Below are 113,429 nucleotides of genomic sequence, written 5' to 3'. Positions count from 1 at the left end.
TCTGATTGGACGCTTTGCCATCGATCCGAACCTGCCGCGCCGCGCCACTTTCGGACCAGGTCTCGATCTCGTAATTCCGGCCCTGTGCTTGCAACAGGCCGGACAGCTTCCAGCCCAGCGCCTCAGGTCGCCGGGTCATCTCGGCCGCGCTGGCCCGGCGCATACCGCGACCGGGGGAAAACAGCGACACTGCCTCAAGAATGTTGGTTTTGCCCGCCCCGTTCGGTCCATGTATCGCCACCGGCCGCCCATCCAAGGACAACCGCACTAGCTTGTGGGACCGGAAATGCGAGACCGTAAGTTCGGTCAGGGCCAAACTCATGACCCATCCCTTTCGTTAAAAAACACCCCGCGGGGTCGATCAGACGCGCATCGGCATGACAACATAGACTGCGCTTAGATCATTGCCTTCCCGCATCAGGGTCGGATCACCGGCTGAGTTGAACAGGAAAACGGCGTTTTCACGATCCACCTGGCTGGCGATCTCAAGCAGGTATTTGGCGTTGAAGCCGATCTCGAGCCGTTCGTCGCCGTAGGCCACGGCCAATTCTTCTTCGGCGGCACCACTATCGGGGGCGTTGACCGACAGAACCAGCTTGTCCGCATCCAGTTGCAGTTTCACAGCGCGTGAGCGTTCCGACGAAACGGTAGCAACCCGATCCACGGCCTGCGCGAATTCAGCAGCGTCCACTTCCAGCTGACGCGTATTGCCCTGCGGAATCACGCGGGTGTAGTCGGGGAAGGTGCCGTCGATCACTTTTGAGGTCAGTGTGATATCGGGCGTTGCGAAACGCACCTTGGTTTCGCTGACCGAGACGGCGATATCCATCTCATCATCGTCCAGCAGCTTGCGCAGCTCACCCACGGTTTTGCGCGGCACGATCACGCCCGGCATGTCTGCGGCACCATCCGGCAAATCTGCATCAATGCGAGCCAGACGGTGGCCATCGGTGGCCACACAGCGCAGCACCTTGCCGCCTTCGGACCCGTCAGCCACATGCATGTAGACACCATTCAGGTAGTACCGGGTCTCTTCGGTCGAGATGGCGAATTTCGATTTGTCGAACAGCCGTCGCAACAGTGCTGCCGAAGCGGTAAAGTTCGACTGATATTCCGAGGACGCCATCACCGGGAAATCCTCTTTCGGCAGCGTCGCCAGTGAAAAGTTCGACCGGCCCGCTTCGACCGTCAGACGACCCGCCGCGCTGTCAGCAGTCAGTGTCACCAGCGCCCCGTCGGGCAACTTGCGCACAATCTCATGCAGGGTTGTCGCCGCAACGGTTGTGGCACCCGCCTTTTCAACCTGCGCCGGGGCTTTGTCGACCACTTCGATATCCAGATCGGTGGCGCGAAACAGGGCCTGATCGCCTTCGGCCTCGATCAGCACGTTGGCAAGGATGGGAATAGTGTTCCGGCGCTCTACAACAGATTGGGCCTGCGAAACGGCCTTAAGAAGGGTGCCGCGTTCGATGCTGATCTTCATACCCTCAATTCCTCTGACTTGCGTGCCGAAAACAGGCGGGACTGGCACGTTAGCGGTTCCACCCTGAGGCACAAGGATTTTTTATGGTTTTCTGGGTCGGAACGGCCAAAGGGTCAAGGGGCGCGTGGCCGGTCGGGCACAGTTCCTATTCAACCGTGGATTTAAGCGCACAAGAAAACGCCCCGGGCGTGAGGGTCCGGGGCGTTTCTTGAATGATAGGATGACCCTTAGGCTTCCAGCGACCGGCGCAGCATTTCCACATCTTCGGCGATCTGGCCGTCGGTGACTTTCAATTCTTCAATGCGTTTGACGCCGTGCATGACGGTGGTGTGATCGCGACCACCAAAGCGACGCCCGATCTCGGGCAGGGATCGGCTGGTCAACTGCTTGCACAGATACATCGCCACCTGTCGCGGACGGGCATAAGACCGCAGGCGCTTGGGGCCGATGATGTCGGACAGACGGATGTTGTAATAGTCCGACACTTTGCGCTGAATCTCTTCAACAGTAATCTTGCGCTCGGACGCGCGCAACACGTCAGCCAGACAGTCCTGCGTCAGCTCCATGTCGATCTCGCGTCCCACCAGCGAGGCGAAGGCGAACAGACGGGTCAGGGCACCCTCCAGCACGCGCACGTTGGTCGAGATACGGTGGGCCAGAAACTCCAGCACGCCATCGGCGATGGTCAGATCGGGATAGGTGCTGCTGTATTGCTGCACCTTGTTCTGCAAGATGCCCAGGCGCAGTTCGTAATCGGTGGGGTGCAGGTCGACGACCAGACCGCATTGCAGGCGCGACTTCACGCGATCTTCTAGATCCTTGATCTCGCCCGGCGCGCGGTCAGCCGAAATGATGATCTGCTTGTTCTGATCAACCAGCGCGTTGAACGTGTGAAAGAACTCTTCTTGAGTTGAATCCTTGCCGGCGATGAACTGCACATCATCCACCATCAGCACATCGACGGAACGGAACAGATGTTTGAAGTCCATCATCCGACGTTCGCGCAGCGCCTGCACAAAGCGGTACATGAACTGTTCCGCCGACAGGTACAGCACGTTCAGTTCGGGGCGTTTGGTTTTCAGCTCCCACGCGATGGCGTGCATCAGGTGAGTTTTACCCAAACCAACGCCGCCATACAGAACCAACGGGTTGAACGTGACGGGGCCGCCCTCAGAAACACGGCGCGCGGCGGCATGGGCCAGCTCGTTGGGTTTGCCCACCACAAAACTGTCAAAGGTGAAACGGGCGTCCAGTGGTGCTGCCTGAAGGGATTCGAGCGCATCATTCGCGGGTTCGGCCCGCTGTGACAGGGACTGCGGCTGAGTCGCGTCCTGAACAACAGACGGCGCAGATTCTACATCACCCGACGGACGCACCGGCGAATTGGCTGCAACGCGAAACGCCAGGCGCTGAACCGATTCCCCTGCGGTGTTCATCTCGTACAGAATCAAGTCCGCAAAGTTTTGACTAACATAATTGCCCATGAAGTTGGTCGGAACCGAGAACGTGGCCACGCCATCCTGCAGCTCTTGGAATTCAAGAGGCTCGATCCAGGTGGTATAGTTGTTCTTGCCGATCGCCTTGAGCAGTTTGTTACGCAGTTGTCCCCATTTCTCTTGTGTCATCAAGCGCCTCACGCATCCCATTCTTTATTGGCCTGTCGGCCTTATTGATCTGGCCCGGTTGCCCGGTTCTTAAGCATTCACCGCAATAGGATACCCATCGCCAAACCACATGGGTTTGGCGGGACTGTCCCGAAAGTTTGCACAGCCCAGCAATCAGGCACCCATAATCCGGGCGCCCCGTAACCGGGTTGCGCTTCGCAATCAAATTTTTAGACAGGGCTCAGATCTTCGGTTACCCCAAGACCTTTAGCAGATCAGCAAATCAGCCGTGACCGATTGCCAACATTCGTTTCGTGACCGTCCTGATGCCCGTCAGTCAGATCGCCGAAACAGCCTGTCCCCCCAAGCGAGTGAATCGCTGTAACAGTGGTAGCAAGAGGCCAAGGCGTACGGCAACGAAACTCTGATATTGACTCGGGTCTTTTGCAGAAAGAATCTCTCGGTTTTGTGAAGGCGCGACTTTCCGGCAACAGCAACAAAAAGGCGCCACGCATTGTGACGCCTTTGAGAACAATTCAACCTTGTTTTGTTGACGCAAGGTCAACCTGAGCGATTAGCCCAGTGCTTTCACGCGTGCCGACAGTCGCGACATTTTCCGCGAAGCGGTGTTCTTGTGAAAGACGCCTTTTGTGACGCCACGCATCAGTTCGGGCTGAGCGGCACGCAGAGCTGCGGTTGCTGCGTCCTTGTCACCAGAAGCAATCGCTTCTTCAACCTTGCGCAGATAAGTACGGATGCGCGAGCGACGCGCTTTGTTGATAGCAAAACGCTTTTCGTTCTGACGAGCGCGTTTTTTAGCCTGAGGCGAGTTTGCCATGTGTTTCTGACCTTCATTCGGTACGGTTATCAATGGTTGCGCGTCACGGACTATCCGCACCGGTTCAGAATCACGAGTGTGAGTCGGGCCAAGCGGGCCGCACGCGCATGTATAGCGGCGCTAGTTACCCAAGTTTGCAGGCTTTGCCAAGCCGATTCTTTCGCACTGCATAGCAGTCATGAAAAAAGGCGGGCCAAGCCCGCCTGTTTCGGTCGCTTACGCAATTTATTTGTCGCGGAACTGAGCCGCGCGTTTTTCCAAGAAGGCCGCCATGCCTTCTTTCTGGTCTTCTGTCGCAAACATCGAGTGGAACACGCGACGTTCAAACAGCATCCCTTCGCTGAGAGGCAACTCATAGCTGCGGTTCACAGCTTCTTTCGCCGCCATTGCACTCAGCTGCGATTTCTCAGCGATCTTCTGGGCGGCGCCCATCGTCTCTTCCATCAGTTTCTTGGCCGGTACGACCCGGCTGACAAGACCCGAACGCTCGGCCTCTTCGGCATCCATGAAGCGACCGGTCAGGTTCATGTCCATCGATTTGGACTTCCCAACGAAACGCGTCAGGCGCTGCGAACCACCCAGTCCTGCAATGACGCCCAGGTTGATTTCGGGTTGCCCGAACTTGGCGGTATCCGCAGCAATGACGAAATCGCACAGCATGGCCAATTCGCACCCACCGCCCAGCGCATAGCCAGCAACGGCTGCAATGATCGGCTTGCGGATCGCGCAAACACGGTCATTCAGAGCACCAAACAGATTTGAACTGTAGACATCAACAAAGCTCATCTCGGACATTTCCTTGATGTCCGCGCCGGCCGCGAACGCCTTGTCCGAACCGGTAATGACGATGCAGCGCACCTTGTCGTTGGTATCCGCGTCTTCCAATGCGATACACAGTTCCTGTGCCAGCTGCGAATTCAGCGCATTCAGCGCATCGGGTCTGTCGAGCTTGATAAGGGCGACGTGGTCTTCGATTTCGACGATGATCGTCTCAAAAGCCATGAGGTGTAAGCTTCCGGTTGTTCCGTTCAAGTACGATTCCTTATCACGCGATTTATCTGGATCAAGTTATCTTTGGCATTGCGCACAACAGAAGGATGAGCGACCGGACTGAGTGATTCTCTTTATTTCCCCACTGCATCCCTGGGTTCTGCAGGGTTCGCCTTCGCGTCCGTAAACGTCAAAGCTGTGTTGAAAATATCCAAGTTCTCCATCGGCTTGGCGGAAATCGCGCAGGGATGAACCACCCGCGTCGATCGCGTCCTGCAGTACCCGCCGAATGATCGGAACCAGCGCGCCGACACGGGCGGCAGAAATTTGTCCTGCTTTGCGACGTGGCGACACACCCGCGCGATAAAGGGCCTCGCAAACATAGATATTGCCCAATCCGGCAACGATTCCCTGATCCAACAGTGCAGATTTGACAGGAGTATTCTTGCCCTTGAGCGCTTCGATCAGGTGCTGTTCGTGAAAGTCATTGCCCAGCGGCTCTGGCCCCAGAACGGATAAAAGCTTGTGATCCTCGGCTGTAGCCGTGGGCAACAGGTCCATCGCGCCGAAGCGCCGCGGATCGTTGAATGTCACACGCGCGCCATTGGCCATGTGAAACACCACGTGGTCGTGTTTTTCGGGCATGGGATGCTCATGCACGAACTGCCCTAGCGGATCACCCGATACTGTCATCCGCCCAGACATACCCAGATGGATCAACAAAGTTTCACCGCTGCTGAGATCTGCCAGAATATACTTCGACCGCCGCCGCAGCTGATCCACCCGTTGCCCGGTCAGCCGCTCGGCCATGCGGTCCGGGAACGGCCAGCGCAAATCGGGGCGATTCACATCTGCCCGTTCGATCACGACCCCCTCCATTGCGGGGCTCAGGCCGCGTCTTACTGTCTCGACCTCGGGCAATTCGGGCATTAGATGGCTCCTAATTCAAAGGGCCGCATTGTGCCCCGGTTCCAGAGCCCTATAACAGAGACGAAATTCGACAAACGGCAAGGCTTATGTCCGACAACAGCGACAAGACCACTCATTTCGGGTTTGAAACCGTGCGCGAGGCCGACAAGGCCGGTCGTGTGCAGGGCGTGTTCAACTCGGTCGCCTCAAAATACGACGTGATGAACGATGTCATGTCGATGGGTATCCACCGGGTCTGGAAAGACGCGATGATGGACTGGCTGGCCCCGCGCCCTGGTCAACGTCTGCTGGATGTGGCCGGTGGAACGGGCGATATCTCGTTTCGCTTCCTCAAACGCGCGGGTTACGGTCACGCCACCGTTCTGGACCTGACCGAGCCGATGCTGGTCGAAGGTCGTCAGCGCGCCGAGGCCGATCAGATGTCCGACAGCCTGAACTGGGTGGTAGGCGATGCGATGGCCCTGCCGTTTGAGGACAACACGTTTGACGTCTACACCATTTCCTTCGGCATCCGGAACGTGACCCGCCCGCAAGAGGCTTTGAACGAAGCCTTCCGAGTTCTGAAGCCCGGTGGACGCCTGATGGTGCTGGAATTCAGCCAGTTGCCCAATGAAGGGCTGCAAAAGCTCTATGACTTGTACAGCTTCAACGTCATTCCCCGCATGGGCAAGCTGATCGCCAATGATTACGACAGCTATCAATATCTGGTCGAATCGATCCGCAATTTCCCCGATCAGGAAACCTTTCTGGGCATGGTTCGTGCCGCTGGATTCGAAAACGCCAAATACCGCAACCTCAGCATGGGCATCGCCGCGCTGCATTCCGGCTGGAAGATCTGATTCATGCGCGGCCCCCACAACATCATTCGCCTGATCCGTACAGGCGCCACGTTTGAACGCACAGGCGCCATGAACGTGGTGCTGGACGCCTTTGAGGCCCCCCGCGCGTTGCGATTTCTGGCGCATGCGTTGGGCAAACCGTTTCAATGGCTGGGTTACAAGGGCGATCCCAATATGCCGCCCGCCACCCGAGCGCTGACGGCGCTTGGCCCGGCTTATATCAAATTCGGTCAGATTCTCTCGACCCGCCCCGACGTGGTGGGCGAAGAACTGGCCGCCCAATTGCGTGTGTTGCAGGACAAGCTGCCACCCTTTTCCCGCGCCGAAGCCATGGCCGAGGTGGAAAAGGAACTTGGCCAGCCCGTCGATGAGGTTTTTGAGGAATTCAGCGAACCGATCGCCGCAGCGTCGATTGCGCAGGTTCACAAGGCCCGGCTGGTCAGCACTGGCGAATATGTCGCCGTCAAAGTGCTGCGCCCGGGGATCGAGCGTGCCTTTCACAAGGATGTCGATGCGTTCTATTTCGCCGCCCGTATTGTCGACCTGTTCGCCCCCGGCGCGCGCCGCCTGCGACCGATGGACGTGATCGAACATTTCGACGGCGTTGTACGGGGTGAGTTGGACTTGCGACTGGAAAGCGCCGCTGCCTCGGAATATGCCGCCAATACCAAGGACGATGCCGGTTTCTGGCTGCCCCCCGTTGTGTGGTCACTGTCCGCGCGCCGGGTGATGACGCTCAGCTGGGCGGATGGTGTACCGTTGGGCGACAATGCTGCACTGGATGCGGTTGGTCACAACCGCCGCGATCTGGCAGAGCGGGTCCTGCACCTATTCCTGCTGCACGCCCTGCGTGATGGCTATTTCCACGCCGATATGCATCAGGGCAACCTGAAGGTCGCCGCAAATGGCGATATCATTGCCTATGATTACGGCATCATGGGTCACATCGACGAATACACCCGTCGGGTCTATGCCGAGATTCTGTTCGGGTTCATCCGCCGCGACTATAAACGCGTGGCCGAGGTGCATTTCGAGGCCGGTTACGTCCCCGCCAACCAGGATGTCGACGAATTTGCCCGCGCGCTGCGAGCGGTGGGCGAGCCGATCTTTGGCATGGACGCCTCGCATATCTCAATGGGCCGCCTGTTGAACTACCTGTTCGAGGTCACCGAGCGCTTTGGCATGGAAACCCGGACCGAACTGATCCTGTTGCAGCGTACGATGGTTGTGGTCGAAGGCGTCGCACGCTCGCTCGACCCACATATGAACATTTGGGAAACCGCCCGCCCCGTGGTCGAGGATTACATAAAGCAATCCATCGGTCCCCGCGCCGCGCTGCAGGACTTCGGCAAAACCGCCATGGTTCTGGCCCGCTTTGGCCCACGATTGCCGGGTCTGGTTGAAAATGCCCTGATCGCCCAGACGCAAAAAGACGACCCGCAAAAGTCATCCCTATGGTCCGCGGCCCTACCTGCCGCAATCGGTGCCGCAGCCGGTGCTGCGCTTGTCCTGATTGTCAACGCGCTCAGCTGAGCCAGACCGCCTGCTTCTTCTGGCCAACAATACCTTCGAGGGGAATCGCGCCTGCGCGCGATAGGGGGCAGACAGCCCCCCTGCACGGTGCGAAATCAAAGCCGCTCGATAGCCAGTGCAATACCTTGCCCACCACCGATGCACATAGTCACCAGACCTTTGGCCCCACCTACGCGCTCCAGCTCATACAGCGCTTTCATGGTGATGATTGCGCCGGTTGCCCCAACCGGGTGACCCAAGGCAATCGCGCCACCATTCGGGTTAACCTTCGACGCGTCCAATCCCAGTTCCTGATTCACAGCCAGAGCCTGCGCCGCGAAGGCCTCATTGCTTTCGATCACATCGAAGTCATCCACCGAAAGGCCGGTTTTTTCCATCAGGTTCCGCACCGCCGGAACCGGTCCAATGCCCATAACCTCGGGGCGAACACCCGCATGGGCATACCCCAGCACGCGCGCCTTGGGCTTCAATCCGGCTTTCTCGGCCGCGTCCGCTGTTGCCAATACCATCGCCGCCGCCCCGTCATTGATGCCCGAGGCATTGCCCGCCGTCACGCGCCCGTCCTTCTGGAATACCGGTCGCAATCCGGCCAGGGTCTCGGCAGTGGTGGCCTTGGGATGTTCATCGACCTTGAAATCAACCATGTCCCGCTTGACCTTGACCTGCACGGGCGCGATCTGACTGTCGAAATACCCCGCCTCAATCGCCGCTGCCGCGCGGGTCTGACTGGTCACGGCGAATTGGTCCATCTGCTCGCGGGTGATCTGGTGTTCGTCTGCAACGTTTTCGGCCGTCACACCCATATGTCCGGTGCCAAACGGGCAATTCAGCGCCCCCAGCATCATATCCAACGAGGTGACATCGCCCATCTTCGCGCCCCAGCGCGCCTGCGGCACGATATAAGGGCTGCGCGACATACTCTCGGCCCCGCCGGCCACGGCAAACTCGGCATCCCCCAGCATCAGGGACTGCATCGCCGAGACAATCGCCTGCGCGCCCGACCCGCACAGCCGGTTCACGTTCATCGCAGGTGTACCATTTGGGATCCCCGCATGCATCGCGGCAACGCGCGACAGGTACATGTCCCGCGGCTCGGTATTGATCACGTGGCCGAACACCACATGCCCGATCTGACCACCTTCAACACCCGAGCGTTCCAGCGCGGCTTCGGTGACAACCGTAGCCAGATCGATCGGAGCGGTCGAAGCCAGCGCGCCGCCAAAGGTTCCAATAGCGGTGCGGGCACCGTCCAAAATTACGATATCAGTCATGGATCACTCCTCGTGCATTTGCGCGCAGTATGCATACACCACGTCGCCCTGTCCTATGGGACGTCCCGTCACGGTTGGAATTGACAACCACAGATACAAGGCGCATGAAATTCCGTCATGACGGAGAATACAGACGATATCCTGACACGCCTTCCCGCCCGCCTGAAAGAGGCACGTCGCGCCAAGGGCCTGTCGCTCGAAGCCGTGGCTAATCTCAGTGGTGTGTCGCGTTCAATGGTTAGTCAGATCGAACGGGGGGAAAGCAGCCCTACCATCTCAACCCTGTGGAACCTGACCCGGGCCTTGCAGGTGGATTTCGCCGGTTTGCTGGAAGAGACCGGCACCGCAAACCAAATCGAAGTGCTGCGAAACTCTGAAGTGCCAAGCATCGACAATATGGGACAAAACTGCCGGATTCGCATCCTGTCCCCCCCCGAAGAAGCGGGCGGGCATGAAGTCTATGACATTCAGTTCGACAAAGACGGCGCATTGAAAAGCCAGCCCCACACGCGCGGCGCGCAAGAGCAATTGACGGTTTTGGACGGGTCGGTTCGCGTCACATCGGGATCGGCCACAATGGAGTTGAACCAAGGCGATACAGCGCGGTATGCGGCGGACGTCTTGCACTCGATCGCATCGCCCAACGGTCCCGCGCGAGTGTTCCTGATTGTGAAAAACGCCTGACCCCGACCGGGGCGAAGTTTGGGGGATACCTGTGTGTTGTGCTATTTTATGGCATTTACACGAATTGGAGTTACCCAAAATGACTTTGGAAGTGATTGGCGCTGGATTCGGCCGCACTGGGACGAATTCGCTGAAGCTTGCTTTGGAACAGCTGAATTTCGGACCCTGTCACCACATGTTCGAAGTGCGGGACAATCCCGAACAACTGCCCGCTTGGAACCGTGCCGCACATGGTGAGCAAGCTGATTGGGATGCCATGTTTCACGGCTATCGCGCGCAAGTCGACTGGCCAGGCGCCGCATACTGGCGCCAGCTTTCTGATCATTATCCAGATGCTAAAATCATTTTGAGCGTGCGCGACCCTGATGCCTGGTTTGACAGCATATGGGCCACGATTGGACCGTTCATGACCACAATGCGCGGACGGCACGACTCGGATCATGCAAACGCAATTGCCGAGATGTGCAGCAAGTTTATCGTTCATGGCATCTTCGACGGCCGGATGAATGATCGGGATCACGCCATCAGCGTGTTTCGGAAGCATATCAAAAAAGTCCGCGACACTGTCCCGAAGGACCGATTGCTGGTCTATGAAACCGGAAGCGGATGGAAACCACTGTGCACATTCCTTGGCGTCGACATTCCCGAAGAACCCTATCCGCACACAAATTCAACCAAACAGTTTCAGGACAACGTGGCAAAACCGGAATAGACGCCTCCGAATCGAAAGCAATTTTCAGGGTCCTCCGCATGTTCCGTTATCGTGGATTTTTTTCTGCAATATTGAATTCCCCTATTTGGGAACCATATCCGTTATGTTAGATACGCGACTCATATAAACCGGAGACCGCCATGGCCGATGCATTCCTGTCCCACATCACGGACACCCTTGCGCAGATTGAATCTGAGGGTCTGTATAAACGCGAACGAATGATCACCTCGCCTCAGGGCGGTGAGATTACTGTGGGCGACAAGCAGGTGATAAACCTGTGCGCCAACAATTATCTGGGTCTGGCCGATCACCCTGCGCTGATCGACGCCGCCAAGGGCGCGATGCGGCCCAAAGGGTTCGGCATGGCCTCGGTCCGGTTTATCTGCGGCACCCAGGACATTCACCGCGAGTTGGAACAGAAGCTGGCGCAATTCCTGAACAAGGACGATGCGATCCTGTTTGCGGCTTGTTTCGATGCCAATGGCGGGCTCTTTGAGCCCTTGTTAGGGCCAGAAGACGCCATCATTTCGGACAGTCTGAACCATGCCTCGATCATTGACGGGGTGCGGCTGTGCAAAGCGAAACGCTATCGCTACCTGAACAACGACATGAACGACCTTGAGGCCTGGCTGAAACAGGCGCGCGAGGACGGAGCGCGGCACATCATGATCGCGACCGACGGCGTGTTCTCGATGGACGGTTACCTGGCCAACCTGCCGAAAATTCGCGAGCTGGCCGATAAATATGATGCCATCGTCATGGTCGATGACTGCCACGCGACCGGCTTTATGGGGCCGAACGGCGCAGGCACGCCAGATCATTTTGGTGTCGATGTCGACATTCTAACGGGAACCTTGGGCAAGGCACTTGGGGGGGCAATCGGCGGTTATATCGCCGGGCCGCAACCAGTGATCGATCTGCTGCGGCAGCGGGCGCGGCCCTATTTGTTCTCAAACTCGCTGCCACCCTCGATTGTCGCCGCAGGTCTTGAGGCGATCCGGTTGGTCGAAGAGGGCGAAATGTTGCGCGCTCAGTTATTCGGCAACGCGAAATACTGGCGTGCTGGGCTGGAAAAGCTGGGCTTTGACCTGCTGCCCGGCGAACACCCAATCATTCCGGTGATGCTGGGCGAGGCGACTTTGGCGCAGGACATGGCGTCGCGTCTGTTTGATGAGGGCGTCTATGTCTCGGGCTTCTTCTTCCCCGTTGTCCCGCGCGGACAAGCGCGGATCAGGACGCAGATGAATGCAGCCTTGACGAAAGACGAACTGGACCGTGCATTGGCCGCCTTTGGCAAGGTTGGCAAAGAACTGGGAGTGATCTGATGCGACCCAACACGATGAAAGCTTTGGAGAAATCCAAGCCCGAGGAAGGTCTGTGGATGGTCCAGGCCCCGGTGCCCGAAATCAGCCCCGAAGAGGTGCTGATCCGTGTCAACAAGACCGGCATCTGCGGCACCGACATCCATATCTGGAACTGGGATGACTGGGCCGCCGCCACAGTGCCGATTCCAATGATCACCGGCCACGAGTTTGCGGGCGAGATCGTCGAGATCGGGCGCAATGTGACAGGTCTTGAGATCGGTCAGCGCTGCTCGGGCGAGGGGCATCTGATAACTAACGACAGCCGTCAGAGCAGAGCGGGAAAGTTCCACCTCGATCCTGGTACGCGGGGGATTGGCGTAAACGAACAGGGGGCCTTTGCCCAATATCTTAAGTTGCCCGCCTTCAACGTGGTGCCCCTGCCCGAAGACGTGCCGGATGAGATCGGCGCCATCCTCGATCCATTGGGCAATGCGGTTCACACCGCGCTTAGCTTCGATCTGCTGGGTGAGGATGTTCTGATCACCGGTGCTGGCCCCATCGGCATCATGGCTGCCGCTGTCGCCCGCCATGCTGGCGCGCGCCATGTGGTGATCACCGATATCAACCCCGACCGTCTGAAACTGGCCGAACATGTGGTACCGACCGTGCGCACCGTGGATGTGTCCAAAGAAGACCTGCAGGACGTCATCGCAGAACTCGGCATGAAAGAAGGGTTCGATGTAGGGCTGGAAATGTCGGGCTCACAAATCGCGCTGGATCAAATGGTCGAGGCGCTGGTGATGGGCGGCAAGATCGCTCTGCTGGGTATTCCGCCCGGCAAATCCCCGGTCGATTGGTCCCGCATCGTGTTTAAGGCCATCACCATCAAAGGCGTCTACGGGCGCGAGATGTTCGAGACCTGGTACAAGATGATCGCCATGCTGCAGAACGGTCTGGATGTCAGCCGTGTCATCACGCACGAGATGAAAGTTGACGATTTTGCCGAAGGATTTGCCGCGATGAAATCAGGCCGGTCAGGCAAAGTGGTGCTGGACTGGACCTGACGCTCTGGTACTGCGCGGGTTCAGCCCCTAAACAGGGGTGAACCCAGTCGTTTGGAGGAGCATATGGGCGATAAGGATGACCGGTATCTGGAACGCGGAATCGAGGACACTCTGGTCACCGATTTCGCACAGACCCATCGCAAGAGTTACGGCGATTTCCTGCAGCTCAAAACCCTGCTGAACCTGCAAAAAACCTTTCAGGACCCTGCGCAACCAGATGAGATGCTGTTCATCATCATTCATCAGGTCAGCGAGCTGTGGCTGAAACTAATGCATCACCAACTGGTCGAGGTGCGCCGATTTCTGCAACAGGATGAATTCGGCCCTGCGATGAAAAATCTCGACCGGGTCAAGGCCATCCAGCGGCAACTGATATCCGCCTGGGAGACGTTGCTGACCATGACCCCTGCGGACTACATGACCTTTCGCGAGGCATTGGGCAGTTCGTCCGGTTTTCAAAGCTATGGCTATCGCCAGATCGAATTCATTTTGGGCAACAAGGACGCCTCGACCCTAAAAGTCCACGAACATGACGCGCAGGTCATGGAACTGCTGAACGCTGCGCTGACCAAGCCGTCATTATACGACGAGGTTCTGTTCATGTTGGCCCGGCAGGGATTTGACGTACCGCAGGACCTACTGGATCGCGACTTTGCCCAGCCCTACTCTGGTGATCCTCGCGTCGTGAAGATCTGGGTGCAGGTGTATCGCGACACGGACAAATACTGGGATCTTTATGCGCTAGCCGAGAAACTGATGGACGTGGAGTCCTTGTTTCAACGCTGGCGCTTCGATCACGTCACCGCGGTAGAACGAGTGATAGGCAACCAGCCGGGCACCGGCGGGTCCAGTGGTGTATCCTTCTTGCGGAAAGCCTTGGATTTGCGGTTCTTCCATGATCTTTACGATATGCGCACCGAACTGATGTATTCCCAGCAGGAGTAAGCGATGCTGTACCGCGGGTTTTCGCAGGAAGAGCTAGAGCAGGAATATTCGCCCCGGTCGATGATCGGCGGCGACCTGACGCCTTATCTGGACAGCTACGCCGCGCTCAGCGCGCAGCACCGGGCACAGATGGAAGTCATCGGGAATGTCTCTTACGGCGACGGTAGGGCGCAGGTTTTGGATTTCTTTCCCGCGAAGGGGGCAGGCGCGCCACTGCACGTCTTTATTCACGGCGGTTACTGGCAGGCGCTGAGTCAGAACGAGTCGGCAATGATGGCCCCGGCACTGGTTGAGGACGAACAGTCCTTTGCGACCTTGAACTACACATTGGCCCCCGAGGCGCGGATTGGCGACATGATCAACGAATGCCGCGACGCCCTGCTGTGGCTGGCCGCAAATGCGCCTGATCTGGGTTTCGATCCGTCACGGATCACCCTGTCGGGCCACAGCGCCGGGGCGCAATTGGCGGCTATGGTCATGGCAACCTCGGCCGATGCGCTGGCCCGCGCCGGGCTCCGCGTGCGCGAGGTGATCCTGATTAGCGGCGTCTATGATCTGGAGCCGATCAGCCTGACGTCCGTAAACGATCCGCTGCAACTGACCCCGGTCGAGATACATGATCTGTCCCCTATCCTGCACCTACCCGCCCCTGGCCCGCGTTACCATGTGACTGTGGCGGAACGGGATACCCCCGAATTCGTCCGCCAGAGCCGAGATTATGCCGAATTGCTGCGCAAAGCCGGGCATGCGGTCAATTTCGATCTGAAAAAGGGGATGCAGCATTTCGATATAATTATGCATCCGGAAACGTTTTTGGCGACGTCCCGATAGCCAAGAAAATTGGGTATCAGTCAGGTCTGGCCTTTAGCACACAAACCTGCCCATCCCTAACGAACCGAACGTTTTTGACGGAGCAGGGAATGTCCGGTTCAAGCCCGAAGCCGACGCAAGAAATCTTTACGTTTTTTGGGCGACGTTTGCCACTGCACTTCCGAGTAATTCGCACATAGACTGCAGGGGTTTCAATTAAACGCCGAGGTATCAATATGAAAACTGTACTGCCCTGTTTGACGGTAGCTTCCGCAATCCTACTGTCTGGTCAACAAGCCGTTTCGCAGTCTTTCAACGACACAGGCGATATTCTGGCGAGATCGGCCGAGATCGAGGACATTGAATACACGATCATGGTTCAACGCGCGACGCAGGCCGCAATCTGGGGAATGCCTGCGGCTGGTATGGTGGACTTCCTGAAAGGCATTCGGCGTGACCTCGGTGGCGACTACAACGATGTCGTTTACCTGAACAAACCCTTCGACTCTAAGCATGGGTTTTTGACAGCGAACGACGTGACCGCCTATGCATGGTCGTCGATGACATCTGAACCCGGTCCACTTGTGATCGAGGTGCCGGCGGCAACAGACAACGTCAGCTACTTTGGAACGATTGTGAACGCCTGGGACGTGCCAATTGTCGATGTTGGGCCGGACGGCCATGACAAGGGAGAAGGGGGCAAGTACCTGATGCTCCCGCCCGGCTACGAAGGAGAGATGTCGGTCCAGGAACTGACGGATGCGGGCTATATGCCCTTCGAAACTGATACCTACGAGTACGGCTTCTCTTTCCGCCCGAGGCTATACAACGGAGCGACGGATGCCGACGCAGCGGACTATGCGCAGACGATCAAGGTCTATTACTTATCGGAAGCGGATAACCCGCCGCCGAACACCTACCACGAAGCCTCTGAGGTTCCGTATGACTCGCTGCCCTACTACAATCATACCTACTTTCAGGACCTGAACGACTACATTCAAAACAACCCGATCCGTCCGCAAGACAAGATCATGGTCAATTTCCTGAAGGATCTTGGGATCGAAAAAGGCAAACCCTTCGAACCGACGGAACGCCAAATCGATGCTATGAACGAGGGGCTTCTATTGGCCTATGCCGCCATGCAGCGATACTTCGTTGAGCCCGGTTTAGCGACCGTTCCGCTTTGGGTCGACGAAAGCGGTGACTTGAAGTCGCAGTGGCTGATCTGGGACTTTGCCGAGGGGCAAGCCGAGCTTGGCTTCCCATACGAGACCGATACCGAAGTGTTGGTCGATGATCGGGCTGGTGGAAGTTACTTCTGGATTACCTATCTGCCCAAGAATCTGGGCGGTGGCACCTTCTATCTCACTGGTCTGCGCGACAGCGCGGGAGACATGTACGACCATACTCAGACATACAAACTGAACATCCCTGCAGATACGCCCGCCGAGGATTTCTGGTCCGTGATTGTCTACTCGATGGAGACCAAGAGCTTCATCCGCAATGTGAACCCAGTCGGCCTGTCGTCGCGGGATGTAGAAACAATGCAGGTCAACGAAGATGGGTCGTATGACATCTACTTTGCTCCCGAGGCACCCGAAGGACAGGAGAGCAATTGGATACCAACGACGGAACCGTACTTCTTACTGTTTCGACTGTACGGACCTGCTGACGGCTGGATTGAGAGCGGCTGGGTATTGGGTGATCTTGAGAAAATTTGAACACGCCCAAGTCAGAAAGCTGTCCGAGTAGCGGGTCAAAACGCGATTCCGCGTGATGTCTGCTTTGTCCGCACAGCCGACGTTATGTTGGATTCACCGTGTGGCAATGTCTGAGTTGCTTATGCGCGGTCGGGATTAGAGTCAGAAAATTTCGTTCAAGACAGTTAAGGTTCGTGGTATTTCACAAAAAACAGCGGCCCAATTGAGCCGCTGTTTTCATTTCCCATACAAAGCAGGATCAATCCAGCGTCCGGGTGACCTCTTCGCGTTCGAAGATTTCGATCACGTCACCTGCGCGGATATCGTCGTAGTTCTCGAACGCCATACCGCATTCTTGACCCGACTGAACCTCGGACACTTCGTCCTTGAAGCGTTTCAGCGTCTTCAGCGTGCCTTCGTGGATCACCACGTTGTCGCGCAGCAGACGGACGCCTGCGGAACGACGCGCCACACCTTCGGTGACTAGACAGCCAGCGACCTTGCCAACACCGGTAACCTTGAAGACTTCGCGGATCTCGGCGTAACCGATGAACTTTTCGCGGATCTCGGCGCTCAGCAGGCCCGAAGCGGCGGCTTTCACGTCGTCGACCAGATCGTAGATCACCGAGTAGTAGCGGATTTCCACGCCTTTCTGGTTCGCGGTGTTCCGTGCCGACGCATTGGCACGCACGTTGAACCCAAAGATCGGCGCACCCGACGCTTCGGCCAGGCCGACATCGGTTTCGGTAATCGCGCCAACGCCCGAGTGCAGAACGCGCACACGCACTTCTTCGTTGCCGATCTTTTCCATCGCCTGAACGATGGCCTCGGCCGAACCTTGTACGTCCGCTTTCATCAGAATCGGCAGCTCGGTGACGTTTTCGTCTTCCTTGGCCTTCTGCATCAGCTGCTCAAGGGTGGTCGCGGCACCAGCGGCGGCGCGTTTGTCCTTGGCGGCCTGTTCACGATAGGCGGCAATCTCACGGGCCTGTGCTTCGGTCTCGGTCACGTTCAGAACGTCACCGGCCTCGGGCGTGCCGTTCAAACCCAGAACCTCGACCGGGACCGAGGGGCCAGCTTCTTTGACGCGATCGCCCTTGTCGTTGATCAGCGCGCGGACCTTACCGTATTGCTCACCCACAACGAAAATATCGCCCTGGCGCAGCGTGCCGTTCTGAACCAGAACGGTGGCCACGGGGCCACGGCCCACATCCAGCTGCGCCTCGATCACAGCACCTTGGGCGGCGCGGTCGGGGTTGGCTTTCAGCTCCAGAATCTCGGCCTGCAGCGCGATGGCTTCCAGCAATTCATCAAGGCCCTGACCGGTGATGGCGGACACTTCGACGTCCTGAACCTCACCCGACATTTTCTCAACGATCACTTCGTGTTGCAACAGATCGGTGCGCACTTTGTCCGGGTTTGCATCCGGCTTGTCGACCTTGTTGATCGCCACGATCATCGGCACTTCGGCCGCTTTGGCGTGATTGATCGCTTCGATCGTCTGCGGCATCACCGCGTCGTCAGCAGCCACAACCAGCACCACGATATCCGTGACCTGAGCCCCGCGCGAACGCATCGAGGTAAAGGCCGCGTGGCCCGGCGTATCCAGGAAGGTCAGCGTAGTGCCGCCATCGGTTTTCACCTGATAGGCACCGATATGCTGGGTGATGCCTCCAGCCTCACCGGCAACAACGCGCGCATCTCGAATCGCATCCAGCAACGAGGTCTTACCGTGGTCGACGTGACCCATGATGGTGATGACCGGCGGACGCGGCTGCAGATCTTCTTCGCTGTCTTCGACCTCTTTGATGACGTCTTCGACATCCGAATCGGAAACACGCGTGACCTTGTGACCAAACTCTTCGATGATCAGCTCGGCGGTATCGGCGTCGATGGTTTGGTTCTGCGTGACCATCATGCCCATGTTCATCAGCGATTTGACCACATCAGCCACACGCTCGGCCATGCGGTTGGCCAGCTCGGACACTGTGATCGCCTCGGGCAGTTGCACGTCGCGGATTACCTTTTCCCGCTCGACCGGGCCGCCCATGGCTTTCTGACGCGCTCGCTCCTGCTTGCGCTTCATCGACGCCATCGAGCGCTGACGGCTACCTTCGCCACCGGTGGCCTGACCCAGTGTCAGCTTGCCGGAACGACGATTGTCATCACGGCCCTTGCCGCGACCGCGCTGTTCGCGTTCACGGTCCTGCTTGCGCGGGGTGGCGGCCGGGGCTGGTTTGCTGGCCGGTGCGCGCGCCGCTTTGGGTTCTTCGGCAGCTGGGGCAGCAGCGGCACGTTTGGCGGATTCTGCGGCCTCTTTGCGCTTGCGCTCTTCCTCTTCGGCCTTGGCGCGGGCGCGCTCTTCAGCTTCGCGCTGTTCGCGTTCTTTTGCTTCTTGCTCGGCACGACGACGGGCGCGTTCTTCCTCGCGCGCCTTTTCGGCGGCTTCACGCGCTGCGGCCTCTTCGACTTCGCGGGCCTTGGCGGCCTGCAGTGCCTTCATCCGGCGCGCCATTTCCGCGTCAGAGATACCTGCAGGGCGACGCGACGGATCACCCGACGGCGTTGCTCCGCCACCCGGTTTGCCGGCGCCCGGCTTGGGAACCACCACGCGCTTGCGTTTGGTTTCCACCACGACATTCTTGGTGCGTCCGTGGCTGAAACTCTGTTTCACATTTCCGGGGCGTGCCCCACCACGAAGACCCAATGTCTTTTTGCCGTCATTCTCGCTCATAAAGCTTTTTACCCTTCCGCGCGGCCCCTGCCGCCGTCATCCGTTTCGCGCAAGCCACGCAGGCGCTGCGCTTCCTCTACAACACGTTTGGCGAGTCCACCAGAGGCCATGGCCGCATGAATCACGGTTTGGCGCCCAAATGCCTGTCCTAACTCGTCTGCGGTCAGCCAACCGATGTATTTTCCAAAGTGCGGCGTGCTGAGTTTCGACTTGCCGCGCCCCGATCCATCGCTGGCCTGAATCAGCACTTGTGCCTCTTCCCGGTCCAGCCATGTCTTGACCTTTTCGTACCCAGCGACCGCGTCACCGGACTTGCGCGCCAGGCTCAACAGCTCGATCACCCGGCGCGAAACCTGTTTTTCGACCTCATCGGTCAAATCCTGTGGCACGCTGACTTGCGCTTTGAACCCGCGGGCGAACAGCTTCTTGCCAACGGCCTTGTCCAGTGCAGCGCGATCCGCCGCCACATAGACTCCGCGACCCGGCAATTTCGCCGCGACATCCGGATAGACCTGCCCGTCCGGCCCCGTCACAAAGCGTATCAACCCATATTTAGGTTGAATGTCGCCCGTGGCGATGCACTTGCGTTCAGGTCCTTCGGACCGATCCTTATGGACGCCACCGCGACCCATGCGCGCACCCCGAGGCCTGAGATCAGGCCTCGGCCTCCTCGTCTACTGCTTCGCCATCTTCTTCGGCTTGTTCCAGCTCGGCGGGATCGACCCAGCCCAGCATGATACGTGCGGTCATGACCAGATCCTGTGCTTCTTCCAGCGTAACGCCGAAAGGCTCAAGCACACCGTCATCCTTGATTCGCTCACCATCGACCGTGGTCCAGCCGCCGGCCAGTTCCCAATCGGCGCAGGTGGCAAAATCCTCAAGCGTTTTTACGTCGTCCTTTGCCAGCGCTTCCACCATCTGGGGTGTCAGGCCTTCGAATTCAATAAGGCTGTCCTCGGCACCCAAGGCACGGGCTGCGTCCAGCGCTGCCTTGGCCTGGGCTTCCAGGAATTCACGGGCGCGGGTTTGCAGCTCCTGCGCAGTGCCTTCGTCGACGCCGTCAATGACCAGCAGCTCTTCCAGCTCGACATAGGCAACCTCTTCGAGGTTGGTAAAGCCTTCCGAAACCAGAAGTTGCGCGAAGAATTCGTCCAGATCGAGGCTTTCCATGAACAGCTGCGTGCGGGCTTCGAACTCTTTCTGACGGCGCGCCGATTCTTCGGCCTCGGTCATGATGTCGATATCCAGATTTGTCAGCTGGCTGGCCAGACGCACGTTCTGACCGCGGCGACCGATTGCGAGGCTCAGCTGTTCCTCAGGCACAACAACTTCGATCTTGCCGGCTTCTTCGTCCAGAACCACCTTGGAAACCTCGGCGGGCTGCAGCGCGTTCACCAGGAAGGTCGGCTGGTCTTCGTTCCACGGGATGATGTCGATCTTTTCGCCCTGCAGCTCGTTCACAACGGCCTGCACGCGGCTACCGCGCATACCAACGCAGGCACCGACAGGATCGATGGACCCATCGTACGAAATCACGGCAATCTTGGCGCGGGAGCCGGGGTCACGGGCCACGGCCTTGACCTCGATGATGCCGTCATAGATCTCCGGCACTTCCATCTTGAACAGCTCGGCCATGAATTCCGGCGCAGTGCGCGACAGGAAGATCTGGTGGCCACGAACCTCGCGGCGCACTTCCTTGATATAGGCACGCACGCGGTCATTCGGGCGATAGCTTTCGCGGCCGATCTTGTCATTGCGGCGCAGAACGGCTTCGGCACCGCCCAGATCGACGATGACATTGCCAAACTCTTCGCGCTTAACCGCACCGTTGATGATGGTACCCGCACGATCCTTGAATTCTTCGTACTGACGGTCGCGCTCAGCTTCGCGAACCTTTTGCAGGATGACCTGCTTGGCGGACTGAGCAGCAATCCGGCCCATTTCAACCGGGGGAACCTCTTCGACGAAGACGTCGCCGACCTCGGGCGCTTCCATGTACTGCTTGGCCTGCTCGACGGTCATCTCGGCCTGATAATTCTCAAGCTCTTCATCCTCGACCACGGTGCGAACGCGGGTGAATGTCGCTTTGCCGGTCTTGCGATCGATGCTGACACGGATATCCATCTCGGCGCCGTAACGGCTCTTGGCGGCACGGGCGAGCGATTCTTCCATCGCTTCGACAACCAGACCGGGGTCGATCATCTTTTCGCGGGCCACGGCCTCGGCGGTCTGCAGCAGCTCCAGCTGGTTGGCTGAGGTGATTGCCATCAGTTCGTCTCCTCTTCGGACCCTTCGGTCTCAATCTCGTCGAAAGCGTTTTCGTTCAGGGCACCGGCGTCCTTGCGCTGGCGCAACATTTCCTTGATCAGGTCATCGGTCAAAACCAACTTGGCATCGCTTAGCCAGTCGAATTGCAGACCAATGGTGATTGTCTCGGACCCTTCGGGGATGTTGATCAGAACCTCGTCGCCCTCGATCCCAGCCAGCTCACCCTTGAACCGGCGGCGGCCATCGATCAGCTCGGCGGTCTCGATCTTGGCCTCATACCCCTCGAACATCTCAAAATCCTTGAGACGGGTCAGAGGACGATCAATGCCCGGGCTTGAAACCTCAAGCGTATAGGCGTCAAGAATCGGATCTTCGACATCCAGCGTGGCGCTAACCGCGTTCGAGATTTCGGCGCAATCATCCACTTCGATGCCGCCATCAGGCTTGTCGGCCATGATTTGCATCGTGGTGGTCTTGCCACTCATCAGGCGGATGCGGACCAGCTCATACCCCAGATCTTCGATCACGGGGGTGATGATCTCGGCCAGCCGCCGATCAATCGCCGCTTTGGCTATCAGGTCGTTTGTCATCAGGTGCTCTACCCTGTCATACGGGCACAAAAAAACGGGCGCGCGGCCCGTCGAAATTTCCGGTGGAGCCCCGGACCGAAGCCCGACACGCCGCTGTTGCAACTGCATATACGCAGGGTTTCCCGAATCTGCAACCCCCGGTGCACGACGTGATCGGATTTACGCCATCCACCACCGTTCGGCGATGCGGCCATCGTCCAGTGCGCGGCCCGCCCCGATCTGGCGCGGCATGCCCACATGTGGGGCCACGGCCAGTGCCATATCCGATTCGCTTGGGTGAAAACGCAGCCCGCGCTGGCCTTTCAACTCGCCGCCTGAGAGCAGCGCCGCCACGTCGACGAACCCGTCGCGCAACGCCTCGGCCCGGACACGGGCGTCGGGGATGACAATGATTTCGAACGTCTCGGCCCACCCGGCCTTGCCGTCCTTATAGTGCCCGACCACCTTGCGGCCCAGGAAATGACGATCATCCTCGGCGCGTTCCACGCGGTAGCATCCGGTACCATTGGCCGCGTGCAAAGGCGTCACGCCTTGTCCGTCGCGGGTGATGACAAAGCGGCTGTCGGCCAGCAGGAACGGCAGGCCCGGATTTGCCTCAGCCAGTTCAAGCTGCACCTGATTGGGCGATACGGCTTCGACCCGCCCAACATTGCCCAGAACTGCCATCACATCCGCAACGTCCAGCGGCACGCCATCGTGAAAGGTAACATCCTCGCGCAGATCGAACTGCCAGACCCGCGCATCCGCGTCCGTGTGCCAACCCGTCGCAAGCTCACCGCGCAAGGTGCCATCTGGGGCAATTTCGGTCAGAGTATCAAACACCGCCCCACGGGCCACCTGTTCCAAGCTGTCATCGCGTGGCACAGCCAGCCGCAGTGCACCACCGGCCTTAGGCGTATCCGCCAGCGACGCCCCCGCGGCCGCCAGCAAAGCTGCGGCAGCACCCGAGGCAAACAGAGCACGACGGTCAATCCGGGTCATACCACCCCCTCGGCCACGCGATCCATGATCCGGACCAGCTCGGCGCTGATACCGGGTTCAGACAGGGCGTGGCCTGCGTTGCGGACCATCTTCAGTTCGGCATTGGGCCAGCGTTCGGCCAGATTCCACGCGGCCTGTGGTGGGCAGATCATGTCATAGCGACCCTGCACGATATGGCCGGGGATATGAGCGATCTTGTCCATCTGGTCCAGAATCTGACCATCCTTCTCTAGGAAGGCGCTATTGATGAAATAGTGATTCTCAAGCCGCGCAAAGGCCCGCGCATATTCGCCAGGGCTTTCCCCCGTCCCGCCTTGGGCATGAATTGAAGCCAGCGCGTTCTCCCACGCGGACCAGGCCCGCCCATACAGGATTTCCGTGGCCCGATCCCCCGAAAACAGGCGTTTGTTATAAGCAGCGATCGTGTCGGTCAGCTCAGCCTCGGTCAACAGAGCGGTGAATTTCGCCCATTGCTCGGGCCAGAACTTGCCTGCGCCGCCGCCATAGAACCAATCAAGCTCGGCCTGTGTGGCCAGGAACACGCCGCGCAGCACCAGACGGTTCACGCGATCCGGGTGCGCCTGTGCATAGATCAGCGCCAGAGTCGCGCCCCAACTGCCGCCAAACACAGCCCAATCCTCGATATCCAGTAGGGTGCGCAACCGTTCGATATCGGCCACCAGATGCCATGTCGTATTGTCGGTCACCGACGCATGGGGCCGCGACCGGCCACAGCCGCGCTGATCGAATAGAATCACCCTATAGACGCTGGGATCGAAATAACGGCGCATCGCCGGGCTACAGCCGCCGCCCGGCCCGCCATGCAGCACCACAACCGGTATCCCCTTTGGATTGCCGCATTGTTCCATATAAATGCGATGCCCTTCGCCCATATCCACCATTCGCTGATCGAACGGGTCGATCGGCGGGTACAGATATTGCACTGCGCGCTTTTGGTCCGGGTACTTGTCCATTATGGCCCTATATAGTCCTTAAACGTAAAAGAGCATACGGAGACAGGAATGCAAGCGCATCCGAACACTGTGGATCCATCCGAGATCGCAAAATTCGAAGCGATGGCCGCAGAATGGTGGGATCCTCACGGGAAATTCAAACCGCTGCACATGATGAATCCGTGCCGTCTGGATTATATCACACAGCAGATCGCGGGCGAATTTGACCGGGATTTGACCGCGCCGAACCCGTTTCAGGGCCTGCGTTTGCTGGATATCGGCTGCGGCGGAGGGCTGCTGAGCGAACCGATGGCGCGCCTTGGGGCCGAGGTCGTGGGCGCCGACGCCGCCGAGGGCAACCTGCCCGTTGCGCGCATCCACGCGGAACAGTCCGGGCTGGACATCGACTATCACCACACCACCGCCGAGGCGTTGGCCGAGGCGGGCGAGCAATTTGATGTGGTGTTGAACATGGAAGTGGTCGAGCACGTGGCCGACCCACTGTCCTACCTGACCGCCACACAACAGTTGCTGAAACCCGGCGGGTTGGAGATTTGTTCCACCATCAACCGCAACCCGAAATCGTATGCTATGGCGATCGTCGGGGCCGAGGTCGTCATGCGCTGGCTGCCGCGGGGTACGCATGAGTGGAACAAGTTCATCACCCCCGATGAGCTGTTCGACCTGCTGCGCCAAGCCGGGCTGGAGCCGGTGGACCGCAAGGGGTTCGTATTCAACCCGATTCTTTGGAGTTGGTCGATCTCGGACCGGGATCTGAGCGTCAATTACGTCACAGCCAGCATTCGCCCAGAGTAAGGACTTTTTATGTCAGTAATCCCTGAAGGTTGCAGCCTGTTCGTCGTAGACATCGAATACATTGTACCAATGAATCAGGTGGAACCCGTAATCGACTCGCATATGGATTTTGTGCACGCGTCATATAAAGATGGCCGGTTCCTGATGTCCGGGCCCAAGGTTCCACGCAGTGGCGGTCTGATCGTGATGACCGCCGACAGCCGGGAGGAGGCTGAGAAGTATCTGGAACATGACCCGTTCGCACAAGAAAAGGTTGCCAAATTTCGCGTGACCGAGTTCCGGGCGTCCAACCTGCATCCCGCTTTGAAAGCCTGACTCACTCGTCTTCGAGTCGGATTCTCAAATCCCGCAGCACCGGCAGCGTGCTGCGGACACGCTCCAGCCCCAGCTCTCCGACCACGCGGTTGATCAGCGGCGCAATCGACGAAATTGCCTGATCGCGCGCACGACGACCGGCGGGGCTGATCGCGACCATCTTGCGGCGGGCGTCGTCCCAGTCGGGGCGGATGTGGATGTATCCGGCCCATTCCAGCTTGGCCAAGGTGTTGGTCATCGCCCCTCGGGTCACGTGGAACGTATTGGCCAGCTGCGCGGGGCTGCGCTCATCCCCGACAAACACCAGATGGTTCAGCACCGAGAAATGCGAAATTTCCATGCCCTTGGGCAACACCCGGCTCAGCCGGTTGCGCAATAGTTGATCGGCGGTCAGGATCTCGCTGAACAGCGTGACCGCAAGGGCATTATGTTCGTCAGTCATGGTCCGGTTCTGGATCAGGGCCCGTCGAAAGGCCGCACGTGAGTCAACGAGGGCACCCGACGGCGCGCCTCTGACACAGAACTATCATCCAAATCGAAAAAGTGAATGCCTGGATCGTCCCCTGCGTCGACAACGACCTCTCCCCACGGGGCCACAACCATGCTGTGACCGTAGGTTTGACGTGTTCTGCCGCGGGTTTTCGGATGCTCTCCGGTCTGTGCCGGGGCCAGCACCCAACAGCCGGTTTCAATCGCCCGCGCGCGCAGCAGTGATTCCCAATGGGCTGCGCCGGTGACCGGCGAAAACGCCGCTGGAATGGTCAGAATTTGCGCCCCCGCCTGCGCCAAAGCGGCATAGAGATGTGGGAAACGGATGTCATAACAGATGCTCAGACCAACCGTGCCGAAATCGGTTTTGGCCAGCACCGCCTTATCGCCAGGGCGATAGTTTTTGGATTCGCGGAAGGTCTCAGATTCCGAGACCTGCACGTCAAACATGTGAATCTTGTCATACCGCACCACGATCTGCCCTTGCGGGTCGATCAAAAAGGAACGGTTGGCAAAACGCCCATCGGCATCGTGGGTTTTGATGGCCAAAGACCCAATCAGCAGCCAGACGCCCAGCGCGGCGGCCTGTTCACGCAGACCCGCCAGCGTTTGGTCGTCTTCTTCATGCTGTAGAACGTTGCGCTGTCGGGTTGTGCTGGTGGACACGCAATTCGTCACCTCGGGCGTCAGAATGAACCGCGCGCCTTGACCTGCGGCCTCGGCCACCATGGCGCGCACCATTTCCAGATTTTCGGCCGGGTTATCCGACGAAGTGATTTGCAGCAGCGCGGATTTCATCAGGCCGCCAAAAGACGGTCCAGCTTGCCCTGACGGTCCAGTTCGTACAGGTCATCGCAGCCGCCCACATGCTGCGTCCCGACGAAAATCTGCGGCACGGTGCGTTTACCGCCTGCGCGTTTGATCATCTCTGGCTTGCGCTTGGGGTGCATCAGCACGTCGATCTCTTTGAATTCGACGCCTTTCTGTTTCAGCAGTCGTTTGGCCGCATGGCAAAAACCGCACAGCGGCGAGGTATAGATTTCAACCGGTTTCATATTCCGTCCCTTTGGGTTTCGCGTGATCTTCCGCGAATTAGGCATCCTTGGCAACGCGTGCCAGTACCAACACGAAAATATGATTTGCACCCGCTGCATGGCAGGCACGCGCACAGGCTGTCAGAGTCGCACCAGAGGTCAAGACATCATCGACCAGCAAGATATCCCGTCCTTTAGTGCGCGACCCCTGCCTGGGATGCGCCGAGATCGCACCGGCCAGGGTTTCCGCCCGCTGAGCAGCGGTTTTCCCGTCCAGAACTGGCGTTCGTGCCCGTCGGTGCAACAGGTCCGGGCACACCTCAATTCCCGTTTCCCACCCCAGATGCTGGGCTAGCAATGCCGACTGGTTGTACCGCCGCTTGATCAAACGGGACCAGTGCAGGGGTACAGGCGCGATCAGCATGTTGTCGCGAAATAGATCCCGCCCGGCTTGCGCCATCCACCTAGCTGCTGGCTTTGCCAGCTCAGGTCTGTCGCCGTGTTTCAAGGCCAGAATCAAGGCGCGCGCCTTGCCATCGTACATCAGCGCAGCCCGACCATCCTGCCAGGGGCGGGCCGTTTTCATGCAGTCATCGCATTCGATCCGGTGACCATCCACCTCGCCCGGCAAGGGCACCCCGCAGCTTTCGCATACCACTCCGCCAATGAAAGGCGTGTCGCGCCAGCAAGCACCGCACAGGCCGAAATCCGCTTCGGTCAATTCACCACATCCCAGACATCGCGGTGGATAGATCAACTCGACAGCGGTTTGAATCCGCTGCCATATGCGGTAGTTGCGCCCTATGAAACTGCCTGAGTCCAACGCACCCTCTCTGTTCGACCGCCCAGCCCTGATCCGACACCGTGCCCGCGCGCGGGACGAGGCGCTGTTTTTGCATCGCGCCGCGGTGGATGAGGTGCAGGATCGGCTCTCCATGGTTAATAAAACCTTTACGGCCCCGGCGATTGTGACGCCGTTTGCGCATATCTGGCAGGACGTTTTGCCGGAGGCACAGATCGTTTCGGATGACGATGTTCTGGACCTAGCACCCAGAGCGCATGATCTGGTGATTCACGCCATGGCGCTGCATTGGGCCAATGATCCGGTGGGGCAGCTGATCCAATGTCACCGCGCCCTGCAGCCCGACGGCTTGCTGCTGGTGGTGTGTCTCGGCGGTGAAACCCTGCACGAGTTACGCGCCGCCCTTGGGCAGGCCGAGATCGAGGTCACAGGTGGCCTCAGCCCCCGTATCGCCCCGATGGCCGAGCTGCGCGATCTGGGCGGGTTACTACAACGCGCGGGGCTAGCGCTGCCGGTCGCCGATACCGCTCGTCTGACGGCGGAATACCGCGACTTGACCCATCTGATGCATGATCTGCGCGCGATGGGAGAGACCAACAGCCTGTCCGGACGCATGAAACACGCCACACAGCGGCAGGTCTTTGCCCGGGCGCAGCAGATTTACGCCGATCACTTCCCGACACCGCAGGGGCGTTTGTCGTCCACTTATGAATTGATTTGCCTGACCGGCTGGTCACCCGATGACAGCCAGCAAAAACCATTGCGTCCGGGATCAGCGCAGGCGCGCTTGGCCGAGGCGCTGGGAACGAAAGAAGGCAAACTGTCCAATTGACGACCGGAGATTTCCGGTTATCTCAGCCAGATACAGAGAACTCTCAGGAAGCTCGAAATGTTTGACGCCACTCGCCCCGATCATGCCCCTGCGGACCACCCCAAGGTCAAAATGGGCCGCGTCGGCATCCTGCTGGCCAATCTTGGCACACCGGACGACTATAGCTATTGGCCGATGCGCCGGTATCTGAACGAGTTTCTGTCGGATCAGCGCGTTATCGACTATCCCAAATGGAAATGGCAACCGATCCTGCAGGGAATCATCCTGACCAAACGCCCGTTCAGCTCGGGCGAAGCGTACAAATCGATCTGGAACCACGACAAGGGCGAAAGCCCGCTGATGACGATCACCAAGGACCAGACCGCTAAGCTGCGCAACGCAATGCAGGCGCGTTATGGCGATCAGGTGCTGGTCGATTTCTGCATGCGCTACGGCAACCCGTCGACCAAATCGAAAGTGCGCGAAATGGTGGCGGCGGGCTGCGACCGCATCCTGTTCTTCCCGCTTTATCCGCAATATGCGGGCGCGACGACGGCCACCGCCAATGATCAGTTCTTCCGCGCGCTGATGGATGAAGCCTGGCAACCGGCCGCCCGCACCGTACCTGCCTATTTCGATGAACCCGCCTTTATCGACGCTCTGGCCGGGTCGGTGGAACAGGCCTATGCAGCGATGGAAGCCAAGCCGGATATATTGGTTTGCTCCTATCACGGGATGCCGGAACGGTATTTGCAGCAGGGCGATCCATACCACTGCCAATGCGCAAAAACCTCGCGCTTGCTCAAGGAACGGCTGGATTGGTCGGATGATCAGCTTGTTTCAACCTTCCAATCGCGATTCGGGCCTGAGGAATGGTTGAAGCCGTATACGGTCGACCACGTGGCCGAGTTGGCGCGGCAGGGCAAGAAAAACATTGCCGTGATCGCACCGGCGTTTTCCGCCGATTGCATCGAAACGCTGGAAGAGATCAACGAAGAAATCAAGGAAAGCTTCGAAGAGGCGGGCGGTGAAACCTTTACCTATATACCCTGCCTCAACGATGATGATTCGCACATCGCGGCATTGGGCAGGGTGATCGAAGACAATCTGAAGGGTTGGCTGGACTAAGCAGCACCCATCAATCAGGCATGAAAAAAGGCGGTGGATCGCTCCACCGCCTTTTCTCTAGATGACGCTCGTCAAATTAGCTTGCTGCAACAGCTGCGGCAACTACGACCAGCAGGATCAGCGGCAGGATGATTCCCTGCGACGAACCTTGAGTTTCCTCTACAACAACCGGTGCTTCAACAACCGGCTCTTCCAGGTTACCGGCATAAGCGGTCGAAGCAGCAGCAGTCAGTGCAGCGGCGAGAACGAGTTTCTTCATATTAACCTCCAGAATTTGCACGGTTCCGAATAGTGAAACCGCACACCCAAGACTTACCTCGTGTTTTTTTCTAACCAGCTATCCGACTGGAATGCAATTGCAACTTGCGCCGCAAGCGGGTTCGTGCGCGAAAATGTCGTCAAATTAGCAACACTTGCGTGCCGACCTTCGCCATTGAAAACAATTCCGCGATATCCTCATTGAACAAACCGATGCACCCATTCGACGAACGGCGGCCAATTTTGCGCGTATCATGTGTTCCGTGGATGCGATAATATTTCCAACTCAGATACAAAGCGTGCGTTCCCAATGGGTTATCAGGACCCGGCGGGATATAATCCGGCCATTCGGGGTTGCGCTTTTTCATCGAAGGCGTGGGTGACCAGCTCGGACCCTCGACTTTGCGGATCACACTTGTACGACCACGGCGCGTCAGCTCCTCGGTCAGAGGTACGGACGAGGGGTAAAGTTTATACACCCGCTGGTCGTCGGACCAGTAATGTAACGCGCGCGAGACGGTATCGACCAGAATGGCCCCGTTATTTGTGTTCGAGAAATAGGGTTGCCAATCCAACGCACGAAAGCCCGAGATATTTCGCCGCACATTGGGTTCCGCCTCGGGTGCGGGGCGCAGCGGGTCGCCGGGAATGTATTGCGCAATCGCAGGTGAGGCCAGCAGGGCTGAAGCCCCGGCCAGGAATCCGCGACGGGAAGCTACATGAATGTGTTTCTTGACCATGAGGGGCGGTCCTTTGCTAAGGCCAGTCTGAAAATCTGTCGTATTCTATTGCCAGAATGCTTCAGTCGCAAATCAAACCGGCAGAATCACGCAGAATGGGTCCATTGTGCGTTTGCTCAAGACGGTCTGTCACGCTATGCCGTAGATTAACACAATCATCAGGTCGATCATGACGCGTATTATTTCACTACTGTTTGCCTGCTTTATTGCGCTGGCCGCATGTACACCCAGCAGCACCCCGACATATGGATCGGATGGCCGGCCGCTGCCGACCGTCTACAAAATCCGGGGCAATCCCGAAAAACTGCAGTTCCGCATGCTTGATTCGGTCAACGCACTGCGTCAGGCGCAGGGCTTGCAGTCAGTGCAGCTGAATTCGCAGCTTAATGCCGCGGCCGCCACCCACGCCAAGGACATGGCACGGCAAAACCGCCCATGGCATTTTGGGTCGGACGGATCATCGCCAATCGACCGCGCCCAGCGCGTGGGCTATTTTGGCACGTTCCTGGGCGAAGCAATTTCCGAGACCTATGAAACCGAAACCGAAACGCTGGCCGCCTGGATGCAAGAACCTGGTCCGCGCTCGGTGATTTTGGACCCCAAGGCCACGCAGATGGGTTTTGCATGGCATCAGGAAGGTGGCGGGAAAATCTGGTGGACGCTGGAAATGGGCGCTGGCGGTTAACCGCAACCCCATCCGAAAACGAAAATGCCCCCGGAAAACCGGGGGCTTTTTTCATATCCTTAAAGGCTTAGGCCGCTTGCATAGACTGCGCTTCGGTCAAAATCGCATACAGCTTGACCGGGTCCGGGTTGGCCCGCAACTTGGCGCAGACCGAGGTGTCACGCAGGGTGCGGGACACCAACGCCAGTGCTTTCAGATGATCCACCCCGGCCTCTTCTGGGGCGAACAGGGCAAAGGCGATATCGACCGGCTGACGGTCAACCGATCCGAAATCGATCGGTTTTTCCAACATGACAAACACGCCTGAAACGTTTTCCAATTCAGCCATACGGGCATGTGGCAAAGCCACGCCATGACCCACACCAGTCGGCCCCAGGCTTTCCCGTTCCAGCAGCCCTTCGACAACAATCTGGGCATCAAGGCCCAACGCTGCCTCAGCCACATCCGCAATTTCCTGAAACAACCGCTTCTTGCTGGAAGCGGCGGACAGTACGCGAACTGCTTCGGGCTTCAGTATGCTCGAAAGCTCCATGATTACGCTCCATGGCGATGCCCCCGCATTTGCAGGGGCCTGCCTTTGCTATTCTTGCCTGTTACGGATCGATCCAGCCGATATTACCGTCCTCCCGACGATAAACGACGTTCAATCCGTCCTTGTTTTCATTCCGGAACACCAGCACCGGGGCGCCGGCCAGTTCCATCTGCATGACGGCTTCACCAACACTCAGCGATGGGATCTTGGTTTCCATCTCAGCCACGATCATCGGCTGCAGAGATTCGGGTTCGGCTGCCGAGTCAGATTCGTCAGAGGCGAGGATATAGGACGACGCCCCAAAGAGTTCAACAGGCTCAGACCGATCCTTGTGGTGATCCTTCAAACGCCGCTTATATCGGCGCAGCTGTGTTTCCATCTTGTCGCAGCAACCTTCGAACGCCGCATAGATTTCAGTTGCATGAGCTTTGGCCTGCGCCGTCAGCCCCGTAGAAAGATGTACGGTGGTTTCGCATACATATTCATGCGCTGAACGGGAAAAGACGACGTTGGCATCTGTCGGACGCTGGGCATATTTGCCCACAACCTCGCCCAGTTCGGTCTGCACGTGAGTTTGCAGCGCCGCGCCGATGTCGATCTGTTTTCCGCTGATTTGGTAACGCATGTGATCTCCTTCACAATTCACACCCATTCTTACGTCACGTTACGCGACGCACGTGTTTTTATCGGGTGGGGGAAAAAGGCATATCCTGCAGTAGCCGCGCCATTTGCCCTTCCAGGAAGGGGCATCGTGATCCAGACGGAAACCGAAGAAATGCCATGACCCAATTGAGGCAAGAGACGGCGGGAGAGTCAATCAAAACAGACGTGTATATACGTGATTTCCGCCATGCAGTCGGCGCATTTCTGCGCAAGCTTATGATATACGGAAATTTTCACCCAGATAGACACGGCGGACGTTCTCATTTTCGACCACTTCGTCCGGGGTGCCAGACATCAGCACCTGACCGTCATGCAGGATATAGGCGCGATCCACAATCTCCAACGTTTCCCGCACGTTGTGGTCGGTGATCAGAACCCCGATACCGCGTTTTTTCAGATCAGCGACCAGGTGGCGGATATCGCCCACGCTGATCGGGTCGACACCCGCAAAAGGTTCATCCAACAGCAGGTATTTCGGGTCGGCCGCCAGACAGCGCGCAATTTCAACCCGGCGGCGTTCACCGCCCGACAAGGCCAGCGCGGGTGCCCGGCGCAGGTGTTCAATCGAAAAATCCGATAGCAGCTCTTCCAGCCGCTCTTTGCGGCGATGGGCGTGGCGGACAGTGATATCCAGAACCGAGGCGATGTTGTCCTCGACGCTCATGCCGCGGAAGATCGACATCTCTTGCGGCAGATATCCGATGCCCAAACGCGCGCGGCGGTACATCGGCAATGTTGTCACGGTCTGCCCGTCGATCGTAACCGTGCCCGCCTCGGGGAAGACCAGCCCGGCAACCGAGTAGAACGTGGTGGTTTTGCCCGACCCGTTCGGACCCAGCAGCGCCACAACCTCGGACCTGTCAAGCGTCATCGACACATCGCGGATCACGGTCTTTTTGCTATAGGATTTCCGCAGCTTTTCTATTCTGAGGCCGGATTGCCCCTCGGCCACGGTCAGTTCAGGCCGCGCCATCAATTATTGCCCTGCTGCAGGATGGTTTTGACATTGCCTGTCATCGTTGCCGTGCCAGTGGTCAGATCAGCATTCATCTGATCGCCGCTGATGGTGCTGGGCCCCTGCGTTAGCAGCACATTGCCCTTCATCACGATCACACCTGAATCAATGGTGTATTCGGCCCAGTCACCCTCGGCCGCGTCGGGCGGGCTGACCAGAACCACATCTTCGGTCGCTTCCATCCGCTCGATACCCGAGCGATCCTCATTATACAGAACCAGCACCCGTTCAGCGGTCAGGCGCATTTCCCCCTGAATGACGATCACATTGCCTACAAATTCGGCCGAGCCGTTTTCTTGATTGACGTTGAGGGTTTCCGAGGTCACCTCGACCGGCAGCGAAGGGTCAGCCTTGACCGCGCCAAACGCAACCTGAGTCTCCTGCGCCGCCGCAGAAAAAGCACCAAGTGTCAGTACAAGGCAAAGTGGAACAAATCGAAAATCGAACACAGGTTATCTTTCTGCTTTTTCAGGCTCGTATATCAGCTTCACGCCGTCTGTAAAAATAATATGGACCGGTCCGTCCTTTTTTTCCGTTCCAAAGGTCATGCCACCTGCTGAAATGTTGCCGAGAATTCCGGTGCCGTGCACCTCACCCGGCGCGTCACCGCGAATTTCATCCAGCGCGGTGTTCAGCAGATCGGTTGTGATCTCGGTGCCATCGGTCGAAGTGATGACCACATCGCCAATAAAGGTTGCGGTGTTTTTGTCGGGGCGGATCATGCCAGAGTTGGAATCCAACGTGATAACGCCGCCGCCCGAAAGGCCCAGGCGGCCCCGGAACTCGGCCGCTGTCGGGGTGGAAACTTCGGTGCCCTGCGTGGCGCGGGTCGCTTGGATCTGGACCTCTTCGCCCTTGCGCGTGGTGCCGCGGTAGTTTGGCTGCGTCACCACCTGATCGGCCAACCGTTCGTCGATATCCTGTTGGGAAAAGGGCACGGACACATTGGTTTCGATGCTGCGCGACAGCAAGAACACAGTGGACAGCATCAAGATGGCCACCAAAGGCAGCACCACCTTAAAAAACTGAACCATGCGTGAATGTCCGTCCACCGCTCAGCCCCTACCTAGCCCAGACCGACGCGCAAGCAGTCGTGGATGTGCAGCAGCCCCTCGGCCTGCCCCTGTCCTTCGGGATCAACTACAAACAGCGAGGTGATCTTGCGATCGTTCATGATCGCAACCGCCTCTTCCGCCATAGCGTTTGGTGCGATGGTCATCGGGTTGCGGGTCATCACCTCTTCGGTGGTTCTGTTCAGCAACCCTTCCATGTTCCGGCGCAAGTCACCATCCGTGACGATGCCCATCAGGCGGCCCGCCTCGTCGGTCACGCCGACGACACCAAAGCTTTTCTGGCTCATGACCAGCAAGGCTTCGCTCATCGGGGTGCCAACAGGCACCACGGGCAGGTCGGCATGCATCAGATCGCGCACAGTGGACAGCTGCGCCCCCAGTTTGCCGCCGGGGTGGAAGGCGCGGAAATCCTCGGGCTGGAAGTCGCGGTATTTCATCAGCGCAATGGCCAACGCATCGCCCATCGCCAATGTCAGCGTGGTCGAGATCGAGGGCACCATGCCGAACCCGCAAGCCTCACCCAGCGACGGGATCAGCAGATGCACATCGGCCTGCTTCATCAACGTGCTTTCCGGCTTGCTGGACAGGCCGATCAGCGGAATGCCAAAGCGGCGGGTAAAGGCCAGCAGGTTTACCAGTTCCGGTGCCTCGCCCGAATTGGAAATCGCCACAACAACATCACCTTTGGAGACCATGCCCAGATCCCCATGGCTGGCCTCGGCCGGATGCACGAAATAGGCAGGCGTGCCGGTGCTGGCCAGGGTGGCCGCAATCTTGTGACCGATATGGCCGGATTTGCCGATGCCGCTGATGATGATGCGACCCGGAGCCTGCAGGATCATCTGCACGGCTTCGGCAAAGTGCTCGTCCAGACTGTCGGCCAGCACGTCCAGCGCGCGGGCCTCGTCGGTGACGACCTGTTTGGCGGTTCTCAGAAAGGACTCGTTATCAGTCATGAGTGTGCAAAGATATCCGTTTCGGGCCAGCCTGCGAGGTCAAGTTTCGCACGCGTCGGCAAGAAGTCAAAACACGCCTGTGCCATCTCGGCACGGCCTTCGCGGGCCAAACGCCCGTCCAGCGCATCGCGTAGCTGATGCAAGTACAGAACGTCCGAGGCCGCATATTCCAACTGAGCGTCGGTCAGGGTTTCGGCCCCCCAGTCGCTCATCTGCTGCTGCTTCGAAATATCGACACCAATCAGCTCCTGACACAGGTTCTTCAGGCCATGACGGTCGGTATAGGTGCGCACCAGACGGCTGGCGATCTTGGTGCAATAGACCGGCGCGGCCAGTGCGCCAAAGGTGTGGTACATCGCGGCAATGTCAAACCGTCCAAAATGGAATAGCTTTAACACGTCGGGGTTTTCCAACATGGCGCACAGGTTTGGTGCCTGCGTCTGGCCCTTTTCAACCTGCACGATATGGCTGTTGCCGTCGCCGCCCGACATCTGGATCACGCACAGGCGGTCGCGATGCGGGTTCAGCCCCATGGTTTCGCAATCAATGGCCACCACAGGGCCCAGGTCCAACCCGTCCGGCAGGTCGTTTTTATAAAGATGGTTCGCCACGGGGTCTTCCTTTATGCGATATCGCCCCCGAGATAGGAGGTTTGGCCCGTAAACTCAACGCCATCAATAGAATGCGACAAACATGCGCGGATTTCTTGACCCCAACTGCTTTGACAGGAAAATGGATAAGGCCGCCGTGCGTCTGGCATTAAGCAGGCCCTGACGCGACGCCAATTGAAAAAAGGTCCGAACCGCCGATGCTGAGTGTCCTGCGAATCCGCACCTATCGCCATCTGTTGGGGGCTCAGGTCGTTGCGTTGACGGGCACCGGTTTGGCGACAATTGCGTTGGGGCTACTGGCTTATGATCTGGCAGGTGGCGCGGCCAGTCTGGTGTTGGGAACCGCGCTGACGATCAAGATGGTGGCTTATTTGGTCGTCGCCCCACTTGCCGCAGCCTTCGCAGAGCGGCTCGACCGCCGCCGGATGCTAGTGACGTTGGATCTGGTGCGTGCGGCAGTTGCGGTCTGTCTGCCTTTCGTGACCGAGATCTGGCAGGTTTACGTGCTGATCTTTGTCCTGCAATCCGCATCCGCCGGGTTCACCCCGGCGTTTCAGGCCACCATCCCCGACGTGCTGACCGATGAGCAGGACTATACCAAGGCGCTCTCCCTGTCGCGGCTTGCCTATGATCTTGAAAGCCTGCTCAGCCCTGCTCTGGCCGCAGCGCTTTTGCTGTTCGTCAGTTTCGACAGCCTGTTCTGGGGTACGGGGCTGGGGTTCATCGCCTCGGCACTGTTGGTGGTGTCGGTTGCCCTGCCCTCACCCAAACCGACAAGACGCCGTGGTATTTATGACCGTACGACACGCGGCATTCGTCTTTACCTGAGCACACCCCGACTGCGCGGATTACTTGCCCTGACTTGGACAGCAGCGACCCTCAGCGCGATGATTATCGTCAATACGGTTGTAATTGTGCGGTCCGATTTGGGCCTGTCGGAAAGCGCTGTGGCCATAGCGTTGGCCGGGTTCGGCGGTGGTTCGATGCTGGCCGCATTTGCCCTGCCCAAACTGTTAGATCGGTTCATGGACCGCACCGTTATGCTAGGCGGGGCCATTTTCGGAACCCTGGCAATTGGTCTCTCTGCCATCCTGTTCGCGGCTATGCCGATCTCTCTGATCGGTCTCGCAATACTCTGGGCCTGCATCGGGTTTGGCTATTCCGCCACGCTGACGCCTTCAGGCCGGTTGCTGACCCGCTCGACCCGATCCGAAGACCGACCAGCCGTGTTTGCCGCCCAGTTCACCCTGTCGCACGCCTGCTGGCTGGTGCTATATCCACTGACCGGCTGGATCATGACCACAACCAGCACGGCGGCAACGTTGGGCTGGATGACCCTGATCGCGGCCCCCGGGGTTATGGTGGCCCTTGTGATCTGGCCGCGTTCGGACCGGAAAGCCGTTTCAAAAGAACATGCTGACATGTCTTGAGCCCCCCTGCCCCGGTGCATTACACCTTGGTGCATCATGGATCAGCTAGACCGTCGCATCATCGCCGCCCTGCAGCACAACGCTCGCGAATCGACCACCAAGATTGCCGCGAAGCTGGGCGTGGCCCGAACCACCGTGCATGAACGCATCAGCCGCATGGAAGAGCGTGGCGTGATCGCAGGCTATTCGGTGGTTCTGAACAGCCCCGAAGACGCCCCGAGCGTACAGGTGGTCGTGCTGCTGGAAGTGCAGCAAAAGGAAACCAAGCGTATCATCAATCGGCTTGAGGCTTACCCCGAGGTCAAGCTCTGCCTGTCGATAAATGGCGAGTTCGACCTCCTGCTATCGGCCGAGGCCCCGCGGATCGAGGACCTGGATATTCTGGTTGATGATCTGGCCAAGATCCCCGGCGTGCTGCGCACCAATACCAGCGTTGTCTTCGGCCGCCGGATTGATCGAATCTGAACGGCTGATAACCCTCTGTAAACCCTAGCAGGATTAGCTTGGCCGGGACTGATCAGAATCCCGGACCGGCAGAATGCCCCATCGTTTGATCTTTGGCCTGAGTTTGCTTGCGTTGAGTGCGGCGCAACAGGTCTTTGCCATGCCCGATGCCAGCGGTGCGGGCATTTGCGATGCAGCCGCGCGCCGCGCTGCCCAATCCCAGGGTGTACCGCTGGATGTCTTACGCGCGATTGCGCGGGTGGAAACCGGGCGGTTGCGGGACGGGCAGTTGGAACCCTGGCCCTGGACCATCAATGTCGAAGGGCAAGGATACTGGTTCACGTCCGAGTTTGAGGCGAAATCTTACGTTTTCGACATTTTCAAAGCAGGCAAGCGCAGCTTTGACATCGGCTGTTTCCAGATCAATTACCGTTGGCACGGCAAGGCATTCCGGTCCATCGACGCCATGTTCGACCCGGATGAAAACGCCACCTACGCCGCCCGGTTTCTGAATGAACTGTATGCCGAGCTTGGATCGTGGCCCGCAGCCGTTGGGGCCTATCATTCCCGCACACCATCGCTGGCCAATGCTTACTCGGGCCGGTTTCAGACCGTACTGGCACAACTGGATCAATCCTTGCCCACTGCCCCGGAACGGGCCGCGCGCGACCCGTTTACCACCGCCGCAACCCCTCTGATCCCGGTCAACCTGCCGCAACCGGGTGGCGGCGCGCTGGGGTCGCTGGTTCCGCCTTCGGGCACTGCCACCGCCTTTATCTCGTTCAACTAGGAGGCATGCGTGTCCAAGATCGACGCCCGTTCCCTGTTTTCTCCGACCGTGCTGCTGGCGCTGGCGCTGATGACGGTCATCGTGATGATGATCCTGCCGGTGCCCGCCTGGGTGCTGGATGTGGGGTTGGCAGCCTCGTTCGCGCTGGCGATCCTGATCTTTACGCTGACGCTGTTTATCGAACGGCCTCTGGATTTCTCGTCTTTCCCGACAATCCTTTTGGCCTCGCTGATGCTGCGGCTGTCGCTAAACGTATCCTCAACCAAGCTTATCATCGGAGAGGGGCACACGGGACCCAATGCCGCTGGGGACGTGATCGAAGGTTTTGCCGACTTCGTCATGGGCGGCAGTATCTTTCTGGGGTTGGTGGTGTTCGGCGTGCTGCTGATCGTAAATTTCATGGTCATCACCAAGGGCGCTGCCCGCATGGCCGAGGTCAGCGCGCGGTTCGCCCTGGACGGCATGCCGGGAAAACAGCTCGCCATCGACAGCGACATGTCCGCCGGGGCCATCGACCACCAACAGGCTAAAGAACGCCGCGAGCGTGAGCAGCAAGAGACGACGTTTTTCGGCTCTCTCGATGGGGCGTCGAAATTTGTCAAAGGCGATGCGATAGCCGGACTGCTGATCACGTTGCTCAACCTGGTGATGGGATTGATCATGGGTGTGATCGTCCATGGGATGCCAATCTCATCCGCGTTCGAGACCTATGCCATCCTGACCGTCGGTGACGGGCTGGTGTCGCAAATCCCGGCGGTGATCATATCGATCGCGTCAGCCCTGTTGCTGGCCCGCGGCGGTACGCAGGGGGCGACCGACAATGCAATCTTCTCGCAGCTGGGCCGGCATCCAGCGGCCCTGGCAACAGTTTCCATGTTGATGGTGCTGTTTGCGCTGGTGCCCGGCCTGCCCTTTTTGCCATTCATCCTGGGGGCGGGTGTTCTGGGCTATGCGGCCTATTACGTCCATCGCAAGCAAAAGAGCGAAGCGGAAGAGGCGCTGGCCCCAACACCGCAGAAAGACACACCGGTCTCGCAAGCCATTGGCGATATTTTGGACCTGGACGATGTGCATCTGGAGTTTGCCCCCGATCTGGTCAGCATGGTCCTCAACCCCGGCACCGGGCTGGACGCGCGCATCGCTAATATGCGGACCTATGTGGCCTCAAGCTTTGGCCTGATCCTGCCTGACATCCGCCTGACCGACCGCGCCGATCTGCCCATGGGCACCTATGTAGTCAAGGTCCAGGGCGTCGAACAGGCGCGCGGCGTGTTGAACCCCGATCTGGTTCTGGCGCTGGTACAGGATGACCGCGACATGCTGCCCGAGGGTAATGACGTGACCGAGCCCGTCTATGGCGCCCCCGCCCGCTGGATTCTGCCCAAGGATCAAGAGGCCGCCGCGCTTAGTGGGGCCACCATCGTTTCCCCGCCCGAGATTCTGGCCACTCATCTGCTTGAGATCATCAAACAGAACTTCTCACGCCTGCTGACGCTGAAATCCCTGCGCCGCCTTTTGTCCGAGATGACACGGCTCAGCGATCCGGTTCGGGCCGAGGCTAACCGCAAGCTTCTGGACGAGTTGATCCCGGACAAGGTACCGATCGACACGCTACATGCGGTGCTGCGTCTGCTGCTGGACGAACGGGTCTCGATCCGCAACATGGCGCTGATTCTGGAAAGCGTGGCCGAGGCGCGGCTGACCACCACCCAACCCGAAGGCATCTGCGAACTGGTCCGGCAGAGATTGGGTTTCCAACTGGTGGCCGAGATGAAACGCGAAGACGGATCGATCCCGCTGATCCAACTGGCCCCGGAGTGGGAGGATACCTTCACCACCTACCAGATCGACGCGCCTGCAGCGGGTCTCGACGTGGCGCTGCCGCCGAACCTGTTCAACAAGCTGGCCGATGGCGTGGTCGACAGTGTCGCGCAATCCGCCGATCACGGGCTGTTTCCGGCGTTGGTCACCTCGACCCGCCGTCGCCGTTTGCTGCGCACCATCATGCACGCGCGCGGCATAGCCAACCCGGTGCTGTCGTTCGAAGAAATCGGGCTCGAGGCGCGGCCTTCGCTGGTTGGAACGGTGCCCGCGTGATCGCGCTACCGCCCGAGCTTTTACCCCAGCTGGGTGAGGGTTTGTGGCAGCTCTTTGCCGTCTTCCTGCGTGTCTCGGCCATGGTGTCGCTGCTGCCCGCCTTTGGCGAGCGCAGCATTCCGACCCGCGTCAAATTCGGCATCGCGGCTGCCTTTACCCTTATTGTGACACCAGCGATTGCGGCGCCTGTTGCCCCACCCGGCCTGTTGCCAATGGCAGGATTGGTTCTGACCGAAGTGCTGATCGGGATGGCCTTGGGTATGTCGCTGCGACTGTTCGTGCTGGCCCTGCAAACGGCAGGATCGATTGCGGCGCAGGCAACATCGCTGTCGCAGATTCTGGGTCCAGCTGCTGCAGATCCCGTGCCCGCGATGGGATATCTTCTGACACTGGCTGGCCTGACACTGGCGGTTTTGCTCGGCCTGCACATCCGCGTCGCTCAGTTTCTGATCCACAGCTATTCGCTGTTTCCAATGGGCACCCCAATACTAGCGCCGGACCTGTCGCAATGGGGGGTGCAGCAAATTGCGCGCAGTTTTGGGTTGGCGTTTGCGCTGGCTATGCCCTTCGTGATCGCCTCGCTGATCTATAACCTTGCGCTTGGCGTCATCAACCGCGCGATGCCGCAGCTGATGGTGGCGTTTGTTGGCGCTCCGGCCATTACTTTTGCAGGCCTGTTCCTGTTGTTCGCGGGCACGCCCCTGATCTTGTCTGTCTGGTCTGATGCCTTTTTTGCCTTCATGCTTAACCCGCTTGAGGACCCGAGATGAGCGGGTCCGAAGACGACAGCGACAAGTCCTACGAGCCGACGCCGCAGAAGCTCCAGAAAGCGCGCGAAAAGGGTGAGGTTGCCAAGTCCAACGACTTGTCCGTGGTTGCCGCTTATGCCGGGTTCCTCATTGCCCTGTTCGCGGCCGGGCAATTCGGCGTGCAACATATGGGAAGCCTGTTTGTCGTGCTGATTGATCAGGCCGACACTATCGCTCCCTTGCTGGCCGACGGGCCCGCCGCAAGCCCGGTCGGTGGGATGGTCAAAACGGCGCTGTTGTCCGTCACGGTTCTGTTTGCTGTGCCCGCCGCCGCTGTTCTGCTCAGCCTGATCGCCCAGCGTGCGCTGATCTTTGCGCCCAGCAAGCTGAAACCCAAACTGTCCCGCATCTCGATCATCTCGAATGCGAAGAACAAATTCGGGCGCGGCGGCCTGTTCGAATTCGCCAAGAGCTTTGTGAAACTGGTGATCTACGGCACCTGTCTGGCGCTGTTTCTGCGCTCCAACCTAAACGAGATTCTGTCCGCCAGCGCCGCTCCGGCGCGGTCATCGGTCATGCTGATGATGAATTTTCTGTTTCGATTCCTGTTCATCGTCATCACCGTGGCGCTTGCCATCGGGGTGATCGACTATCTTTGGCAACATGCCGAGCATATTCGCAAGAACCGGATGTCGCGCAAGGAAATTCAGGACGAAACCAAGGATGCCGAGGGCGACCCGCATGTCAAACAACAACGCCGCCAGCGCGCGCAGGACATCGCCACGAACCAGATGATGTCCGACGTACCCTCGGCGGATGTGGTAATCGTCAACCCGACCCATTACGCGGTGGCCTTGAAATGGGCCCGGACGGCGGGGTCAGCCCCTGTTTGCGTGGCCAAGGGCGTGGACGAGGTGGCCGCAGCGATCCGAGCCCGGGCAGCCGAGACTGGTATTCCCATTCATTCCGACCCGCCCACGGCCCGCGCCCTGCATGCCGCCGTCGAGATCGGGCAGGAAATCGCGGAAGAACATTATCGCCCCGTCGCTGCTGCCATCCGATTTGCAGAGGCAATGCGCAAAAAGGCCAAGGGACAGATCAGATGAAACAAGCCGCCCTGTCAGACTTGAAAAACGTTACAGAGGCCGTGTTTCAAAAAGAATACAACGCCCTGCGCCCCCTGCTAGAGGCCGAAGCACGCGTGCAACAGCAATTGGCGCGGCTGGACGCGCAGGTCCGGCAATCTCGCCAACACAGCGCCACGGCCGAGGGGTACCGAGTCACTGGCACCGATGTGTTGTGGAACAGTTGGGAGTCGGCCACGCGCCGCCAGCTGAATATGGAACTGGCGCGGATTCGGGCGCAAAAACTGTCGGCGATGGACGCGCTGCGCACGGCCTTTGGCCGCAAACAAGCCGTCACCAACCTGTCAGACGCCCAGAAAAAGGCGCACAAACGCGCCCAGCACCGGAAATCGTCACCCTACTAAACAGCGTATAACCCCGTCAGAATCAAACGTCCTGACGGTTGACGCTCATGATCAAGACCTGAAACACATCATCGCCCAAATCCTTGCGCGCTGTCTCCAGCAACGCTTTGCGCAGAACGCTCATATTGTCCGATTCAGTGAAAGCGCCGTCAAAACCACCGGTATTGGCGTGATCAAACATGACCTGCAAAAAACCGTCGCGCAGTTTGGGTTCAAGCGCGTAGAAAGCTTCGGTCATGCCAGGAGTGATTTCAAGGCTCAGCGACATGGTGACCAACGCCGCGATCCGGTCCGCATCGACGACGGGCACCACAAACTGCTTGGTCAGTTTGAGGTATTCATAGTCGCTTTGCGTGTCCTTTTCCCCAGCAATGTCCTTTTTCTTGGCGGATTTCTCTTTGGGTTTTTCCGCCTTGGCCTTGGGTTTTTCCTGTTTTGCGGCCTCTTTCGGTTCACCGGAGGGCGCAAACACAACTCCGGCACCGATACCGGCCCCCAGACCGATCAGCAAGAATACGACGGGTAGAAGTTTCTTCATCACATCCGCTCCTTAATACGGCAGCACAGCATCCAGGATCTGCTGGCCATAACGCGGCTGCTGCACGTCAGTGATCTGTCCGCGCCCGCCATAAGACACGCGGGCCGAGGCGATCTTGTCATAGGTGATCTCGTTTTTGCGCGAGATATCCTGTGGTCGCACGTAGCCCGTCACCAAAAGCTCGCGCAGTTCGAAATTGACGCGCAGTTCCTGCGAGCCCGAAATCGACAGCACCCCGTTTGGCAGCACGTCGATCACGGTCGCGGCCACACGCAGCGTCAGCTTTTCCTTACGCTTAACCGATCCTTCGCCCGTGCTTTCTGAGGCGGAATCGATCTCGACCGCGTCCGCCAGCGACGCCCCTTCCGGCAGATGATCCGCCGCGCGCTGTGGCAGGCCAAACAGGCCGACGATGCCAAGGCTTTCCGAAGCAGATCGCGAGCGTTCCGTGTCGTTCGAAAACTCAGCCTTTTCGTCCAGCTCAATCACGACCGTAAGGATATCTCCCTTTTTGATCGCCCGCTGATCGCCCAACAGCGATTGTTGCCCACCGCTCCATAGTGAGGACCGGTCGACATTGCGCTGCGGCTGGGTGTGCAAAGGCAGGCCCGGCCACAACATCGCGACATGTTCGGGGGAATCCTCGTTCGGAGTGAAGCTTGGCGGTTTGCCCAGATGATCCAAGCGCCCGCAGGCTGACACCGCCAGAATGGCAAACAACAGAGATTTCGAAAGTTGCGACATCATTTTACCTCGATTTGGCCGTCGGGCCGGATAAGGCCCGTCACAGTGGTACGGGAGGACAGGTTCATAACCCGGATACGATCCCCGGCGGCCCCACGACCCAGCGCGCGGCCTTCTGCGGTGATCGACAGCGGTGTGCGGTCAAAGATCAGGACAACCAGATCGTTGCGATCCACCAGGGCCGGTGGACCCACATCGCCTTCACGGATCGGGCGTCCGGGATACAGCGCGACGCGGGCCTCTTGCCCGATCAGAAACTCAGGCGTGGTTATCGCGCCGGGCACCTGCTGGGCCTTAAGCTCCAGATCGGTCGCCGAGATGATTTCCTTGGCGCGAATAGTGCGAGTCGGCACGACGATATCGGCCTGTACCGAGGCCGGCACCAAAAGGGCCAACATCAAAACCAGAAACCGCATCACCGCACCTGTGTGGTTGCGCCCATCATCTGGTCGACGGCGGAAATGACCTTGGCATTCATCTCATATCCCCGCTGCGCCTCGATCAGTTCGGTCACTTCGCGCACCGCATCGACCGAGCTGTCTTCAAGATACCCTTGCCGCAGCGTGCCCAGACCATCCTCACCCGGTGTGCCGACCACGGGTGCGCCTGAGGCTTCGGTTTCCTTGAAAAGATTGCTGCCAATCGCCTCAAGCCCCTTGGCGTTCGAGAAACTGGCCAGCGTCAGCTCACCCAACAACTGCCCGTCTGCCGTGTCGTCGAAATAGGCATAAACTTCGCCCGCAGCGTTGATCGAGATCGACCGGGCATCGTCAGGAATGGTGATCTCGGGCGCGACGGCAAACCCGTCTGATGTGACGATCAACCCCTCGGCGGATCGTTTCAGGCTGCCATCGCGGGTATAACCCGACTGACCATTGGCCAGCGTTACTTCAAGATAACCACGCCCTTCGATGGCCACGTCCAGATCGCTCCCGGTGGCCGACAAGCCACCCTGCGCCAACTGCACTGTGACGGCCGCTGGACGCACACCCAGACCCAGTTGAATTCCGGTGGGCAGAACGGTGCCGTCATTGGCGTTCACCGACCCGGCCCGCGCCATTTGTTGATAGTGCAAATCCGCGAACTCAGCCCGGCGGGCGTTGTAGCCGGTGGTGTTCGTGTTCGCCAGGTTGTTCGAGATCGTCTCGACCCGCATCTGCTGCGCGGTCATGCCCGTAGCCGCGATTTTCAATGCTCGCATGTCAAAATCTCCTTTTCACAAATCAACGCATCAGCGCCTTGAGCGCGCCGCGCAGACGTTCGTCTTCGGTTTCCAGAAAGCTTTGGCCCAGCTCATAGGCGCGCTGGATTTCCACCAGCCGGGTCACCTGCTCGACCGCATTGACGTTGGACCCTTCGAGAAAACGCTGCAGCACCACTGGGTTTTCGACCGGGTCAATTTCGCCCTCGGCGCGGAACTGCGTGCTGCCTTCACGCACTAGCGTTTTGGGATCGGCCACACGATAGACGCCGATCTGCCCCAGCAATTGCCCCTCGATGCTCAGTGTGCCATCGCTGCCAACGTCAATCGACGCAGCATCCGGCGGGATGAAAACAGGTGCGCCGTTGCTGTCCAGCACCCGGTGGCCGTCCATCGTGACCAAATCACCCTCGGCACTGGGTGAGAACGCTCCGGCCCGGGTCAGCCTGTTGCCGGATGGCGTTTCGACCATGAAAAACCCATCACCTTCGATGGCAAAATCAAACTGGCCGCCGGTTTCCGTCAGCAGGCCCTGCTGCAATGAAGTGTTGCGCGCCTCGGCCCGTGCCATGGACAGGGACGGGTTGCCCGGCAAGTCGCGGACAAACTCGGAAAACACCAGACCCTGCGCGCGATATCCGGTGGTGTTGGCATTGGCGATATTATTCGCCACCAGCCGCATTTCATTCATCAGGCCCGATTGACGGGACAAAGTGGTATAGGCGGTATCCATCAGCGACCTCCGGCGATCAATGGGATGAGGGTTGTGGTGAAAAACGTCACCAGCGTCTGGGTCATGAACCCCATCGAGATCCAGAACACGATGACGATGGCGATCAGCTTGGGCACGAAGGTCAGTGTCATTTCCTGTACCGAGGTCAGCGCCTGAAACAGACCCACGATCAGGCCCGACACCAGCGCCACCGCCAGGATAGGAACCGAGGTAATGACCGCGACCCACAGCGCCTGGCGCACAATGTCATAGAAGAGACCTTCGCTGAGCATCCGATCAGACCGGCATCCGCAGGATTTCCTGATACGCCTCGACCACCTTGTTGCGGACAATGACCGCCGTTTCCACGGCCAGCTCGGTCTGTGCCAGTGCCTGTACCAGAGCGTGGGGATCGGCCTGGCCGGTCATGGCGGCCTGCGACATTTGCTCGGAATGCTTCAGCGTCGCTGTAAAGTCCTGAAACGTTCTGCGCAGCCCTTGCGCCAATCCGGCGTGATCAGGATCGGCCTGCGTGGCCGGGCGAGCGACAGCATAGTTTTGTGCCGCGGTCAGGGATCGGATATCCATTCTAATGTCCTTTATTTTCTGAGAAGTTCCATCAAGCTCGACGACATCTGGCGTGACTGGTCGAACATCTTGAGATTGGCCTCATAGCTGCGCTGCGCCTCACGTGCGTCTGCGATTTCGATCATCAGATCGACATTCGAGCCACTGTAATGGCCGGTTTCATCCGCCATCGGGTGACCGGGGTCATAAATGCGCGAACCCTCGCGGCGATCCAGTTTGACGCGCCCGGCCTGCACCACCTCTTGTCCGTTTTTTTGCACCGTCTCAAACGGCACAGTTTTGCGGCGATAACCTGGCGTATCGGCGTTCGAGATATTCTCGGACACATGCCGCAGGCGGGCTGATTGCGCACGCAGAGCATTGGTTGAGGCGGCTAGGGAATGGGAAAAATCGCTCATGTCTTACACTCCTTATGACCGGCCAAGGCTGCTGCGCAGGATGTTCATCGAGGATTTGTAGATGGTCAGCGCGCGGTCATGCTGGCGCTTGACCTCGACAGCTTTGAACATCTCTTCCTCGACAGACACTCCATTGCCGTTTGGATCGCCTGACGGCGCAACCTCAAACTCGGCCCAGGGCTGTGGGGCGGTGGCGCCGTTCAGATGACCCGCGCGGGTGGCGGTCATCGAAACCTGACGGTCTGATTTTTCGAATGCTTTCTGAAAACCCTCGATATCTCGGGGCTGGTAGCCGGGCGTATCCGCATTGGCCATGTTGCGCGCAATCACCGCCTGCCGTTGCCCGGCGTGGGTTGCCATTGCGTACGCTGTCTTAAAGACGTTCAGGTCATAGAACATCGGGGCTTCTCCCTCGATCAATTTCAATCAAGGCTTAACCCCGATTCCTTTAGAAAGAGTTTGCAGAAACCTGTTGGAGAACCCACGATGTCCGATCTCGACCCGATGCTTCTGAAGTGTGAATTCGACCGTCTGTCTGCTGTGCGCCATATGGGCCGCGTTACCGGCGTGGCGCGCGGAGTCATTGAAATACAAGGGCTTGAAGGGCAGGCGCGAATCGGTGACCACCTAACATTGCGGCGTCGTAATGGCCCGGATCTGCCGGGCGAAGTGCTGCATGTCGAGGCCGATGGGATTCACATGATGCCAACCGCCGCGCCGGATGGGGTGTGCCTGGGTGACCAGGTGATTCTGGACCAGACACCCGCTTTCGCACCCGGCATGCACTGGCTGGGGCGCCTGGTCGATCCCTTTGGCAAACCGCTGGACGGGAAACCTCTGCTTTCGGGCGCACATGAGCAGGACATCATGCGTGCCCCGCCCCCCGCTGTGGCACGTAAACCGCTGGGCGCACGGATGGAGACCGGTTTAGCGATGCTCAACACGATGCTGCCCGTGGTCCAGGGTCAGCGCATCGGTCTGTTCGCCGGGTCGGGCGTCGGAAAATCCACCTTGCTGGCAACGCTCGCGAAATCAATGCAGGCGGATGCCGTTGTCGTGGCACTGGTGGGCGAACGCGGGCGGGAGGTAAACGAGTTTGTCGAACATGCGTTGGGGGCAGAGGGGATGAAACGCTCGGTCGTTGTCGCGGCCACGTCCGATCAATCGGCGCTTGCCCGCAGGCGTTGCGCCTGGTCGGCAATGTCGGTGGCCGAGTATCTGCGCGATCAGGGGCTGAACGTATTGTTTCTGGCCGATTCGGTGACGCGATTTGCCGAGGCGCACCGCGAAATCGCCGTTGCCATGGGCGAAGCGCCTTCGTTGCGGGGCTTCCCACCTTCGGTCACGCCGCTGATTGCCGGGTTGTGTGAACGCGCGGGTCCCGGAACGGCGGACCAAGGTGATATCACCGCCGTGTTCAGTGTTCTGGTCGCGGGATCGGATATGGATGAACCAGTGGCCGACATCCTGCGCGGGGTTCTGGACGGGCATATCGTGCTGAGCCGCGACATTGCCGAGCGCGGTCGGTTTCCGGCCATTGACCTCAGCAGTTCGGTATCGCGCAGCTTGCCGGGGGCGGCGACCGCAGAGGAAAACCAATTGATCTCGGAAACCCGCAAACTGGTCGGCAGCTATGAACAATCCGAAGTCATGATCAAGGCCGGGCTTTATGCCGAAGGCGCAGACCCGCTGCTGGATCAGGCGGTGCGCGTGCATGAGGAACTGGACGCGTTCTTTGGCAAATCTGAACCGGATGGAATCAAAAACAGCTTCAACCACCTGCAACTGATCCTGCGGCGGGCCAACGCCAACCTGCCGCGCTAGCGAAATCCGGACAGTTTTAAGTGTTAAGCCCACCTTAAGACCTGCCCGGCTACGCCTGTAGTTGGGTGATAGAAAAGGTGGTGGAGATGGGTGCGCAATCCAATGCGGCGCCAATCATCATCAAGAAGAAACGTGTGTCAGGTGGCGATGGTCACCACGGCGGCGCGTGGAAAGTCGCATATGCCGACTTTGTCACGGCCATGATGGCTTTCTTCATGTTGATGTGGCTGCTGAATGCAACGACTGAGAAACAACGCAAAGGGCTGGCGGATTATTTCTCGCCAACAATTCCGGTAAACCCGGTTTCGGGCGGGGGCGATGGGGCTTTTGGCGGGAACAACATGTTTTCCGAAGTGACCATGGTAATGGATGGCTCGGGCGCGACCAAGCGGCACCCGACGATTGCGCGGCAAGCGCGGGGGTCGATCGGCGTGAATCCCGATGGCGGCAAGGAAATGTCCGAGGACTTCTCGACGCTCGAAGCGCAACTTCTGGGGCATACCGGGGAAAGCATGGTGTCGGACAAGGTGCTGAAGCACATCGTTACGCGCGTCACTGACGAAGGTCTGGTGGTCGAGCTGTTTGATACCGAAGATCAGCCGCTGTTCGAATCGGGAACGGATGAACCGACCCCAATGATGCGGGCGCTGGCCCTGCTGGTGACGCGATCTTCGGATCTGGTGACAAATGCTGTCTCGGTCGAGGGTCACGTCAGCGCCTCGCCCGTTGTTCTGGCGCAGGACCCGTCCTGGGATGTATCGACCTCGCGCGCGCAGGTGGTACGCCAACTGCTTGAGGAAAAGGGTTTTGCGGGTTCTCGGCTGGATCGCGTGACCGGTCATGCCGACCGGGAATTGAGCGATGAAAACCCGATGGCCGTGCGCAATAACCGGATCGAAATCATCTTTCTGCGCGACACCTGAACGCACAGGATAGGCCGCATTTTAACTGTTAGCGCGCTGTTAAGGGGCAGTGCGTTAGCTGTTGCCTCAACGATTGACGCAACAGAAGGGCGTGCCAATGACGATTTCCTCCTCGCTGAATGCCGGTGTGGCTTCTTTGAAGGCCAACGCCAACCGGCTGGCTACTATTTCAGACAACATCGCCAACTCGTCGACCTTCGGCTACAAGCGGGTCGAGACGGATTTTCATTCGATGGTCACCTCGGGTCAGGGCGGCAGCTACTCGGCGGGTGGGGTCAGAACCACCAGCCAGCGTCTGATCGATCAGCGCGGGTCACTGGTGACGACCAACAATTCAACTGATCTGGCAGTACGCGGCCGAGGCATGCTGCCGGTGCGCCCAAGCTCGCAAATCGCGGGTGGCTCGAATGAGATGCAACTGACCACGACCGGTTCTTTCCGCACCAATGAGGAAGGGTATCTGGTCACCGAATCCGGCTTGGTCCTGCTGGGCTGGCGCGCCAACCCGGACGGTTCAATTCCCGCGGTGCCGCGGGACACCCCGGCGGCGCTCGAGCCCGTGCAGCTTAGCGTCAATCAACTGTCCGGCGCGCCGACCACACAGATGAATCTGCGTATGAACTTGCCCGCAACGGCCACCGAAGCCGGGTCGCCGGGCGACACACAACCCCTGTCGGTTGAATACTTCGACAACCTGGGCAAATCCGAAAGCGTGGATATCGAACTTGTGCCAACCGTCCCCGGGGCCGGCAGCAGCAATGAATGGACCATGGTGCTGCGCGACTCAGCCTCGGGCGGAGCGGTGATTGGGGAATACACGCTGACGTTCACCGACAGCCGCACCGCTGGCGGCACACTGGCCAGCGTCGCCACCGTATCTGGCGGGGCTTATGACCCGGCAACCGGCAGCCTTGTGGTCAACGTCGCGGGTGGCCCGATGGAGATCAATATCGGCCAGATCGGCGATGCGGACGGCATCACGCAACTGTCCGATACCTTTGCGCCCGTTTCGATCACACGCGACGGGTCGGCCGTGGGCACGATGACCAGCGTTCAGGTCGATGAAAATGGCTATGTCTATGCGTTCTATGACACTGGTGTCAGCCGCCGCATGTTCCAGATCCCGCTAGCGGATGTGCCCAACCCCAATGGCCTGACCGCGCTGGACAGCCAGACTTATGCGCCATCACGGGAAAGCGGCACATATTTTCTCTGGAACGCGGGGGAAGGTCCAACAGGTGAACTTGTGTCTTTCGCGCGCGAGGAATCGACCACAGATATCGCGACCGAGCTGACTTCGCTGATTCAGACCCAACGCGCCTATTCCTCGGCTGCTACGGTGATTCAGACCGTTGATGAGATGCTGCAAGAAACCACCAACATCAAACGCTGATTAGGGTTTTGACCCGGAAAGGGGGCCTGTCTGATGAATTTGTCGACAGCATTCAACAACGCCGTCAGCGGCCTGACGGCCTCGAGCCGCGGCACCTCGGTCGTGTCAGACAATATCGCCAACGCGCGGACGCCCGGCTTTGCCCGCAGGTCTCTGGAACTGACGACAAACGTGATTTCGGGTACCGGGGTGCGCACCGCAGGCGTTATTCGCAATCAGGACCCGGTTCTTACCGCCAACCGTCGCACCACCGATGCGGAACTGGCCTACCAATTTGCAGTTTCCAGCTTTCACACCAGTGTTGAGGGCGTCGTTGGCACGGTTGACGATCCCACATCGCTCGCCAATCGGTTGGCCGAGTTCGACAGCAGCCTGATCACCGCTGCCAGCCTGCCAGATTCTTCTGAGCGACTGGATCAGGTGGCCCGCGCGGGCCATGATCTGGCCAGCGCGCTCAATTCGGCGTCCGAAGGCGTTCGGCAGCTGCGCTCGGACGCAGATCGCTCCATTGGAAAGCAGGTAGAGAGCCTGAACCAGACCCTCAAGGATATCGTGAAGCTGAACGCCAAAATTCCGTCGGTCAAACATGCGGGTGGCGATATTGGTGCCCTGCTGGACCAGCGGCAGGTGTTGATAGATCAGGTGAATGAGCTGGTGCCGGTGAACGCGGTTCCGCGTGCGAACGACCAGGTGTCGCTGTACTCAGACGGTGGCCTGATCCTGCTGGAAGGCGCGGCTGCCGAATTTTCCTTTACCACCACGGGCGACACCAAACCCCACATGACGGTGGGCAATGGGCTGCTGTCGGGGTTGGAGATGAACGGAAACCCGGTGCGCACCGGCGGAGACAACGCCCAGATACGCGGCGGCGCGCTGATGGCGCAGTTTGAAATCCGCGATGAGCTGGCGGTTGAGGCACAGGCTCATCTCGACTCGGTCGCGCGGGATATGATCGAACGGTTCGAAACACCCGGTCTGGACCCCACCGCATTGCCTACCGATCCCGGTCTGTTCACGGATGCCGGCAACCGCTTCGATGCCACTGCGCCTGAGGGGCTGGCCTCGCGCATCAGCCTGAACACGATTGTTGATCCCGACACTGGAGGTGACAGCTGGCGCTTGCGCGACGGGCTTGGTGCGGTGGCCCCCGGCGATCCGGGCGATGCCACGCAATTGCAAGCCTTTGGCGCCATTCTCAGCGATGCCCGGCCCGTCGCGGGGTCGCCCTTTGGCACCGGGGACATGCGCGCCTCGGACCTGACCGAGTCGCTGATGTCCAGAACCGGATCGGACGCTCATACCGCCAGCCAGCACCTGACCTTTGCCAACAGCGCGCAGCTGGAAATGGCCAGAATCGAGGCGGAGCAGGGCGTGGATACCGACCAGGAATTGCAGAACCTGATGGAGATCGAGCAGGCCTATGCCGCGAACGCGCGGGTCATCTCGGTAGTGGATGAATTGATGCAAACCTTGTTGAGGCTCTGATGATGAATTTGACGTCTATTGGCGATCTGGCGCGGGGCATGACATTGCGGACCCGCTCGACCGAACTCAGAAACGAAATCGAAACCCTGTCTTATGAGATGTCGACCGGCAAGGTTCAGGATGTGTCGGGACGTCTGGATGGTGACTATTCCCATCTGCTGGATCTGGACCGCAGCCTATCGCGTCTAGACGCCTATCAGATATCGACGGCTGAGGCTGGGCTGTTCACGGATGCCATGCAGCTGAGCTTGACCACGATTAACGAGTCCGTGACCGAGTTGACCTCCTCCCTTTTGTCCTTCGGCACGTCAAACCAGGCGGTCAGCCATGAAAATGCATCGGTTCAGGCCCGGAACGAGTTGGATACGATCATATCAGCGCTGAACACCCGCGCTGGTGGACGCAGCCTGTATTCCGGCGCGGCCACTGATGTCTCCCCCCTGCCGTCAACCGACACGTTGTTGAACGCACTTGAAACGGAGCTGAGCGGATACGTCACAACAGCGGATATCAGACAGGCGGCAGAAGACTGGTTCAACGACCCCGCCGGGTTTGACGCGGTGATCTACCAGGGCTCGGGCAATGCGTTGGCACCGATGCAGATATCCGAGAATGAAAGCATCACGATCCCGATCACAGCCACCGACCCCGCGATCAAGGATGCGATACGAGATATTGCCGTTGCGGCGTTGGTCTCTGACAATGCTCTGAACTTGCCGCGTGATCAGCGCACTGCCCTGTTTACACAGTTGGGCGTCGATCTGGCCAACACCCAGAACGATGTGGTGAACTTGCGCGCTCAGGTCGGTTCAGCAGAGGCTCGGATCGAACAGGCGGCCACGCGCAACAGCGCCGCGCAGACCAGCCTTGAATTCAGCAGGAACAAGTTGATCGCTGCGGACCCCTATGAAACCGCTGCACAGTTGCAGACTGTCCAGTTCCAGTTGGAGAGCCTGTATTCCGTCACCGTTCGCAATGCGAACCTGTCGCTGGTGAATTTCCTAAGATGAAGCTTTTTGTTTTCCTACTGATGTTGCTGCCCGGGATCGCGTTCGCTGGCACGATACGCCTGAAGGATCTTGTGGATTTTGACGGGGTACGGGGCAATGATCTGGTCGGCTATGGCCTGGTTGTCGGGCTGAACGGAACTGGCGACGGGCTGCGCAATTCACCCTTCACCGAAGAGATTATGTCGAACATCCTGGAACGGCTGGGCGTCAACGTGAATGGCGAAGATTTTCGCCCTAAAAACGTAGCGGCTGTGTTGGTGACCACCAGCCTGCCGCCTTTTGCGCGGGTCGGCGGGCAGATCGACGTGACGGTGTCGGCCATTGGTGATTCCAAAAGCCTGTTGGGTGGCACCCTGATCATGACACCGCTCAACGCGGCCGATGGGCAAATCTATGCTGTGGCGCAAGGCACGGTTCTGGCCGGTGGCGCCGTGGCTGAGGGTGAGGCTGCTTCGGTTGTTCAGGGAGTGCCGACCTCCGGCGTGATCCCCTCGGGCGCACGGGTTGAGCGTGAGATCGATTTTGACCTGTCAACCTTAACGCAAATGCGCCTTGCCCTGCGCGAGCCGGACTTCACCACCGCCAGCCGGATTGAGAATGCGATCAACACAGAATTCAACCGCGCAGTGGCGATTATGCGGGATTCCGGTACGGTGGAACTCAACATTGCGGCAACCCAGTCGGTTTCAACCGCGCATGCGCTGGGTCGGATCGAAAACATTCTGGTCGAACCGGAAACCAAAGCGCGCGTCGTGGTCGATCAGCGCTCAGGGACCATCGTCATGGGGCAAGAGGTTCGGATTTCACGGGTCGCGGTATCACAAGGCAATCTAACCCTGACAGTCGAGGAATCCCCCATCGCAGTTCAGCCTAACCCTTTTGCCCGCGGCGAAACGGTTGTGGTCCCCCGCACTTTCGCCGGTATCGAAGAAGAAGAGGGCACTGGGTTGGCCGAAATCCCCGAGGCAACTACCCTGTCCGAGGTTGTGGCCGGGCTGAATGCGCTGGGCGTGTCGCCCCGCGACATGATCGACATACTGAAAACGATCAAGGCCGCCGGGGCATTGCACGCTGAGTTTGTAGTTCGATAAGCAAACAGAACCGAGCAGGTGGCGGGATCAGATGCCCGCCATCACTTGGATTTCCAGCTATCAAGCCAGCGGCGGAACCCGTTGCGCTTTTCTTCGATCGCATCACCGGCGGCATAAATCCCATCTTCCATATTCTCAAGCATCGGGTCGATACGGCGTTGCCGGAACCGACGCCAGCGCACCCAAATAGCCCAGACGATGGCAAAGAAAACCGTCAGAAAGATGATGTTGAACCATGGGATCAGCCGCACATCAGGGCTGTCCACCGGGCGCACCGAGACCACATTGGGAAAGATCGACATAAGCTGATTGCGCCAACCATAATGGCGCAAAACCACCCATTGCGGGTTATCCGCAGTCGACACGAGATTGGTCAGTTCCGCCTGTAGGTTCGAACTGTCGAGTTTGAAATAGGGCGGCCAGCCCCAGCCGGTATCCTCATTGCGATAAACGCGCGGTTTCCCGTTCGGGCGGAATGTTTCCACAAATCGCACATCTCGGTTGACAGTCTGCGCGCCTTCTTGGCCGGTATCTTGCTGTGCCCAGAAGATCGAGTTCTCACCAAAATCGACGCGCCGCACCTCGGTCTTTACGATCCGCACCACATCCTGCTGCGGCAAAGTGTATTCCAGCACCGAGGCGACCAGCCCCCAGAACACGATGATGAATACCCATTTGACATAGACCATCTATCCGGCCCTCATTTGAAATTAGTAATATAGATCAGCAGGGCAATGGCCCCAAGCGGGATGACGTAGACACCCAGCAGCAGTTTCTTGCGGAACGATTTGTCATATTGCCGCATTCCTCGCTCGAGAAAAGCCTCTCGATCACCGTGCAGCCTTTTTTTTTCCCAATGCGCGATCAACTTACGCCGACGGACGAGGCGGGAGTAGATCGACAGCCCGACATAGATCACGGTCAGAACGATCAGCAGTGGAATTAGAAAACGGATTGCGACAAGCATTCAATTCCTCCCAACTGCGCCCCAGGGACCAACGCGTGCGATGATGTCATCGCTAATCCGGTCACTGCCGCTCATGTCCGGTTCATGCCCGAACAACGCAGCGCGGGCGCCCGCCTTGTCCACCTGATACTCGCGCGCAAGAAAGTCGGCAACATAGGCTTTCTTGGTCTCGGGCCAACCGGCATAGGTGTTGTAAAACAGTTCCTTGTGGCAGATGAACATTTGGCGCGGGTCCAGCGGGGCCAGCTCAGCCAGCAGCATGTTCACCAGATCACGGTTCGGCGTATCGGTGGCCCGCAACGTGTAGAAATAGGCCGGATGGTCCGAGGTGATGCGCGGCCACGGACCACCATCCTTCGCCCAGCGCAGTAATTGGCCCAAACCGTGATAAGCCTCGGGCAGGCGGTCTGCGTGATTACGGGCCAGCCGCCGCATGTCGCCACGATCCAGCCCCGTCAGGTCAACGCCCGCATCCGCCGCCGCGTCGACGGTCAGGAAATCCATCTTTTGCTGCAGGATCGCGGTGGCATCCACGCCCCGCGCTTTGACGATTGGTTCGACCAAGTCGTTATAGTCAAGAAACTTGGCGATCTGGTTTCGCTGCGACGGCTCGAACGTGTATTTGATCTTCAGATCCTCGGGCTTTTTGCCCATGCAGATCGCCGCCGGATGGTCCAGATCCGGGAACAGATAGAGCCCGCCGAAATGCGCCGTCCAGAAGTTGCGTTGCTCAAACGCGGTGTGGCGCAGGCGAACGGGGTTGCGGGTGACGTCGCCGGTTTCCTTGGCGGTTTCAATCATCCTGGCGATCAGAACGTCATCGAACCAGGCGTCCTCTTGGGTTTTGAACTGTTCGACCATGCCCGCCAGCTGCTGCGCCTTGCGCAGGGTGCCGCCTGCAGTGTCGGCCTCAATCTCGATCTTTTTGATGTTCAGTAGGTCTCGCGGCGAGGTGAGCTTGATGACCGAGTTCACCATCTCCCCGGCCACCGCATCTGTGGCGGTCAGGGCAAACAGCTGCGCCTCGTTCATCTCGATGAATTCACGCAGGATATCGCGCGAGGTCGAGAATTTGACGTTCAGCAGGGGGCTGCGTTTCTGCTCGGTCGTCAGCAGGATGAACTGCCGGTTGACCCCATTGGGGTTGAGGTAGAGCTCATCCTCCAGCTCGATCCCCACCTCCGGCGAATAGCCCGAGATATCGACATGGAAATCCGTCAGCGCCGTGCTCTTGCCCGCCAGAGGCTGCAGCGCGCGGTTATACCGCTCGACCAAAGCCGGGCTGGAGATGTGGACGAGGTTGCCGAACATCAGGCCTTTTTCGATGAGGCGGATCATTGTGTCATCCCCGCTTTTGACCCTTTTCTAATGTTGCTTCGTTCATGAGCTTTCTTTGCTCCTTAATTCGCGCCCGAGCCGTATCCTCATTTGACAGAGAGGAATCTAGAGATTGGCGCACATGTAACGCAAACAGACACATCCCCGATGAGAGCAGGATTGTGCAAAAGAGAATCCACGGAAACTTAATCAGGCTGAAAAGATAGATTAGAATGTAACCGATGCCCGCACCGAATTGGCCAGAATTTAGAATCCCCAACGCCTCGGTCAAAACCATAGGAGCTATAAATCCCCCGACGGGTAGTGCTAGTATGACCGAAGCCGCGAATGTATCCACTCTAGGTAACGCATACCAACCCAACGCGAAACTTGAGGCGCCGATAGTCACAATTATTGCGGTGACTATGATCATTGGTTAAGCACCCCTCCCGTCCAAATACCGCCGCTTGGCCTCTTCCATCCGTCCCATCTCGCGAACGGCGTTTTCGATGGCGACCTCGTCGCTCTTGTCGGCATAGCGGAACTCGCTGTCGGCATAGCGGTTGATTTCCTGGATCACCATCTCGACCGTGATCGGCTGGCGTAGGTCCTCGATCATGGCCTTCTTGGTGTCGTAGTCGCGGAACAGGAACAGGTCGGGGTTTTCCATCCATTCGTCAGGCAGTTCGAAATCCATCGCGCGGACCTTGACCGCGTCGGTGATGTTCTTGATCGCGCGGCCAGTGAAGCGCTCATCCGCCTGCTGGATCGCCTTGAGGTAGCTGCCCAGCTTGGCGATCGTGTCCATCTGGCCGATATCGCCGGAGACCCGGTCATAGACCTGCAGCAGAGCATCCTCATGCGGGCGGGAATGGCTTTCGAAACTGGCGGCGACGGCCTTCTTGATCTCCTGCGCGGCATAGGCTTCGTGTTCGCCCAGCGGGATGTCGTGGTTGCGGCCCATCAGCAGGTGCAGGATGTCGATGTAATCCTCGCGCGTCTGCGGCCCGTCCACCAGAAACCGCGCGCCCGCACGCTGGCGCAGGGCGTCGTCTACATTCTCGGGGTAGTTCGAGAACATGCCGAAAGTGCAGTTACCGCGTACAACGGTGTTGGCGCCGGCAAAGCTCTCCATCAATACGGCGGTAATTTCCAGTTGCCCAGCTGACGACTGCCGATCACCGCGCTTGCCCGCCAGTTGGTCGATATCGTCGATGGTGCCAAACCCAATGACTGAGGGGTCGATGATCGTGTTGATAAACGCCTTGGCGTTCTGACCGGATTTGCCCTGATAGCTGTCGATATTGTCGGTGCTCAGGTTCTGATAGCGGAACGGATAGCCTGCGTTCTGACAGTAGTCATTGATCAGCCCGGCCATCATCTGGATCAGAGTGGTCTTGCCGGTGCCCGGTTTGCCGTCGCCCATGAAAGTAAAGATGAACCCACCCAGTTCGGCAAACGGGTTCAGGCGGCGGTCGAAGTCATAGGCCATCACCATCTTGGCCAGCTTCATCGCCTGATACTTGGCGATGTGGTTGCCAACCACCTCGTTCGGTTTCTTGAACGTCATGGTCAGGGTGGTGGATTTGGCCTTCGAGGCGGGTTCAAACCCTCGGATCGTCAGATCATCGGCCTCGATATGCCACGCGGCGTTGTGGAACGGGGCCAGATGACCAGCAGATTGCGCGCGCAGGGCGGCTTTTTCCATTAGCTGTTCAGCATAGGCGCTGGTGGCCGCGATCAGATAGGCATCGTCAGGGGCATGTTTGGCCAGCATCTGGTCCAGTTCCCACAATGCGCCATGCAGGGCGAGTTGACCGTTGTCGGTCAAGACCTCTTCGATCTCACCAATATCAGCAGTGGTTTCGCCAAGATGCGAGGACATCAGATAGGCTAAGGCATTGCCGAAAGTATGCGAGGTGATCAGCGCCTCAGCTGTCAGCAATTCCGAAAACTCGGTCTTGCGCGCGGCGGGCAAATCGCCCGCAAGGTTCGCGCGTTTCAGGTCTGCCAGCGGTGTCTGTTCGGCATAGGCTTCAGCCACCGCCAGCGCAATGGCAACCGCACGGCGGATTGCCTGCTGCGTAGTGGCTTGCGGCGGCGAGACCAGCGCATCGCCATCATCCGAAGCTTCGATCCGTTCAACCAGATGCACCCCGTCGGCCCGCACAGTACGCCTTGTCACTAGACCAGGGGTCGTGGACCGAAACCGCCGCCCCGTGGACACACCCGGTGAACGCTCGACCGTCGCATCAACCGCCTTCGCAATCCGCGGCGCGTGTTCAAACCCATTCAGCAAGGCGGTCGCCGCCGGATAATGTTTGCGTATATCCGCTTCACGCAATTCCATCTGATCAGACGTCAAATTCATCTCAACACCGCCCTTGCTTCATCTTTTCAAAAATACTCTCGCCGAAGGCGAAATCCTCAATATCTCAACACCTGCCCGGTCTTGCTAACGACGAACTTGCGCACGTCGGCAAATCCCGGCGGGTTGCGCTCGGCCAGCACCTGGAACGGGCGCTGGGGCAGGATGATGGATCGCTGCGTGCTCGTGGCGCCGGTCTCGGCCCCCTGCCCGCCGAACGGGTCCAAAGCGAAGACCTCGCGTTCGACGGTGGAAAACCACCCGGCGCGTTCTTCGATCACGTCTTCGCTTTCCAGCTCTTCCGTGGTCCAGGCCAGCGCCCAGTCCTGACCTTCGGGCGCCTGCGCGTCTTCCAGCACCTGCCGCAGTGGCCCGGATTGCTCGGTATAGGCCGAGGAATACATCGGGCCCACGTGGATGCGGCGCAGGTGTTTGGGGTGCAGGTCGTCGAAGTCCTGATCGAAACCTTTGGCGATGGTCACCAGTTTCAATCCACCCAAGGACTGCGCCATCAGATGCGCCTGCACTTCGGGCCAGCGGCGCTGATCCTTGGGCAGGGCCGTCTTGCCGCTGTCCTCAAGCTGCATCAGGTAGATGACCGGCAGGTTGATCTGGCTGTCATAGACCGCCCAGTGGATCATGAACTTGCGCCGCTCGCCTTCATTCCCGATCCAGTGGCATTCAGGATCGTTGCGGGACCAGAACAGCTGACCTTTCAGCAATTCCTCGTAATAGAGCCTTTGGGACAGTGCGAATTGCAGCTTGGTGGGGATTTCCTGTTCGCTGATGATGGTGCGCACCATGTCGGTTTTCAGGTCGTCCTCTGAGGGCATATTTGCCAGATGTACTTGCGCCTGCTGCGCGTCGTTGGCCATGGTCAGCAACTCCGCCGCCACGGGAAATCCGCTGTCGCGCTTGTCCATCGCAAGGCTGCCAAAAAAACGCCCCGTATCGCGCCCGACCAGCAGGTACTTCATGCTGAGCGCACGGAACGTGTAGAGCAGCCCCGAGAGGTAGCGCGACACGATCCGCACCTCTTGCTTGCTGATCGCGCCCTCGGCCTCCATCGTCGCAGCCACACGAAGGAGATGGACGGTGATTACCTCAAATTTGCGGAAATAGCGGCGCGAGGCGAAGGTGTCGGTCAGGCCGACATGGTCTTGGGTGGGGTTAGTCATTATCCACGCGCTCTTTTCTTTGTCGGCGGCCGAACAACTTCTGATCAAGCTGTTCAAGTTTGATCAGACCGTTGGCAAACAGAACGCAAAAGCAGAATGTCATCAATAGAACACCCGCTATCAATATAAGTTTAGCTATCAAAGAATCCGGGGTCCAATCAGCTGTCAGAAGAAGCAAAGTTAGGAACCCACCAAAGACAACAAAGAGAATCCCTATCCTGAACCTGTAGCGTATTCCTTTTGGCTTGCCTTTGGAACGGAACGTCACTGAAGCGCCTCACACCCCATACAAGTTCTTATCATGCTTCTCGACAATCGACGCGAACCGACGGGCAAAGCGTTCATCCGCCTTGGCCTTTTTCTCCAGCACGTCGCGGGCAAAGACCATGTGGTCCTCATGCGCCTCAAGCATGTCGGCCATCTTCTGGTTGGTCGCGGTGCCGATGGCGGCCATGGCGGTTTGCGCCTCTTGGTCGGTCTGCACGCCGATCTCGTTGATGCGGTGGGCCACGTCCTGCTGCTGCGCGGTTTTCAGCGATTTGGTCAGGGCGTCATACAGCACCACGCGCTGTTGCGTGTCTGTTTGCAGCTTGTTGATCAGCACCATCTGCGTCGCCGCCTGGTTCTGCAGGGAATCGACCCAGGTCTTGCCCTTTTCGATATAGCGCTCAAGCGTCTGGGACTTGGCCAGCTTGACCTGCTCTTCCTGAACCTTGGCGTTGTATTGCTTGTTCATCTCAGCCAGTTCGGTTTCCAGCTGGGTCCGCGCGGCGGCGTCCTGTTCGACGCTGATCTTGTTTTCCAGCGTGATGATGGCCGGGTCCATGCCCTGAATTTCAGCGCGCAAGGCTTCCAGTTCGGCCACGGTCGCCTCGCGGTCGTCCAGAGTGACGGTCAGGTTGTCCTCAACCTTTACCCGCTGCTCCTCCAACACCGACAACTGCCCTTCCAGCAGCTTGACGATCACGTCGGATTTGGCGATCAGGTCCTGCAGCTTGTCGTCGATATTGGCGGTGCGCATGCGCTCCTGCCGCATCGACTCGGATTTGGCTTTGGCAAAGATGCCGACAAACGATTCCCACCCGGTTTTCGATCGCATCTCGTCGAAATCCTTGGAAAACGCGTTGGTGACGTCATCCAGCCCCATGATCAGCTCGGCGATATTGGCGTTCATCACCTCGGTATGGGCATGCACGTCTTCAAGCGTGGCATTTTCGATGTCGATATCCGCCTCGGTGGTGCCGATCTTGGCGCGGGCGGCCTCAATCCGCGATGTCAGCCCTTCGATCTGTGATTGGCTTTCACGGACTTTCGCCTGAGTCTCTTCGATCAAGGCATCAAATTGATGGTTCGACATCTCTGCTATCCCTTTTTTCTTTATTTACCCAATAAGATAGGGAATGTTACGGGTGTTTACATCCCCTTGGGTCCAAATTTCCTCCAGACTTTGACAAACTCAGCCTGAAAAAGATAGGCGTGATGCACAGCCTTGAACTGAAGGTTATTTGATCAAATCTGGATTGACCCGCTGGCGATAGTGGACATAGACATTCCCGACCCCACCTGATTGGGTGCGTTGAACCAATTTTCTGCCGGAGGCTGACCCATGCTGGACGCGACAACCGATCTGAAATCCCTTCTGAAAAACCCTGACCTGCTGGTGACCAAAGCCTATATTGGCGGTCAGTGGGTGGATGGCGACAATGGCACCCTTGCGGTGACCAACCCGGCCCGCGGGGATGTGGTGGCCGAGGTTGCCGATGTCAGCCGGGCGCAGGTGGCAGGCGCCATCGCTCAGGCCGAGGCTGCGCAAAAAGAATGGGCCAAGCTGACCGGCAAAGAACGCGCTGCAATCCTGCGCCGCTGGTTCGACCTGATGATGGAAAACGCCGAGGATCTGGGCAAGATCCTGACCGCCGAACAAGGCAAGCCGCTGGCTGAAGCCGTGGGTGAAATTGCCTATGGTGCCTCGTTCATCGAATTCTTCGGCGAAGAGGCCAAGCGTGTGTATGGCGAGACCATCCCCGGCCATCAGCGCGACAAGCGGATCACCGTGCTGAAACAGCCCATCGGTGTGGCGGCTTCGATCACTCCGTGGAATTTCCCCAACGCAATGATCACGCGCAAGGCGGCCCCGGCGCTGGCCGCAGGTTGCGCCTTTGTGGCCCGTCCGGCGACGGAAACGCCGTTGTCAGCGCTGGTGCTGGCGCTGCTGGCGGAACAGGCGGGCGTACCTGCCGGCGTGTTCAACGTCGTGCCCTCGTCTCAGGCCAGCGAGATCGGCAAAGAGTTCTGCGAAAACCCCGGCGTGCGCAAGCTGACCTTTACAGGCTCGACCGAGGTGGGGCGCATCCTGCTGCGTCAGGCCGCCGATCAGGTCATGAAATGTTCGATGGAGCTGGGCGGCAATGCACCTTTCATTGTATTCGACGACGCCGATCTGGATGCGGCCGTCGAAGGCGCGATGATGTGCAAGTTCCGCAACAACGGCCAGACCTGTGTCTGCGCCAACCGCATCTATGTGCAGGCCGGTGTATACGACGAATTCGCGGCCAAGCTGAAAGCCGCAACCGAGGCCCTGCACGTCGGCGACGGCCTGAACCAGGGTATCACCACCGGCCCGCTGATCAGTGACGAGGCCGTCGCCAAGGTGCGCGAACACATCGCCGATGCCACGGAAAAAGGCGGCGTTATCCTGACCGGCGGCCTGCCGCATGATCTGGGCGGTACCTTCTTTCAGCCCACCATCGTCACCGGCGTGACGCAGGACATGAAGGTCGCGCAAGAGGAGACCTTTGGCCCGCTGGCCCCTCTGTTCAAGTTCGAGGACGAGGATGATGTCATCGCCATGGCCAATGACACGATCTTTGGTCTGGCTTCCTATTTCTATGCCAAGGACCTGAGCCGCGTCTACAAAGTGGCCGAGGCGCTGGAATACGGCATCGTGGGCGTGAACACCGGCATCATCTCAACCGAGCTGGGCCCGTTCGGCGGCGTCAAACAATCCGGCCTGGGTCGCGAAGGCAGCCATCACGGCATGGAAGACTATCTTGAGATGAAATACATCTGCATGTCGGTCTGATCCGTCGATATCCCATATTTGGATGCGCTTGCCACAAAAAAAGCGCATCCAAAGCATCACCATACTTCAGTGGGCGGTGCCGCCCGCGCCTCAGCAATACTCTGTTCTGGTCGATTGGGTCGGTGACCGAAGGAACCAACTTTCGACCCCTGCTTGGGGTCGGTTCCGCGAAATTATTTGTGGGACTTTTCTATTAATGTCTGTTTTGAGCCCTTATATACCTCGCTTCATTAAATAGATTTGAGAATTTCAGGAGGGTTCGAAGTTACGACATCAATCGTATGGTCAAGCGTGTTGATCTGATAGTGTATCAAATCTCCGGGAAATTCTGATGTCGCCCAAGTACTTCGTTCCACAAACTCCAAGTAAAATGATTTCGAGAAAACTCGAAGCCAACCCCCGACCGAAATTTCTTGATCGCCTTGTTGAGCAAACATTTCAGCAGTCACCGAATACGCAACGAAGTCATAAAAGCTTAAGCGCAACTCATCGCTTTCGGGCTTGATTTTAAGGGGATATACGCCGTCAATTCCGCCAACGCTTTCTGGTTCAGAGGCCTTTGTTGCGGCAGCTATGTCCACGACCAACAAGCTTTGATTGATGGTCTGAATCCGCTTGGTTTGCCAATTCTCGCTGCCGTTAGCCCAAACAACAGTCGGATGATCGTTAGTCTTCCAAAGGTCAGTCATTAAGTATCTCAACTACAGCGACTAAGAGACAGCCTATTTCACCCTAGTTGGCGGGAACCGAAACTAGCAACAGCAGTTTTGTCCGCATAGCGGCCACTAGCGAGCTTACAAACAACGCCCCGCGTCTGGAGGAACGCGGGGCGCATGGTGCGGCGGCCCAGAGAGGAGGAGACCGCCGCGGCGTGTGGGTCTACCGCCTTAGTTCACGGCTTTGGCGTCGACCACATCCTTTTCAATGGCATTGGCCGATGCGATCTCGATTCGGCGCGGTTTCAGGGCCTCGGGCACCTCGCGCTTCAGGTCGATGTTCAGCATGCCGTTTTCGTGGTTCGCGCCAGTAACACGCACGTGGTCGGCCAGTGCAAAGCGGCGCTCGAACGCGCGGGTGGCGATGCCACGGTGCAGATAGCTGCGCTCTTGGTCTTCGGCGGCTTTCTTACCGGCGACGATCAGCGCGTTTTCCTTCACTTCGACCGACAGGTCATTTTCCGAAAAACCGGCGACAGCGACCGAAATGCGATAGGTGTCGGCATCGGTTTTTTCGATGTTGTAAGGCGGATAGCTGGGCTGAGCCACGTCATTGGTCAGAACGCGGTCCATCATGTCTGCGATCTGGTCGAAACCAATGGTTGCGCGGTGCAGCGGTGCAAAATCAAAAGTACGCATGTGTCATATCCTCATATCTGAGCGATCTACGATTTGCCCTCCGTTCGGACGGGCGATTGAGTATGCCAGGCCCCGTTCACGGCGACCCGGTACAATTCACATGGGGAGCATTTCGAACGAGTTCAAGACCCGTCGGATGAGATGAATTTGGCACCGGAACTGGACTTGTCCGACCCCACCTGCAACCGGCGGATCTTGGCCTTGGGCTGGGGTGCATCTCGGCGCAGGTCAGCTTTCAAATCAGAAACGATCCCAGACAGTTCCATGCCATACCCGACCTTGCGCCGACCATCAAAACCACCCGCGGATACAACCGACAGAATCTGCCAGCGCGGTCCCTTTTTTGCCAGAATGGCCGACCCCGAAGACCCAAAGGTTACGTCACAGTCAAAGCTGATCAGCCCGCGACCGCGTTGAAGGATGCTGCACGAACGCTGGCGCGTAATTGCCTCGGATCGGCCTTGCCCGTAGGATGCAACGCTGATCTCGTTGTCGTTGATCCGTCCCTCGTACAACGCAAACGGATCGGCGACGCCGTGCGGGACCGGGGTATCCAGACGCATCAGCGCCACGTCGATGCGAACTCGCGGTGCCGAGACCGGCGCATTGGCCACAAAATCCGGATGGGTGGCGATCTGGATGACTTTGCGGTCGGCTAGAGAATTACCGTTGCTCAATCCGGCACGAAACGTCACTTCTCCGGGTTTATAGGGCCGGCCGGTGGCCTTATCCAACGCACAATGAGCCGCCGTCAGAACCAGATCCCGTGCAATCAGCGTGCCGGTGCAAAAGCCCTTATTGCCGATATCCAGGCGGCCCACCGCCTCCCAGCCATAAAGGTCGTCACGATCCGTCAGCTTGCGTTTTGCGGTTTGCGCATGGGATGCGGTCGACAAGACAGACAAGCATAACAATGTGCCCAGCAGAATTCGTATCATGGCTTGATGAACCTCGCGCCAATGTTTCTTTTGGATGTACCCTCAGGGGGCGCAGCCAGAAACCCGCGCCCAGCCGACAGTTCAGCTTGCAACAGGCGCAGCGACCCTTCGACCGGGGTACCGACGGCAACGCGCTGGCCGTTCAACTCGGCCTTGGCAGCCACCACGGACACGATGCGCGGGCGGTCACCCTCAAAGGAAAAAACCGGCGCGCCCGAAGAGCCGAACTCGACATCGCAGGACATCACCAGAACTTCTGACCGGCGGGTCATGACCGAGCAGACCTCTTGCAGCGCCGGGGCTTCGGCCCTGTCCTGCCCGTACGAGACAACGCCCACCTCTTCCCCACGACGGGGGCGATCGCCGGTTTCGAACGGGATCACAGTGGTGTTGCGAATGGGTTGCCACAGCTCGATCAGTGCAATGTCATTGCGCAACCGTGCCGTCGAAGTTTCGTTGTCATAGCGATAGTCCGGATGCACCACCGCCTGCCGCGCCGCACGATAGGCGGACGCGCGGCCCAGACGCCACGCGGCCAAAAACTCGACCCCGGACAGATCGATCCGCTGACCGGTTGTTTTGTCGTACAGGCAATGCGCGGCGGTCAGCACCAAAGTAGGTGAGATCAGCGTACCCGTGCAAAACCCCGATCCGTTTATATCCAGACGGCCAACGGCCATCCACGCCCGCCCGGCATCGGTGGTATCCAGGCTTTTTAGCCCACTATCCTGCGCCGCGGCCGCTATCGGCATCAATGCCAGCGCTAAAGCCCTGATCCAGTTTTGCAAGCGGTTCTCCGGCGTTGCTGTTGGATCACCTTCCTACGGTCGTGGTAGGGCGAAAATAGGGCAGCCGTGCCGGGTTTGGTTTCGTCCGAAAACTGATGCGCCGCTGCATCAACCAGGCTTATCTGAGGATCGGAATCTGTGCCCCATCACCCGATTGCAAGGCCCGTGGTTTGGGGCCACCGGTGGCCCAGTCCAACAATTCAACCGTGTGCAAAACGGGAATATCTGTACCCGAGCCGATTTGCATCATGCAACCAATATTGCCCGCCGCGATCATGTCGGGCTTCTTGGCCTCAAGCGTTTTCACTTTGCGCTGCTTCAACTGGCCCGAGATTTCCGGCTGCATCAGGTTATACGTACCAGCGCTGCCACAGCACAAATGGCTGTCAGCAGGCTCTAATACAGTGAATCCAGCCTTTTTCAACAAAGTCTTGGGATGAGTTTTGATCTGTTGCCCATGCTGCAGAGAGCATGCCGCGTGATAGGCAACGGTCAAGTTCTGGTTCGTACCTTCGGGAAGGTCCAGAAGCATCAGCAATTCGCTGACATCCATCGCGATATCCGCCACCCGCGCGGCGTCTTCTGCCAGCGGATCGTTTCGGAACATGTGCCCGTAATCCTTGACCGTCGTGCCGCAACCTGAGGTGTTGATAACAATGGCGTCCAGTCCACCGCCATCCATCTCGGCCGTCCAGGCCTTGATATTGGCTTGGGCCGCTTTGTGACTGTCGCCGGTCTTGCCCATGTGATGGGTCAGCGCGCCACAGCACCCGGCCCCGTTGGCCACCACAACCTCACACCCCAACCGAGTCAGCAGGCGAATGGTTGCGTCGTTAATATCGGTGTTCAGCGCCTTTTGCGCACAGCCCGTCATCAAAGCCACGCGTTTCTTGCGCGGTCCCTTGGACACAAAGCTTTGCGGTTCGTCATTTCGGCTGACCGGAGGGATATGCTTGGGCGCCATATCTAACATCGCCCGCAGCCGCGCATCCGGCATGAGGAAACGAAGCGGGCGACCCAGTTTCGCCCCTAGTAGCGCCCAGCGGAATCGTGTCGGGTAGGGCAGAATTTGCGCCAGTATCCAGCGCAGCGCACGATCACTGAAGGGGCGATCGTAATTCTGTTCGATATAGTCCCGCGCGTGATCAACCAGATGCATGTAATGCACGCCGGACGGACAAGTTGTCATACAGGCCAGGCAGGACAGACAACGATCGATGTGTCGTACCGTTTTTTCATCCGGCACACGCTCATTCTCAAGCATGTCCTTGATCAGATAGATACGTCCGCGCGGGCTGTCGAGTTCGTCGCCCAGTACCTGATAGGTGGGGCAGGTGGCAGTACAGAACCCGCAATGAACACAGCTGCGCAGAATTTCATTCGCGCGCTGGGTCGCCGGGTCCTTTAGCTGTTCTTCGGTAAATGTCGTCTGCATCAATTTATCCCATCAGGCCCGGATTGAAGAGGCCGCGTGGATCAAAACGCTGTCTTAATCCCTGTGTTAGAGCCTTAACTTCGACAGGTTCAGGCTGAAATTGACCCAAAGTTTCTATTGTATCTGCTCCAGCCCGTACCAGTGTTGCGTGGCCGTCAAATGCACCCAAACGTGCGCGCAGATCGGTTCCTTGTGAGACCCGCGCCCAGATCAAACCCCCGCCCCAATCGAACAAAAGCTGGTCCGCCGCCAGACTCCTCGAAACTTCGGGCGCGTCGCTTGGCTTGACCGAAATCCGCCAGACGTCGCCGTCTAGACCCTGAAACGGCTTAACATCACGCAGACCTTGCCACAGGTCCGCAGAATCCGGGATTTCTGTGACCTCACCAAATCTGGTCAATACTGATCTCAGCTGGCCAAAGCGATAGGACACCGAATCGGAAAACCCCTCGATCCGCAAATAGGTGCGCCCATCTTGAGGGTCATACGCGGCCCCGTTGACCTCAAATGGAGATTTCAGCGCTGCGGACATGGCTTGCACTGCGTCTTCAGCATCCGCGACCTGTACAGCCAAGGTCGCGGTGGATTCGGGCTTTGGCAGCACTTTCAGCGACACTTCGGTTAATATCCCCAACGTGCCCCAGGACCCTGCCATCAGTTTGACCACATCGTATCCGGTGACGTTTTTCATCACCCGGCCACCGTTCTTGATCACCTGCCCATTGCCATCGACATACCGCACACCCAGCAGGAAATCCCGGCAGGCCCCGGCTTGAATACGCCGTGGGCCCGAGATATTGGCCGCCACGACACCGCCGATGGTGGGCTCTCCGCCCGTGCCCAGCAGACCACGATGATCCATAGGCTCAAACGGCAATTGCTGGCCTTCTGCTTCCAGAGCGACCTCAATTTCGGCCAAGGGTGTGCCGGCCTGCGCCACAAGGGTCAGCGCGCCGGGCTCATAAAGGGATATGCCGCTTAGGTCCGCGGTGTGAATGGTTGCGTCTGGCCCGCCAATACCACGGGTGCCGCCACCGGCAATACGCACCGGATGGCTCAGTCCGGCCACCATTTCGGCCAGTTCGGTTTCCGTCTTGGGTTTCATCGCATATCTTTTGTGTTAGAGCCTTTTATTCAGCAGCCAGACGCACCTCGCGCCGGGATGCTGACGCGTCCAGAGGGAACACTTTGGCGGGGTTCAGCAACCATTTCGGATCAAACACATCCTTGATCGCCATCTGTGCTTCCAGGTCTTGCGGCGCGTATTGATGTGTCATCAAATCCCTCTTTTCCACGCCTACCCCGTGTTCACCCGTCAGGCAGCCGCCTACATCGACGCATAGCCGCAGAATGTCGGCGCCAAACGCCTCGCATTTCTCAAGATCACCGGGTTTGTTGGCGTCGAACAAGATCAGAGGGTGCATGTTACCATCACCCGCGTGGAACACATTGCCGACGGGCAGGCCGTAGTCTTGGCTCATCTCGCCGATCCGGCGCAACACTTCGGGCAGGGACGAGACCGGGATCGTACCGTCCAGACACATATAGTCGTTCATCTGCCCCATGGCCCCAAAGGCCGATTTCCGGCCCAACCAAATCTTGGCGCTTTCCTCAGGCGATTGGCTTTCGCGAATTTCCACCGGGTTATGGCGTTTGGCAATCTCGACGATCTTCGACAGCTGATAGTCGATCTCAGCCTCGGACCCTTCGACCTCGATGATCAGCAGCGCCGTGCAATCGGGATAGCCTGCTTTGGCAAAATTCTCACAAGCCCTGATGCACAGCGTGTCCATAAACTCGATCGCGACAGGCAGAATGCCCGATTTGATGATGTCCGAGACACAATGCCCAGCGACTTCGTTGTTGTCGAAGCCAATCAGAACCGGCCGGGCGCCCTCGGGTTTGCGCAGTATGCGAAGCGTTGCTGCGGTCACGACACCCAATTGCCCTTCCGAGCCGCAAATCACCCCCAGCAGGTCCAATCCACCTGCGTCCAGATGCGCGCCGCCGATCTCAACCACACTGCCGTCCATCAAAACCATGGTCACGCCCAGCAAGTTGTTGGTCGTCACACCGTATTTCAGGCAATGCGCCCCGCCGGAATTCATCGCGACATTGCCCGCGATGGCGCAGGCCAGTTGTGACGAAGGATCGGGTGCGTAAAAGAAGTCCTCTTCCTCAACGGCCCCGGTCACGCTCAGATTGGTGCGGCCGGTCTGAACGCGGATAAAGCGATTGTCATAATCGGTCTCCAACACCTCGTTCATGCGGGCGATGCCCAGAATGACGCAATCCGCCGTCGGCAATGCCCCGCCCGCCAGAGACGTGCCCGAACCGCGCGGCACCACCGGCACGCCTTCGGCATGGCAGATGCGCAGCACGTCCGAGACCTGTTGCGTGGTCGCCGGCAATACTGCCAGCATCGGAGGGCACTTGTACGCCGTCAGCGCATCGCATTCATACGCGAGGGTTTCAGCAGCATCATGGATCACGGCATCTTGGGGCAAAACCTCCAGCAATTGCTGCAAAACGGCGTCCCTGCGGCGCAGAATATCTGGGTTTGGCGTTGGCATGTCCATGGCGAGCCCTCCGATTTGGTAAAATGATATTACCAATTTCTACATCTGGCAAGTTCTCTTGGCCGCGCGTAGTGTCGCGATCATGACCTGGATTGAACGTGCCCTTGTGTTTTCACCGCTCGACTATGCGGCCATTGTGCTGCTGTTTTGTGCGTGGCAATGGATCGGCTGGCGGATCGACAATCCCTCACCGCGCAAGAATTCCGTCACGATGATGATGGATGATTTTCGCCGCAACTGGATGCACGAGATGGTAACGCGCCAACCGCGCATGTTTGATGCGCAGATGGTTGGCACCATGCGGCAGGGCAGCACGTTTTTCGCCTCGACCACGATGATTGCCATTGGCGGCGGGCTGGCCTTGCTGGGCAATACCGAACGTCTGGCCGGGGTGGCGCAGGATCTGGCCATAGGCAGCGCCCCGGCCTTGGTCTGGGAGATCAAGATTCTGATCGTACTGGCATTTCTGTCCAACGCGTTTCTGAAGTATGTCTGGGCGCATCGCCTGTTCGGCTATTGTGGTGTGCTGATGGCCGCCGTGCCCAATGACCCCGAAGACCCGCAGGCCTATCCCCGCGCTGCGCAAGCCGCCGAGATCTGCGTCACCGCCGCACGCAGCTTTAACCGTGCCCTTCGGGCGACCTATTTTGCGCTGGCCTCGGTGACATGGATATTGGGGCCGGTTGCCCTGATCATCGGCACCACCGTCACCTTTGGCGTGTTATACCGGCGGGAATTTGCCTCGCATTCACGATCGATCCTGATGGACCTGCCACCCAACACAGGTTCGTGATGACGCGGGTGCGTCGCACACCCTATGGTCAGCGCATGCGATACCTGATTCTCAGCGCCTTTCTGGCCAGCCCTGCCCTTGCCGATCCGTCGGTGATCGAGAATGTCTCAGCCCGTCAGAGCGGCGATACATGGCGATTCGACGTGACGATCCGCCATCCCGATACCGGCTGGGATCATTACGCTGATGGCTGGCGCGTGCTGGATATGGACGGCAGCGAACTGGGGATGCGCGTGCTGCATCATCCGCATGAGAATGAGCAGCCCTTTACCCGGTCGCTAAGCGGTGTGGCCATTCCCGAAGGTGCCACACAGGTTCAGATTCAGGCACGCTGCAATGTTGATGGTTGGAACGAAGACACTACGGTCGTTGATCTGAACTGAGGCTCAGAACACGCCCAGAGTCAGACCCGCAGCCAAAGCAGCACCAATCTCGCGGCATTGGTCCAATTGGTCGTCTGGAACAGTCTTTTCCGCCAAAATCGCCTCGGGCGTTTGCGCATGGGTGCAGATGATCAGTGGCGGTTGCACCTCTTTCAACCGCCAGCCAGTTGCGATCCGGGCGATTTGGCGCGCGGCGTTCTCGCCATCGGACCCAGCGCACACCATCTGGGCATAGGGACGGCCTTCGATCTTGCCCAGTACGGGATAATAGCTGCGGTCGAAAAACTCTTTCATCAAACCCGAAATCGCGGCCAGATTCTCGGGCGCGCAGAACAGGTAACCATCGGCGCGAAGGAGATCGTCCGGTCCGGCCTGATCGGCGGGTTTCAGGATGGTTTCGGCCTCATCCTGCGCGGCCTCAGCCGCGGCTTCGGCCATTTGCCGGGCGCCGCCGGTGCGCGAATGGTAGACGATCAAAAGCTGCGCCATGTCAGACCCGGTGGTAAGGGCCGCCCGACAGGATGGTTGCAGCCCGGTACATTTGCTCGGCCAGCATCACACGGACCAGCATATGGGGCCAGACCATTGACCCGAATGAGATAGAAAAATCGGCCTCGTCCCGCAGATTAGGGTCTATTCCGTCCGCCCCGCCAATGATCAGCGCCAAATCCTGACGCCCGGCATCGCGCCATCCGCCCAGTTTCTTGGCAAAATCCGGCGAGGACATCACCCGCCCGCGTTCGTCCAGGGTGCAGATCACAGCCCCCTTGGGCAGTGCCTTGCGCAGCAGCGCACCTTCGGCCCCCATGCCTGCGTTTTTCTTGTCCTCAACCTCGATCACACGTGCAGGACCAAGGCCCAGTGCGCGGCCGGTCCGGTCAAATCGGGTCAGGTAATCGTCAAGCAGGGTCTTCTCCGGTCCGGCACGCAATCGCCCGACCGCACAAATGCTTATACGCATATTTCTCTCGCCGCCGGCCTGTTAATGCAGGCCGGGATGGCGCCTCAGTTCGCCGAGGCGCTGCCGCCCTGAGGCAGCCACATCTTTTCCAGCTGATAGAATTCACGCACTTCGGGGCGGAAGATATGGACGATCACGTCGCCCGTATCGATCAACACCCAGTCGCCGGCATCTTTGCCTTCGACCTTCGAAGTGAAACCGAATTCCTGCTTGATGCGATCCGTCAGCTTTTCCGCCATGGCCGAGACCTGACGGGTCGACCGACCCGAGGCAATCACCATGTGATCCGCAACCGAGGACTTGCCTTGCAGGTTGATCTGCACGACATCTTCGGCCTTGTCATCGGAAAGTGAGGAAAGGATACGTTCAAGCAGCTTGTCGCTGATTGACTGAGAGTGAGCCATTACATTGGCCCGGTCATCGGCGGGCAAACCCGCCTGGGTATGTAGAGACAGAACATAGTCCTCCTTTGCTGCGCGCCGTAAAACCCCGGCGCCGGGGTACTAATAAGGTAACAAGGGGAATGCAACATTTCAATGAAACGCCGCTATGCGGGGCGCACAGGGGATCACTCTTTGGCGACCTGTTGCGTGGCTGCGTCGGACAACAACCGAACCTCGCGCTGGGGGAAGGGGATGGAAATACCTTTGGATTTAAACGCATCCCACAGGGCCAGATAGACATTGCCGCGGATATTGGTCAGGCCCTTGGTCGGGTCACTGATCCAGAACCGCAGGACGTAATCCACGCTGCTGTCACCAAACCCGGTGATGTGGCAGACCGGCTCGTGCTTACCGCCACTTAACACGCGCGTCACGGATTTGACCGCACCGATGGCCGTTGCACGGACATTATGCGGGTCGTCGTCGTAGCTGGTGCCGAACTCCAGGTCCAATCGCACGAATTTGTCGGAATGCGACCAGTTCACCACCTGATTGGTGATCAGATCCTCGTTCGGAATCAGGTATTCCCGCCCGTCCCGCGTCACGACCGAGACATAACGAGCGCCCAGCGCATTGATCCAGCCGAACGTGTCGCCCAACGAGATCACGTCGCCCGGCTTGATCGACCGGTCCATCAGGATGATGATCCCGGATATCAGGTTGGACACCACCTTTTGCAGCCCGAACCCGATCCCCACACCAATCGCACCGGACAGCAGCGCAATACCGGTCAGGTCAAACCCAAGCGTGCGGATGGCTGCCAGAAAGACAGCGCCATACAGCAGCACCTGAATGCCCTTGGCCAACAACACCTGCATGGATGGGGTGATGTCGTCATTGTTCATCAGCCCCCGCTCGGCCGCGCGGGTGCCAATACGGGCCAGCGTCAGCAAAATACCGATCAGCAGAACCGCCTTGATGATCCCCAGCGCCGAGATGTGCAGATCGCCAATGGAAATCGCTACCCCGTCCAGAAAATCGGCCACGTCATCGGTCAGATTCAGCGCAATCAGCGTTGCATAGACCCACATGGCCCATTTGAATATCCGCCGCAGGGTCCGGTTGCGCACCAGCCGCGCCACCAGGGCAATGGCCAGCCACGCCAAGGCCAAAGTCGCAAAAACGCCGATAATGTAACTGCGCGACGGCCAGGTGACTTGCTGCATCAACAGATACAACGCCCAGGACATCACCACGAAATAAACCAGCGTCAGGCGCTGCATTAACTGCACCAATGTACGCAGCCGCCATTTCGGCCAGCCCGAGCGGGACCGGGCCCAGGTCTCCCACCGGCCTTGCGTTGCCAATTTCAAAAGGAGGGCCAACCCCCAAAGAACAACAATGATGACCAACTGGTGCTGTCGCCAACCGGGGGTGACAATTAGTTCGACAAGGTTTTCGAATTGCACGGAAAAGCCCGCGACCATGTTTTCATAAAGGTCCGACAGCGAGCTGGGGATCAGGTCCTGATTCATGGTTCCAGCTTGGACAGCGTTGCTCAATGATGCAAGTCTGACACCGGATTGAACCTTGATTGACAGCAAAGCCCGATATATCTGGTGCGCATGAGACTCAATCTGGCCCCTGCACCGACGTTGCAAGACCGCACGCGCCTGCGTGAACGGTTCTTTGGGGCCGCCCGCACGGTTCTGGCCCGCCTATAAGGCGCGTCCAGCCACTCGCCAGCTATTTCTCATTTAAATACGGGAGAGGACCAATGTCCCCCAAAACACTCTATGACAAAATCTGGGATGCCCATGTCGCGCACGAAGCCGATGATGGCACCTGCCTGCTGTATATCGACCGCCACCTGGTTCACGAAGTGACCAGCCCGCAGGCGTTCGAAGGCCTGCGCATGGCGGGCCGCAAGGTGCGCGCCCCGGAAAAAACCATCGCCGTGCCGGATCATAACGTTCCGACTACACCGGACCGCGTGAACGGGATCGAAAACCCGGAATCGCGCATTCAGGTCGAAGCGTTGGACAAGAACGCCAAGGATTTCGGCATTCACTATTACCCAGTGCATGACGTCCGTCAGGGCATCGTGCATATCGTCGGCCCGGAACAGGGCTGGACCCTGCCCGGCATGACCGTTGTGTGCGGCGACAGCCACACCGCCACCCATGGCGCGTTTGGCGCGCTGGCCCACGGTATCGGCACGTCTGAGGTCGAGCATGTTCTGGCCACACAGACTCTGATCCAGAAGAAATCCAAGAACATGAAGGTCGAGATCACCGGCAAATTGCAGCCAGGCGTGACCGCCAAGGACATCACTCTGGCCGTGATTGGTGAGACCGGTACGGCTGGCGGCACCGGCTATGTCATCGAGTATTGTGGCGAAGCGATCCGTGATCTGTCGATGGAAGGTCGCATGACCGTCTGCAACATGGCCATCGAAGGTGGCGCCCGGGCGGGCCTGATAGCGCCGGACGAAACGACGTTTGAATATGTCAAAGGTCGCCCGCACGCTCCTAAAGGTGCGCAATGGGAAGCGGCTTTGAACTGGTGGAAAACGCTCTACACCGACGAAGACGCGCATTTTGACAAGGTTATCACTCTGCGCGGCGAAGACATTGCGCCAGTCGTCACATGGGGCACCAGCCCCGAAGACGTCCTGCCGATCACCGCAACCGTGCCGAACCCTGAGGATTTCGAAGGCGGCAAGGTCGAGGCGGCCCGCCGCTCGATCGAATATATGGGCCTGGAAGCCGGCCAAAAGCTGAGCGATGTGGAAATCGACACCGTCTTTATCGGGTCCTGCACCAATGGCCGGATCGAAGACCTGCGCGCTGCCGCCGAAATTCTGAAGGGCAAAAAGATCAAAGATGGTCTGCGGGCCATGATCGTTCCCGGCTCGGGCCTGGTGCGCGCGCAGGCCGAAGAAGAGGGTCTTGCGGATATCTTCAAAGCAGCAGGCTTTGAATGGCGTCTGGCTGGGTGTTCGATGTGCCTGGCGATGAATCCGGATCAGCTGGCACCGGGGGAACGCTGTGCCGCGACTTCAAACCGCAACTTTGAAGGCCGTCAGGGCCGTGGCGGACGCACCCACCTGCTGAGCCCGGCAATGGCTGCCGCGGCGGCAATCACGGGACGGCTGACAGACGTCCGTGAATTGATGTAAGGTCCCCTCATATCTAGATATTTGAGGGATTGAACACATGAGTGACTGGATCAAATGGTTCCTACTGGGGCTGCTGTCGATAGCATTTGGCGTCTTTGCGCTGGGCAATGCGATTGCAGCTTCAGTTGCGGTGACGGTGGTGACCGGGGTGTTGCTGCTGATTGCAGGCGCGTTGCAGGTTGTCGGCGGGTTCACCGTCGAAGGCACCGGCAACAAGATCCTGTCTCTCATCATGGGTGTGGTGATGCTGTTTCTGGGCTGGTCTTTCCTGGATCACCCGCTGCAGGGGACCTTGACCTTGGCGACGGTGATGCTGGTTCTGTTTATGGCAGGTGGCATCGCGCGGGTCATTCTGTCGTTCCAAATGAAAGGAACGCAGTTTTTCTGGCCCACGATGATCTCGGGCATCTTGTCGATCGTCCTCGCCGCTATCATCTGGACGTATGTGGGCAAGGAACCCCAGGCTCTGCTGAGCATTCTGGGGATCTTCCTGGGCATTGAGATGCTGTTCAACGGGTTCGGATTGGTCTTCATGGCGCTCTTCATCAAGAACGCACCCAAAGACGAAACAATAGAAGCGAAACAGGCTTAAACGCGGGGCACGGGCGCAGCCTTCTCCCGCAGGAGTGTGAACATGGAAAAGTTTGACAAAGTCCACGGGGTGGCTGCCCCAATGCCACTGATCAATATCGACACCGATATGATCATTCCGAAAGTGCATCTGAAAACCATTAAACGGTCCGGCCTTGGCGTCGTGCTGTTTGATGAGATGCGCTATCACGATGACGGGCAGGAGAACGAAGAATTCGTCCTGAACCAACCCGCCTATCGTGAAACCGAGATTCTGGTGGCAGGCGACAATTTCGGCTGCGGCTCGTCCCGCGAGCACGCGCCCTGGGCAATCAAGGATTTCGGCATCAAGGTGGTGATCTCGACCAGCTTTGCCGACATCTTCTACAACAACTGCTTCAAGAACGGCATTCTGCCGATCGTGGTCGAAGAAGAACATCACGCGCTGCTGATGGAAGATGCCCATAAGGGTCAGAACGCCCGCATGACCGTGCATCTGGAAGATCAGCAGATCACAACATCGGATGGCGTCGTGATCGAGTTTGACGTCGACCCACACCGCAAACACTGCCTGCTGAACGGTTTGGACGATATTGGCCTCACGATGGAAAAAGACCATCACATCGACAAATTCGAGGATCACGCAGGCCAGGCCCGCCCCTGGGTGTGATTCTGTGGATGAATCTGTGGACACTCAACCTAATGGGGTCGCTTCGGCGGCCCCATTCGCATTCTTGGGGTTAAAAGCTCGAGAACCACAAGATGTAGGTATCAAATTGAGATACACGTCGGATTTGCGTCGAAAATGATGCAATCCCGCACCAGTTGCGCCATCATTTTGCCCGAAAGTACGTGTTTTCTGCACCCTGGCTTGAGCGAAATGTCGCTTATCGTCAATGTTGGCGAGACAGAGGCATCCGTCAAATAATTACGCGGCGGGCACAAGTTGGAACGTAAGTCGGCACAGAATCGGCTACTCCGGTTTGGAAAGGGTTCGGATAGTGATTGCGCGCACAACTGGGGCGGCAATTCGGGGAATAATGGTTGCACTGATGGTGCTAACCCCCGCGTTGTACTTGCCCGTATCGTCAACGAATGGCACCGAGATTGTCGTCTTTCTCGCCATTCTCGCATTCTTTCTGACGTTTGCTGAATATAACTCGGCCTTTCCCAGCTTTATCGAATTCCGCGACGCACCACCTGTGAACCGCCTGCGTTTTGTCGGGTTGATGTCGATGATCACTTTCCTGACGCTGATCTGCAAAAACGCCTATGCGCCCAGCGATCTGACCGGGCTTTTCTATGCGTTGGGGCTGGGCATCGCCAATGTTGTCGATTTCCCTTATTCGCCGGTTCGGCTGGTTGTGCTGGTGCTGCCCGCCGATGCCAACGCGCCGCTGATCGAATTGGTGCGTATCTCAGCCAGTGTGGCTTATGTTGCCGCGCTAGTGACCATTGCCAGCTTTGCCTATGCGGTGAAGATGCGCGGCTGGCCTACCGGCAACGGTGCGTTCAACGTCTGGACCAACCTGCCTCTGTTTGACCCGACCAAGGGCGGGGACGTCGTCACCCGCCTGCAACGGGACGGGCGCCTGAATATCTCGATCGGGGTGCTGCTGCCATTCCTGATTCCAGCGCTGATCAAATTGCTGACTGACTATGCCAACCCGATCTCGCTGAGCAATCCTCAGACCATGATCTGGACCATGAGCGCCTGGGCCTTCCTGCCCGCCTCAATGATCATGCGCGGCATGGCGACATTGCGCATCGCCAATCTGATCGTTGAAAAGCGCCGCGCCTATTCCACGGCTGAGTCCACACAGGCCGCATGATCCGCATTCTTCTTCTGTTGCTGTTGCCGGTAATGGCACAGGCAGAAACGCTGCGCATTGCCACCTTCAACACTGAACTTAACCGCGACGGGCCTGGTCTGTTGCTGCGCGATATCCGGCGCGGCGATCCACAGGTACAGGCGGTGGTCGACGTTCTGGTCGCCGCCCGACCAGATATCGTCAGCTTGCAAGGCATCGACTGGGATATGGACGGGCAGGCTTTGACTGCTTTGGTCGATCTGTTGCGGACCGCTGGACTGGACTATCCCCATCACTTCGCCGCCCAGCCCAATGCAGGGCTTGAGACCGCTTTGGATCTGAACGGAGACGGGCGCACCCATGGCCCGGCAGACGCGCAGGGCTGGGGTCGTTTCACCGGTCAGGGTGGGCTTGCGGTGCTGTCACGGCACCCTATCCGCACCGACACTGTGCAGCAGTTTACGGGTCTGCTGTGGCGCGATCTGCCGGGCGCGCAACTGCCGGTGACAGAAGACGGCCCCTTCCCATCGGAACAGGCCCAGCGCATTCAGCGCCTGTCTGCCGTGGCCCATTGGATCGTACCTGTGGACACACCGACCGGTGCGCTGGATCTGATGACATTTCACGCCGCCCCACCTGTGTTTGACGGCCCCGAGGACCGCAACGGGTTGCGCAACCGCGACGAAATCCGCCTTTGGTCCGCAGTTCTGGACGGAAAATTGGGGCATAGGCCCCAAGGCCCCTTCGTGATCGTCGGAGATGCCAACCTGGACCCGACACGCGGCGATGGGCGGAAAGAGGCAATACAGGCGCTGCTGGCCGATCCGCGCTTGCAGGACCCACACACAGATCAACCATTGGAGTCCCAGACTACTGTAGTCTGGAAGGCGGTGGGTGAAATGCGGGTGGATTACGTGCTGCCCTCGGCCGACCTGCAAGTTACCGCAGCGGGGGTGTTCTGGCCCAAACCGGGCACGCCTCTGCGCATCGCCGCCGAACAGGCCAGCAGACACCGGTTGGTCTGGGTCGACATTGCTGCGCCCAAGCAGCTTTCGCACTGATCCATTCATTTCACTTCTGTTATTGCCGCCAGGATCGGAACGTGTATTCATTTCTGAATGGACAAATCTCTTACTCATGCCGACTGGTCTTTGATCCAAAGCTTTCTGGCCGTGGCTCAGACCGGCTCGCTTTCGGCAGCAGCGCGACAGCTGGACCGAAGCCAACCTACGCTGGGCCGCCAAATACACGCGCTTGAGGATGAGCTGGGCGTGTCCTTGTTCGACCGGCATGCCCGCGGCCTGAAGCTCAGCGATGTTGGCGCGCAACTGCTGCCGATGGCGCAACAGATGCATTCGGCGATGACGTCATTCAGCCTGACGGCGGCGGGTCAGGCACAGCAACTGGAGGGGACGGTGCGCATCACCGCTTCGGTCTTCGCGTCGCATCACTTGCTGCCGCCGATTCTGGCACAGATCCGGGCCCAGGAACCTGCCATTCAGTTGGAACTGGTGGCAACGGATACCATCGAAAACCTGCTGTATCGCGAGGCCGACATTGCCGTGCGCATGTATCGCCCGGAACAGATGGACCTGATCTCGCGCTATCTTGGGGATGTGCATCTGTGTTTTTGCGCGGCCCGCACTTATCTGGATCGCGCCGGGCGGCCAACACGCCCCGAAGAACTGTTCGACCACGATCTGGTAGGCTTTGACGCCAATGAACAGATCATCACTAAGATGCGCGCGCGAGGGTGGCCCGCCAGCAGGGACAGCTTCGCCACTCGCTGTGACCTGCAAAGCGCCTATTGGCAACTGGTCCGTGCGGGATGCGGAATCGGCTTTACCCAGATCGAAGTGGCAAAGGCTGATCCGGATGTCGAAGTAATACCGCTGGATGTTGATGTTCAGACATTGCCAGTCTGGCTGGCCGCACCGCAGGCCATGCGTCAGACCCCGCGTATTCGCAGGGTCTGGGATTTGCTGGCGGACGGGTTGAAGGCCAGCCTTTAAAGCGCGCCGGTATAGGTGCCGCGCGGCGGGTAGTTGTTGCCCAGAGTGAATTTCAGACCGCCAACAATGTCGGACATGGCAGGTCGGGCAAAGGGCGTGGTCTGTTGCCACGCATAATAAAGCATTCGATTCGGGGCGATGAAGAAATGACCTGGTTCGGCGAACAGGTCAGGTTCGGCGCTGCCTTCGCGCGCGGTTGAGATGTTCAGCCCCCAATCATCCCGCGCCGCAGCCATTGGCAGGCTGTGCCCCACACGCAGCCGCGAAACACCGGCCTTCTCGGCCGTTTCCGCGGCGCGCTCGGCCGTGTCTGTGGTGATCATGATCACTTCGATACCAAGCTCGGCAAACTCATCCAGCGCCGCTTCGACCTCGGCCATCTGCTTGATACAGATCGGGCAGTGCAGGCCGCGATACTGAATCACCAACGTGCCATTTTCGCCCTTATCGGTATCCAGATCGAAACGTCCATGGCTCACCGTTTCAATTTTCAGCTCAGGAACGGGGTTTCCCGGTATCAACATGTGTTTTCCTCGTGAATTGGCCGGATCGTCTCATTGACCCGATGCGGCGCAGACGCTAGGGCCTTTGCGACGAAACGCAAGGAGATCCTTCATGTCCAACCCCTCGCTCCTCATCCTGCCCGGAGACGGAATTGGCCCCGAAGTCATGGCCGAAGTGCGCAGAGTAATCGATTGGTTCGGCGAAAAGCGCGGCCTTCACTTTGACGTGAGCGAGGATCTGGTGGGCGGTGCGGCCTATGACGCGCACGGCAAGCCACTGTCGGACGAGACCATGGCCAAGGCGCAGGAAGTTGACGCCGTTCTGCTGGGCGCTGTTGGTGGTCCGAAATACGACGATCTGGATTTCAGCCTCAAGCCCGAACGCGGGTTGCTGCGTCTGCGCAAGGAAATGGACCTGTATTCCAACCTGCGCCCTGCACAGTGCTTTGACGCGCTGGCCGATTTCTCGTCGCTGAAAAAAGACATCGTCGCCGGTCTTGATATCATGATCGTGCGCGAGCTGACCTCGGGCGTCTATTTCGGCGAACCCCGCGGAATCTTCGAAGAAGGCAATGAGCGCGTCGGTATCAACACCCAGCGCTATACCGAATCCGAGATCGAACGCGCCGCGCGCTCGGCCTTTGAACTGGCGATGCGCCGGAACAAAAAGGTCTGCTCGATGGAGAAGGCCAACGTGATGGAATCGGGCATCCTGTGGCGCGAGGTCGTGGACCGTGTGGCCAAGGAATACCCCGAGGTCGAGCTGTCGCACATGTATGCCGACAACGGCGCGATGCAGTTGGTGCGCGCACCCAAGCAATTTGACGTGATCCTGACCGACAACCTGTTCGGTGATATCCTGTCGGATTGTGCCGCGATGCTGACCGGCTCGCTGGGCATGTTGCCGTCGGCGTCCTTGGGCGCACCGATGGCCAATGGCCGCCCTAAGGCGATGTACGAACCGGTTCACGGCTCGGCCCCCGATATCACGGGTCAGGGTAAAGCCAACCCGATCGCCTGTATCCTCAGCTTTGCCATGGCGCTGCGCTATAGCTTTGATCAGGGGGCCGAGGCGGATCGTCTGGAAGCCGCAATTGAGAAAGTACTGGCCGATGGTGTCCGCACCGGCGACCTGCTGGCCGATGAGGGTGTTCAACCGGTCTCGACCACCGAAATGGGTGACGCGATTCTGTCGGCGCTGGACAGCAGCCTCTGATAAGATTTAATTTTCGAACAGAAAGGCGGTGCCCGGTGCACCGCCTTTTTTCTTTGGTGCATTAATTGCCGAAGATATTGTTCAGCAGGTTGTTGATGGCGTTTTCAAGCCCATTACCCTGACGACGGCGTTGTTGCCGCGGCTGCGCCGTTTTGACCGGTGGGTCAGGGGCCAACATCGGCAGCGGTGTGGGTGTCATACCTTCGGTCACGCGCAGCATGGTTTCTTTCCAGATCTCTGCGGGCAGCCCACCCCCGGTCACGCCGGACAGGGGTGTGTTGTCGTCATAACCCATCCAGACACCGGCCACGTAATCCGCTGTAAATCCGATAAACCACGCATCCCGCGCCGCCTGCGTCGTGCCTGTCTTACCGGCCACCTGCCAGCCCGGCAGTTGCGCCCGTGCGCCGGTCCCCTCGGACACCACACGCTGCATCATCCAGGTCAGCTGTTTGGCGGCCTTGTCGTTGATCACCCGCTCACCAATGCCCGAGCTGGTCACCATCACCGGCGTATCATCCTCCAGCAGCTTCAACTCTGACAGGCCATAGGGTTCCACGGCCGAGCCACCATTGAGGATACCGGCATAGGCACCGGTCATCTCGATCAGCGTGCTTTCCGACGCGCCCAGCGCCAAGGCCGGCCCCTGCGCCAGATCGCTGTCGATGCCGAACTCACTGGCGACCGTGCGGACATTGTCCAGACCGGCAACTTCGGCCACTTTCACCGCCGGGATGTTCAGCGAATTCTTCAGTGCATCTGCCAACGTGACCCGACCATAGAACTTATGGGTATAGTTCTTGGGACACCACTGACCGGACCCTGGAATGTTGACGCAATAGGGCTCATCCACAACCGTATCCAGTGGTGAATAGCCCAGCTCCAAAGCAGTGGCATAGACAAACGGCTTGAAGGACGATCCGGTCTGGCGCAATGCCTGCGTGGCGCGGTTGAACGCACCCGAGACCCGCGTTTGGCGCCCGCCGACCATGGCGCGTACGGCGCCGTCTGCCGACATCACCACAATTGCGGCCTGCGCCTTGGACCCTTCGCGGACCTTCTCCTGAAAGATGTACTTCAGCGCTTCTTCTGCCGATTTCTGCAAGCGCTGGTCCAGCGTGGTCTTGATCACCACATCATCCGTAGTGTCGGCGCCAAAATAGCTGGGCAGTTCGGTGATGACCCAATCGGCGAAATACCCACCTGCCCGTGCCGCTGCGGCCTCGGACAATTGCGCCGGGTTGCTGCGGGCACTGCTGGCCTGCGCGGTTGTCAGATAGCCCTGCGCCTCCATCAGCCCCAGCACCAGACGCCCCCGATCCTGCGAGCGTTGCAGGTTGTTCGTGGGCGCATAACGCGTGGGGGCCACCAGCAGACCGGCCAGCATCGCCGCCTGCGCCGGGTTCACCTCGGCTGCAGAGATACCGAAATAGCGCTGGCTTGCGGCCTCGAACCCGCGGGCACCGGCACCAAGGAACGCGCGGTTGAGATAGATGGTCAGAATCTCATCCTTGGAATATTTGACCTCCATCGCAATCGCATAGACCGCTTCCTTGGCCTTGCGCCACAGCGACCCCTGACGGCAATCGGATTCATACGCAGCCTCGGACTCCCACTCGCTGGGCACATACGGCACGCCCAAGCAGAGCAGCTTGGCGGTCTGCTGCGTGATGGTTGATCCGCCATGGCCTGACAGCGGCCCGCGCCCCTCGCTCAGGTTGATGCGCACAGCACTGGCCACACCTCGGGGGCTGACGCCGAAATGGCGATAAAACCGCTTATCCTCGGTGGCGACGACAGCGTTCTTTAGGTGAGGTGAAACAGTGCCCGCCGTGATCACCCCGCCGAACTGATCCCCGCGCCAAGCAAAGACCTTGCCGTTGCGGTCCAACAGCGTGACCGACCCCCGCGCCCGACCGTCCAGCAGTTCATTCACATCTGGCAGTGTGGTGTAGACAACTCCAACAGCCAGCGCCAACAGCATCGCAACCACCGCGCCGACACGCCAGGTTATGCCCCAGATCAACCGCCAGACCCACCGGAAGAAACGGCGGAAAATACCCCCACCACCGCCACCGGATTTCCGGCGCGTTTTCTTACGCGTGGTCTTGCGCGTCGTCGTTTTGCGCGCGGCCGCCTTCTTGCCCGCGGGTTTCGCGGTGCGCTTGGTCGCCGCGGGCTTGCGCCCTTTCGACGGGTACCTTTTATCCGCGACAAGCGGTGCCTTTCGGCGCCTGGACTCAGTCATGCTCAAACTCTGCCCGGTTATCGTTTTGAGGCACAATACAATGCCACGCCGGTGAAGTAGAGGTCTGAAATTCCGGCAATCACCCTCTATAGCGTGCCTATTTATTACTCAATTGTCACTTTTTGTGCAAAAATTGTGCACTTCGCCACGCATTCACCCGGCGTCGTCCCTCATTACCCGTTCCTTACTGCGGTCAGGCACGCTCTTTTTTCTGCAGGTGCAAACAGACCGGACCGCAGAGGGGACCAACGTGAAACTGATTATTGCGACAATCAAGCCGTTCAAGCTTGAAGAGGTGCGCGAGGCACTGACCGACGCAGGCCTGCAAGGCATGATGGTGACCGAGATCAAGGGCTTTGGCTCTCAATCTGGTCACACAGAAATCTATCGCGGCGCTGAATACGCAGTGAATTTCGTGCCCAAAATCAAGTTGGAGATTGTGGTGCCTGCCACGATGGCCGACCAGATCGTCGAAACCATCACCAAAACCGCCCGGACCGGCAAGATCGGCGACGGCAAGATTTTCGTCCTCGATGTTGAGCAAGCCCTGCGCGTGCGGACCGGGGAAATGAACGAAGAGGCGCTGTGAGCGCCCCCATTCACAATATTCGAGGACTGACTATGAACCTGATGAAATCTCTCATCCCTGCCGCCGCGATTGTCGCGCTGCCGCAGATGGGTCTGGCGCAAGAGGCTGCCGTCGAAGGCGAGGCCGCACTGCACACCCAGTATATCTTTACCACTCTGCTGTTCCTGATGGGCGGCTTCCTCGTTTTCTTCATGGCTGCTGGCTTTGCCATGCTGGAAGGCGGGCTGGTGCGTTCCAAGAACGTGGCCATGCAGATGATCAAGAATGTGGCGTTGTTTTCGATTGCCGCGATCATGTACTGGCTGATCGGCTTCAACCTGATGTATCCGGGCGATGGCTGGTCCATCTCCGGCTGGCTGGGTCCGTTCTTCTCAACCACCGTGCTTGATCCCGTTGGCGTCGGCGCCGATGCAGCGGCTCTGGATTATGCCTCAATCGGTTCGGATTTCTTCTTCCAACTGGTCTTCGTTGCCGCGACAGCGTCGATTGTGTCGGGCGCCGTTGCCGAACGCATCAAGCTGTGGCCCTTCCTGGCCTTCGTTGTGGTGCTAACCGGTATCATGTACCCGATCACAGGCTCGTGGCAGTGGGGCGGCGGCTGGTTGTCCGAAGCCGGATTCTCGGACTTCGCTGGCTCGACCGTGGTGCATTCGGTCGGCGGCTGGGCGGCTTTGGCCGGGGCAATCATCCTGGGTCCGCGCATAGGCAAGTATAACAAAGACGGCAAGGTCCACCCGATCCCGGGTTCGAACCTGGCGCTGGCAACCTTGGGAACGTTCATCCTGTGGCTGGGCTGGTTCGGCTTCAACGGCGGCTCGCAATTGGCTATGGGCACCGTGGGGGATGTCTCGGACGTGTCGCGCATCTTTGCCAACACCAACATGGCCGCCGCTTCGGGGGCTGTCGCGGCGCTGATCATGACCCAGCTGTTGTACAAGAAGCCTGACCTGACCATGGTGCTGAACGGCGCACTGGCCGGTTTGGTGTCGATCACGGCCGAGCCTCTGGCCCCGACCCTGTTCGGCGCCCTGTGGATCGGTGCCGTTGGCGGTATCATCGTGGTCTTCGCGGTTCCGATGCTGGACAAGTTCAAGATCGACGACGTGGTCGGTGCCATCCCGGTTCACCTGTTCTGCGGTATCTGGGGCACCATCGCCGTCATCTTCTACGGTGAAGCCAACCTGATCACGCAGCTGACAGGCATCATTGCTTACGGTGTGTTCACCTTTGTCGGCGCAATGATCCTGTGGATGATCCTGAAAGCCACCGTCGGCATCCGCGTCAGCGAAGAGGACGAGATCAACGGCCTCGACATGGCGGAACTGGGTATGGAAGCGTATCCCGAGTTTTCAAAAGGCTAAGAGTCAACCACTCTCAAACAAAAAACCCGGGCGTTCGCGTCCGGGTTTTCATTGATTAAAACTGCGGGATTTCAAACCCCGACGTCGACAATCGCCTTGGCCAGAATTGGCACGGTGGTCGCATTCAGGCCGGCGATGTTCAGGCGGCTGTCGCCGACCATGTAGATACCGTGATCGTCGCGCAGTTTCTCGACCAGTTCCGGAGCCGCACCCAGGCGCGAGAACATGCCGCGGTGTTGAGCAATGAAACCAAAGCGGTCCGAGCCGCTCAGCCGCTGCAACTCATCCGACAGTTGCTGACGCAGGCCCAGCATGGACAGGCGCACATCTTCGAGCTCGGCAGCCCAATCGGCGCGCAGGGCGTCGTCATTCAAGATGGTGGTCACCACGCGTGCACCGTGATCGGGCGGGAAGGAATAGTTCTGGCGGTTCAGGAAGGCCAGCGTAGCCTGATTCAAGGCTGTCTGCGCCGCATCATCACTGATCGCCATCAGCAGGCCGGTACGTTCGCGGTAGATGCCGAAATTCTTCGAGCACGACGCCGCGATCAGGCAGCGCTTGACCGACGAGGCTACCAGACGGGCCGCCTGCGCGTCCGCCTCCAGACCATCGCCAAAGCCCTGATAGGCAATGTCGATCATCGCTACCAGACCACGTTCGTTGATCAGGTTCACGACCTCTTGCCACTGCACCATGTTTAGGTTGGCGCCGGTCGGGTTGTGGCAGCAGCCATGCAACAGCACCACGTCACCCGCCTTGGCCGTCTTGAGATCCTCGATCATGCCATCGAAATCGACGCCTCGGGTATCGCCGTCGAAATAGCGATAGGGGACCATCTCCATTCCCAGATAGTTCAGAATCGACAGGTGGTTCGGCCATGTCGGGTTCGACACGAAAACGCGCGCCGATGGGTTGGCCATGCGGATCAATTCGAACGCCTGACGGCAGGCTCCGGTGCCGCCCGGGGTGGCCACGGCAGCGATGTTACCGCGTGGCACAGACGTGCCCAGGATCAGGCCGATCATCGCATCCGCATAAGCCGGGTCACCGGCCAGACCGGTATAGGCTTTGCTTTCCTGCTCTTCCAGAATGCGCTTTTCGGCGGCCTTCACCGCGCGCATCACCGGGGTCACGCCTTCGGCATTCTTGTAGACGCCGACGCCCAGATCGATTTTTTGATCGCGTGGGTCTTCGCGGTACATCTGCACCAACGCCAGAATTTTGTCGGCAGGTTGCGGCTTGAGGTTCTCGAACATCAGTTCTCTCCGGTTGCGACGGGCAGGGTCGGGAAGGCACCCCATTCAGCCCAGGAGCCGTCATAAAGCGAATGATCTTTCTTGCCCAAGCGTTCCAACGCCAGGCTGAGGATGGCGGCGGTCACGCCCGACCCGCAGGATGTGATCGCGGGCTTTGACAGGTCCACACCTGCGGCTTCGAACACAGCGCGGCAATCGTCGGGCGATTTCATCGTGCCGTTCTTGTTCAGCAACAGGTCAAAAGGCACGTTGCGCGACCCCGGAATATGCCCCGACCGCAAACCTTCGCGCGGCTCAGCCGCAGTCCCAGCAAAGCGGGCGGCGGACCGGGCATCGATAATCTCATGATCGGCGAGTTTGGCGGCGGCAGAAACCTGCGTCACATCCCGTACCAAATGGTTTTGCACTCGTACGGTCATGTGGCGATCCCGAATGATCGGTGGCAGGTCTTCGATTTCTCGGCCCTCGGCCTGCCATTTCGGCAAGCCGCCATCTAAAACAGCGATGTTTTCCTGACCCATCAGCCGAAACAGCCACCAGACCCGCGCCGCAGACATCAACCCGGCACCGTCATAGACCACGACTTGATGTCCATCCCCCACACCCATCGCCCGCAAGCGCGACATGAATTTTTCGACCGGTGGTGCCATATGCGGCAAGTCCGAACGCTGATCGGAAATATCATCGATATCGAAGAACCGCGCGCCGGGAATATGGGCGGCGTCATATTCCGCCTTAGCATCCCGCCCCTGTTGCGGCAGATACCACGATCCGTCCAGAATCCGTAAATCAGGATCCTTGATATGGGCGGCAAGCCATTCGGTGGAAACGAGTGTTTTCGGATCGTCCTGCATCAAAGCCTCCCCTAAGCGAGCTTGAGTTTTCCCTATACGCGCACGCATTCGGGTTCAAGACTGGATGGGGCCTAGCCCGCCTAACGCGCGCGTCTGAGACGGAAAAACTGAACGATCCCGATCATACTGATCAGAATCCAGAAGGATTCGATCAACATCGACGCCAGATTGAAATTCTGAAGCAGCGAATAGACGATCAGGATCGACCCGGCGAGGTTCAGCACCGGGAATGCCAAATCGTCCGAATTCATCATCCGCATCTGAGTGGCGAAATACGCAGCCACCACGACCAAAGCACCGATTGAGCCAATCGCGTCCGCCAGTGTTAGAGTTTCCAGAAAAGCGCCCATAACTTGCCTTTTACTATGTGGGGTCAGGTTCAGCCGATCGCGGGCAGCGCATCCAATTGTGCATAATGGTGCATGTTCAAAAAAACAGCCCCTTGATCACCGGCGCGATAGCCATGCGGCAGGTCCGCCGCAAATCGCAGGCCCTGTCCCGCCTCAAGCGCCACCCACTTCCCATCACGCAAAATCTCAAGCGCGCCGTTCAGGACAAAGACCTCTTCCGTCACGCCAGTCGCGTGGGCGGCGGATTCGTGGCTTTGGTTCGGCGCAAGTTCCACATGAAATGTCTCGGCCCGTAAGGCGGGGTCAAAGGGAAAGACGATCTTAACCTCGATGCTGCCGGGAAAGGTCACCGTGCGGAACACTTCAGGTGTTGTCGTATCGCGCAGTGCCGCCGTGCCGATCAATGCACTGAGGGGCAGTTGAAACCCTTTGGCAATCTTCCACAGCGTCGCGATGGTCGGGCTGGATTCGCCACGCTCGATCTGGCCCAGCATGGCTTTGCTAACGCCGGTCATCTCAGCCACCTTCGACAGGCTCAGCCCCGAGGCCGCCCGCACATCCCGCAGTTTCAGTGTAATATCGTCCGGTGCCATCTGATCGTCTTTCGAATCCTCTTGTGCGTTATAGCGCACATGTGGTACGTGCGCTATAACGCACACATCCCGCATATCGCAACCGGGGCAAAAGGGAAACAGCATCATGCCAATGTACCGATCCAGAACCTCCACCCATGGCCGCAATATGGCCGGTGCCCGCGGCCTGTGGCGCGCAACCGGTATGCAGGATGACGATTTCGGCAAACCGATCATCGCCATCGTCAACTCGTTCACCCAGTTCGTTCCCGGCCACGTTCACCTGAAGGACTTGGGCCAGATGGTCGCGCGTGAGGTTGAGGCAGCAGGCGGCGTCGCCAAGGAGTTCAACACCATTGCGGTGGATGACGGCATCGCCATGGGCCATGACGGAATGCTGTATTCGCTGCCCTCGCGCGAAGTGATCGCGGATTCGGTCGAATATATGGTCAACGCGCACTGCGCCGATGCGATGGTCTGCATTTCGAACTGCGATAAAATCACCCCCGGCATGCTGATGGCCGCAATGCGCCTGAACATCCCGGCCATCTTCGTCTCGGGCGGTCCGATGGAAGCGGGCAAGATCGACATCGCTGATCTGGACGTCAAAAAGATCGACCTCGTCGACGCGATGGTTGCCGCCGCTGATGACAAATACACTGACGAACAGGTGCAGCATATCGAAGAAAATGCCTGCCCCACCTGCGGGTCATGCTCGGGCATGTTCACCGCCAACTCGATGAACTGCCTGGCCGAAGCGCTGGGTCTGGCGCTGCCGGGCAATGGCTCGACCCTGGCCACCCACGCTGATCGAAAAGATCTGTTCCTTGAAGCCGGTCGCCGCATCGTCGAGATCACAAAACGCCATTATGATCTGAACGAAAAAGGCTTCCTGCCGCGCGAGATCGCAACCTTTGAGGCGTTTGAAAACGCCATGAGCCTCGACATTGCCATGGGTGGATCGACCAACACGGTTCTTCACCTGCTGGCCATCGCGCATGAAGGCGAGGTGCATTTCACCATGTCCGACATGGACCGCCTTAGCCGCAAAGTTCCCTGCCTGTGCAAGGTGGCACCAAACACTGAAAACGTACACATGGAAGACGTTCACCGCGCCGGGGGCATCTTCTCGATCCTGGGTGAGCTTGGCCGAGCGGGGCTGCTGCACGAAGATTGCGCCACCGTCCATTCCGCCACGATGGGTGAGGCAATCGCGAATTGGGACATCAAGGTCGCCAACAACCCCAAGGCACAAGAGCTGTTTAAGGCCGCCCCGGGGGGCGTGCGCACCACCCAAGCCTTCAGCCAATCGAACCGGTACAAGGAACTGGATATCGACCGCGAAGGCGGTGTAATCCGGTCGAAAGAGCATGCCTTCAGCCAGGATGGCGGTCTGGCGGTTCTGTTTGGCAATATCGCTCGGGACGGCTGTATCGTGAAAACTGCAGGCGTTGATCCCGCCAGCCTGACCTTCACCGGATCGGCCTATGTCTGCGAAAGTCAGGATCAGGCGGTCAATGACATTCTGACCGGCAAAGTCGAAGCGGGCGACGTCGTGGTGATCCGCTATGAAGGCCCGCGCGGCGGTCCGGGGATGCAGGAAATGCTGTATCCGACCTCGTATCTGAAATCCAAAGGTCTGGGCAAAGCCTGCGCCCTGCTGACTGACGGTCGGTTCTCGGGCGGTACATCGGGCCTGTCGATTGGCCACGTCTCACCCGAAGCCGCCGAGGGCGGTGAGATCGGACTGGTGCGCCCGGGCGACAAGATCGAGATCGACATCCCCAACCGCAGCATCCATCTGGCCGTATCAGACGAAGAACTTGCAGCACGGCGCGAAGAGCAGGACGAAAAGGGCTGGGTGCCGGCCGAGCCGCGCAAGCGCAAGGTGTCGACCGCGCTGAAGGCTTATGCCAAGTTGACAACCAGCGCGGCGAAAGGGGCCGTGCGTCAGGTCTGAACCGGGTTGCGGTAGGTAGATTATAGGCCTCGCTGTATTGCACAGCGGGGCCTTTTCATTTTTGAATGCCAACTTGATCAAAAGGAGCTCTGATGACGATTTGGCGTCCGTATCAAGGCATTCGGGTCAAGGCGATCGGCTTGCTATGGAGAGGTCCCAGTCTCTTGGTCGCCGACGTCCATGACGACAGTGGCAATCTGAAAGGTGTCCGTCCGCTTGGCGGTACAGTTGAGTTCGGCGAAACTTGGCAGGACGCGCTGAAACGCGAATTTCACGAAGAGCTTGGCGTTGACATTCAGATTTCCGGCGCGCCTTTGGTTTTGGAGAACATTTATCGCCACGAAGGCCAGCTGGGGCATGAGATAATTTTCGCCACAGAAGTGACTCTATCAAATCCATCTGCCCTACCAAAACATGCTATCACCTTTGCCGAGGATAACGGACTCATGTGCAGAGCCAGTTGGCACGACCTCAGTGAACTCGATACGGATAGCGGACCAAATTTGTACCCTATCGGTCTGAAACGCGAACTGATCGTTACCTGAGTCATCTCAGACAGCCTCCCGCGCCCGACCCGCACCATCGGCTACGCCGATGCTACGGTCGGCCTTAGGCCCGGCGCCGCGCAGTGCGCAGCGCCGGGCCCAACTAGAGGAGATGTCTCGTCAGAGACATTGACGATAGGCGGGAGTGCCTGCCTTATGGCAAGTCAATCGCCTAGTTTTGCGTGAACCTCGTCCAGATCAATCTCACCAATCGGCATCTTATTTGCCGGGTTCTCAAAATCGTAGCGGAACAGTTCGAAATCCTGTTTGTAGATTTCGTAGACCAAATGCATGGACAGATCGTCGAAATAATCCTCGACCGGATGCGCACGTTTGGGGCCATGCCCTTCGGATTCGTTGAACCGTGGAATATCTAAAAGGCTGACCGCGTGAGGTGTGTCCAGATTGTCCAGCACCCCCTGCATTCCGTCATTGAATTTCTCGGTCCAGAAAATGCGGTCGTAGCGTCCACCATTTACGATGAAAGTCGAGACATGCCCTGACACGGCCGACCAGTGAATGTCCGGATCCATCGGTCGGCGCCAGCGGATCGTATCCCGCGCAAACAGCAAAAAGCGGCGAAAACTGGCGATCTGGTCGAACTCACCCTTGCCATCATCGCCGCCCACTTCGATTCCGTAATTATAGATCAGCGTCGGGACCAGATTGCCCCGATACCGGCTGCCATTGCGCTGAATACCGCAAATCTTGTCGAAGAACGAGCTAAGTATCCGGGTGTACGGATTGCGCACACAGGTAAAAGAGTATGAGGCGTGTTTGCGAATATTGCCGGAAATCCGGGCCTGGCTGTCGGCAAAGGCCCATTTGTGCATACCGTCCTTGGCGTCATGAATATCGCCGTCGAAAAACCGACCGTGGTCCGAGTAGTACATAATCTGCCCGATGGTCGAGCACGCACATTTCGGCACAACACGGTACACCATACTCTCACTCTCGGTCATCCATGTACCGGGAAAACCCATCTGCAATGCCTCCTCAGCGGGTCAAAATAACCACACGCGCCCGCCTAGGCTCATAAAGAACCAAAAATATTCTGTTTATTCAATCGCTCATCCTCAGTATCAGAGAGCAAACAGGCAGAAACGGACGTTACAGACGCAATATGGCAAAAATTGCCTATATTCTATTGTGCCACAAGGACCCTGACGCAATCATCGCGCAGGCCGAGCAACTGACAGCCGCAGGCGACTGCATGGCCATCCATTTTGACGCGCGCGCCAGCGCGGTGGCCTATGACCGTATTCGCAGCGCGTTGAAAGATAATCCAAATGTGGCTTTTGCCGCCAAGCGCATCAAATGCGGCTGGGGCGAGTGGTCTTTGGTGCAGGCGACCCTGAATGCCGTGCAGGCTGCGGTGGATGCGTTTCCACGGGTCACCCATTTCTACATGCTGTCTGGCGATTGCATGGCGATCAAAACCGCCGAGTACATCCATTGGTTTCTGGACGAAAACGACAAGGATTTTGTGGAAAGCCACGATTTCTTTGCCAGCAACTGGATCAAAACCGGTATGAAGGAAGACCGGCTAATTTACCGTCATTTCTTCAACGAACGCACCCAGAGCAAGCGGTTCTATGCCGCATACAACCTGCAAAAACGCTTTGACCTGACGCGCGATATCCCCGCAGACATCCAAGTTATGATCGGCAGTCAGTGGTGGTGCCTGCGCCGCCGCACGATCGAGATGATCCTTGAGCTCCTGCAACAGCGCCCGGATGTGGTCCGCTTTTTCTCGACCACCTGGATCCCGGATGAGACGTTTTTCCAGACCCTAGTCCGCCATCTGATCCCCAAGGAAGAGATTGAGAACCGCACCCCCACTTTCCTAATGTTCTCGGATTACGGGATGCCGGTGACCTTTTACAACGATCACTACGACATGCTGCTGGGGCAGGATTACATGTTTGCCCGCAAGATCAGCCCCGAGGCGCATGAGTTGAAAGAGAGGCTGGGCCAGCTCTACGCCAGCGAAGGGGTCGAGTTCCAAATCTCGGATGAAGGGCGAAACCTCTATGGGTTTCTAACCGGGCGCGGGCGCGTTGGCCGCCGCTTTGGGCAGCGCTTTTGGGAGGCTGGGAATACCTTGGGTCCCGAACGCGAACTATATCTAATTGCGTGCAAAAAATGGCACGTGGCCAAGCGTCTGGTCGATCAGATCACGTCCGAGACTGACATTCCTTGTGTCGAATACCTGTTCAATGAAGAAGACACCCTTCTGCCTAATCTTGGCGGTATCGAGACGACGCTAACCAAGCGCTCCCGCCACCGGCGCGCGGTCGTGCGGATGTTGTTCGATCATTTCCAGACCAACAAGCTGGTACTGTGTGTGGACCCGGCAAATCTGGATATCATTCAGGATTTCTGCTCGGACCAGGTCAGGACCCGGGTTCTTGAGATCGAATGCGACTATTCTGACGATTACCTGATCGGCCATGCGCGGCGGGTCGGTCTGGCCGGAGAAAACAGCCCATCGGAAACCGTGGCGCGCCTTGTGCCGGCCTTGCGCAATTCGCTGGCCTATGAATCCGAGTTGATCCGGGGTGCGTGGTTTGAAGGATACTTGCGTATCCGCGAGGCCAATACGCGGGCTGAAAACGAAGAGGTAATGGCTGAATTTCTGAATGTCCCAGAAGACAAGGCGCAGGCCGTGATGAGGCTGGATTATCTGTTTGCAGACTGATCCGGCGGCACCTGCCGATGCCGCCGGAGGGTCAATCAGATGTCGAACTTCACGCCTTGGGCCAGCGGCAGTTCGGCTGAGTAGTTCACCGTATTGGTCTGACGCCGCATATAAGCCTTCCACGCGTCCGAGCCGCTTTCGCGCCCTCCACCGGTTTCCTTCTCGCCGCCAAATGCGCCACCGATCTCGGCACCCGAAGGTCCGATATTTACGTTGGCAATTCCGCAATCCGACCCGGCTGCGGTCAAAAACTGCTCGGCCTCACGCATGTTCAAGGTGAACACGCACGACGACAGACCTTGCGGTACGTCATTCTGAATCTCGATCGCATCGTCAAAATCGTCATAACCCATGACATAGAGGATCGGAGCAAAGGTTTCGGTCTTCACCACATCGCTTTGGCCGGGCATTTCGACGATGGCGGGTGCCATATAGACCCCGGCAGGCACGCCTTCGGTCACACGGTTGCCGCCGAATACGGTGCCGCCTTCGGCTTCTGCAGCTTTCAGGGCTGCGGTCATGGCCGCACCCGAGGCTTCGTCGATCAGCGGGCCAATCAAGGTGCCTTCAGCCAGCGGGTTGCCAATGGGCAAACCAGCGTAGGCCTTTTTCAAACGGCTCACCAATTCTTCACGGATCGAGTTATGCACAATCAGACGGCGCAGTGTGGTACAACGCTGACCTGCGGTGCCCACAGCCGAAAAGACAATCGCCCGCACTGCCATTTCCAAGTCAGCCGACGGACCGACAATCATTGCGTTGTTGCCGCCCAGTTCCAGAATGCACTTGCCAAACCGCTGCGCCACGATGGGGGCCACTGCGCGGCCCATACGGGTTGAACCCGTGGCCGAGATCACCGGCACATCCTCGCTGGCCACCAGCGTCTCGCCCAGCGCGGCGCCGCCGATCAGGGTTTGCAACAAGCCTTCGGGCGCGTCGCCGAACCGGGCCAGTGCACGTTCAAAGATTTTCTGACAGGCCATTGCCGTCAGCGGGGACTTCTCGGACGGCTTCCAGATCACCGGATCGCCACACACCAGCGCAAGCGCTGCGTTCCACGACCAGACTGCGACGGGGAAGTTGAAGGCCGAGATTACGCCCACCGGACCCGCCGGGTGCCATGTCTCCATCATCCGGTGGCCGGGCCGTTCCGAGGCAATGGTCAGACCGTATAGCTGGCGCGACAGGCCAACGGCAAAATCGCAGATGTCGATCATCTCCTGCACTTCGCCCAGACCTTCCGAGGTGATCTTGCCAGCCTCCCAGCTGACCAGCGCGCCCAGATCGCCCTTGGCGGCGCGCAATTCCTCGCCCAGCAGACGGATCAACTCTCCCCGGCGCGGCGCGGGCACGGTGCGCCATGCCTTGAAGGCCATTTTCGAACGGGCAAGGATGGCCTCCATGTCGGAAGCTGGGGTCTCATGCACCTCGGCCAGCAGGCTACCGTCAATCGGCGAGGTCACCTTGAGCGTGCCGCCGGTCAGTTCGGCCTCGGTCAGGTCCAGATTTGCCAGGGTGGTTTGCGCAGTCATCACGATGTCTTTCATATCTCAGGCCGCCTTGTTCTGTTCAGTTACGTCGCCGGCGCGATAGAGTCGGCCAAATTCAGTGTTGAGGAAATCGGACAGGTTCACCTGTTCCTGCCGGATAAATCCTTTTGCGGGCAGTCCCCCGGTGCGCATCAGGTCGACCACGCCCAGAACGCCTGCGGCGGTGGTGACCTGAATGGCGCTCCAGACCTGTCCATTGAGGGTGCGGGCAAAGCTTTTGTTGATCAGGGATTTCTCGCGCAGCGCACCGTCAATCAGGCCCTTGGCAGTGCAATAGACCAGCACCACATCCTGATCGGTGCGCGGCAGCGCGGTCTCGAAGATGTCCTTCAGCAGGTCGCGGCGGCGCTCCAATCCCAGATCCTTGAGCAGCAGCTTCAGGATATCGCAATGGCCGGGATAGCGGATCGAGCGATAGGATACCGCCCGCGCCTTACCCTCAAGCGTTTCGGGCAGCGTGCCCAATCCGCCGGAGGTGTTGAAGCATTCGTATTCCACCCCGTCATGGCCCAGCACTTCGTAATCTTCCAGCGGCGCGGTTTTCACGCGCTCGCCATTCACGATGGCATCGCAGGGGTTGCAGTACTCGTTGATCAGCCCGTCGGTCGACCAGGTCAGATTGTATTTCATTGCGTTGGTCGGATAGAGCGGCAAAGCCCCAACCCGCATGTGCAGGCTGTCCAGCTCATCAAATTCGGCCGCCAGCGACGCGCCAGCAATGCCAACGAAGCCCGGAGCCAGACCGCATTGCGGCATGAAGGCGGTATCGCTGTCTTCGGCCAATTCGCGCACCGCATTGGTGGCTGCAACGTCTTCGGTCAGGTCAAAGTAGTGTGCCCCGGCGGTCTTGGCCGCCTTGGCAATCTTCGGCGTCAAAAAGAACGGAGCAGCTGAGATTACGGCATCAAACCCAGACAGTCCTTGGGTCAGTTGCGCCTCATCCCCCACATCGATCTGCCGGGTCGCAATCCCCTGTTTATTAAGCACCGATAACGCCGCCAGATCGCGGTCGGCAACGGTGACCGAGTAATTCGACGATGCTTGCAGCAGGCTGGCGATCATCTGACCGATCTTACCTGCCCCTATGACACAAATGTTCCAGCTCAAAACGCGCCTCCTCTTTCGTTTAGGAAAAGTATGAGGGGTGGGCTGTTCGATCCGCAGGGGTATTCTTGACGAAAACGCGGAAAGTTACGTCATTACGACGGTAATTTCGACATAATGTCAAAGCCATGACTGACAGGAAGCGGGCGGCAAAAGCTACAATCCGAACTCGTATAGTCAAATCAACAACATCGGTGATTTTTGTGTCCAAATGCGATACGGTACGCGCAATTGGGCCCATTTGTTCGCGCTGAACGTGCGCATTCTGTTGGCCCGGCCAGTGCAGATTAACCGTCGGGCCGGTCCTTTATTTCTGTTTGACCATAAGACGCCTGACACATGCCACAAGACGCAGCACTGGTTCTTTGACGACATTCACGGCTTTAGTTCAGGGGGGAACAGACGTGCCTAAAGACCCGATTGAAAACACTATTTCCTATCATCCAACCGAATCCGAATGGGCGCTGATACAAGAAGTTCTGCCCGCAGATGATCCAACCGTAATCCAACTGCATTTCGAGTGTTTCGAGGTGGCTGAGGATACGATCCTGCCATCGCAGGGCATGTATGTGGTGCTGGGGGGCGAGGTGCATTTGCGACAGGACGAGACGGTTCTGGCAAAGGCCGATGCGGGCGACTATTTCTACGAGGAACATCTTGAGATCTTTGATATTCCCGTCAGCCTCGAAGCCTTGGCCACGCCCGGCACCAAGTTGGCTTATTTGTCCAGCAATCACTGGCTGGAAATTCCGACGGACATCCGCGAAGCCTGCTATGACACCCTGTTCGGTGATCTGGTCAGCGTGCATTTGCAGAACTTTCAGCAACCCATCAATTGCTGCAGCGTTACGGCAGCGGCGCTGAGCATGTCGGCGCTGGGGTTCAGTTGCGAGGTCAACGATATCTTTCGCGAATGTGCCCTGCCTACCTCCTTCGTGGTCAATGATGGTATTTCACTGGGTGAGCTTTACGACGTCGCCTGCACCTTCATCCACACGCAGGGCCTGCGCGACAAGGTGCAGGTTCAGGCCTATTTCATGGACGAGGCCACGACCTCGGTCGAAATTTTGCTGAAGGCGATCGACGAATCCAACCGGCTGGGTGGGGACAACGACATCCTGGTGGCAAATTTTCAGGTCGGTGTCGCCCATGGCAAACCGACCATGCCGGGGGGCCACTTTGCCATCATCGCCAAGTGCAATCCCAGCACCGGGCTGGTGCATATGATGGACGTCCACCCCGAGAAATACGGCAAGCTGTGGGTCACCACCATCGACCGGCTGTGGGCCGGAATGTCGGATCGCGACGGAACCTCGATGCGATCACGGGGCATCCTGCGATTCTCAGCGCGTGAGGCTGTTAAGACCAACCTGCAGACCCTGCAGCAGGACTGCAACTATGTGGACAGCACGTTGTATCTGGCCAAAGACCCCAAGAAACGCCGCAATCTGTTCCGGCGGGCCAGCCCGAATATGAACTCGTTGGGGGTGCTGGCCGAAAGCCTGGCGATCCTTGGCGATGAGCAGGTCGATGAAGACAAGCTGCTGATTGCCACGCAAACCGATTACACCGAAGCCTTGAGCCGTGTGTCCACCGCAAAGGAAATGCACAGCCTTGCGCAGCGGTACCTGAGCCAATCGCCCGATGTGCATCTGGGCAGCACGTTCCACAGTTATGCCTTGCGACCTAACCCCGAGGAGATAACACCCGAAAAATGGTTCCAAGATCATTTGCGCTTGCTCAACAGCGATGATGATCGGCACCTGATGATCAACATCGACTTTAACCGCGTGCTGGGGTTTGAAGTCATCCGTCCGCCCGAGAACGTCTATCGTGAAACGGCCTTGCTTGAGGAATTCTGGTGCCTCTGCATCGCCTATGACGAGGATACCGATCTGGTGACCGTGGTGGATATGAGCCCCGCGACCTCGCAGGTGTGGCAGGCCCCGCGCGGGCATATCTTCCGCGGCCTGCGTGATTTGAAAAACCCAGCGATGCTGGTGATCGAGGAACACGACCCCCCAGAAGACCCCACCGACGTGGCCCGCATTGTCGCGACCAACCCGCTTGTGCTGTTTTACGCCGATGAGGACCCGTGGTCCTATATGCTGCGTAGTATCCTGTCCAATATCGGCATCACCAGCATCAAGCTGATCGACATTGAAGGCCACGGGGCCAATGTGATGAAGATCCGGCGGCAACTGAATGTGCTGACCGGTAAGGAAAAACCGCCTTACCTGTTTTTCCAGAGCGAATGCCTGGGCAGGCGGTCGGACATTGTCGATATGATCCTGAAAGGTCGGTTGCAGGAACGGGTACACAAAGCCGGTCTACCGGTTCTGCTGCGCCATGAATCCCCCAGCCTGGACAAGAACATCTTTGGTTATCCCAAGGGCGGGTTGACCGATGCGCCGACCGAAAAGCGCAACGTATTGCTGTGCGCCTGCGGATCATCGGCAGCCGACAAGGTGCCGGAACTGGTGGAACGGATCACAAAAGCCGGGCACAACGTGAAACTGATCCCCTCGGTCTCGGCCGAGAGGTTCTTTCGCGATTTCGGCGCCGAACGGATCGAGCGATGCATCACCCATAACGACTATTACCGCGACGATGACGAGTGGAACTTTCGCTATATCGAGTTTGGAATGCCCCTGCGCGCCTCGCATCTGGCGCTGTGTGACTGGGCCGATTGCGTAATCGTGGCGCCGGTGACCTGCAACACAATGGGCAAGATCGCCAACGGAATTGCCGACAACCTGCTGACCTCGGTCTTTGTGGCGTGGCAATACCGGAACAAACCGGTGATCCTCTGCCCCGCTTGCAACACCAATATGTGGAACAACGTCACCACCCAGAACAATGTCGAAAAACTGCGCGATCTGGGTATTGATCTGGTCGGGCCGCGCAAGGGGCGGCTGTCCAACGGCATGATGGGCATCGGTATGATGGCGACTCCGGATCAGATCATGGAGGTTCTGGACGAGGCCTTCGAGGAACTGGCCGATCAAGAACACAACATCTGCAAATGGGCGCAAGAGGCCGCCGCCTCGGATGAATTCGCGCAATGGGGCCGTGTATTTCAGGCCATCGACAACGGTATGGCTGGAATTGATATCGTTGATGACAGCAACGGCGACACCCTGTTGCACTACGCGGCAGGCGGCGAAGGCGAGATGAACGAGAGCGGGATGGATCTGGGCAAGCCCGACCTTGAGGCGGCACAGGCGCTGATCGACCGTGGCATCAACGTCAACGCCAGCAATGACCACGGCTTTACCAGCCTGCATGTGGCGGTAATGAACAACTCGGTCGAGATGGTGAAAATCCTGCTGGCAGCTGATGGGATCGACGCCAGTTCGTGCATCCAGTTCCTGCAGAGTCCCAAAAACGCCAGAGACGCCAAAGTCTCGGACGAAATCCAGGCGATGCTGGACGATTGGGCCAATACTCACACTCTGACTGAGCTTGAGGATGAGGACGAAGACGATCTGATAGAAGACCGTGAAAAGACCCATCTCTACTTCACCTACGGATCGTTGAAGAAAGGCTTTCCCAATCACGATGCCCATGCCGAGGTGCTGGATGATTTTGTGGGCGAGGCGATCACCCGGCAACGCATGCCCCTGATCGTGCCGCACGAGCCGTTCTGCGACAATCCGAACTGCGGCTTCCTGCACCGTATGGCCACGCTGGTCGACCAGAAAGGGCGCGGCAAGGCGGTGCGGGGCGAGGTCTATCGCGTCTCATCCACCGGGATGAAAGAGTTGGACAAGCTTGAAGGCTATCACGGCCCCAACTCGCCTGAGAATGTCTATGTCCGCAAACGGATCAACGTGTTGATCAACGGCGTCAAAAAACCCGCCTATACCTATGTGATCGCGCATCCCACCAAGTATCTGGATGAATGGGAACAAGGCACATCCGGGATCGTGGCGGAATACACGCTGGATATGGCCACCGGTACGCCAAAACCGGGGTTTCAACCGACAGCCTAATTGTGGGTTTCGATCACGGCCTCAACCTCGGGTCCGGCCTTGAGGCTGAGGTTGTAGCCCGTGATCGCCACCATGCACAGAAGGACAAAAGGCCAGAAAGCGGCCTTTGGGTACAGGTTGTCCTTGTAATGGATAAGCCGCAGGGACGGCACAGCCTCGGATGCAAACAAGTAGGTGTTCACGGAGACCGCCAGCAACAGAAAATACATCAGGAAAAAGAACGACTCCATGTAGATCACCGGCGATCCGGCAAAGCCTTCACGCAGCTGTACATGGGCCAGCAGGATCACGAAAAACAAGACCGAGCATGTGCCGATCACGCTGGAGGTACTGAAATCATGCCGTTCGACCAATTCGGGGCGGCGGGTCACCGTCATTACCGCACCGAACAGCAGCATCGTCACCACGATCAACGGGATCATGTGGACAATGAAAGCGTTCCCGAAATTGCGCTTGATGACGAAGTTATAGTGCAGTTCCGGCAGATTGGTCTGGAACTCGTTTTCGCCAATTCCCAGCGTTGTATCCAGATCGGACAAGCGATAGTCGAAATAGGTGTTCTCACGCTCCCACGTGCCCATGACGATGCGAGGATCTATGCCAAAAATATCATCCGGCCCGGTGGCGGGATAGGACGAAAAGTCAGGAATTAGAGCCACATTTACATCAAACTCACCGGGCCAAAACCGGACCCAGACGGTTTTATGGTCGAACGGATAGCTGGTGTAGTCAAAGCTCTGCCGCAGGGTCTGTTCAAAATACCAGCCAATCAGGGTCACGCCGTCCTGATCCATCCTATAGGCCTCTTCGATTACGCCATTCGCGGCATCGACGGCCTCGGGCAGGATGAACCCGATCTCTTTTTCGGTTGGCTTGATCGCGTCATGTACGCCGTCTTCGAAATGTTGCCAGACGTAGCCGCTCACGCGCACGTCGCTGGCGCCGGTAAAGCTGAAGGATTTGATGAAGATGCCGGTTTTGACCCGATAGTCGGGCAAATTGTCCAGCTTTTGCAGATACTCATCGACTGAGGCCTCATCTGGCAATTGCGTCGGGTCGCCCTCAAAATGGTTCAGCGCGACCAAAAGTTTGAACAGCACGACGGCCAGAGCAAGCGTCAGGGCACCGGAAATCAGCCAAACCTTCTTTTCGATGCTCATTCAGCCCCTCGCCCGCTCAATTCAACCGCCCGACCAGAGATTGCGTGATGCCCATCTCGGAAAAGCGCGCGCCCAGCGCTTCGAAATCTTCATGTGCTGACATGGGAATGCCCCAGCCCCCGCACGCGGCCAGAACCCTGGTGTGCTGTATCGACAGGTCGACCATTGGCAGGGGTTCCTCGGCGGTGAATTTTGCCAATGCGTCCGCATATTCAGTCGCCCGGTCCCATTCCTGCCGTGCCAGCATGACGGCGCTGGCATCGGGATAAAAATGCAGGTGGCTGTGGCCAACGCAACCCTCGGCAATGATCTGGGCGCCCAGTTTCAGGTGCTGATCCTGTTTATTAGGGTCTGTTTCCGCCATGGCCAGCGCCGACAACGCCTTGGGGCCCACGAAATTCCGACCATGTTCGAGCGCAATATCGACAGCCCGCTGACCGGTTTCCCGAGCATCGTCCATCTGCCCGGCGTAAACCTGTGTGCGGGCCAGATGCTCCAATGCCTGCGCCTCAAGCCGCTTTGCGCCTACGCGGCTGGCAATTTCGGCCGAAACTGCGAAGGTCTCCAGCGCCCGATCCAGCTCACCCAAAAACGTATGCGCAACGCCTAGGCAGGTCTGGGCCACGCATTCCGGCACAAAGGCAAAATACTTCTGGGACACCTCGATGGCCTCTTGTGCATCCAGCTTGCCCTGCGCCACATCGCCGGTATAGCTGCGCGCCACGCTGAGGTTGTGCAGGTTCGCTGCCAGATCACGCACTAACCCCTTTTCTCGTGCCCGTTCCACCGCCTGCGTATAGAACCCCGTGGCGGTCTGCATGGTCGCGTTCATGAAATTCGCATCGCCGAAACCGCTGAGCGCACCGACCTCAAGCCGCGCCGATTCCAGCTTTCTGGCCAGTGTTAGAGCCTTTTCATTGCTTTGCAGGGCGTCCTCGACCCGACCCAGAGGAAAATACACATTGCCACGGACATAGTTGATCTGGGCAATATCGCGTTCCGATCCACACCGCTCTGCAGCTATCTCGGCCGTACCCAGGCTTTGCAATGCGTCTTTGTACAAACTGGCCTGCCGTGCGGCCTGCGCCAACCCGATATGGGCGCGGGCGGTCTGTTCATCCGTTTCAGCCAGATCGGCCGCTTCTTTGAATTCGCGCAAGGCGTCATCCGACAGGCCCTGCAAACGGTGGGTTTCACCGCGCGCGCAAAACAGATCGAACCGTACCCCGGATGGCGCGGGCAATTCCAAGGCCCGTTCGATCAGCGGGCTGGCATCATCAAACTGGAACGCCTGAATCAATTTCTCGGCAGCTTCCAGATACGCTTGTGCCGCATTGGTGGCACCTGCCCGATCCAGATGTTGCGCCCGCAGGGTGGCATCGCGATCCTCGAACCATTTCGCGGCCTGACGATGCAGCCGCGCGCGTTCGGATTTCACCAGCGTCGCATAAGACCCGTCGCGGATCAGCGCGTGGGCAAACATCAGATCGGTTCCCGCCTCACGGATCAGGGCGGACCGGATCAGGGTCGAAGTGTCCAGATGCCCTTCACCCAAGACATAGTTCAGCACCTCGGGCGAGAACCTCTGACCCAACACCGAGGCCGCCTGAATCGCGGCCCGACTGCGCCGGTCCAGCGCATCCAGCCGCGACTGCACGATTCCCTGAATGCTGCCCGGCACGGATTCGCGTTTCAGCACATCGATATTGCGCAAGAGCTGTTCCAGAAACAGCGGGTTGCCCCCGGCGCGCTTTACGCAGGCATCCAGCAGTTCGGGGTCCACGCCGGTGAACTCCTGAACCAGCTGTCGGGCCTGCTCATCCCCCATCGGCGCCAGTTCCAGCTTCGAGATCAGCGCGCCTTCGGTGCCCATTTGCCATTCACGGTTGATCGGATCGCCCTCGACCCGGCTGGTCATCAACAGTACACAAGGCAAATCGCGCGTGGTCGCGGCAATATGGGCGCAGGCGGTCAGAATTTCGGGGGCGGCCCAGTGGATATCCTCGATCTGGATGAGCATCGGCGCGTCACGACTGCGTGCCGCGATCAGCTCGTCGATCACTTGCCGCCTTCCGCGTTGGCGGGTGGTGTTATCCATCACAGCATAAACTTCGGCCAGGCCAGGGTCCTGCTCCAGTTCCAAAAGCGCGTTCAGATGTGCCACGTTAGACGGCGACACCCAGCCCTTGGTCACCGCATCCTGCGCCATTGCAGCACCGGTGGCAGCGTCATCCGTCGGTTGCAGCCCCAGAATGCTGCGGGCAACGGACTGGATGGCCGAATGCCCCTCACGCGCGCCGAAATCCATGACCACGCCGTTGTGGATCGAGTATCCGAGCTCCGCAGCCATTTCGGCAACCTGTTCGGACAGATGAGTCTTGCCGATGCCCGGCTCGCCCAGAACGATATGCACCTCACCTTTGCCGTGCTGCTGGCAGCGATCGAACGTGGCCGAGAACAGCGACATCTCGCGCTCGCGACCGACAAATCGGTGCCGGCGTGACCGGATGTTGCGCGCCATTCGATCCAGCCGCCACAGTTCGACCGGTTCGCTCAGCCCCTTGATCGGCTTTTCACCCAGCGACTCGCCGACAAAAAGCGGCCCTAACGCGCGCTGAATGTCATGGGACACCAAAGTATCACCCGGCGTCGCCATATCGGTGATGCGCGACGCCAGATTAACGCCGTCGCCCGTCACCGTGTATTCTGTATGCGCCTGACTGCCGGTTGTGCTGGCGATCACCTGACCCGACGCGATGCCGATGTGACACGACAGAGGCGGGTTCAAAGCGGGCAGCACTGCATGGATTTCCAGCGCCGCCCGCGCGGCCCGCTCGGTATCGTTGGTGTGCGATATCGGCGCTCCAAACACCGCCATCACCGCGTCCCCGATATGCTTGTCGATCCGACCACCGAATTTTTCGACCACATGATCCACCTTGGCAAAAAACGCGTTCAGCAGTTCATGCATGTCCTCGGCGTCCAACTCGCTGGTCAGGCGGGTAAAGCCGGTTAGGTCGGCGAACATGACTGTGACTTGCCGCCTGGCGGGCTCCAGCGGGGTTTCGGGCTCATAGGGTTGAACGGTTTCGACAGTCTCAAGCTCAGCAATCGCGCGCAGCAGCCTGCGGCGGTCTCCGACAGCGGTCACTCCGATTTCGATCAGGTCTTCGCCCGTCAGATCGGGCAAAATTGCGAAATCAATTTTGTTATCCAAAAAGGCTTGCGCATAGTCAGATAGTCCAAGTGCGCTTAGCCAGTCCCTAAGGTCCTGAGACATGTCGCCCCTCTGAAGCCCCCAACTTCAGTCACAGACCTAGCACAGCAGACCCGTCTGAGTCTGCAATGGTTAACGAATTTAATGTTTATGTACGCCCATATGCACGAAACAGGAGCATCTGACCGCAGAGATTCAGGATGAGCTTATCGAGATTTGCCGCGTTCAAACCTGTAACACCGTGTGGCCTTGTCAGATTTCAGCTTATGAATGGCACGCGTGCCTCATCCAGAGATGTCTGCCCGCTGGGCAAGGTCAGATCATGGATCACCGGATTCGACCGGGCGATAACCCGGCCTTTGCGCACCACGGTCAGACGATGGGCGCGCAGGCGGATCGCCTCGATCTTGTCGCTGGCCTGCAGCAGAACGAAATTCGCGTCGCAACCCTTGGCCACGCCGTACCCCTGCAACCCCATGATCCGGGCCGAGTTTTCGGTCACCGCATCAAAACACCATGCCATATCAGCCCGGCTGGACAGCTGGCCCACATGCAGCCCCATAAAGGCCACGTCCAACATGTCGGCCTTACCCAGCGAATACCACGGGTCCATCATGCAATCCGATCCGAACCCCACGGTGATCCCCGCATCGCGTAATTCGCGCACGCGGGTCTGGCCGCGGCGTTTGGGATACGTGTCGTGGCGGCCCTGAAGCATAATGTTGATCAACGGGTTTGGGATTGCATGTACCCCGGCTTCGACCATCAGAGGGATCAGTTTCGATACATAGTAGTTGTCCATCGAATGCATTGAGGTCAGATGCGACCCCGCCACCCGTCCGTTTAGACCCAATCGTTGGGTTTCATAGGCCAACGTCTCGATATGGCGGCTTTGCGGGTCATCGCTTTCGTCACAATGTATGTCGACCATCAAGCCACGTTGGGCCGCGATTTCGCAAAGCTGACGTACAGAGTCGGCCCCGTCCGCCATGGTGCGTTCGAAATGCGGAATACCGCCCACCACATCCACACCCATATCTAGCGCGCGGATCGTGTTCTGCATCGCGGTAGGGTCGCGCAGAACACCGTCCTGCGGAAAGGCAACCAGTTGCAGATCCAGGTGGTCCTTCACCTGCTCGCGCACTTGCAGCAGGGCTTCAACACCCTTCAGCTCATCATCGCAGGTATCCACATGGCTGCGGATCGCGCCAATCCCCTTGGCCACGGCCAGCTCGCAATACCGCATTGCACGCGCAACGATGTCCTCGACCGTTTGGATCGGCTTCAGCTCTCCCCACAGCGCGATACCTTCCAGCAATGTGCCCGAGACATTCATGCGCGGATTACCCAGCGATAGAGTCGCATCCATATGAAAATGCGGGTCAACAAAAGGGGGAGAAACCAATTGGCCACCCGCATCGATTACTTCGCCAGCTTCGGCTGTGATCCCGGATTCAATCGCGGCGATCTTGCCATCCGCGCAGGCAATATCAATGCCAGTCTGGCCATCGGTCAGGGTGGCATTCTTGACGATCAGATCGAACATGACGTTTCCTATCGTTGGCCCTTGAACCAGGGGGTGAGCAATGCACGCGGATAATCCGCCGACCGCGCCGCAACCACAAGGGCGATGATCGAGAGGATATAAGGGGCCATCAGGAATACCTGACCTGGCACCAGCGCGCCGATCTCGGTTTGCAGCCGCACCTGCAACGCATCAAAGGCCCCGAACAACAACGCGCCCAACAGCGCCTTTCCAGGCCGCCAACTGGCAAAGATTACCAGCGCGATGCAAACCCAGCCGCGCCCGTTGACCATGCCGAAGAAGAAGGCATCAAAGGCGCTCATCGTGAGGAAAGCCCCGCCCAAAGCCATCAAGGCCGAGCCCGCGACAATGGCCCCGATCCGCAGCCCGTAAACCGATAGGCCCTGTGCATCGACACTGTCCGGGTTGTCTCCAACCGCCTGAATGGCCACGCCCAGGGCGGTGCGGTTCATCACATACCAGACCACCGCCACCATGAGCAGAGCCAGCCATGTCAGTGCGGTTTGCTGGAACAAAACAGTCCCTAAAAAGGGTAGATCTGACAGTACGGACAAATCCAGCGGTTGAAATGGCTCGATCCGCGGCGGTGACGACACGTTCGGCAATGCGGTGCGATAGGTGTAATAACTGACGGAGGTTGCAAACAGAGTGATCCCCAGCCCCGAGACATGTTGCGACAGACCCAGAGGCACCGTTAGGATCGCGTGCAATAGGCCAAAAAAGGCCCCGGCCAGCGCCGCGACCAGCACGCCGCCCCACAGCCCCGCGCCCAACCAGACGGCCATCCAGCCGCACATCGCTCCGACGACAAATATCCCCTCGATCCCGAGGTTCAGCACGCCCGCCCGTTCGCAAATCAACGCACCCAGCACGCCAAAGATCAGCGGCGTAGCGATGCGCAAGGACGCGGCCCAGAAGCTTTCGGAGAGCAGGATATTAAGGATATCCATCATGACGTGCCCCCTGACGTGCTGGCCCGAACGATCCGGTAGCGGGCAAAGAACCCACCAACCAACACGCAAAGCAACGAAACCGACACCACCAGATCGGCCAGAAAAGACGACACGCCCATTGCGCGGCTCATACTGTCAGCCCCTACGAACACGGATGCGATGAACAACGCGGCGATCACCACGCCCACAGGTGACAGCCCCGCCAACATGGCGACCACGATGCCGGTATAGCCAAAGCCCGGCGACAGGTCCGAGGTCAGATACCCCTTGAGTCCGGCGACCTCGCTGACCCCGGCCAGCCCCGCAAGGCCACCAGACAAGATGGCCACGCCAAACAGCGAGCGGTTTACGTTGATCCCGGCATGGCGCGCAGCAGCAGCGTTTTCCCCGACCGCCCGCAAACGGAATCCCCAAACCGATCGGGCCAGCATGAATTGCGCCAATCCGGCCAGTATCAGAGCCACAATCAACCCTGAATGCACCCGCATCCGCTCGATCAAAGGCGGCAACATACCCTGATCCAGGATAGGGGCGGATTGCGGCCATCCCAGGCTCATTGGGTCCTGTAGGGCCCCTTCCAGCATCATCTGCACAAAGATCAGAATGATGAAATTCAACAGCAACGTAGTCACCACCTCATCCGCGCCAAAACGGATTTTCAGATAGGTCGGGGCAACCATCCCCGCCGCGCCCGCTGCAGCACCCAGCACGACGATCAGCGGTAATAACAAGATACCATGGACATCCAGCACCCCCGACCCAACCGCCACAGCCGCCATCGCACCCAGATACAGCTGCCCTTCGGCCCCGATATTCCACAGCTTGGCGCGGAACGCCAAAGCGGCGGCCAGACCGGTAAAGATCAGTGGCGTGGCGCGCGTCAGCACCTCGGAAAATGCGAAAACAGAACCAAATACGCCGCGAAACATCTCTTGATACGCCAGAATAGGGTTCGCCCCCGCGGCCAGCAATGGAATGGCGGCAAACCCCAGTGCAATTATGGCGGACAGGATTGGAACACCCAGGGTAAAGGCCCGCGACTGAGTCTGGCGCGGTTCTATGCGGATCATGCCGGTTCTCCTGCCATCATCAGCCCGATCTGTTCGCGGTCGCGGCCGGGGGCCTCGTGCAATTCGCCATCGCGGATCACCACGATGCGGTCGGCCAAACCCAGAATTTCATCAAGATCTTCTGAGATCAGAACTACTCCGGCTCCGCGCGCGCGCGCCTCAAGCAGGCGGCGTCCGACCTCGGCAGCAGCCCCCATGTCCAGACCACGCGTCGGTTGATTGGCCAGGATCAAACGCGGTGCCCGATCAAATACCCGCGCCAGAATAAGCTTTTGTATATTGCCACCCGACAGCAACCGCGCCGGGGCTTCGACACCCGGCCCACGCACGTCATAAGCCTTTGCAAGGCGCGCGGCGTTCTCTTCGATCGCCTCACGTCGCAGCAGGCCGCGCGATTGCACGTCGCTGTCACCCAATCGCTCGATCACCATGTTTTCAGCCACGCTCATCGCGCCAACGATGCCTTCGTGGTGGCGATCTTCGGGGATACGACCCACGCCCGCCCGTATCATCGCCGCGGGGTTGAGCGTGCCGATTTCAACTCCATCCACCTTTATTAGACCCTGTTCTGGCTGAACGAGACCAGAGATCACATTGGCCAACCCGCTTTGTCCGTTGCCCGAAACCCCAGCGATCCCGAGGATTTCATGCGCATGTACAGTTAGATCTACAGAACTGAGCGTATCGCGCTTGGACCGGCCAGGGACTGACACGCCGGACAGGCTGAGTACCGGAACGCCCGGCGCCATGGTGCCCCCGGCAAGTTCCGGCGTATCCGCCCCGACCATCATTCGGGCGATAGATTTCTCATCCGCTTCGGATGTAGCCATCTCACCAACTTTGCGCCCGTGGCGCAGCACCGCGATCCGATCAGAAAAGGCCAGAACCTCGCGCAGCTTGTGGCTGATGAAAATGACCGACAGCCCCTCATCCGTCATCATACGGATGTTTTCGAACAATGTGTCGGCCTCTTGCGGGGTCAGCACGGCGGTGGGTTCGTCCAGTACCAAAATTCGCGCCTGCCGATACAGGGCTTTCAGGATTTCAACCCGCTGCCGTTCACCCACAGACAGACGTCCCACGGGCGTATCCAGCGGCGCGGTCAGGCCACTTCGATCAATAATAGCCTGAATCTTTTCCCGGGCTTCCTGCCGATTGCGGCTTAGTGCAAGCAGGGGTTCCGAGCCCAACGTGATATTATCCAGGGCCGAGATATTCTCGGCCAGCGTGAAATGCTGATGCACCATGCCCACGCCTGCGGCCAGCGCCACCTGCGGGTGACCCAATGGCAAGGGCTGCAGAACACCCGCCTCGTCAGCAACGTCGATAGACCCTGAATCGGGCAAATAATGCCCGAATAACATATTCATCAGCGTGGTCTTGCCCGCGCCGTTCTCGCCCAGCAATGCCAGAACCTCGCCCTTGTCCAGGATCAGGCTGACATCGTCATTGGCGACGACGGGACCAAAGCGTTTGCTCAGCCCGTTGAGTTTCAGAACCGTGGAGTCTGTCATTGGAAACACGGGCCAGTTGCTGAACCGGCCCGAGCAGTATCAGTTATCCGAGACCGGGCGGTCATCGTTGACATTCACCCGGAACAGACCATCAAGAATCTCGGCCTGACGGGCATTCACCGCCTCAAGAACCTCGGCGGGTACCAGTTCCTCATCCAGAACCATTGACCCGCCGCCATAACCCATAAAGCTGTACTGGCCGTAATCCGCAGCCTCGAACGAGCCGCCCGCAACATTGGCGATGGCCTTGTCGATGGTCGGCTCCATATGCCACAGGGCTGAGGCCATGATCGTGCCGGGGTAGTCGCCCGACGTGTCGATGACGTTGCCTACGGCCTTTACACCACGCTCAACCGCCGCATCCGAGACACCAAAGCGTTCCGCGTACATGATATCCGCCCCCGCATCCATCATCGCGATGGCGCTTTCCTTGGCCTTGGGCGGATCATACCAGCTGTCGATGAAGGTCACGAGGAAGGTGACATCCGGGTTCACTTCGCGCGCGCCATCCATGAAGGCGTTCATCAGGCGGTTCACCTCGGGGATGGCATATCCACCGACCATGCCGATCACGTTCGATTCCGTGGCAGCCCCTGCCACCATGCCAGTCAGGTAAGACGGTTCGTGAATCCAGTTGTCGAAGACCGAGAAATTGGGCGCCACCGGCCCAAAGGAAGACCCCATCAAAAAGGCGGTATCAGGATAGTCCTTAGCCACCTTGCGCGCGGCGCGTTCCAGGCCAAACACCTCGCCCACAACCAGCTGTGCGCCTTGTTCGGCATATTCGCGCATCACACGTTCATAATCTGTGTTCGCCACATTTTCCGAGAACACGTATTCGATGTCACCACGCTCGGCTGCGGTGTTTAGGGCCTTGTGTATGCGGCTGATCCATTGCTGTTCCACCGGCAAGGTATAAATCGCCGCGACCTTGACGGTTTCCGCTGCCGCCAGACCGGCGGAGAATAGGGTTGAGGCAGCCGCCACAGCGGCCAGCAGTACTCTTCTTGAAAATATTGTTTTTGTCATAACACTCTCCTGTCTGGCAGGATGGCAGCATTTTTTTACTGTTCAGTCAATTTTTTCATCCATGTCCCATAGGAACATGACTATATCTCAGACAGTTTCGGCCGTGTTTCTAAGGTTGGGGTATGGTCAAGCGCTTAGGCCCAAAGCTCATGTTTTGGTGCCATAGGGCAAAGCGGCACGACACACGTTTTACGTGTGTCTGGCGTAAAAGTTTGTAAACATGTATCTAAAGGATAATTCCGGTGTCACGACACATTACACCAATCTAATAACTAAAGACTGCCGCAATGGTTTTCCCGGTGACAGCGCGCCGTATTGGCGCACTACTATTCGTTTGTTTGAACAGCGGATCAGTTGGTGCCCACTGTGCTTGTGGTGCTGTTTGACGACCCGCCGCCACCGCCGCCCGAAGCAGCCACACCTACTGCGGCCGCAGCCACGCCAAGTGCGGGCGCGACAAGAGGTACAAAACCAGTCACACCTTCAGCGGCAGCTGCAGCCGCCGCATCGTCCAATGGGGCTACACGAGTAGGATCGACAGGCTCCGGGGTCGTCCCGTCGGTCGCGTCCTGCGCAAAGGCGCTTGTGGTTGAAAGGGCCAGAACCAACACGGTCGCTCTGATCATCATGAATCTCCTAAAACAAGTCTTGGCCGGACGCTATCACACCCGTTCGGAGGTGAGAATGCCATTGCTGAAAAAATTTCTATAAACGCGCAGATAAAACCCGATTTTTCAGAGGCTTGCCACAGATCGGCGTCCGCAGAACCCCCAGACGCGCTTCCTTAAATTCAAGGGTGGCCTGCAACGCTAGCTGGCCCGGCAACACTGCCGTTAACTCTTCAATTGCAGAATTGCCACATGGTGTTTTGTGGATATTTTTTTGGCGGATTGTTTCGGGACGTTTGTTTTGAAAGTTGTTAGTGAGGCGCCGATCGAAAAAGCGATAGATTGACGTGAAGATTCGAG

At 58.5% G+C, this 113,429-nt stretch carries 114 protein-coding genes (1 of these 114 running past the window's edge); 44 read left to right on the top strand and 70 right to left on the bottom strand.

Features of this window, described 5'->3' with window-relative positions; all coding sequences use genetic code 11:
* From recF to mutM, 6 genes are all read right to left on the bottom strand, one after another.
* Nucleotides 1-322 carry the 5' end (the start) of a DNA replication/repair protein RecF gene (gene recF, locus ACR0B0_RS19560; protein WP_170351931.1) on the bottom strand. Its footprint begins 776 nt before the window's first position, so only the first 322 of its 1,098 coding nucleotides appear in the window; it begins with the start codon at nt 320-322; its stop codon lies beyond the left edge, outside the window.
* Nucleotides 323-361: 39 nt separating this feature from the next.
* The gene (dnaN, locus tag ACR0B0_RS19555) at nt 362-1,483 is read right to left on the bottom strand and encodes a DNA polymerase III subunit beta (RefSeq protein WP_170351930.1); all 1,122 of its coding nucleotides are present in this window, start codon (nt 1,481-1,483) and stop codon (nt 362-364) included.
* Nucleotides 1,484-1,710: 227 nt separating this feature from the next.
* Entirely contained in the window at nt 1,711-3,108 is a 1,398-nt protein-coding gene (gene dnaA / locus ACR0B0_RS19550) for a chromosomal replication initiator protein DnaA (RefSeq protein ID WP_170351929.1), read from the bottom strand.
* A 553-nt stretch (nt 3,109-3,661) separates the two neighbouring features.
* Nucleotides 3,662-3,925 (bottom strand): 30S ribosomal protein S20, encoded by a 264-nt coding sequence (gene rpsT / locus ACR0B0_RS19545; protein WP_170351928.1) that lies wholly within the window; start codon nt 3,923-3,925, stop codon nt 3,662-3,664.
* A gap of 225 nt (nt 3,926-4,150) precedes the next feature.
* Nucleotides 4,151-4,927, bottom strand: a complete 777-nt coding sequence (locus tag ACR0B0_RS19540; protein WP_480649197.1) for an enoyl-CoA hydratase — start codon at nt 4,925-4,927, stop codon at nt 4,151-4,153.
* Between the two features lie 66 nt (nt 4,928-4,993).
* Nucleotides 4,994-5,845 (bottom strand): bifunctional DNA-formamidopyrimidine glycosylase/DNA-(apurinic or apyrimidinic site) lyase, encoded by an 852-nt coding sequence (gene mutM, locus ACR0B0_RS19535; protein WP_480649195.1) that lies wholly within the window; start codon nt 5,843-5,845, stop codon nt 4,994-4,996.
* Between the two features lie 86 nt (nt 5,846-5,931).
* On the opposite strand from mutM, the gene ubiE reads away from it, so the two are divergent.
* Nucleotides 5,932-6,684, top strand: a complete 753-nt coding sequence (gene ubiE / locus ACR0B0_RS19530; protein WP_170351925.1) for a bifunctional demethylmenaquinone methyltransferase/2-methoxy-6-polyprenyl-1,4-benzoquinol methylase UbiE — start codon at nt 5,932-5,934, stop codon at nt 6,682-6,684.
* A gap of 3 nt (nt 6,685-6,687) precedes the next feature.
* Nucleotides 6,688-8,217, top strand: a complete 1,530-nt coding sequence (ubiB, locus tag ACR0B0_RS19525) for a 2-polyprenylphenol 6-hydroxylase (RefSeq protein ID WP_170351924.1) — start codon at nt 6,688-6,690, stop codon at nt 8,215-8,217.
* Between the two features lie 95 nt (nt 8,218-8,312).
* Here the strand turns inward: ubiB and ACR0B0_RS19520 are convergent, their stop codons facing one another.
* On the bottom strand, nt 8,313-9,488 hold the full coding sequence (locus ACR0B0_RS19520) for an acetyl-CoA C-acyltransferase family protein (RefSeq protein WP_170351923.1): 1,176 nt from the start codon (nt 9,486-9,488) through the stop codon (nt 8,313-8,315).
* 117 nt (nt 9,489-9,605) lie between these two features.
* On the opposite strand from ACR0B0_RS19520, the gene ACR0B0_RS19515 reads away from it, so the two are divergent.
* The 7 genes from ACR0B0_RS19515 to ACR0B0_RS19485 all read left to right on the top strand — a co-directional run bounded on the left by ACR0B0_RS19515 (nt 9,606) and on the right by ACR0B0_RS19485 (nt 16,728).
* Nucleotides 9,606-10,172, top strand: a complete 567-nt coding sequence (locus tag ACR0B0_RS19515; protein WP_170351922.1) for a helix-turn-helix domain-containing protein — start codon at nt 9,606-9,608, stop codon at nt 10,170-10,172.
* A gap of 79 nt (nt 10,173-10,251) precedes the next feature.
* The gene (locus ACR0B0_RS19510; RefSeq protein ID WP_170351921.1) at nt 10,252-10,884 is read left to right on the top strand and encodes a sulfotransferase family protein; all 633 of its coding nucleotides are present in this window, start codon (nt 10,252-10,254) and stop codon (nt 10,882-10,884) included.
* A gap of 140 nt (nt 10,885-11,024) precedes the next feature.
* Entirely contained in the window at nt 11,025-12,209 is a 1,185-nt protein-coding gene (locus ACR0B0_RS19505; protein ID WP_170351920.1) for a glycine C-acetyltransferase, read from the top strand.
* 14 nt (nt 12,210-12,223) lie between these two features.
* Nucleotides 12,224-13,252: an L-threonine 3-dehydrogenase gene (gene tdh, locus ACR0B0_RS19500; RefSeq protein ID WP_170399571.1), complete on the top strand. Its 1,029-nt coding sequence runs from the start codon at nt 12,224-12,226 to the stop codon at nt 13,250-13,252.
* A 63-nt stretch (nt 13,253-13,315) separates the two neighbouring features.
* Nucleotides 13,316-14,197: a tryptophan 2,3-dioxygenase gene (locus tag ACR0B0_RS19495; protein WP_480649193.1), complete on the top strand. Its 882-nt coding sequence runs from the start codon at nt 13,316-13,318 to the stop codon at nt 14,195-14,197.
* Nucleotides 14,198-14,200: 3 nt separating this feature from the next.
* Nucleotides 14,201-15,028, top strand: coding sequence for an alpha/beta hydrolase (locus ACR0B0_RS19490; RefSeq protein WP_170351918.1), 828 nt, complete (start codon nt 14,201-14,203; stop codon nt 15,026-15,028).
* A gap of 215 nt (nt 15,029-15,243) precedes the next feature.
* On the top strand, nt 15,244-16,728 hold the full coding sequence (locus ACR0B0_RS19485) for a DUF1214 domain-containing protein (protein ID WP_170351917.1): 1,485 nt from the start codon (nt 15,244-15,246) through the stop codon (nt 16,726-16,728).
* Between the two features lie 238 nt (nt 16,729-16,966).
* Here the strand turns inward: ACR0B0_RS19485 and infB are convergent, their stop codons facing one another.
* From infB to pip, 6 genes are all read right to left on the bottom strand, one after another.
* Entirely contained in the window at nt 16,967-19,441 is a 2,475-nt protein-coding gene (infB, locus tag ACR0B0_RS19480; protein ID WP_170379264.1) for a translation initiation factor IF-2, read from the bottom strand.
* Between the two features lie 8 nt (nt 19,442-19,449).
* Nucleotides 19,450-20,073: an RNA-binding protein gene (locus ACR0B0_RS19475; protein ID WP_170351915.1), complete on the bottom strand. Its 624-nt coding sequence runs from the start codon at nt 20,071-20,073 to the stop codon at nt 19,450-19,452.
* Nucleotides 20,074-20,095: 22 nt separating this feature from the next.
* Complete coding sequence (nusA, locus tag ACR0B0_RS19470; protein ID WP_170351914.1) at nt 20,096-21,709, bottom strand: transcription termination factor NusA; 1,614 nt, start codon at nt 21,707-21,709, stop codon at nt 20,096-20,098.
* On the bottom strand, nt 21,709-22,299 hold the full coding sequence (gene rimP / locus ACR0B0_RS19465; protein ID WP_170351913.1) for a ribosome maturation factor RimP: 591 nt from the start codon (nt 22,297-22,299) through the stop codon (nt 21,709-21,711). Before rimP ends, nusA begins: the two co-directional genes overlap by 1 nt.
* A gap of 159 nt (nt 22,300-22,458) precedes the next feature.
* Complete coding sequence (locus ACR0B0_RS19460) at nt 22,459-23,280, bottom strand: ABC transporter substrate-binding protein (protein WP_480649191.1); 822 nt, start codon at nt 23,278-23,280, stop codon at nt 22,459-22,461.
* Nucleotides 23,277-24,254 carry a prolyl aminopeptidase gene (gene pip, locus ACR0B0_RS19455; RefSeq protein ID WP_170351911.1) on the bottom strand — a complete coding sequence of 326 codons (978 nt, stop codon included), beginning with the start codon at nt 24,252-24,254 and terminating at the stop codon, nt 23,277-23,279. The genes ACR0B0_RS19460 and pip overlap by 4 nt, the downstream gene beginning before the upstream one ends.
* A 48-nt stretch (nt 24,255-24,302) precedes the next feature.
* On the opposite strand from pip, the gene ubiG reads away from it, so the two are divergent.
* Nucleotides 24,303-25,049: a bifunctional 2-polyprenyl-6-hydroxyphenol methylase/3-demethylubiquinol 3-O-methyltransferase UbiG gene (gene ubiG / locus ACR0B0_RS19450; RefSeq protein ID WP_480649189.1), complete on the top strand. Its 747-nt coding sequence runs from the start codon at nt 24,303-24,305 to the stop codon at nt 25,047-25,049.
* Between the two features lie 9 nt (nt 25,050-25,058).
* Nucleotides 25,059-25,364: a YciI family protein gene (locus ACR0B0_RS19445; protein WP_170361897.1), complete on the top strand. Its 306-nt coding sequence runs from the start codon at nt 25,059-25,061 to the stop codon at nt 25,362-25,364.
* Between the two features lies 1 nt (nt 25,365).
* Here the strand turns inward: ACR0B0_RS19445 and ACR0B0_RS19440 are convergent, their stop codons facing one another.
* Genes ACR0B0_RS19440 through ACR0B0_RS19425 form a run of 4 tightly spaced genes read right to left on the bottom strand, consistent with a single transcriptional unit; the run spans nt 25,366 to nt 27,710 of the window.
* Nucleotides 25,366-25,806, bottom strand: a complete 441-nt coding sequence (locus tag ACR0B0_RS19440; protein ID WP_170351908.1) for a MarR family winged helix-turn-helix transcriptional regulator — start codon at nt 25,804-25,806, stop codon at nt 25,366-25,368.
* 14 nt (nt 25,807-25,820) lie between these two features.
* Nucleotides 25,821-26,651 (bottom strand): carbon-nitrogen hydrolase family protein, encoded by an 831-nt coding sequence (locus ACR0B0_RS19435; RefSeq protein WP_170361896.1) that lies wholly within the window; start codon nt 26,649-26,651, stop codon nt 25,821-25,823.
* A complete protein-coding gene (gene grxC / locus ACR0B0_RS19430; protein WP_170351906.1) occupies nt 26,651-26,908 on the bottom strand; it encodes a glutaredoxin 3 in 258 nt (85 codons plus the stop codon). The genes ACR0B0_RS19435 and grxC overlap by 1 nt, the downstream gene beginning before the upstream one ends.
* Before the next feature lie 37 nt (nt 26,909-26,945).
* On the bottom strand, nt 26,946-27,710 hold the full coding sequence (locus ACR0B0_RS19425) for a double zinc ribbon domain-containing protein (RefSeq protein ID WP_480649187.1): 765 nt from the start codon (nt 27,708-27,710) through the stop codon (nt 26,946-26,948).
* Between ACR0B0_RS19425 and ACR0B0_RS19420 the strand changes: the two genes are divergently transcribed.
* Together ACR0B0_RS19420 and hemH are read left to right on the top strand one after the other, a co-directional pair.
* Nucleotides 27,691-28,521, top strand: a complete 831-nt coding sequence (locus ACR0B0_RS19420; RefSeq protein ID WP_254440280.1) for a methyltransferase domain-containing protein — start codon at nt 27,691-27,693, stop codon at nt 28,519-28,521. The genes ACR0B0_RS19425 and ACR0B0_RS19420 overlap by 20 nt on opposite strands.
* A gap of 57 nt (nt 28,522-28,578) precedes the next feature.
* Nucleotides 28,579-29,628: a ferrochelatase gene (gene hemH / locus ACR0B0_RS19415; protein ID WP_480649185.1), complete on the top strand. Its 1,050-nt coding sequence runs from the start codon at nt 28,579-28,581 to the stop codon at nt 29,626-29,628.
* Nucleotides 29,629-29,704: 76 nt separating this feature from the next.
* Here the strand turns inward: hemH and ACR0B0_RS19410 are convergent, their stop codons facing one another.
* Complete coding sequence (locus ACR0B0_RS19410; RefSeq protein WP_010442520.1) at nt 29,705-29,887, bottom strand: hypothetical protein; 183 nt, start codon at nt 29,885-29,887, stop codon at nt 29,705-29,707.
* Nucleotides 29,888-30,026: 139 nt separating this feature from the next.
* Nucleotides 30,027-30,626: a L,D-transpeptidase gene (locus tag ACR0B0_RS19405; RefSeq protein ID WP_170351903.1), complete on the bottom strand. Its 600-nt coding sequence runs from the start codon at nt 30,624-30,626 to the stop codon at nt 30,027-30,029.
* Between the two features lie 169 nt (nt 30,627-30,795).
* Here ACR0B0_RS19405 and dalA point away from each other — a divergent pair, with 169 nt between their 5' ends.
* On the top strand, nt 30,796-31,311 hold the full coding sequence (gene dalA / locus ACR0B0_RS19400; protein ID WP_170361893.1) for a divisome-associated lipoprotein DalA: 516 nt from the start codon (nt 30,796-30,798) through the stop codon (nt 31,309-31,311).
* 67 nt (nt 31,312-31,378) lie between these two features.
* Here dalA and ACR0B0_RS19395 read toward each other — a convergent pair whose 3' ends face one another.
* The 7 genes from ACR0B0_RS19395 to ACR0B0_RS19365 all read right to left on the bottom strand — a co-directional run bounded on the left by ACR0B0_RS19395 (nt 31,379) and on the right by ACR0B0_RS19365 (nt 36,161).
* Complete coding sequence (locus ACR0B0_RS19395) at nt 31,379-31,843, bottom strand: PTS sugar transporter subunit IIA (RefSeq protein WP_170351901.1); 465 nt, start codon at nt 31,841-31,843, stop codon at nt 31,379-31,381.
* Between the two features lie 61 nt (nt 31,844-31,904).
* The gene (gene hpf / locus ACR0B0_RS19390) at nt 31,905-32,468 is read right to left on the bottom strand and encodes a ribosome hibernation-promoting factor, HPF/YfiA family (RefSeq protein WP_170351900.1); all 564 of its coding nucleotides are present in this window, start codon (nt 32,466-32,468) and stop codon (nt 31,905-31,907) included.
* 252 nt (nt 32,469-32,720) lie between these two features.
* Nucleotides 32,721-33,479: an LPS export ABC transporter ATP-binding protein gene (lptB, locus tag ACR0B0_RS19385; RefSeq protein WP_170351899.1), complete on the bottom strand. Its 759-nt coding sequence runs from the start codon at nt 33,477-33,479 to the stop codon at nt 32,721-32,723.
* Nucleotides 33,479-33,970, bottom strand: coding sequence for an LptA/OstA family protein (locus ACR0B0_RS19380; protein WP_413247494.1), 492 nt, complete (start codon nt 33,968-33,970; stop codon nt 33,479-33,481). The genes lptB and ACR0B0_RS19380 overlap by 1 nt, the downstream gene beginning before the upstream one ends.
* Nucleotides 33,971-33,973: 3 nt before the next feature.
* Nucleotides 33,974-34,555 (bottom strand): LPS export ABC transporter periplasmic protein LptC, encoded by a 582-nt coding sequence (gene lptC / locus ACR0B0_RS19375; RefSeq protein ID WP_174818944.1) that lies wholly within the window; start codon nt 34,553-34,555, stop codon nt 33,974-33,976.
* A 32-nt stretch (nt 34,556-34,587) separates the two neighbouring features.
* Nucleotides 34,588-35,550: a KpsF/GutQ family sugar-phosphate isomerase gene (locus ACR0B0_RS19370; RefSeq protein ID WP_170361891.1), complete on the bottom strand. Its 963-nt coding sequence runs from the start codon at nt 35,548-35,550 to the stop codon at nt 34,588-34,590.
* Nucleotides 35,547-36,161: a ribonuclease D gene (locus ACR0B0_RS19365; protein ID WP_170552350.1), complete on the bottom strand. Its 615-nt coding sequence runs from the start codon at nt 36,159-36,161 to the stop codon at nt 35,547-35,549. Before ACR0B0_RS19365 ends, ACR0B0_RS19370 begins: the two co-directional genes overlap by 4 nt.
* 197 nt (nt 36,162-36,358) lie before the next feature.
* Here ACR0B0_RS19365 and ACR0B0_RS19360 point away from each other — a divergent pair, with 197 nt between their 5' ends.
* The 7 genes from ACR0B0_RS19360 to ACR0B0_RS19330 all read left to right on the top strand — a co-directional run bounded on the left by ACR0B0_RS19360 (nt 36,359) and on the right by ACR0B0_RS19330 (nt 43,160).
* Nucleotides 36,359-37,591 carry an MFS transporter gene (locus tag ACR0B0_RS19360; RefSeq protein ID WP_480649183.1) on the top strand — a complete coding sequence of 411 codons (1,233 nt, stop codon included), beginning with the start codon at nt 36,359-36,361 and terminating at the stop codon, nt 37,589-37,591.
* Between the two features lie 36 nt (nt 37,592-37,627).
* Entirely contained in the window at nt 37,628-38,056 is a 429-nt protein-coding gene (locus ACR0B0_RS19355) for an Lrp/AsnC family transcriptional regulator (protein ID WP_170351894.1), read from the top strand.
* 73 nt (nt 38,057-38,129) lie between these two features.
* Nucleotides 38,130-38,825 carry a lytic transglycosylase domain-containing protein gene (locus ACR0B0_RS19350; RefSeq protein ID WP_480649181.1) on the top strand — a complete coding sequence of 232 codons (696 nt, stop codon included), beginning with the start codon at nt 38,130-38,132 and terminating at the stop codon, nt 38,823-38,825.
* Between the two features lie 69 nt (nt 38,826-38,894).
* Nucleotides 38,895-40,922: a flagellar biosynthesis protein FlhA gene (flhA, locus tag ACR0B0_RS19345; protein WP_480649222.1), complete on the top strand. Its 2,028-nt coding sequence runs from the start codon at nt 38,895-38,897 to the stop codon at nt 40,920-40,922.
* Entirely contained in the window at nt 40,919-41,692 is a 774-nt protein-coding gene (locus tag ACR0B0_RS19340; protein WP_480649179.1) for a flagellar biosynthetic protein FliR, read from the top strand. Before flhA ends, ACR0B0_RS19340 begins: the two co-directional genes overlap by 4 nt.
* On the top strand, nt 41,689-42,777 hold the full coding sequence (flhB, locus tag ACR0B0_RS19335; protein WP_480649177.1) for a flagellar type III secretion system protein FlhB: 1,089 nt from the start codon (nt 41,689-41,691) through the stop codon (nt 42,775-42,777). The genes ACR0B0_RS19340 and flhB overlap by 4 nt, the downstream gene beginning before the upstream one ends.
* Nucleotides 42,774-43,160, top strand: coding sequence for a hypothetical protein (locus ACR0B0_RS19330; protein WP_480649175.1), 387 nt, complete (start codon nt 42,774-42,776; stop codon nt 43,158-43,160). Before flhB ends, ACR0B0_RS19330 begins: the two co-directional genes overlap by 4 nt.
* Before the next feature lie 22 nt (nt 43,161-43,182).
* Here ACR0B0_RS19330 and ACR0B0_RS19325 read toward each other — a convergent pair whose 3' ends face one another.
* From ACR0B0_RS19325 to ACR0B0_RS19285, 9 genes are read right to left on the bottom strand one after another with little or no spacing between them, the layout of a single operon-like run.
* Entirely contained in the window at nt 43,183-43,701 is a 519-nt protein-coding gene (locus tag ACR0B0_RS19325; protein WP_480649173.1) for a flagellar basal body-associated protein FliL, read from the bottom strand.
* 9 nt (nt 43,702-43,710) lie between these two features.
* Entirely contained in the window at nt 43,711-44,442 is a 732-nt protein-coding gene (flgH, locus tag ACR0B0_RS19320) for a flagellar basal body L-ring protein FlgH (protein ID WP_438826490.1), read from the bottom strand.
* The gene (gene flgA / locus ACR0B0_RS19315; RefSeq protein ID WP_170351887.1) at nt 44,442-44,858 is read right to left on the bottom strand and encodes a flagellar basal body P-ring formation chaperone FlgA; all 417 of its coding nucleotides are present in this window, start codon (nt 44,856-44,858) and stop codon (nt 44,442-44,444) included. Before flgA ends, flgH begins: the two co-directional genes overlap by 1 nt.
* On the bottom strand, nt 44,858-45,643 hold the full coding sequence (gene flgG / locus ACR0B0_RS19310) for a flagellar basal-body rod protein FlgG (RefSeq protein WP_480649171.1): 786 nt from the start codon (nt 45,641-45,643) through the stop codon (nt 44,858-44,860). The genes flgA and flgG overlap by 1 nt, the downstream gene beginning before the upstream one ends.
* 22 nt (nt 45,644-45,665) lie before the next feature.
* Nucleotides 45,666-46,376, bottom strand: coding sequence for a flagellar hook-basal body complex protein (locus ACR0B0_RS19305; RefSeq protein ID WP_170361880.1), 711 nt, complete (start codon nt 46,374-46,376; stop codon nt 45,666-45,668).
* Nucleotides 46,376-46,648 carry a flagellar biosynthetic protein FliQ gene (locus ACR0B0_RS19300; protein WP_058282142.1) on the bottom strand — a complete coding sequence of 91 codons (273 nt, stop codon included), beginning with the start codon at nt 46,646-46,648 and terminating at the stop codon, nt 46,376-46,378. The genes ACR0B0_RS19305 and ACR0B0_RS19300 overlap by 1 nt, the downstream gene beginning before the upstream one ends.
* 4 nt (nt 46,649-46,652) lie before the next feature.
* The gene (gene fliE / locus ACR0B0_RS19295; protein ID WP_170351884.1) at nt 46,653-46,943 is read right to left on the bottom strand and encodes a flagellar hook-basal body complex protein FliE; all 291 of its coding nucleotides are present in this window, start codon (nt 46,941-46,943) and stop codon (nt 46,653-46,655) included.
* Between the two features lie 11 nt (nt 46,944-46,954).
* Nucleotides 46,955-47,341, bottom strand: a complete 387-nt coding sequence (flgC, locus tag ACR0B0_RS19290; protein ID WP_480649169.1) for a flagellar basal body rod protein FlgC — start codon at nt 47,339-47,341, stop codon at nt 46,955-46,957.
* Between the two features lie 12 nt (nt 47,342-47,353).
* Entirely contained in the window at nt 47,354-47,740 is a 387-nt protein-coding gene (locus ACR0B0_RS19285) for a FlgB family protein (RefSeq protein ID WP_480649220.1), read from the bottom strand.
* Between the two features lie 105 nt (nt 47,741-47,845).
* Between ACR0B0_RS19285 and ACR0B0_RS19280 the strand changes: the two genes are divergently transcribed.
* From ACR0B0_RS19280 to ACR0B0_RS19255, 6 genes are all read left to right on the top strand, one after another.
* Nucleotides 47,846-49,165 carry a FliI/YscN family ATPase gene (locus tag ACR0B0_RS19280; RefSeq protein WP_480649218.1) on the top strand — a complete coding sequence of 440 codons (1,320 nt, stop codon included), beginning with the start codon at nt 47,846-47,848 and terminating at the stop codon, nt 49,163-49,165.
* An 86-nt stretch (nt 49,166-49,251) separates the two neighbouring features.
* Nucleotides 49,252-50,088, top strand: a complete 837-nt coding sequence (locus ACR0B0_RS19275) for a flagellar motor protein MotB (RefSeq protein ID WP_480649167.1) — start codon at nt 49,252-49,254, stop codon at nt 50,086-50,088.
* A gap of 97 nt (nt 50,089-50,185) precedes the next feature.
* Nucleotides 50,186-51,481 (top strand): flagellar hook protein FlgE, encoded by a 1,296-nt coding sequence (locus ACR0B0_RS19270; RefSeq protein WP_170351880.1) that lies wholly within the window; start codon nt 50,186-50,188, stop codon nt 51,479-51,481.
* Nucleotides 51,482-51,514: 33 nt separating this feature from the next.
* Nucleotides 51,515-52,966 (top strand): flagellar hook-associated protein FlgK, encoded by a 1,452-nt coding sequence (gene flgK / locus ACR0B0_RS19265; protein WP_480649165.1) that lies wholly within the window; start codon nt 51,515-51,517, stop codon nt 52,964-52,966.
* Entirely contained in the window at nt 52,966-53,976 is a 1,011-nt protein-coding gene (locus tag ACR0B0_RS19260) for a flagellin (RefSeq protein ID WP_226689702.1), read from the top strand. The genes flgK and ACR0B0_RS19260 overlap by 1 nt, the downstream gene beginning before the upstream one ends.
* Entirely contained in the window at nt 53,973-55,067 is a 1,095-nt protein-coding gene (locus tag ACR0B0_RS19255; RefSeq protein WP_170399425.1) for a flagellar basal body P-ring protein FlgI, read from the top strand. The genes ACR0B0_RS19260 and ACR0B0_RS19255 overlap by 4 nt, the downstream gene beginning before the upstream one ends.
* 41 nt (nt 55,068-55,108) lie before the next feature.
* Here the strand turns inward: ACR0B0_RS19255 and ACR0B0_RS19250 are convergent, their stop codons facing one another.
* The 6 genes from ACR0B0_RS19250 to ACR0B0_RS19225 form a co-directional block, all read right to left on the bottom strand.
* Nucleotides 55,109-55,756, bottom strand: coding sequence for a DUF1523 family protein (locus tag ACR0B0_RS19250; RefSeq protein ID WP_170351877.1), 648 nt, complete (start codon nt 55,754-55,756; stop codon nt 55,109-55,111).
* An 11-nt stretch (nt 55,757-55,767) separates the two neighbouring features.
* Nucleotides 55,768-56,034 (bottom strand): hypothetical protein, encoded by a 267-nt coding sequence (locus ACR0B0_RS19245; RefSeq protein WP_480649163.1) that lies wholly within the window; start codon nt 56,032-56,034, stop codon nt 55,768-55,770.
* Nucleotides 56,035-57,372, bottom strand: coding sequence for a DUF6638 family protein (locus ACR0B0_RS19240; protein ID WP_170351875.1), 1,338 nt, complete (start codon nt 57,370-57,372; stop codon nt 56,035-56,037).
* 415 nt (nt 57,373-57,787) lie between these two features.
* The gene (locus ACR0B0_RS19235; protein WP_170351874.1) at nt 57,788-59,722 is read right to left on the bottom strand and encodes an AAA family ATPase; all 1,935 of its coding nucleotides are present in this window, start codon (nt 59,720-59,722) and stop codon (nt 57,788-57,790) included.
* A gap of 56 nt (nt 59,723-59,778) precedes the next feature.
* A complete protein-coding gene (locus ACR0B0_RS19230) occupies nt 59,779-60,897 on the bottom strand; it encodes a hypothetical protein (RefSeq protein WP_170552300.1) in 1,119 nt (372 codons plus the stop codon).
* A gap of 277 nt (nt 60,898-61,174) precedes the next feature.
* The gene (locus ACR0B0_RS19225) at nt 61,175-62,254 is read right to left on the bottom strand and encodes a hypothetical protein (RefSeq protein ID WP_480649161.1); all 1,080 of its coding nucleotides are present in this window, start codon (nt 62,252-62,254) and stop codon (nt 61,175-61,177) included.
* 249 nt (nt 62,255-62,503) lie between these two features.
* Here ACR0B0_RS19225 and ACR0B0_RS19220 point away from each other — a divergent pair, with 249 nt between their 5' ends.
* Nucleotides 62,504-63,979 carry an NAD-dependent succinate-semialdehyde dehydrogenase gene (locus ACR0B0_RS19220; RefSeq protein ID WP_170361865.1) on the top strand — a complete coding sequence of 492 codons (1,476 nt, stop codon included), beginning with the start codon at nt 62,504-62,506 and terminating at the stop codon, nt 63,977-63,979.
* Nucleotides 63,980-64,209: 230 nt separating this feature from the next.
* Here the strand turns inward: ACR0B0_RS19220 and ACR0B0_RS19215 are convergent, their stop codons facing one another.
* The 7 genes from ACR0B0_RS19215 to ACR0B0_RS19185 all read right to left on the bottom strand — a co-directional run bounded on the left by ACR0B0_RS19215 (nt 64,210) and on the right by ACR0B0_RS19185 (nt 71,074).
* Nucleotides 64,210-64,668 carry a hypothetical protein gene (locus tag ACR0B0_RS19215; RefSeq protein WP_480649159.1) on the bottom strand — a complete coding sequence of 153 codons (459 nt, stop codon included), beginning with the start codon at nt 64,666-64,668 and terminating at the stop codon, nt 64,210-64,212.
* A gap of 198 nt (nt 64,669-64,866) precedes the next feature.
* A complete protein-coding gene (locus tag ACR0B0_RS19210) occupies nt 64,867-65,334 on the bottom strand; it encodes an Hsp20 family protein (protein ID WP_170351869.1) in 468 nt (155 codons plus the stop codon).
* A 122-nt stretch (nt 65,335-65,456) separates the two neighbouring features.
* The gene (locus ACR0B0_RS19205; protein ID WP_170379321.1) at nt 65,457-66,272 is read right to left on the bottom strand and encodes a trypsin-like serine peptidase; all 816 of its coding nucleotides are present in this window, start codon (nt 66,270-66,272) and stop codon (nt 65,457-65,459) included.
* Nucleotides 66,269-67,060 carry a trypsin-like serine peptidase gene (locus ACR0B0_RS19200; protein WP_254428605.1) on the bottom strand — a complete coding sequence of 264 codons (792 nt, stop codon included), beginning with the start codon at nt 67,058-67,060 and terminating at the stop codon, nt 66,269-66,271. The genes ACR0B0_RS19205 and ACR0B0_RS19200 overlap by 4 nt, the downstream gene beginning before the upstream one ends.
* Nucleotides 67,061-67,178: 118 nt before the next feature.
* Complete coding sequence (gene glcF, locus ACR0B0_RS19195; RefSeq protein ID WP_480649156.1) at nt 67,179-68,495, bottom strand: glycolate oxidase subunit GlcF; 1,317 nt, start codon at nt 68,493-68,495, stop codon at nt 67,179-67,181.
* A gap of 4 nt (nt 68,496-68,499) precedes the next feature.
* Nucleotides 68,500-69,600, bottom strand: a complete 1,101-nt coding sequence (locus ACR0B0_RS19190) for an FAD-binding protein (RefSeq protein WP_480649154.1) — start codon at nt 69,598-69,600, stop codon at nt 68,500-68,502.
* A gap of 25 nt (nt 69,601-69,625) precedes the next feature.
* Complete coding sequence (locus ACR0B0_RS19185) at nt 69,626-71,074, bottom strand: FAD-linked oxidase C-terminal domain-containing protein (RefSeq protein WP_480649152.1); 1,449 nt, start codon at nt 71,072-71,074, stop codon at nt 69,626-69,628.
* Nucleotides 71,075-71,156: 82 nt separating this feature from the next.
* Here ACR0B0_RS19185 and ACR0B0_RS19180 point away from each other — a divergent pair, with 82 nt between their 5' ends.
* Nucleotides 71,157-71,867: a DUF599 domain-containing protein gene (locus tag ACR0B0_RS19180; RefSeq protein ID WP_170361859.1), complete on the top strand. Its 711-nt coding sequence runs from the start codon at nt 71,157-71,159 to the stop codon at nt 71,865-71,867.
* A 35-nt stretch (nt 71,868-71,902) separates the two neighbouring features.
* Nucleotides 71,903-72,250, top strand: a complete 348-nt coding sequence (locus tag ACR0B0_RS19175) for a hypothetical protein (protein ID WP_480649150.1) — start codon at nt 71,903-71,905, stop codon at nt 72,248-72,250.
* Nucleotides 72,251-72,253: 3 nt separating this feature from the next.
* Here ACR0B0_RS19175 and ACR0B0_RS19170 read toward each other — a convergent pair whose 3' ends face one another.
* From ACR0B0_RS19170 to ACR0B0_RS19155, 4 genes are all read right to left on the bottom strand, one after another.
* Entirely contained in the window at nt 72,254-72,739 is a 486-nt protein-coding gene (locus ACR0B0_RS19170; protein WP_170351862.1) for a flavodoxin family protein, read from the bottom strand.
* Between the two features lies 1 nt (nt 72,740).
* Entirely contained in the window at nt 72,741-73,211 is a 471-nt protein-coding gene (gene rlmH, locus ACR0B0_RS19165; protein WP_480649148.1) for a 23S rRNA (pseudouridine(1915)-N(3))-methyltransferase RlmH, read from the bottom strand.
* Between the two features lie 44 nt (nt 73,212-73,255).
* The gene (rsfS, locus tag ACR0B0_RS19160; RefSeq protein WP_058276550.1) at nt 73,256-73,615 is read right to left on the bottom strand and encodes a ribosome silencing factor; all 360 of its coding nucleotides are present in this window, start codon (nt 73,613-73,615) and stop codon (nt 73,256-73,258) included.
* A 164-nt stretch (nt 73,616-73,779) separates the two neighbouring features.
* Entirely contained in the window at nt 73,780-75,129 is a 1,350-nt protein-coding gene (locus ACR0B0_RS19155; RefSeq protein ID WP_170351860.1) for a mechanosensitive ion channel family protein, read from the bottom strand.
* A 90-nt stretch (nt 75,130-75,219) separates the two neighbouring features.
* Between ACR0B0_RS19155 and ACR0B0_RS19150 the strand changes: the two genes are divergently transcribed.
* From ACR0B0_RS19150 to ACR0B0_RS19120, 7 genes are all read left to right on the top strand, one after another.
* Nucleotides 75,220-75,318: an isopropylmalate isomerase gene (locus tag ACR0B0_RS19150; protein ID WP_170351859.1), complete on the top strand. Its 99-nt coding sequence runs from the start codon at nt 75,220-75,222 to the stop codon at nt 75,316-75,318.
* A 53-nt stretch (nt 75,319-75,371) separates the two neighbouring features.
* Entirely contained in the window at nt 75,372-76,775 is a 1,404-nt protein-coding gene (gene leuC / locus ACR0B0_RS19145) for a 3-isopropylmalate dehydratase large subunit (RefSeq protein WP_170413102.1), read from the top strand.
* Nucleotides 76,776-76,812: 37 nt separating this feature from the next.
* The gene (locus ACR0B0_RS19140) at nt 76,813-77,367 is read left to right on the top strand and encodes an HdeD family acid-resistance protein (RefSeq protein ID WP_170351857.1); all 555 of its coding nucleotides are present in this window, start codon (nt 76,813-76,815) and stop codon (nt 77,365-77,367) included.
* Between the two features lie 42 nt (nt 77,368-77,409).
* Nucleotides 77,410-78,015, top strand: a complete 606-nt coding sequence (gene leuD / locus ACR0B0_RS19135; protein WP_170351856.1) for a 3-isopropylmalate dehydratase small subunit — start codon at nt 77,410-77,412, stop codon at nt 78,013-78,015.
* Between the two features lie 331 nt (nt 78,016-78,346).
* The gene (locus ACR0B0_RS19130) at nt 78,347-79,177 is read left to right on the top strand and encodes a hypothetical protein (protein WP_170361854.1); all 831 of its coding nucleotides are present in this window, start codon (nt 78,347-78,349) and stop codon (nt 79,175-79,177) included.
* A complete protein-coding gene (locus ACR0B0_RS19125) occupies nt 79,174-80,217 on the top strand; it encodes an endonuclease/exonuclease/phosphatase family protein (protein ID WP_480649146.1) in 1,044 nt (347 codons plus the stop codon). The genes ACR0B0_RS19130 and ACR0B0_RS19125 overlap by 4 nt, the downstream gene beginning before the upstream one ends.
* Before the next feature lie 57 nt (nt 80,218-80,274).
* Nucleotides 80,275-81,168, top strand: a complete 894-nt coding sequence (locus ACR0B0_RS19120) for a LysR family transcriptional regulator (RefSeq protein WP_480649144.1) — start codon at nt 80,275-80,277, stop codon at nt 81,166-81,168.
* Here ACR0B0_RS19120 and ACR0B0_RS19115 read toward each other — a convergent pair.
* Nucleotides 81,165-81,692: a redoxin domain-containing protein gene (locus tag ACR0B0_RS19115; protein WP_170351852.1), complete on the bottom strand. Its 528-nt coding sequence runs from the start codon at nt 81,690-81,692 to the stop codon at nt 81,165-81,167. The two genes, ACR0B0_RS19120 and ACR0B0_RS19115, sit on opposite strands and share 4 nt — an antisense overlap.
* A gap of 91 nt (nt 81,693-81,783) precedes the next feature.
* On the opposite strand from ACR0B0_RS19115, the gene leuB reads away from it, so the two are divergent.
* Entirely contained in the window at nt 81,784-82,887 is a 1,104-nt protein-coding gene (gene leuB / locus ACR0B0_RS19110) for a 3-isopropylmalate dehydrogenase (RefSeq protein ID WP_480649142.1), read from the top strand.
* A gap of 61 nt (nt 82,888-82,948) precedes the next feature.
* Here leuB and ACR0B0_RS19105 read toward each other — a convergent pair whose 3' ends face one another.
* A complete protein-coding gene (locus tag ACR0B0_RS19105) occupies nt 82,949-85,135 on the bottom strand; it encodes a transglycosylase domain-containing protein (RefSeq protein WP_480649140.1) in 2,187 nt (728 codons plus the stop codon).
* A gap of 250 nt (nt 85,136-85,385) precedes the next feature.
* Here ACR0B0_RS19105 and ACR0B0_RS19100 point away from each other — a divergent pair, with 250 nt between their 5' ends.
* Both ACR0B0_RS19100 and ACR0B0_RS19095 read left to right on the top strand, forming a co-directional pair.
* On the top strand, nt 85,386-85,724 hold the full coding sequence (locus ACR0B0_RS19100; protein ID WP_170351849.1) for a P-II family nitrogen regulator: 339 nt from the start codon (nt 85,386-85,388) through the stop codon (nt 85,722-85,724).
* A gap of 32 nt (nt 85,725-85,756) precedes the next feature.
* Entirely contained in the window at nt 85,757-87,085 is a 1,329-nt protein-coding gene (locus ACR0B0_RS19095) for an ammonium transporter (protein ID WP_480649138.1), read from the top strand.
* Between the two features lie 71 nt (nt 87,086-87,156).
* Here ACR0B0_RS19095 and ACR0B0_RS19090 read toward each other — a convergent pair whose 3' ends face one another.
* The 4 genes from ACR0B0_RS19090 to ACR0B0_RS19075 all read right to left on the bottom strand — a co-directional run bounded on the left by ACR0B0_RS19090 (nt 87,157) and on the right by ACR0B0_RS19075 (nt 90,138).
* Nucleotides 87,157-88,341, bottom strand: a complete 1,185-nt coding sequence (locus ACR0B0_RS19090; RefSeq protein WP_170351847.1) for an amino acid aminotransferase — start codon at nt 88,339-88,341, stop codon at nt 87,157-87,159.
* A complete protein-coding gene (sseA, locus tag ACR0B0_RS19085) occupies nt 88,341-89,195 on the bottom strand; it encodes a 3-mercaptopyruvate sulfurtransferase (protein WP_170552268.1) in 855 nt (284 codons plus the stop codon). The genes ACR0B0_RS19090 and sseA overlap by 1 nt, the downstream gene beginning before the upstream one ends.
* An 80-nt stretch (nt 89,196-89,275) precedes the next feature.
* Nucleotides 89,276-89,545: a CBU_0592 family membrane protein gene (locus tag ACR0B0_RS19080; RefSeq protein WP_170351845.1), complete on the bottom strand. Its 270-nt coding sequence runs from the start codon at nt 89,543-89,545 to the stop codon at nt 89,276-89,278.
* Nucleotides 89,546-89,574: 29 nt separating this feature from the next.
* Nucleotides 89,575-90,138 carry a helix-turn-helix domain-containing protein gene (locus ACR0B0_RS19075; RefSeq protein ID WP_480649217.1) on the bottom strand — a complete coding sequence of 188 codons (564 nt, stop codon included), beginning with the start codon at nt 90,136-90,138 and terminating at the stop codon, nt 89,575-89,577.
* Between the two features lie 106 nt (nt 90,139-90,244).
* On the opposite strand from ACR0B0_RS19075, the gene ilvD reads away from it, so the two are divergent.
* A complete protein-coding gene (gene ilvD, locus ACR0B0_RS19070; protein ID WP_170399353.1) occupies nt 90,245-92,077 on the top strand; it encodes a dihydroxy-acid dehydratase in 1,833 nt (610 codons plus the stop codon).
* Nucleotides 92,078-92,169: 92 nt separating this feature from the next.
* Complete coding sequence (locus ACR0B0_RS19065) at nt 92,170-92,622, top strand: NUDIX hydrolase (protein WP_480649137.1); 453 nt, start codon at nt 92,170-92,172, stop codon at nt 92,620-92,622.
* A gap of 164 nt (nt 92,623-92,786) precedes the next feature.
* Here ACR0B0_RS19065 and ACR0B0_RS19060 read toward each other — a convergent pair whose 3' ends face one another.
* On the bottom strand, nt 92,787-93,605 hold the full coding sequence (locus ACR0B0_RS19060) for a sulfotransferase family protein (protein ID WP_480649135.1): 819 nt from the start codon (nt 93,603-93,605) through the stop codon (nt 92,787-92,789).
* A 140-nt stretch (nt 93,606-93,745) separates the two neighbouring features.
* On the opposite strand from ACR0B0_RS19060, the gene ACR0B0_RS19055 reads away from it, so the two are divergent.
* Nucleotides 93,746-95,323 (top strand): DUF5928 domain-containing protein, encoded by a 1,578-nt coding sequence (locus ACR0B0_RS19055; RefSeq protein WP_480649134.1) that lies wholly within the window; start codon nt 93,746-93,748, stop codon nt 95,321-95,323.
* 35 nt (nt 95,324-95,358) lie between these two features.
* Here the strand turns inward: ACR0B0_RS19055 and amaB are convergent, their stop codons facing one another.
* Together amaB and ACR0B0_RS19045 are read right to left on the bottom strand one after the other, a co-directional pair.
* Nucleotides 95,359-96,870: an L-piperidine-6-carboxylate dehydrogenase gene (gene amaB, locus ACR0B0_RS19050; RefSeq protein WP_480638544.1), complete on the bottom strand. Its 1,512-nt coding sequence runs from the start codon at nt 96,868-96,870 to the stop codon at nt 95,359-95,361.
* 3 nt (nt 96,871-96,873) lie between these two features.
* Nucleotides 96,874-97,980, bottom strand: coding sequence for a saccharopine dehydrogenase family protein (locus ACR0B0_RS19045; protein ID WP_170361843.1), 1,107 nt, complete (start codon nt 97,978-97,980; stop codon nt 96,874-96,876).
* Nucleotides 97,981-98,381: 401 nt separating this feature from the next.
* On the opposite strand from ACR0B0_RS19045, the gene ACR0B0_RS19040 reads away from it, so the two are divergent.
* Nucleotides 98,382-101,972: a flavoprotein gene (locus tag ACR0B0_RS19040; protein ID WP_480649132.1), complete on the top strand. Its 3,591-nt coding sequence runs from the start codon at nt 98,382-98,384 to the stop codon at nt 101,970-101,972.
* Here the strand turns inward: ACR0B0_RS19040 and ACR0B0_RS19035 are convergent.
* The 9 genes from ACR0B0_RS19035 to ACR0B0_RS18995 all read right to left on the bottom strand — a co-directional run.
* Nucleotides 101,969-103,132 carry a hypothetical protein gene (locus ACR0B0_RS19035; RefSeq protein ID WP_480649130.1) on the bottom strand — a complete coding sequence of 388 codons (1,164 nt, stop codon included), beginning with the start codon at nt 103,130-103,132 and terminating at the stop codon, nt 101,969-101,971. The genes ACR0B0_RS19040 and ACR0B0_RS19035 overlap by 4 nt on opposite strands.
* A gap of 16 nt (nt 103,133-103,148) precedes the next feature.
* Entirely contained in the window at nt 103,149-106,412 is a 3,264-nt protein-coding gene (locus tag ACR0B0_RS19030; RefSeq protein WP_170351836.1) for an adenylate/guanylate cyclase domain-containing protein, read from the bottom strand.
* 196 nt (nt 106,413-106,608) lie between these two features.
* Nucleotides 106,609-107,895, bottom strand: a complete 1,287-nt coding sequence (locus tag ACR0B0_RS19025; protein WP_170351835.1) for an amidohydrolase family protein — start codon at nt 107,893-107,895, stop codon at nt 106,609-106,611.
* 8 nt (nt 107,896-107,903) lie between these two features.
* Nucleotides 107,904-108,845: an ABC transporter permease gene (locus ACR0B0_RS19020; RefSeq protein ID WP_480649215.1), complete on the bottom strand. Its 942-nt coding sequence runs from the start codon at nt 108,843-108,845 to the stop codon at nt 107,904-107,906.
* Nucleotides 108,845-109,918: an ABC transporter permease gene (locus ACR0B0_RS19015; protein WP_170351834.1), complete on the bottom strand. Its 1,074-nt coding sequence runs from the start codon at nt 109,916-109,918 to the stop codon at nt 108,845-108,847. Before ACR0B0_RS19015 ends, ACR0B0_RS19020 begins: the two co-directional genes overlap by 1 nt.
* On the bottom strand, nt 109,915-111,432 hold the full coding sequence (locus ACR0B0_RS19010) for an ABC transporter ATP-binding protein (RefSeq protein WP_480649128.1): 1,518 nt from the start codon (nt 111,430-111,432) through the stop codon (nt 109,915-109,917). Before ACR0B0_RS19010 ends, ACR0B0_RS19015 begins: the two co-directional genes overlap by 4 nt.
* Nucleotides 111,433-111,471: 39 nt before the next feature.
* On the bottom strand, nt 111,472-112,461 hold the full coding sequence (locus ACR0B0_RS19005) for a BMP family protein (protein WP_170379376.1): 990 nt from the start codon (nt 112,459-112,461) through the stop codon (nt 111,472-111,474).
* Between the two features lie 350 nt (nt 112,462-112,811).
* Nucleotides 112,812-113,087 (bottom strand): hypothetical protein, encoded by a 276-nt coding sequence (locus ACR0B0_RS19000; RefSeq protein WP_170351938.1) that lies wholly within the window; start codon nt 113,085-113,087, stop codon nt 112,812-112,814.
* 79 nt (nt 113,088-113,166) lie between these two features.
* On the bottom strand, nt 113,167-113,429 hold a 263-nt coding region (locus tag ACR0B0_RS18995; protein ID WP_480649127.1), incomplete at its 5' end, for a hypothetical protein.

Source organism: Ruegeria sp. BA12 (assembly GCF_056539625.1).
Note: the sequence above shows the minus strand (reverse complement) of the source record. Positions and strands in the feature narration are given on the sequence as shown.

Bases quoted from the DNA above. Each gene is read 5' to 3' on its own strand.
- infB (WP_170379264.1), bottom strand. From the start codon at position 19,441: ATGAGCGAGAATGACGGCAAAAAGACATTGGGTCTTCGTGGTGGGGCA.
- leuC (WP_170413102.1), top strand. From the start codon at position 75,372: ATGTCCCCCAAAACACTCTATGACAAAATCTGGGATGCCCATGTCGCG.
- ACR0B0_RS19275 (WP_480649167.1), top strand. From the start codon at position 49,252: ATGGGTGCGCAATCCAATGCGGCGCCAATCATCATCAAGAAGAAACGT.
- flgK (WP_480649165.1), top strand. From the start codon at position 51,515: ATGAATTTGTCGACAGCATTCAACAACGCCGTCAGCGGCCTGACGGCC.
- fliE (WP_170351884.1), bottom strand. From the start codon at position 46,943: ATGGATATCCGATCCCTGACCGCGGCACAAAACTATGCTGTCGCTCGC.
- flgH (WP_438826490.1), bottom strand. From the start codon at position 44,442: ATGTCGCAACTTTCGAAATCTCTGTTGTTTGCCATTCTGGCGGTGTCA.
- ACR0B0_RS19240 (WP_170351875.1), bottom strand. From the start codon at position 57,372: ATGATCCGCCTCATCGAAAAAGGCCTGATGTTCGGCAACCTCGTCCAC.
- ACR0B0_RS19005 (WP_170379376.1), bottom strand. From the start codon at position 112,461: ATGACAAAAACAATATTTTCAAGAAGAGTACTGCTGGCCGCTGTGGCG.
- ACR0B0_RS19435 (WP_170361896.1), bottom strand. From the start codon at position 26,651: ATGAAATCCGCGCTGCTGCAAATCACTTCGTCGGATAACCCGGCCGAA.
- lptB (WP_170351899.1), bottom strand. From the start codon at position 33,479: ATGGCGCGGCCTGAACTGACCGTGGCCGAGGGGCAATCCGGCCTCAGA.
- ACR0B0_RS19220 (WP_170361865.1), top strand. From the start codon at position 62,504: ATGCTGGACGCGACAACCGATCTGAAATCCCTTCTGAAAAACCCTGAC.
- ACR0B0_RS19405 (WP_170351903.1), bottom strand. From the start codon at position 30,626: ATGGTCAAGAAACACATTCATGTAGCTTCCCGTCGCGGATTCCTGGCC.
- hpf (WP_170351900.1), bottom strand. From the start codon at position 32,468: ATGCGTTACCAAATCAGCGGAAAACAGATCGACATCGGCGCGGCGCTG.
- ACR0B0_RS19410 (WP_010442520.1), bottom strand. From the start codon at position 29,887: ATGAAGAAACTCGTTCTCGCCGCTGCACTGACTGCTGCTGCTTCGACC.
- ACR0B0_RS19360 (WP_480649183.1), top strand. From the start codon at position 36,359: ATGCTGAGTGTCCTGCGAATCCGCACCTATCGCCATCTGTTGGGGGCT.
- ACR0B0_RS19285 (WP_480649220.1), bottom strand. From the start codon at position 47,740: ATGTTCTATGACCTGAACGTCTTTAAGACAGCGTACGCAATGGCAACC.
- dnaA (WP_170351929.1), bottom strand. From the start codon at position 3,108: ATGACACAAGAGAAATGGGGACAACTGCGTAACAAACTGCTCAAGGCG.
- dalA (WP_170361893.1), top strand. From the start codon at position 30,796: ATGACGCGTATTATTTCACTACTGTTTGCCTGCTTTATTGCGCTGGCC.
- ACR0B0_RS19170 (WP_170351862.1), bottom strand. From the start codon at position 72,739: ATGGCGCAGCTTTTGATCGTCTACCATTCGCGCACCGGCGGCGCCCGG.
- ACR0B0_RS19245 (WP_480649163.1), bottom strand. From the start codon at position 56,034: ATGCTTGTCGCAATCCGTTTTCTAATTCCACTGCTGATCGTTCTGACC.
- amaB (WP_480638544.1), bottom strand. From the start codon at position 96,870: ATGAAAGACATCGTGATGACTGCGCAAACCACCCTGGCAAATCTGGAC.
- ubiG (WP_480649189.1), top strand. From the start codon at position 24,303: ATGCAAGCGCATCCGAACACTGTGGATCCATCCGAGATCGCAAAATTC.
- ACR0B0_RS19035 (WP_480649130.1), bottom strand. From the start codon at position 103,132: ATGAGCATCGAAAAGAAGGTTTGGCTGATTTCCGGTGCCCTGACGCTT.
- ACR0B0_RS19000 (WP_170351938.1), bottom strand. From the start codon at position 113,087: ATGATCAGAGCGACCGTGTTGGTTCTGGCCCTTTCAACCACAAGCGCC.
- ACR0B0_RS19030 (WP_170351836.1), bottom strand. From the start codon at position 106,412: ATGTCTCAGGACCTTAGGGACTGGCTAAGCGCACTTGGACTATCTGAC.
- ACR0B0_RS19155 (WP_170351860.1), bottom strand. From the start codon at position 75,129: ATGAATCAGGACCTGATCCCCAGCTCGCTGTCGGACCTTTATGAAAAC.
- ACR0B0_RS19440 (WP_170351908.1), bottom strand. From the start codon at position 25,806: ATGACTGACGAACATAATGCCCTTGCGGTCACGCTGTTCAGCGAGATC.
- ACR0B0_RS19370 (WP_170361891.1), bottom strand. From the start codon at position 35,550: ATGACTGATAACGAGTCCTTTCTGAGAACCGCCAAACAGGTCGTCACC.
- ACR0B0_RS19090 (WP_170351847.1), bottom strand. From the start codon at position 88,341: ATGTTCGAGAACCTCAAGCCGCAACCTGCCGACAAAATTCTGGCGTTG.
- ubiB (WP_170351924.1), top strand. From the start codon at position 6,688: ATGCGCGGCCCCCACAACATCATTCGCCTGATCCGTACAGGCGCCACG.
- ACR0B0_RS19270 (WP_170351880.1), top strand. From the start codon at position 50,186: ATGACGATTTCCTCCTCGCTGAATGCCGGTGTGGCTTCTTTGAAGGCC.
- nusA (WP_170351914.1), bottom strand. From the start codon at position 21,709: ATGGCAATCACCTCAGCCAACCAGCTGGAGCTGCTGCAGACCGCCGAG.
- ACR0B0_RS19230 (WP_170552300.1), bottom strand. From the start codon at position 60,897: ATGACTAACCCCACCCAAGACCATGTCGGCCTGACCGACACCTTCGCC.
- flhA (WP_480649222.1), top strand. From the start codon at position 38,895: ATGACGGTCATCGTGATGATGATCCTGCCGGTGCCCGCCTGGGTGCTG.
- dnaN (WP_170351930.1), bottom strand. From the start codon at position 1,483: ATGAAGATCAGCATCGAACGCGGCACCCTTCTTAAGGCCGTTTCGCAG.
- ACR0B0_RS19175 (WP_480649150.1), top strand. From the start codon at position 71,903: ATGCGATACCTGATTCTCAGCGCCTTTCTGGCCAGCCCTGCCCTTGCC.
- ACR0B0_RS19125 (WP_480649146.1), top strand. From the start codon at position 79,174: ATGATCCGCATTCTTCTTCTGTTGCTGTTGCCGGTAATGGCACAGGCA.
- ilvD (WP_170399353.1), top strand. From the start codon at position 90,245: ATGCCAATGTACCGATCCAGAACCTCCACCCATGGCCGCAATATGGCC.
- leuD (WP_170351856.1), top strand. From the start codon at position 77,410: ATGGAAAAGTTTGACAAAGTCCACGGGGTGGCTGCCCCAATGCCACTG.
- ACR0B0_RS19215 (WP_480649159.1), bottom strand. From the start codon at position 64,668: ATGACTGACCTTTGGAAGACTAACGATCATCCGACTGTTGTTTGGGCT.
- ACR0B0_RS19020 (WP_480649215.1), bottom strand. From the start codon at position 108,845: ATGGATATCCTTAATATCCTGCTCTCCGAAAGCTTCTGGGCCGCGTCC.
- flhB (WP_480649177.1), top strand. From the start codon at position 41,689: ATGAGCGGGTCCGAAGACGACAGCGACAAGTCCTACGAGCCGACGCCG.
- glcF (WP_480649156.1), bottom strand. From the start codon at position 68,495: ATGCAGACGACATTTACCGAAGAACAGCTAAAGGACCCGGCGACCCAG.
- lptC (WP_174818944.1), bottom strand. From the start codon at position 34,555: ATGGTTCAGTTTTTTAAGGTGGTGCTGCCTTTGGTGGCCATCTTGATG.
- ACR0B0_RS19225 (WP_480649161.1), bottom strand. From the start codon at position 62,254: ATGTCGAACCATCAATTTGATGCCTTGATCGAAGAGACTCAGGCGAAA.
- tdh (WP_170399571.1), top strand. From the start codon at position 12,224: ATGAAAGCTTTGGAGAAATCCAAGCCCGAGGAAGGTCTGTGGATGGTC.
- ACR0B0_RS19150 (WP_170351859.1), top strand. From the start codon at position 75,220: ATGAGACTCAATCTGGCCCCTGCACCGACGTTGCAAGACCGCACGCGC.
- ACR0B0_RS19115 (WP_170351852.1), bottom strand. From the start codon at position 81,692: ATGTTGATACCGGGAAACCCCGTTCCTGAGCTGAAAATTGAAACGGTG.
- ACR0B0_RS19060 (WP_480649135.1), bottom strand. From the start codon at position 93,605: ATGGGTTTTCCCGGTACATGGATGACCGAGAGTGAGAGTATGGTGTAC.
- ACR0B0_RS19205 (WP_170379321.1), bottom strand. From the start codon at position 66,272: ATGATACGAATTCTGCTGGGCACATTGTTATGCTTGTCTGTCTTGTCG.
- ACR0B0_RS19250 (WP_170351877.1), bottom strand. From the start codon at position 55,756: ATGGTCTATGTCAAATGGGTATTCATCATCGTGTTCTGGGGGCTGGTC.
- ACR0B0_RS19485 (WP_170351917.1), top strand. From the start codon at position 15,244: ATGAAAACTGTACTGCCCTGTTTGACGGTAGCTTCCGCAATCCTACTG.
- ACR0B0_RS19235 (WP_170351874.1), bottom strand. From the start codon at position 59,722: ATGAATTTGACGTCTGATCAGATGGAATTGCGTGAAGCGGATATACGC.
- ACR0B0_RS19210 (WP_170351869.1), bottom strand. From the start codon at position 65,334: ATGCGTACTTTTGATTTTGCACCGCTGCACCGCGCAACCATTGGTTTC.
- ACR0B0_RS19395 (WP_170351901.1), bottom strand. From the start codon at position 31,843: ATGGAGCTTTCGAGCATACTGAAGCCCGAAGCAGTTCGCGTACTGTCC.
- flgA (WP_170351887.1), bottom strand. From the start codon at position 44,858: ATGCGGTTTCTGGTTTTGATGTTGGCCCTTTTGGTGCCGGCCTCGGTA.
- ACR0B0_RS19010 (WP_480649128.1), bottom strand. From the start codon at position 111,432: ATGACAGACTCCACGGTTCTGAAACTCAACGGGCTGAGCAAACGCTTT.
- ACR0B0_RS19140 (WP_170351857.1), top strand. From the start codon at position 76,813: ATGAGTGACTGGATCAAATGGTTCCTACTGGGGCTGCTGTCGATAGCA.
- ACR0B0_RS19120 (WP_480649144.1), top strand. From the start codon at position 80,275: ATGGACAAATCTCTTACTCATGCCGACTGGTCTTTGATCCAAAGCTTT.
- ACR0B0_RS19350 (WP_480649181.1), top strand. From the start codon at position 38,130: ATGCCCCATCGTTTGATCTTTGGCCTGAGTTTGCTTGCGTTGAGTGCG.
- ubiE (WP_170351925.1), top strand. From the start codon at position 5,932: ATGTCCGACAACAGCGACAAGACCACTCATTTCGGGTTTGAAACCGTG.
- ACR0B0_RS19540 (WP_480649197.1), bottom strand. From the start codon at position 4,927: ATGGCTTTTGAGACGATCATCGTCGAAATCGAAGACCACGTCGCCCTT.
- ACR0B0_RS19510 (WP_170351921.1), top strand. From the start codon at position 10,252: ATGACTTTGGAAGTGATTGGCGCTGGATTCGGCCGCACTGGGACGAAT.
- hemH (WP_480649185.1), top strand. From the start codon at position 28,579: ATGTTTGACGCCACTCGCCCCGATCATGCCCCTGCGGACCACCCCAAG.
- rlmH (WP_480649148.1), bottom strand. From the start codon at position 73,211: ATGCGTATAAGCATTTGTGCGGTCGGGCGATTGCGTGCCGGACCGGAG.
- ACR0B0_RS19515 (WP_170351922.1), top strand. From the start codon at position 9,606: ATGACGGAGAATACAGACGATATCCTGACACGCCTTCCCGCCCGCCTG.
- rpsT (WP_170351928.1), bottom strand. From the start codon at position 3,925: ATGGCAAACTCGCCTCAGGCTAAAAAACGCGCTCGTCAGAACGAAAAG.
- ACR0B0_RS19520 (WP_170351923.1), bottom strand. From the start codon at position 9,488: ATGACTGATATCGTAATTTTGGACGGTGCCCGCACCGCTATTGGAACC.
- ACR0B0_RS19095 (WP_480649138.1), top strand. From the start codon at position 85,757: ATGAACCTGATGAAATCTCTCATCCCTGCCGCCGCGATTGTCGCGCTG.
- ACR0B0_RS19505 (WP_170351920.1), top strand. From the start codon at position 11,025: ATGGCCGATGCATTCCTGTCCCACATCACGGACACCCTTGCGCAGATT.
- grxC (WP_170351906.1), bottom strand. From the start codon at position 26,908: ATGAAACCGGTTGAAATCTATACCTCGCCGCTGTGCGGTTTTTGCCAT.
- rsfS (WP_058276550.1), bottom strand. From the start codon at position 73,615: ATGGCTCACTCTCAGTCAATCAGCGACAAGCTGCTTGAACGTATCCTT.
- ACR0B0_RS19490 (WP_170351918.1), top strand. From the start codon at position 14,201: ATGCTGTACCGCGGGTTTTCGCAGGAAGAGCTAGAGCAGGAATATTCG.
- ACR0B0_RS19065 (WP_480649137.1), top strand. From the start codon at position 92,170: ATGACGATTTGGCGTCCGTATCAAGGCATTCGGGTCAAGGCGATCGGC.
- ACR0B0_RS19015 (WP_170351834.1), bottom strand. From the start codon at position 109,918: ATGATCCGCATAGAACCGCGCCAGACTCAGTCGCGGGCCTTTACCCTG.
- ACR0B0_RS19080 (WP_170351845.1), bottom strand. From the start codon at position 89,545: ATGGGCGCTTTTCTGGAAACTCTAACACTGGCGGACGCGATTGGCTCA.
- rimP (WP_170351913.1), bottom strand. From the start codon at position 22,299: ATGACAAACGACCTGATAGCCAAAGCGGCGATTGATCGGCGGCTGGCC.
- ACR0B0_RS19105 (WP_480649140.1), bottom strand. From the start codon at position 85,135: ATGACTGAGTCCAGGCGCCGAAAGGCACCGCTTGTCGCGGATAAAAGG.
- ACR0B0_RS19025 (WP_170351835.1), bottom strand. From the start codon at position 107,895: ATGTTCGATCTGATCGTCAAGAATGCCACCCTGACCGATGGCCAGACT.
- ACR0B0_RS19330 (WP_480649175.1), top strand. From the start codon at position 42,774: ATGAAACAAGCCGCCCTGTCAGACTTGAAAAACGTTACAGAGGCCGTG.
- ACR0B0_RS19280 (WP_480649218.1), top strand. From the start codon at position 47,846: ATGCTTCTGAAGTGTGAATTCGACCGTCTGTCTGCTGTGCGCCATATG.
- ACR0B0_RS19460 (WP_480649191.1), bottom strand. From the start codon at position 23,280: ATGACCCGGATTGACCGTCGTGCTCTGTTTGCCTCGGGTGCTGCCGCA.
- flgC (WP_480649169.1), bottom strand. From the start codon at position 47,341: ATGAGCGATTTTTCCCATTCCCTAGCCGCCTCAACCAATGCTCTGCGT.
- ACR0B0_RS19495 (WP_480649193.1), top strand. From the start codon at position 13,316: ATGGGCGATAAGGATGACCGGTATCTGGAACGCGGAATCGAGGACACT.
- leuB (WP_480649142.1), top strand. From the start codon at position 81,784: ATGTCCAACCCCTCGCTCCTCATCCTGCCCGGAGACGGAATTGGCCCC.
- ACR0B0_RS19185 (WP_480649152.1), bottom strand. From the start codon at position 71,074: ATGGACATGCCAACGCCAAACCCAGATATTCTGCGCCGCAGGGACGCC.
- ACR0B0_RS19055 (WP_480649134.1), top strand. From the start codon at position 93,746: ATGGCAAAAATTGCCTATATTCTATTGTGCCACAAGGACCCTGACGCA.
- ACR0B0_RS19355 (WP_170351894.1), top strand. From the start codon at position 37,628: ATGGATCAGCTAGACCGTCGCATCATCGCCGCCCTGCAGCACAACGCT.
- ACR0B0_RS19420 (WP_254440280.1), top strand. From the start codon at position 27,691: ATGAAACTGCCTGAGTCCAACGCACCCTCTCTGTTCGACCGCCCAGCC.
- ACR0B0_RS19075 (WP_480649217.1), bottom strand. From the start codon at position 90,138: ATGGCACCGGACGATATTACACTGAAACTGCGGGATGTGCGGGCGGCC.
- ACR0B0_RS19445 (WP_170361897.1), top strand. From the start codon at position 25,059: ATGTCAGTAATCCCTGAAGGTTGCAGCCTGTTCGTCGTAGACATCGAA.
- ACR0B0_RS19255 (WP_170399425.1), top strand. From the start codon at position 53,973: ATGAAGCTTTTTGTTTTCCTACTGATGTTGCTGCCCGGGATCGCGTTC.
- sseA (WP_170552268.1), bottom strand. From the start codon at position 89,195: ATGCAGGACGATCCGAAAACACTCGTTTCCACCGAATGGCTTGCCGCC.
- ACR0B0_RS19300 (WP_058282142.1), bottom strand. From the start codon at position 46,648: ATGCTCAGCGAAGGTCTCTTCTATGACATTGTGCGCCAGGCGCTGTGG.
- ACR0B0_RS19305 (WP_170361880.1), bottom strand. From the start codon at position 46,376: ATGGATACCGCCTATACCACTTTGTCCCGTCAATCGGGCCTGATGAAT.
- ACR0B0_RS19260 (WP_226689702.1), top strand. From the start codon at position 52,966: ATGATGAATTTGACGTCTATTGGCGATCTGGCGCGGGGCATGACATTG.
- pip (WP_170351911.1), bottom strand. From the start codon at position 24,254: ATGGACAAGTACCCGGACCAAAAGCGCGCAGTGCAATATCTGTACCCG.
- ACR0B0_RS19180 (WP_170361859.1), top strand. From the start codon at position 71,157: ATGACCTGGATTGAACGTGCCCTTGTGTTTTCACCGCTCGACTATGCG.
- ACR0B0_RS19190 (WP_480649154.1), bottom strand. From the start codon at position 69,600: ATGAAACCCAAGACGGAAACCGAACTGGCCGAAATGGTGGCCGGACTG.
- flgG (WP_480649171.1), bottom strand. From the start codon at position 45,643: ATGCGAGCATTGAAAATCGCGGCTACGGGCATGACCGCGCAGCAGATG.
- ACR0B0_RS19475 (WP_170351915.1), bottom strand. From the start codon at position 20,073: ATGGGTCGCGGTGGCGTCCATAAGGATCGGTCCGAAGGACCTGAACGC.
- mutM (WP_480649195.1), bottom strand. From the start codon at position 5,845: ATGCCCGAATTGCCCGAGGTCGAGACAGTAAGACGCGGCCTGAGCCCC.